This is a genomic window from Mucilaginibacter sp. Mucisp73 (genome assembly GCF_059491465.1).
Genome location: NZ_CP168507.1, coordinates 5017281 through 5132623, shown reverse-complemented (window position 1 = coordinate 5132623; position 115343 = coordinate 5017281). Strand labels below are relative to the sequence as shown.

The window sequence follows — 115343 nt, the reverse complement described above, 5'->3', positions numbered from 1 at the left end:
AAGGTCGATCATGATTGAAAATAGAGGTTCATTTATAAAGGCGTGTCCACGATTAAGCGCGGATGCTTAAACCTATGTCTGTAATCAAAATCACCCCACAAAAAAAAGCGCCCGGATAATGATACCCGGGCGCTTTATGTAAAGTTATAAAGTAGCGCCTATTTGTGCTGAATACCTTCGGCCAAAACAGTTACTTTATTGTTCAATGCTTCAACAACACCGCCTTTAATAAAAAACACTTCTTCTTTAGCTGCACCACCGCGTACGGTAAGTTTGCCATCCTGAAGGGTGGAAATGATTGGGGCGTGGTTGTTCAGTATTTCAAATAATCCCAAAGCACCAGGTAAGGTTACTGAGGTGGCCTCGCCTTCGTAAACTTTTTTATCGGGAGTAAGAATTTCTAATGTCATGCTTTTTGAGATTCAAGATTTAAGAATCAAGAGCCAGGCTTTTCCTGTTCTTGATTCTTGAGTCTTATTTTCTTGCTTCTTATTAAGAGTTAGCTTCAGCCAATAGCTTTTTGCCTTTTTCGATAGCATCTTCAATGCTGCCAACTAAGTTGAAAGCTGCTTCAGGGTACTCATCAACTTCACCGTCCATGATCATGTTGAAACCTTTGATGGTATCTTTGATGTCAACCAGTACACCTTTTAAGCCGGTGAACTGCTCGGCAACGTGGAACGGCTGTGACAAGAAACGCTGAACACGACGTGCGCGTGATACAACTAACTTATCTTCTTCAGAAAGCTCGTCCATACCAAGGATGGCAATGATATCCTGAAGCTCTTTGTAACGTTGTAAAGTTTCTTTAACACGTTGAGCTGTATTGTAGTGCTCATCACCTAAAACAGCTGGACTAAGGATACGTGAGGTTGAATCCAATGGATCCACCGCAGGATAAATACCAAGCTCGGCAATTTTACGTGAAAGTACGGTAGTGGCATCTAAGTGGGCGAAGGTTGTAGCCGGCGCCGGGTCAGTCAAGTCATCCGCAGGTACGTAAACGGCCTGTACTGAAGTGATTGAACCGCGTTTGGTTGAAGTAATACGCTCCTGCATGGTACCCATCTCGGTAGCAAGCGTTGGCTGGTAACCTACTGCTGATGGCATACGACCTAATAGCGCTGATACTTCTGAACCTGCCTGGGTAAAACGGAAGATGTTGTCGATAAAGAAAAGGATATCACGGCCTTTACCATCTTCATCACCATCACGGAAATACTCGGCAATAGTTAAGCCTGAAAGGGCCACACGTGCACGTGCACCCGGCGGCTCGTTCATCTGACCGAACACGAATGTTGCTTTTGAATCTTTCATGGCTTCGGTATCAACTTTAGTTAAGTCCCAACCGCCTTCTTCCATTGAGTGCATGAAAGCGTCGCCATATTTTATAATGCCTGACTCAAGCATCTCACGTAAAAGGTCATTACCTTCACGTGTACGCTCACCAACACCTGCAAATACAGATAAGCCTGCATAAGCTTTCGCGATGTTGTTAATCAGTTCCTGAATCAATACTGTTTTACCTACACCGGCACCACCAAACAATCCGATTTTACCACCTTTTGCATAAGGCTCCAAAAGGTCGATAACTTTAATACCTGTAAAAAGTACTTCAGTTTCGGTTGATAGGTCATCAAACTTTGGAGGGGTAGCGTGGATAGGACGACCGTTTGATTTGTCAAGGTTAGCGATACCGTCAATAGCATCACCTACCACGTTAAATACACGACCTTTGATGTTATCGCCGATAGGCATTTTGATAGCCGCTTCGGTATCCAATACCTTCATACCGCGTAACAAACCGTCGGTCGAGTCCATCGCGATGGCACGTACACGGTCTTCGCCTAAGTGCTGCTGAACCTCTAAAATGATTTTTTGGCCATTGTCTTTAGTGATCTCTAATGCGTCATAAATTTTAGGAAGATGAGCGTCATCAGCGAAACTTACGTCGACTACCGGACCAATGATCCTTGAAATTTTTCCAATGTTTGGCATATATAACCTGGTGTTTTTTAAAAAATACTTTTACTGAACAGCAACATACATCATTTGTAACAGGAATGTATAAGATGCTATTTCAGAGGCGCAAAGTTAAGATTTCTATCCAATTATTTACATAGTGTTTTAAGATTTTTGAAGGATAATTTCAACATTGATAATTGTTTGCATTTATTGCGCAAAAGTCAAAACAATTTTGCCTGTATGAGTGCTGCTCTCCATTAGTTTATGAGCCTCGGCGGCCTCGCCTGCATCAAAAGTTTTGTACACTATGGCCTTGATTTTTACCGATAATAACAATGGCCATATTTTTTGTTCGAGGTTTTGGGCGATGGCTGCTTTGAAAGCTGTGTCCCTGCTGCGTAACATCGATCCGGTAATGATCAATCTTTTTGCCATCACTTTGCCCAGGTCAAGCTGTACTTCGCGGCCATTCATTGCGTTGATCATGACCAGCCGCCCCTCAACAGCCAGCGAATCGATATTGCCAGGCATATAGTTGCCGCCAATCATATCCAGGATCACATTAACGCCTGTACCATCGGTAAGCGAATTGATCGCGTCTTTAAAATCAGTCGTTTTATAGTTGATGGCTTTATCCGCGCCAAGCTGCTCACAGAAACTGCATTTTTCATCAGATCCGGCTGTTACATAAACGGAGCTGCCTAAAGCTTTGGCCATTTGAATAGCCGTAACACCAATGCCGCTCGATCCGCCATGTACCAGCAATGATTCGCCGGGTTGAAGGCTGCCTCGATCAAATACATTGCTCCAAACGGTGAAAAATGTTTCGGGGAGAGAAGCTGCTTCGGGAAAGCTTAAATTGGCAGGAACAGGCAGGCACTGGCCCTTGGGCGCTTTACAATATTCGGCATAACCGCCGCCGGTAACCAAAGCGCAAACTCTGTCACCGGGTTTCCAACGGGTAACTTTTTTACCGACTTCAGTAATGATACCGGCCACTTCCAGGCCGGGGATATCCGCCGGCGCACCTGCCGGCGGCGGATAATTGCCCTTGCGCTGAAAAATATCGGGACGGTTGATGCCCGCGGCCATTACTTTTATCAGCACTTCGTCGTTGGCAATAACCGGCTTAGGCCTTTCAGCAAGCTGCAAAACTTCGGGCCCGCCGGGTTGGGCGATCACTATTGCTTTCATAGATTGTAGTTGAAAGCTAAGTTAGCGCTAAAATGTTTTGCCTGGAAAGTTTTTGTTCTTCTTAAACCGGCGCAAGTAGTATGCGGTTGCCGGAGCGACGTGCCTATTCAGCTTGTTATTCGTTTACAGAAAACCAACCACTTACACCTAACCTCTAATCACCAGAACGCAAACTTTCAACCGGGTTTGCCGCCGCGGCCCTGAATGATTGTAAGCTTATAGTAGCTAATGCAATAAATACAGCCCCCGAGCCGGCCGATATCACCACCCACCACTGGATATTTTGGCGATAGGCGAAGCCCTGAAGCCATTTATTCATGGTAAGCCAGGCTAAGGGAGTGGCTATTGCAAACGATATGATTACCAGTTTAACAAAATCTTTCGATAGCATGGTTACAATGGCAGTAATACTTGCGCCAAGCACTTTCCTAATGCCAATTTCCCGGTTGCGTTGTTCGGCGGCATAAGCGGCAAGGCCAAACAAGCCAAGGCAGGCAATGGCTATAGCGAGGCCGGTAAACAGAATGAAAAGTTGCCCCATTCGCTGTTCTGTACGGTATAGGGCATCAAAATCGACATCCATAAACGAATAATCAAAATGTTCATTTGGGGCAATGGTTTTCCATGTTTTTTCTATCCGGGTCATTAGAGACGGCAGGTTATGCGTATTTACCCGGATACTTAAACGCGCCAGCCAGTCGTTGTCTAAAGTCATGACCAGTGGGGTTACATTATCGCGCAGCGAACTGAAATTGAAATCTTTTACCACGCCTATCACATGATATTTTTTTAGGTTGGTCGCGGTACCTGTGGTTATTGTTTTGCCAATGGCATCATTACTATAACCAAATACATTTGCAGCTGTTTCATTAATAACCATAGCTGTCGAATCGGTTCTAAACTCCCCTGAAAATCCCCGGCCGGTCTTCATTTGCATTCCCATCGTGCTAATGTAATCTTCATCTATTTTCCAGAACTGGGTTGACTGGCCCTCTTTGCCGCCGGGCGATACATAATTTAACACTTTGTTATTGGCAGTAGGCAAAAAGCTGGTAAGCGTGGCATTAACAACGCCGGGTAACTTTTTAATCTCCTGTTTCAATAGTTCCGGGTGCTCAAGTGTGTTTACGTTATTGAGGACGAGCACCTGGTTGCGGTTAAAGCCCAGATCTTTATTTTGAATATAATTAAGCTGATTGTAAATTACCAGGGTGCCTATCACTAAAAATATCGAAATAGAAAACTGGAAAACCACCAACGTGCTGCGAAAAGCGGCGCCTTTAAAACCGGTTGAAACTTTTCCTTTTAACACATTAATGGGCTGAAAAGCCGATAAAAAGAAAGCAGGGTAGGAGCCAGCTAAAATCCCTATCACCATAACGATACTTAACAAAGCCGGAAACAGCCAGATTAATGTTTGCCCATTGATGGCTAATTGTTTATTTGACAGATGATTGAACAATGACAGCAAAGCCCATGCTGTCAGTAGGGCTATAATGGCTGCTACGAAGGTTACGATCAGTGATTCGGCGAGGAACTGAAAAATGAGGTGACTACGGGATGAGCCCAATACTTTACGCACACCAACTTCACGGGCGCGGTTGGCTGAACGGGCTGTAGACAGGTTCATGAAATTAATACAAGCCAGCAACAAAATGAAAACGGCTACCGCTCCAAAAATGTAAATGTACAGACTGTTACCGTTAGCGCCTAACTCCATCACCCGGTTTGATTTGAGGTGAATGTCTGTTACTGGCATCAGGCTTAGTTTAAAATAGTTACCGCCTGCTGTAAATTTGCTATAGTTCATGGAGCTTGAACCTTTAAGGCCTTCCTGCATTTCGGCGTTAAGTTTTGATTCAAGGCGGCTAATGTTCGTGTTGGGTTTAAGCAGCACGTAAGTGGCAAAAGCAGTTAACCTGTTCCAGGGAGCATCATTGTTAACCGGACTGGCTGCCAGGAAAAAGTTGGCCTTGAAGTGTGACTGCACCGGCATGTCTTTCATTACACCGGTTATCTTAAGTGATGTGCCACTCGTTACTAAAAACAAAGTTTGGCCAACAACATTGATGCGGTTAAAATATTTTTTAGCCATCGACTCAGCAATCACTACTGTATTAGGCTCTTTTAAAGCTGTTTTCGCATCGCCTGAAAGTAGGGGCAGGGTAAATACCTCGAAAATATTGGGTTCGCTATAAAATGTTGTGCCATCTTCGCGCACAATTTCGTCGCCTTTTTTAAAGCGGATGTTTAGAGCGGGCGTTACACGTACGGCGTTTTCAACTTCAGGGCATTCGGTTTTTAAAACATTGGCCACAGGGATAGCAGTTATGGCATATTGGGTAAGGGTTCCACTAAATTTCAGGTCGGTGTTTACCCGGTAGATCCTTTCGTATTTAGTATTATACCTGTCATAGCTCAGCTCATCAACCACATAAAATGTAATGAGGAGGCAAATTGCCAGACCTAATGCCAGCCCTAAAATATTAATGAAAGTAAAGCCTTTGTTTTTTAATAGACTTCGCAAGGCGGTTTTAAAGTAATTCCCGATCATAGCATAAAAGGTTATGCTATAAAGTTAAAACTAAATTTTTAGTTATGAAAAATGTTAACTAATTTTTTAGTTTGATACTTGTTGGATTGTATCTTGAACATCTCAATGTTAAAAAAAGAAGAGGGTTACTTTTACTCATTTTATTTTTGTTTTTTTGCCTAAAACAAATACAGATGTCATTACAACCAGGCCAGCCGGCCCCTCAATTCATCTTAATTTCATCGGCCTTAAAAAGCGTGTCATTGGCCGATTTTAAAGGCCGTAAAGTAGTTATCCACTTTTTCCCTTTAGCGTTTACAGGCGTTTGTACCACGCAGCTTTGCACCATGCGCGATAGCTTTGGATACTATGATGGTTTAAACGCTATTATATTGGGCATTTCTGTTGATTCGCCTTTTACTTTAGCTAAGTTTAAAGAAGAGAACAATTACCAGTTCGACCTGCTTTCTGATTTTAATAAAGAAGTATCAACGGCTTACGGTGCTATTTATGATCAGTTTGTGATGGGCTTAAAAGGTGTATCAAAACGCGCGGCCTTTGTAATTGACGAAGAGCAGAATATCATTTATGCGGAGGTGCTTGAAGATGCCGGTCAACTGCCAAATTTTGAGGCTATTGCCGAAATTGTAAAATAATTTGAATAAAAGTTTGCAGCGAAAGTTTAAAAATCTATCTTTGCATTCCATTTCGGAAAGCACTCGTAGCTCAATTGGATAGAGCATCTGACTACGGATCAGAAGGTTAGGGGTTCGACTCCCTTCGAGTGCACAACAAAGCACTGCAGCCAGGGATATTTCCGCCGCTGGTGCAAATTAACTGTAAGCCTTTCTGTTGTATTACCGAAAGGCTTTTAATTTATCAAGAGCATGCTAAATCTGGTTTTGTTTGGCCCTCCCGGAGCCGGGAAAGGTACTCAGTCGAAAAAACTTATTGAGAAATACGATTTGATCCACCTTTCAACCGGAGATTTGTTACGTGGTGAAATTTCACAAGGTACAGCCCTCGGTTTGGAAGCTAAAAAGCTGATGGATGATGGTAAACTGGTTCCTGATGAAGTAGTTATCGGCATGATCAGTAATAAACTTGATGCCAACAAGGAAGCCAAAGGTTTTATTTTCGATGGTTTTCCACGTACAGTTGCACAAGCCGAAGCTTTGGATCAGTTACTTGAATCAAAACAATCGGCAATTTCGGGCATGATCGCCCTTGAAGTTGGCGATGAAGAGCTGGAGCGCCGTTTATTAGAGCGAGGTAAAGAATCTGGAAGACCGGATGATGCCAACCCCGAGGTGATCCGCAAACGAATTAAAGAATACAATGATAAAACTGCTCCTGTAGCGGGTTTTTATCAGCAGCAGGATAAGTTTACAAGCATTAACGGTGTGGGCTCGGTTGATGAGATTTTCGACGCTATTGTTGGTGTAAACGAATCATATAACTAATAGTCCGTCCGAAAGTCTTTAGTCCGGAAGTCAATAAAGTCCGCAGGTTAGGAAGATTAAAATTCTTAACTTTCGGACTTTATTGACTTTCGGACTTTTAGTCTAAATAAAAAATTATGTCGCAGGGTTCTAATTTTGTTGATTATGTGAAGATCTGTTGCCGCTCAGGCCACGGAGGTGCTGGTTCTGCCCATTTGCATCGTGATATATTAACTTCAAAAGGCGGTCCCGATGGTGGCGACGGCGGCAGGGGAGGCCATGTTATTGTAAAAGGTAACGCCCAACTGTGGACTATGCTGCACCTTAAATACCGTAAACACGTAATTGCCGGTGATGGCGATTCGGGCGGCAGCTCATTGCGTACGGGTAAAACCGGTCGCGACGAAATATTGGAAGTGCCCCTTGGTACAACCGTGAAAAATGCTGAAACCGGCGAAGTACTTTTTGAAATAACCAAAGATGGTGAAACCAAGATCCTTACTCCCGGTGGCCGCGGTGGTTTGGGTAACTGGCATTTTAAAACATCAACCCAACAAACCCCCCGCTTTGCCCAACCCGGCGAAGATGGCCGTGAGGACTGGAATATCCTCGAACTAAAAGTGCTGGCTGATGTTGGTTTGGTAGGTTTCCCTAACGCAGGTAAATCCACCCTGCTTTCGGTGGTATCGGCTGCCAAGCCCGAAATTGCCGATTACGCGTTTACCACACTGGTGCCTAATTTAGGTATCGTATCATATCGTGGCGGGCGTTCATTTGTAATGGCCGATATTCCGGGCATTATTGAAGGAGCATCACAGGGCAAAGGTTTAGGATTTAGGTTTTTGAGACATATTGAACGCAATTCAGTATTGCTGTTTATGGTGCCTGCCGATACATCGCGCAGTATAAAAGAAGAATACAGCATCCTGCTGCATGAGCTGGAAGAATATAATCCCGAACTGATGCACAAGCCTCGTGTGTTAGCCATAACCAAAACCGACATGCTCGACGATGAGCTGCAGGCAGAAATGAAAAAGGAGATCCCTGATGGGATCCCCTCTATATTTATATCATCTGTGGCCCAGAAAAATATCGATCAGCTAAAAGACCTGCTTTGGAAAGAGATCAACGCCAGCGTTATTTAGCCTCCCACAAAATGTAGTCATTACTAAGCATCGTCATTTTAAAGCCGGTATAGCCAGGAAAACATTTGCGCATGATAGTTGACTTTGGACCGATGTAATCGGCGGGCAAAACTATGTACAGTGGTCCGGCGTGCCCATTATATACGTAGTCATCGTAATCGATAGCCACTTCAGCGCCAATGGTTTCAACGGTTATAGTGCGGTTGCGTTCAATTTCCAGGCTCAGATCAGGGCTGTTAAATACAAAAATGGCGTTGTTGTTTTGCTTATCCAGGTTGCGGATATAGTTTAGCGATGGCTGATCGATAAATAACTGTGCTATCCCCGAATATCCCCTTGCGCCGATATTTTTATTTTGAAAGTAGCTTGGCACAAAGTATTTGTAGCTGGAGTAAGCTATTACAAAACATATAAAATAAAACAGGTATTTATAACCAGTTTGCAATCTGCTTACCAGGTAAATGATGCCGGGTACAGCAATGATCCCGATGAGTCTCAAATGCCTTGCTTCATATGAAATATTGGCTTGTCTCAAAAATGATTGTCCGAAAAACAACACCGATACCACATAAAAAACCACCAGTAGCAGCGCATAATTTTTGTGAGGCGCCTTTTTTACAATAAACCAAATCAATAAAATGCTTAATACTGCACAGATCAGCACAATTATCACTCCCCAAAAGTAAGTAAACATGGGAGGGTCATCATGAAACAAAAGGCCGTTTGTAAGGTCATCTACCGAAAAAGCGGTTAATATTGGCGAGGCCAAAGGAAAGCCAAAAGTTTCCCAAACCAGCTTCATACTTCCGGTTATCGACGAGGGGTTAGCACCTTTTGAAAGATAAAAATGATAGACCATAAATAAGGATAATACCGCAGGGACTCCTATCCATATGCCATTTTTTATCCAGCGAATGATGTCTTTTGTTCCCATAGAAAACCTAAGCCATAAAAAACAGCAAGTGGCAGCATACATCCATAAAAATGACGATTTGCAAATGAAGCCTAATATTCCACCTATAAAGAGGAATACGGCCAGTTTCCAGGTTATTTTTTCAATGGCTATGCATCCGTATAAAAACCAGCCGGTGTAACCAAAAAGTAGTACTTCGCCTCCGTTATAGAATACATAGGGCGTAAAAAAGGATAACTGAATTACGATGAACAGTACGCTTAAAGCCGAGATCATTGGTGTAAACCCTGCTCTTTTAAAGAAATAGTAAAAGCCGAAAATGCCAGATAACGAAAATAGCAGGGTTACTATTGAAGAAGCGCGACCTGTGTTGACGCCAAAAATCAGTTTGAAAAAGTAAGGCACCAGGTATTGCCCCGGCGACCACCAGGCGAGGAATTCTGAAGTGTTTTTGCTGATATCGTTCTGATCGGGTTTAACCATGACATTAAATGCCGAACCCAGTTCCATTGAGCGCATTACCTGAAAGCCCTTGCTGGGGTCGGGGTAAATGGCTGCTGGGGCTATGATCAGCATAATGCCCATAATGAAAACAATCCCGCTAATAACCAATAAAATGATTTGGTGGGTTTGTAGTTTCTGTTTCAGCATATAATTATTTTAAGCAGATGATGTTTAAGTTTTAACTGATTTCCCGTTCCCTGATCTTTACTGCCGGGTTGCCTTGATAGATGCCGTACGCGTCCATGTTTTTTGTAGCGATAGAACCGCTGGTCAATACCGCGTGCGATGCTACCGTCACGCCCGGATTTACCATAGCCCCGGCGCAGATCCACACGCCGTCTTCCAAAATTATGCCTTTGGTTATCAAATCAAAGGATGTTTTTTGGTAATTGTGGCTGCCCGTTAACAGCACAGCCCCCTGCGACAGGCAAACATGCGCGCCGATATGGATGGGCACTAAACTGTCTATCCATACATTTTCACCTATCCAACTTTCATCGCCTATATGCAGGTTCCATGGATATTTGATGTTTACGCAAGGCTTAATAGTTACATTTTTACCCACCTTGGCACTAAACAGCTTCAGCAAAAATGCTTTGAACGCATTTGAGGGTATAATGCTTGTTTTAAAGAATATGGCGTTACAGTAGTACCACAAAATTCGTTTTAAAAGGTTGCCGCCCGGATGATAAGGATAATTATTATAAGTTGAAAGGTCAGTTCTGAACATCAGCGCCGGTAAGCTTATCATTACGTTTAATCCAAATATACAGGCTAAACGCTATAATAATGTAAAGAAGTATGTTAAAAATGATATGGTGATCAACTATCCGGTTTGCCTTTTTCGACCAGAAGATAGCCAGCAAAACAAAACGAATCACGTTTAAAAATTCGATAACTAAAATGCCTGAAATGAGGAATACCAATTTTGACCGCAACGGAGACGGATAGGCCAGCACAAATGCCGAAAAGAAGCTGACCAGCCCTAAGCCGAGACAACTGTATACAATAGCCAGTGTCCCTTTACCCGCAACCAGTAACTCGGAATTGTTATCAATAGCTGCATAGCCCAACCACTTTAATATCATTACACTGCAATCTAATAAAACCTGCCTCAAAGCTGCAATATAGTTCAGATGTTCGGCTAAGAAAGCGTTATAATTCCCGCCGGGATTAGTAATACCGAAAAAGAAAATGTTAAAGCTATAAAATATGGCAAACAGCAATATAAACAACATCATGAACCGTATTGCCGGGTTATTTAAAAAAGCAGGTTGTTTCATTGTTTTTTGCTCTCCTTTCGTAACTCATAAATTTTGGCATCAATCAAAAACCTGAACCAAAAACCTTGTAAAAAATGAAATACCAGTCCGGTTTTTCCATCTAAAAACCCCAATTTTATAAAGTATCTTATGGTAAAGTAAATTACAGGCCTTACGAATAATGGAAACGACTCATATCGTTTTTTCATATACCGGCGGCGCTCCATCGGGTTACCAAATAACCGTGGATGTACCAGCTTACCATTATCGTCAATAACCGGGACGTTTTGCTGCTCAACAAGGTATTGCGCCTCCAGCGTTGCCCAATGATTATGCCGGGCAATGAAACTGGTAAGCGAATCGGTTATTACATCGATGATATCAGTTTTAAGTACCTGCGTTTTACCGGTAACTTTAAAATGCTGATCATACAATTTTTCTTCGCAATGACCGAAGCCGCGCCTGAACAGGTTGGCGTGGTATGTTGGATAGTGGCCGCCATGTTTGATCCATTTGCCCATAAATAGGGTACGCCTGCTGATCAGGAAGCCATTTGTTTCAGCATCTATGGACTTGGAGAAAATATCGTTAAGCTGGGCGGCAAGCTCTGGTGTTACCCGGTGATCAGCATCCAGGTTAAGTATCCAGGTACCTGTTAAAGGCAGGTTATCCAAAGCCCAGTTACGCTGGGTTGCATAATTTTCAAACGGATGGCTGAAGACGTTTTGCGTGTACCTTTGGCAAATAGCCAGTGTGGTATCCGTTGAACCTGAATCAACAATATAGATATTGGCTTTTAGCACCGCCGCGCTTTGCAGGCAGTCGCCAATGTTCTTTTCCTCGTTAAAAGTTAAGATAATAATATTCAGGCTCTCGCTCACTTGAGTTTGGCTTTAATGATCATGCTCATCCAAAAATAAGGGAACCTGCCGCAGCCCCTGAATGCTGTTACCTCAAATCCATGTTCATTGAGGATTTGTGTCAGCGTTTTAACCGACCAAAATTTGATATGCCCGCCCTGCCACAAAGGGCTGATATGATTATCCCATTTATTTAAAATACTCAAAAACAGGTTTTTTAAATAACCATGATAAGGCGTTGAGATGATGAGCTTACCTTTTGATTCGCTTAAAACATCCCGGCAAAGGCGTATAAACGCGTGGGGGTCGTACAAGTGCTCAATAACTTCAGTTGATATAATGGTATTAAACTGTATAGCTCTTAATGGCTCCGGTAACCCTTCAACCGAAAGATCATGAACGAAAAACCTGCCGGGATTTATTTTATCGGCAATGGCAATGCCTGGTTTGGATGCATCGATACCATAAGCGTTAAACCCTCTTGCCAATAAATAATTTACCAGGTGACCGTTGCCGCAGCCAAGGTCGAGAATGCTGGTGTTGTTATCCTCATTTAATAACGACATAAGTGGTTTCTCGAGCTCCTTAAATACATGGCAGGGGCTTGCATCGGGATAATCGTAATCTTTATAAGCGCTCATGCGGTGGTTATTTGCGGATCCACATTTTTATATTTTTTCATTAAGACAACTCTTTCAAAATCATATCGATCGGTTGCGTAATTCAAATCTCTTTTAAAATTTTAGAATTTAACAATGCCTTATGAATGAGCAGCATACTGATATAGCTCCAGAAGATGGTATTGAACAAGAATTCAAAACTGATGCCGCGCCACATGATCTGAAACAGGCCCGAAAATATAAGTGCTGTGCCTAATATATATCCCCCAAAAAGTTTTTCGGCTTTAACGGCTATTAGTTGTGCAAGGGCGCCGTAAGCGAAAAGGAAAATAAAGATCCCCCAATCACCTCCTGAAAGATACGCATCAACGATGTAGGCAGGTTTGGCTGATACGGAAGAGTTACGGTTAACCACCCCGGCATCATAAACGCGCTGCATGATCATGGCTTCGGTAATTGGTTTAGAGGGCCAGAAAATCCGCGGCACCAACGCAATAGCCGATTGTTTAACAATATCCAATCCATAAAAATCCACATTTTTAGGTGTCGACTGCACAAAGCGGGTAAACATATCGATTTCACTTAAGCGATATACTAAAAAATCCCAGTTAGTTTCGTCAACATCGCTGTTATCGCTATTTAGCGCTGCGTCAAGAGCCAGTTGTGAGGCTTCTCCGCTATCGGCATCTCCATTCCATGCATTGGCCCGGAAAATATGGTTATATGTTGGTAAAACCGTAAATAATAAAACAATGATAGGGACAAAGGTGATGGTTACTAATTTTTTGTAGGTAGGATACAGGAAGATCCCTAAAACCAGTACGCTGATAATAATAGGTTCTTTAAACCCTGATGTAAGCGCCTGATAAAAATTAAAGGCATATAGTAAAAGGCAGATGAGCGTATTGGCCCCTTTTTTTAGTGGTATGGCAAAGGCCAGCGCCAATGTACCGGCAATAAAGCTCAATGAGCTAAACTGGTAATAAAATTGGGAAAGGCCTGGTATCTTAAGAAATAACAGCGAAAGCGGAAAACTGATAATTGCCGACATCATGAGCAGATTTGCCAGCCTTTCGGTTTCGATATAGTATTTTTTAGTTACGGGATAGTTCATGAAAATAAGTATACCCATCACAAATGAAGCATGCCCAAGGCAGTAATAACGCTGGCATTGGGCAATTAAGCCCAGGGCATCTTTATCATTTAACGTATGAATAAATACATGCTTGAAATTTTCATAGCCGAGGGTATTCATAAAATAAAAAATGGATGTGCTGCACATGTACCCCGCAAAAATTATCTGGATGATAAATAAGGGCCTCATCAACTGTTCGGCCATGGGGCGGTCGTTGGGGATTGGACGTACCCAGCCGGTAAGTGTTATGATGAATATAAAAAATGAGCCACCCCATGCAATAAAATAGGATAACACACTATCACTTTTACATGCCAGTGCCAGCAGCCATGGTATAAACAACACAATATATCGTTCTATCGATTTGCTTTGCTGCATTTATTAATTATGTTATTGATCAATTGCCTTTTAGCTATTAGTCCGAAGTAATAAGTTATAAGTAAAAAAAGGTCAGAAACCAAACTTGTGAGTTAAGATTTATTACTATTGACTTAACACCAATTGTTCTATCGCTTCAACCTGTTTGACAAAGCTCCAACCTTCAATAATTTCCCTGGACTGTTGTCCCATCGTAAATAAAGCGGTTTTATCGTAGAGTAGCAATGTTTTTAGTTTGCTTTTTAGATCAACCCCGTCGGTCGCGTTAAAGATCAGTCCGTTTTCATAATCCTTTACCAAATCGGTGCCTGCGCCTACTTTGTTTGATATTAATATGGCCTTGCCACAGGCCATAGCTTCGTTTATGGCCAGCCCCCAGGTTTCACCGGGCCCTTTTGAAGGGAGGCAAAAAATGTCACATGCCTGATAAACCACTGGCATATAAAGCTGGTTTTGGAAATCAATAAAGTGGATGTTTTTATGCCAGCTTGCTTTATTTTTCAGTTCTATCTCCAAAATACCATTTCCTGCAAATAGCAGATGGGTGCCCGGCTGTGCTATGTCGATAAATACTTCAAGCAGCGACAGCGGGTTTTTCTTATGCTCAAACTTGCCTGCAAAAAGCAGGAGTTTTTCATCATCGGCTATTCCTAACTGTTTGCGCAGGGTAAGGGCTTCATTGGTCCTGTCTTCGGCAAAGCGATCATTATCCACAGTATGCGGTGCAAAAAATAACTGCGTCTCTTTTAAACCGCATTTTTTAAAATAAGCTTTATTGTTTGACCCGGCATATAGTGCATAATCAATATGGCGGTAAATCCGCTTTAAAAACTGGCTTCGCAATACGGATTTGATACCGCCTTTATCATCAAGTAAAGTTGAATCGCCCCGGAAAATAACAGGTACCCTGCCTTTAAAATATTTGAGGATTTTGAGATGGCTTTTGTAAAACCAGCCGTACACCATAATAACATCGGGCTGCCAGTTATTTATTTGACTGATAAGGTCAGGATTATCAATCCCTTTTGAATGGTGCGAGCCGGGATCGGCCGAAATGTTTTTTACCCACTCATAAGGATAACCCTCAAGGAGCGGAAGGTTCCAAGTGATAGTTTTACCAAAGCCTGGATCAAATTTTTGCAAACCGCCTTCGCCCCAGGTATAAAATACCATGACGTTTATTTTTTGCCGTTCATGCAGGAGCTTAAATACCGGTGCATAATACTGTATGGGGTGAGTGATAACTACAGCCAAATTTTTCATTCAGATAGTCTCGCCCATTATATTAAAACTTTTTGCATTTTGAAGGCGATGGTTTATCAGTTCAATGTCTCTGCAGTAAATAGTATTGTATGCACCAAAGGTATCTAACCCGGTTAAAACGCGTTTAAAAGGATCATAGGCAACAGCCCTAAAACCTTTTGACAGTAACAACTTGTGAATATCCTGATCGCTAAAACCGTACCTGCCGCCGCTACCGTTAAGCTCAATGATGATGGCTTTCAGCAGGGGCGAATCAAGGGTAGATCTCATTCCTTTAAGCACTTCGGTCTCAAATCCTTCCACGTCTATCTTGATAAGAGCGGGTTTGTATGTTTCCAATAATGAATCAATAGTGATTATAGGTACGATAACAGTGTTTTTGCCTTTCTCATCTTTAGTAATAACATGGTTTCCGGTATCTTCATCGGCCGAAAATCTGATCTCGCCCGCTGTTGCGCCGGCGCCGGCATTAATGAGCTTTACTTCGTCCTGCAAATAATTAAGCTCGATATTGCTGTTTAAAATATCAAAAGTTGCTTTAACAGGTTCAAGTGTAACACTATTAGCTTTGGCTATGCCGGAAGCCAACAGCGTATATGAACCTACATTCGCGCCAATGTCAAAAAAGATATCGTCCGGCTTTAAAAAATGAAGCAGAAAGGCCATATCATTAAATTCATGTAACCCCGTGTATATATTACCGGTAATACCGCTCAATCCCTTGGTTGCATAAAACTTAACATCACCAACAAAAGGTTTTATAATGAACTTCGACCTTGAAAGCCTTGACTGTACCTGCCACCAGGCAAACCGCCATAAGGCTTTTGCCGGATGTTTTTTTCCCAAAGGATGCCTTAAAATAAAGCCGACAGTTCGTTTAACGGCGTTCATAAATAATTTTATCAAATAACCGGCACTGCGCCAGTGTCATTTCATGTGCCGAATATTTTTCGATGGCTTCAGCATTATATTCAACAGTCTGGAAATTACCCTTAATTAATTGCTCAAAAAATATAAATAGGTTTTCGGAGGTAACGTCATCATAGTTGTAAATATGTTCTACACCGTACTGCTGCATAATAGGTATAGCAGAGCTTGCGGCATTAAATACGGCCAAAACAGGCCTTTTTGTGAGCAGGTATGGGAATATTTTTGAAGCTGTGTATTTAGGATCATCTGATCCAGGTATAAAAAGCGCGTCGGCCTGCTGCAGTGTGAGCAAGGCTTGATAGTAGCTGATGCGGTCGGTAATTTCAACAATATGTTCTTCCATATCATATTGTTTTGCCAGGGGAAGGATAGTAGCGATCCCTTGCCCGGCGGGGGCATAACTGGTACCGATGAAGTAGATTTTGATTTTGTCAAACCGATCTTTATTTGTATCCAAACCGGTTCTTAATGCGTCGAACACCGGGCTAATGGCCCTGTGAAGGTCCTTTCCGCCACGACCGATATATACCACATTGATAAAGCCATCGTCAAGCAACCCTGCAAAAAGCTTTTGGTTAGTTTTAGCTATTTGCAGGTCGGGTTCAAATGCTCCGAAGGTTATAGTAGCGGCCGGAAGCTTTTGAATTACCGGATAACGTAATTTGAGCTCATCAATGTAACCTGCAGATACACTGATAAGCCCGGACGCATTTTTTATGGCGATGGGCTCCAGGTATTTATTTAAATGGTAAACGAACCAATATTTTGGCGGCCGCTCGCTTTTAGGTTTGTTGATATAATAATCGGAATGCCAGGGATCCTGCATATCAATGACGTAGGGAACCCCAAATCGCTTTTTCCAGTATGCACCCAACGTACAAACCGGGAACTGTGTGGTTGAGAAATAAATAAGATCAAATTTGTTGTCCTTCAGCAGGCGGTTAACCGTTTTGCAGTAATGCCATAACGAGCGGATGGCAATACTGCCCAAACCAACTTTTGAAGTGAGTGCCTTGCGGAATGCTTTCACTTTGTGAACTTTAATCTCCGGAGGGAGACTTTGCAACAACAATTCGTCTTTTGCCAGGTCGGCATACTGGGCATCAATGGTTACCACTTCGGCATCCCAGCCGCAGGCTGCAAAATAAGGGAGGCTCATCCTCACACGCTGCATATCCGCGGCATTTACCGGCGGGAAGTATGGCGAAATAATGAGCAGCTTTTTATTCACTTTTTATACTTTTTGAACAAGACTTAAAAAGGTACGGCTTTCGGTTTCCCAGTTTAATGCTGTTTGGCCAAGCTGGTAGTTTTGTAAACGGGTTTGGTATAAAATATCCGGGTTTTGGAGGTAAAAGCTAATGCAATCCGTTAGTGATTGCAGGTTGCTTTTTTGGTATAGTTTTCCTGTATCCGGATATTGCTCCATAAATAAGGCTTGCGCCTGCGTATCGCTCACTATCATTGCCAGTCCACATTGTATGTAGGTAAAGATCTTATTGGTAAGGCAGATGTCCCTGTTTAAAGGAATGCCTGTTTCGGTGGCTATGCCAATATCAAACTGGCTCGCGAAATCGAAAATCTCGCCCGCTCCAATGGGCTCATGAAACCAAAGTTGATCATCACTTATTTTAAATTCTTTGGCGAGGTTCAACAATGCAGATCTGTAAGTTTCATTGCTACTGCCTAACAAGTGTAACCGAACATGGCCATTTGTAGCAGCTATCGCTTTAATTACATCTTCCAGTCCTCGTTCGGGGCCTACCGTTTGCGAAAACCAAAACAGTTTTAATGGTTCGTGAGCTTTATAATTAGGGCTGATTTGCAGCGCTGTTTTAGGAAACACGTTGTTTATTACAACAGGTTTTAAATAGCGGTATTCGCGTTGATAAAATTCTGCAATGAGCGGGCTGGCGGCAGTAAAATAATCAACATGGGGAAAGTATTTTTCTTCAATGTATTTATTGAGCTTGTAACCTTCATTGTGAGTTGATGCAAACTGTCCCGAATGCAAATCTTCCGCATCGTAACCAACTTTTACGTTGTAATGTTTTGCTGCCTGTGTGGCTGTGGGCAAGGCGCCGAGGTTATGGGCGATATAAAGATCTGTTTTTATTTTTTTAGCTATAGACAACGCTTCGGTATGTGTGCGGCTGATAGCGTTCTCAGGTATATCGAAATGCCGCGTATATTTAAACAGCAGCGTACTCAACTTTTGGCGAATGCGGGTTTTAAGGTAAGTTGCTTTTTGTATCACCGGATCACCACCGCAATAAATGTACAGGCCAGGATATTTGCCTGTTAAAGCTTCATCGGTTTTTTGGGCCCATTGCTGGTAAAAACAGCAGATCACTTTAACATTATAACCAAGCTTGTGCAAAGTTTCGGCTTCCTTCACGAGGCGAGGGTTAGTAGTTGGCTGGCCGGTAGTTATAAAAGTAACGTTCTTCAATCTTTGTCCCGTGCCAGTTGGTATAATTCTTCGTATTGTTTGGCCAGCACACCGGCACTAAATTTTTGTTCCGCTACCTTCCGGCAGCTGGCCCTGCTGATTGAGCCAATACTGTTAATCGCCGTTATCATGTCGGCTTCTGTGGCGCATACAAAGCCATTTGACCCGTTAATGACTATCTCCGGTATTGCGCCGCGATTAAAACCGATAACGGGTGTACCGCAGGCCAGTGCTTCGGCCATTACAATACCAAAGGGCTCATCCCAGGTTACTGGCATCAGGAAAGCTTTTGAGTTACGAAGCAAGTCATTTTTCTGACGGTTATTGACCGGGCCTATGTACTTGATCTGCTTGCCATCAATATGAGGTTTTACCTGTTCATTAAAATATTGCTGGTGTATTGACTCATTGGGTACATTACCTGCTATTACCAATTTTTGATTGGTTTTTTTTGCTGCCTGTATGGCAATGGCGGTTCCTTTTTCCTGTTGAATGCGGCCTAAAAAAGTAAGAGGGGCGTCATCGGCGACATTAGCGTTGAAATGATAATCGTTAATATCAACACCGTTATAAATAGTAGTTACATCAGCAAAAGCATTGATTTGATTGGCTATGTAATTGCTGCATGCCGTAAACCGCAACGAGCTTTTATGAGCGATGCTTACTGCTTTTTTTACCTGCGATACGGTAGGGGGCAACTGGTAAGATACGATTTTTGGAATACGGCTTAGCATCAACAAAGCAATATTGCTCATACGACCGAAGGTATGTACAATATCAAAATGCTGAAAAGCAATTTTTGACGTAAGCCGGTTAATTTTCACCAGATCTTTAACGCCATAATTTGCCGATTCATGGTAGCTAATGAGTTTACAGCCCGGCTGCGAATGTTCATTGGCATACAGGGTAATATCGTGGCCTTTTTTTTTAAGTTCCTGGATCAGCATAAAAGCAATGCGTTCGATGCCGCCGTATTGCTCGGGAGGCACCGGGATCAGCGGGTTTACTATAATGGCTATTTTCAATTTTGTGCGTGTTGCTCAGCTTCCCGGTATCTTAACCCGGTTTGTCTGAGGAGGAACTGGTAAGTGTCCGAGTGCAATGCAATGTATTGTTTGATGTAATTTAATTGACGGCCGTTGCCAAGTAGCCATTTTCCAAACAGCAGCCAGTCGGCAATGGTAAAGTATTTGTATATTCGATTGTCCTTCAGGATAAAGATATTGGCAAGGAAAAATGTAGCCGTAGGGACTGGTCTTTGCAGCCGGTGGTATGCAAGACTTTCCTTCATGGTTTTCGTTTTGTCTGGAGAGGCCGTAATGAAGCTTGCCAGCAGCATGACCTGTGTAGCTATCCAGCTATACCGATCGTTATCGCGCGCCGTAGCCAGGGTAACAGCAAAATTGGCTAATGGTTTACCATGAAGGTAAATCGGATGCTCAAAAGAACGCTCCCTGATCAGTTCGACTGCATTAAATAGTATAGACTGCGGCACTAAGTATGCTGATGCATGCTCCCCGCGGTACAACATAGCTCCGTTCGAGTGTAAAGCACTTATGGCTTGCCTGTGTTGTGGCCACCAAAAGTATTGAGATTGCCCGTCAGGCCAGATAGTTTTATGTGTATTTGTCCAAAGGTTACCCGGTTCTTCATGCCAAAGTACCATGTTGCACCATGAAACTTTTATGTTAGCATCGTTATCCATAACCGCCGTCATCTCTTTCAAAAAGTCGGGCTCCCACCAGTTGTCGTCTTCCAGGATACTGACGTATGGCTCATCGCAACCGGCAAAAGCGAGGTTAAAGCTAGCGACAGCTCCAAGGTTCTTAGCGTGGTTTTTCATGATAAACCGATGGTCATTTAATGACGAAATAAACGCCGCAGGGAAAGGATCCTCGGGGCAATCATTGTGTACTTCGCAGACCCAACCGGTAACAGTTTGGTTAAGCAGGCTTTTTACAGCGCGCGTCAACAGGTGGTTCCTTTTATAAGTAAATAAGTAAATGCGGCAACGCGTCATTATTGGGGTGCGTCTGATAGCAGCAATTTTAATTTTTTCACGATTTTCCAGCCGATAATTTTTTGAAGTAAGCGGGTGTAACCGCCTGCCGGAAATGTTGAAGTTGTGCCGCCAAGGTCTTTTATCTTGTGTTCCGCCCCTTTAATAAGTGTTTTATGGAAGGGGTAAAAAGAGTATATAAAGTTTTGAAAACAGGAAGCGCATGCCTTTTTAACGCGGGTGCTGGGTTCAAAAGCCAGCATGTGTGAAGTGCCCATATCGATGGAATCATAGGCGGATTGGGCGCCTTTTGTCGATTTTAATGACGACAAGGAGCTTTGCAGCCCGCTTCTATAATAGAGCAGCGAATTTTCGGCGAAACGAATTTCGCTGGCATTGAGCAAAACCCTGATGATAAATTCAAAATCATTGATCAGGCTCAGGCGCTCATCCCACAATCCTGATTTTTCAAGCACAGCTCTCGGAATTAACCACAGAGCGCATTGCATCATGGCTTGTTTGCCATCCATGGATGACACCAGCCAGTCAATGGGTTTACAATCTTCCCTGATGAGGTCTTCATTTATTTTAAAGGTGCTAATGTCATCGTGATAAAAACGGCCCCAGGCGGCTGAGGCTACTACATCATCGTTATCTCCAATCCGTTTAACCTGTTCGGCAATATAACTGGGCGAGATAACATCATCGGCATCCATAAATTTAATAAGCCGGCCGCTTGAAAGACCAAAGGCCTTGTTTGCTGCAACGCACTGCCCGCTGTTTTCCTGCTGATAAACGCTGATGCGTGGATCGGTAAACTGATCAAGTACAGCGGCTGTATCATCAGTAGAGCCATCGTTAACAATGATCAGCTCCCAGCTGGTATACGATTGGTTGAGCACCGAACCAACGGCTTCTGCAATATATTTGCCTGCATTATAGACGGGCATGCAAACGGAAACTATCGGATTACTTGTCTCCACTCGGTAGTAAAATAAGGCAGTTTAGCCTTGAAGATATAATGACGAACAATATCAGACGAATTTGTTTTTTCGTTTTTATCGGCGTAAAGTATCCGGTACGGCTGGTTTAAAGGCTTCCCCTCCAGCCAGGATATAATTATTGCGTTTAATGTTTGCTCAAACATGGGGGGGTGAACATTCTGTACATTTTTCATAAGGTATGCACAGGTACGTTCAACAAAATGCCAATCTATTTTTGATGAATTGTAGGCAAGAATGCCACTGTTGATCTTTTTGCACATGGAAATGTTCAGGTCCTTGCTGATAACATCCTCTGGTAAAACATAATAAGAAGCAGGTATGGTATCCTGCATAAAGTAGTTTTCATTATTTCTGTAAGCGTCGATCAGTTCTTTCGGCTCATTAAAAAACAGCATATCGCTATCCAACTGTATGATATAACGATTGTTGGTGCGCATATCTACCAGTTTCCTGAAAAATGCATTCTCTTCGCGTAAGGCCCTTAGCAGCGGAAAATCCTTTTCAGGCAATACTTCGTCAATTTGTGTGCTTAGGTCTTTAGTGCTAATGATATTGACATTAGGGAGCGCCTTGATGATAAATCCGCTTAGTTCCGGGCTTAAAGTGCCGTCTGAATAAACATTGATGCGTACATGGCCTTTCAATAACCTGGCAAGGGAATAGGCGCAAAAAATAGTTTGGTGCCAGTATTTAGCACCTGTAAGATAACTTACCTCCAATTTATAATCCGAAGATAATGTTACCGGGGATAACTTCAGCGCTGCTTTTTTCATTTGCTGCTCGCCCCGCTGCATGTTCAGCCAACCCTTTAGCCCAAAATGACTGATATGATACCTTATAGAAAAGGTTGGTTTAAAAAAATACTTGTATGCTATTTTACCTAATGACACGGGCTATAAAAAATGTTTCCAGGCTTGTTTAAAATAACCTTCTTTTGAAAGGTCGACATAGTGATGAAGAATGCCTGTTTTGTTTTTTATCTGATCCGGGCCGGGGTTAACAATATAATCTCCGGCTTTTAAAACAGCAGCATCAGTGTCGGCTATCATCATGGCCGATAACGCCTGCTCTAAATAATAAGAAGTTCCTTCCTGCTCCTCCAGTGTTTTAACCCAGTTTTCCAGCTTGTCCCAATCAATAGCTTCGCTTTTTAAACCGATAGCCCCCACATTAAGCAACGGTTTTACAGGTGCTCCGGTCAGTTGTTCCATTAATTGCCGAGAATATCCATAAGCTTCTGTACAATCAATCATGTGCAAAGGTTGTTGCGGGGCGCAAAGCCAGGTGATTATCTCCCTGGGTTCGTGCCAAAAAAGCATGTCCGAATCCAGTACCAGTTTCCAGTCATCGCCTGGGATGGTGTGCACATCTGTTAGTTTTTTAATGTGAGGATATACTGCTCTTTTTTTATGCAGGTACGGATAACGTGCTTCGGGCAATGTGTTTTGCAGGTTTTCACCGATTTGCTTCACTGTAATTACCTGTGCGCCGGGCAGCTGTTTTGCTACCCTTTCCATCAGCGCAGCGTTAAAGCTGCCGTCATCAACCAATACGAATTTAAATTGCGCAGCAGTTGACTTAATTAACGATTGGATGCAGTAAAGCGTTTGGTACAGGTAGTTTTTACCTGTTAAAAAGTAAATCGGCAACCCATTAGTATGTGAAACTACCGGGGGCAACTCAAGCGAACGCTGTTCCATCTCCCTACGCCCGTTCATTATGTTTCGGTAATTGAAATAGCCACCAAAGCGCCTGAATTTTTGTAATTGTGAACGCGGATTGCGATATAAAAAATTAATGACTTGTTGTAACAAGGAAATCTATAAATTAAATAACGAGTCGCGCCAGAATAAATGTCGGACGTTTGCAGTATAATGCCTGCCCACGATGCCTTTTTTTTTCATAGGCTTAATCTGTTGGCTATCCTGGTGATCGTTTTTTATAATCTTTGTTGTCCAGGGTATTCCAATTGATGAACTTGCTATATGAGCAAAAATAGTTTGTTCGGTAAAATAATGCACATAGTTACTTACGTGAAACAATAATTCCTCCAGCCGAAAGTCTTCGTAAATTCTGGGTCCATAAATAATTAATAAGCCCGAACTGAAGGTATAAGTATTATAGAGGTTATTACCGTAGAAATTCAAAACGCGGTCATCATAAGTTGAGTGTCCCTCCTGGCTTCCGCCGCAAACAAACCCGTTATGTTGGGGAATATATTTTTTAAAATCCTTGTAAAAAAGTATGTCACTGTCTATCCATATTACAGGTTGGATCTCGGCCTGGTGAAGTATCACAGCCAATTTTTTGCCAAGCACATGGCCCTCGGCATAGTTTAAAAGATTGATCCTGTTTTTGCCCTGATGATATACCGCGCTTTGTTGCCAGTGGTTAACAATAAGCTCACCCGGCCAAAACTTAAATTTACTTTTGATTTCTTCCGGAGATAACGATCCGTCGGATGCGATGATCAGTTTAGGAATCTCTTCCCAATATTTTGCAATAGAATATACGGCCAGGCGCGTCATATCTATGATGCTTTTGCCTGTCATCATAAGTACAGTATAAGCCGATGATGCTTTGGGCTGCCCTACAACAAGGGGCTTATATTTAAGTAAGCTCCTGTAAAGTAATGGTAAGCGATAAGCCAGTGAATTGCTTATTTTATTGAGCATGGTTGTTCTTTATAAGGCCGTCATATATACCGCAGGCGCCCTGCCATTTTATATATGCCGCAGCGTTTTTCCATGCTTTGTAGGTAAACCAGGCTTTAGCTTTCCGTAATGTAGCGCCCGATTTTGTGATTTGTTGCCATGGGTTTATACCGTGGCTTTGCAGTAGCTGCACCCACGATTTATTGGTATTGTTAAGCAAACGTGCGAGGTAACCTGCGTGCATGCGTTGAGCAGGAATAATATGTTGTAGTATGAGCTGAGGGAAATAACCAACCTGCCAGCCGCCTTTAAGGATCTCGAGCACAATATCGTTATCGCCGCCGGAGCTTAAGGAGTTACCCAACCTATCGCTGATGTTGTTTTTGCCCTGTGTTATTTTTTCCAAATAGGATGATAGCGCTTCGCGTTTTATAGCCATCCCTGCACCTATGGGCGCAGCTGTTGGATATTGATTATTCCATGCCGCTGTTAAGGGGGTATCGCCAAGGTCGCGCAGGGCCAGGCTTCCGTAAAACTCCCACAGCCATTCGGGAGGGTTAGTTTCAAACAATGGGATTGATTTACCACCTATAGCGCCCAATTTGGGATTTTGGCCAAATATACTAAGGGCTTTTTCAAGATAGCCGTCTTCAATCATATTATCATCATCAACCATTACTATAATATCGCCCGTTGATTCATTGAAACCCTTAAGCCGGGCATAGGTTAAACCTTGCTTTGTTTCATCTATAATTTGAACGGCAGGGTGCCAGCTTAAATTAAGCTGCTGCCGGAAATTGTTAGATGAATTATTGTCGATAATGATTAACTCCCATTGGTTGGCAGGCAGTGATTGGCTTTTTAAGGCCGAAAGCGTTTGCTGTAATCTTGCTGTATCCGGGTTATAAGTAGGGATGATTACGCTTAATTTAGCCATTATATAAGATATCGGCAGGTAAAGGTTCGTTAATTAAAGCCAACTGTTCTATTACAGCCGCCTCAACTGTGCCAGGTAAAATCATTTGCATGCACTTTTTATCGTAACGGCAGGTATTATGTAACCAGCATGGTGAGCATTCAACCGCAGAATATACATTTTTAAAACTGATATACCCCGATTGGTCTGGCCTTTCACGCCCACCATATATGATTACCGACCGGCAGTCGACTGCGCGTGCCAAATGCATCATAAACCCTACATGCGATACCAAAAGGGCTGCATTACTTAATATGGCTGCTGTTTGCCGGATAGTAGTTTTCCCGCGCAGATCGATAACGTTTTTCAGCGGCGCATCTGTTTGAGAGCCTAACTGGATGAATTTGTGGGTTTGGCAAAGCAGATCAACAACCTGTTGATATTTTTTAATGTCCCATTCTTTATTACCCATCGGGAACAATGCTGCTGAGCCGGATGTTGTTATTACGATATGGTTTTTTGCCCATTGCGCGGCTTTCAGCTCATTAGCAGTTAAAATTAAAACGGGCTTAAGATCTATTTTACCTTTAAGCTGTAAATCATCGGCCATTTTTAAAATGATATGCTTTTCGGGTATTTCGTCGCCGTCGGTTTCGGGATGATAAACTGTGTATTTTGGAAAAACAGTTTTTACGTTGAAGGCTTTAAGAAGCATAACCGATAATAATGCCCCAAAAGGTAAAATAAGTTTGATATTCGGATTATGCTCAAAGAGTTGTTGTTGGTTACTTTTTACCCAAATATTTTTATGTCTGCGCCCGTAGAGCTCCCGGCTTAATACAGTGAGCAGCAGATTATCGCCCAGCGATTCGCCAAAAGCAATGATATAGGATGGTATACCGTATTTATAAAAGTAAAACAGCGTTGATTTTATAGTTTTAATTCGGTTTTTCAAAATATTGCTTTGAGGCTTCCAACAGCTAAGCGTATTATCATCTTATCTTTTTCATACTCCAGTACATCATTCTTAAAAAGGTTTTAAACCTGAATGGAATGCTCAGCCCGTTTAACCCAGTTATGTAGTATAAAATATTGAACCAAGCAAAAGTTATGCTTTGTTTTTCCTTCGCCAGCCACAGGCAGCAGTAAATTGATTGCTGCAAACATGTGGCTTTATCATTGATATTGCCGAGGGCTTTATGTGTTGACAGAAACTTATAATGATAACTGAAAAAACGATAGTCATAAGTTGATGAGCTTAAACCAGCCTCGCCAAAACACGCGATATCCAGATGGATGTATTTGGTTTTAAATACGGGGTTACAAAATACTTTCAATGTTAAATGGTAGTCAGCAGCTACCTTAAACTTTATGTTGTATTTACCGGTGTAATTAAATATCCCGCGTTTATAAAAAATGCCCTGGTGATGGATACCGCGTGATAATACTTTATCAATAGTATCATCCGTATATTTCGTCTTTGATGTAGCGCCTGTTACATTACCATATATAAGATCAGCAGGTTCATTTTGGATGGCCTGATAAACCTGATCCAACACTGCGGAGCTGTTGAAAGTATCATCGCCACCCATAAAATAAAGCCATTGACCGCTCGCCATATCAATTCCTTTGTTCATAGCATCATAAATGCCCTTGTCGGGTTCAGAAATGAACTGGATACCAACCTTACCTGTTTTTTTTAAATTACTGATGATATACTGTGTATCATCATTTGAACCACCATCAACCAAAACCAGTTCGTAGTTTTTAAAAGCCTGGCAATTGATGCTATCTAATGCCTGCTGTAAGGTGCCCTCACAATTATACAACGGCATGATGATGGAAAAAAATGGCTTCAATTGAGGTTTGATGTTAATACCTTGTCCGCTTCATTTACCCAGGTATCCAAGCCCTGCGGGTTCCAGTGTGTGTCACTGCGGTAGAATAGATTGCGCTTCTCGGCTTTGAAAGTTTTGTATAGTGGTATTACAGGAAGATCAGTTTTTTGCTCAACTCTTTCTAACAGATGATTATAAGGCATCCGTTTATCGTCATAGATTGAAACTGCATTTGGGATCACTGAAAGGAAAACCTTTTTAAAGCCAATAGCCCGATAATAATCGCGTGCAATATCCAATTTGCGGACTATAGAATCTAAAGCGGCCCTGGTTTTAGGCCTAAATGCTGACTGTAAACTGGCGGTATCGACGGTAGTATTATAAAAAAGCCTTTTTTTATCAGTACTCTCCGTTACCTCTTTGGCTACGCGATTAAAAAGTTTATAGTTGAGTGATGCTTTGGCCTCTTTGAAAGAGGTTGCCAGTTTATTATCAAAAAGAATTAGTTCAAGATTGCGGCTTAGTGCCTTATTAAAGATGATATTGCCTACCCGTTCAAAAATAGATGCTGCCGGCGGTTGGTTACCCAACCGGGGGGCATTACTAAAATTCAGGCCATTTTTAATTTCATTACTTGTCCACCTTGTTTCATCTGTTTTGCTGATATCATAGGTGACCAGGTTACGCTCGGCAAATTCCATTATGAGATAGTTTTGTTTGGTACTATCCAGTTTAATTGGACCGAAGGCAAAACGACGATCAAGGAAAATTACATTATCAAATGCGTCAAAAGCGCCGTAAAGTATTTTATCTGCCAAAAAGCTGTCGCCTATAATATATAATACCCTATTGGTGTTTTGCCTGCCGGGTTTGGGGTTGTAGTGTTTAAAAAGTTCGAGTTCAAATTTGTATTGAGGCAGATTTGACATGCCGTAAAGATCGCCATAGCGCCACTTGTCCGAATAGGAAAAAAAGGCTTTATACCAGTTGGTTTCCTTTGTTGTTTTGGAATAAATGTGGCTGAAATATTTGTCAAAATATAATTTATTGATGAATGACCGGTTCATGGAACTAAGCAGCAACGCAACACTAATGAGCAATATGAATAAACTGGTAACCTTACGCATTAAAACTGGAAATAAATAAACTGAGCTTCGTTAAAGATCCCTAAAAAGTAACAGGCAAGGATAAGCCCGCCTATAATGACCGCCTTTGTTGTGTTTGAATAACCTTTCGCTTTTCGCAAATAATGTTCGCCTAAAAGCAGGATAATGATAATAAAGGCACAATACCAAAGTTCAGGGACAGACATCAAATTACCGGCCGAATAGGTAAATCCTTTACCGGCCAATATTTTACTTAAAATATAAAAAGCATCGGATACTGTAGCTGCCCTGAAAAACACCCAGGCAAGAGAAACCAGGTTAAAAGTGAAAAGCCATTTCAGGAAGGTAAAGCCTTTGATCCCGATACCGTACTTGTTGAATAACTGGTAAGCAACGAGCAGCAAACCATGAATCAGGCCCCAAACAAGATATTTCCAGTTGGCGCCATGCCACAGACCGCTTATCATAAATACAATAAGCAGGTTAATGCAGGTTACCCGGAAATTAATCTTGCTGCCCCCCAACGGGATATACAAATAATCACGAAACCAGGTGGAAAGTGAGATATGCCAGCGTTTCCAAAAATCAGAAACATTGGAGGCAAGATAGGGCAAGTTAAAATTCTGCATTAGCTCGATACCCAAAACGAGGGCCGTGCCAACCGCGATATCCGAATACCCGCTAAAGTCGCAATAGATCTGGAATGCAAAAAAATAGGTAGCTACGAGCAGTTCAAGTGCCGAATGACCATGCGGATTATTGAAAACAGGGTCGACGTAAAGGCCCAGTCTATCGGCAATCACCACTTTTTTAAACAGGCCCATCGCCATAAAAAATAAACCAGTTATCAAGTTACTGCTTCGGAAATTGTTCACCCGGTGTAACTGGGGCAAAATATGCTGGGGCCGTTCAATTGGGCCTGCTACCATTTGCGGGTAAAACATTACATACAAGGCATAAAGGCCAAAGTGACGCTCGGCGGGTTGATTGCCCCGGTAAACCTCAATGGTGTAGCTCATAGCCTGGAATGTATGGAACGATAAGCCAATAGGCAATATAAAATCAAGCAATGGTAATTGCGGGCCATGGAATGTGTCAGATAGCAAATTCAGGTTCGCGGCCAAAAAGTTGAAATATTTATAAAAGGCCAGTACACCAATATTGGTGATCAGGCTTAAAATGAGATAAAACCTGCGGGTTTTGCCTGTGGCTTTTTCTATCAGGATACCGGCACAATAATCAACAATAATGGTAAACAGAATGATGAGGATGTATACCGGCTTAAAGTACATGTAAAAATAGCTGCTTGCGGCTAAAAGCCACATCCATCTTAATTTATGTGGCAGCAGGTAATATGTAATGGTTACAATTACAAAAAATACAAGGAACAACAGGGAGTTAAAAAGCATTTAAAAAAGCAGATATATAATTTAGTTTACAATAATTTTGACGTCAGCGCCTGGTTTAGCTTGCATTATTAAGAATTGATATTGCCTTATTACTGATAATTATAGGATCGACATTGTTGATATTCAGGTTGGAGCCGCGCTTGTATAAATCGTTGAGTAACGCATAATTATCTTTATTGTTAAACTCTTCAGAAGGATAAAACGTGTATATATTGTTTGCAATGGTTAAGGGATAGGGGACAAAACGACCGAAATGGTTGCCATTGGAGATACAAATTGCGGTGGTTTGTGTACCTGCAGCAATATGTATAGCACTGGTATCATTTGAAATTAGTAAATCTGCATTGTTGATAAGTTCAATTAATTCGACAAGATTAGTTTTGCCGGTTTTATCCTCAATTTTTTCTTTGTTTTTTGATTGTGATATTATTTCCGTAGCCAGGCATGAATCTGCAGATGAGCCCGCAATTGTAACCGTAACTTTAAATGTTGAATTTGCCATTATGGAATCAATTGCTGTTGCAAATAAGTTTGTTCCCCACCTTCTATACTCCTGGCCCGCACCGGGAAATATTACCAATTGCAAAGCCCTTTTTTTGGTTGACTTACTTTCGGTTGGCAAATTTAATAAGGTATCAATTCTCTGACCTGTAAGGGTTTCAATAAATTTGTGATTTCTCAGGTATTCAAAATAATCAGTTCCGGGAACATCTATAATACTGTCATAAAATTTATAAGAGCGTTTTAATTCTTCTAATGATTCCATATTAGTATCATCCCCGCTGCTGCAAATCTTTTGTTTGGCTCCAAGTTGGGATATAAACTCATCAGTGTGCAATACTCTTGAATGAACCGGATTGATTAAGATATCAAATGCCTTTTTTTTAATGGCTAATGATAACCTTATTTTTTTGTTTATATCATAAATTATTGATGGCGTTATCCAGATAAATTCATCGATGACATTTTTATCATATGCCTCGGCTATATCTTTAAATCCTATATTCCCAAGGAGCGTCAGTTTATAGCCTTTAAATTTTGGTGCGTGTTTGATACATCTTATATAGTTTCTGAAAAGAATGTAATCGCCAAGAGCATCAAGTCTTACAATTAAAATCCGGTTACTTTTAAAAGGAAGGGACGTTTCTTTAAAGAAACGGAATAAGATCCTCAGGATCTTGTTTGTACTTCTTTTTAGTAACATCATGAGTAATATCCAAATACCTTATATAATTTGATCCTGATCCTGTTTAAAAAAACAATTTTCTTCCATTCATAAACAGTGCCGTGAGCATCTGTTCCCCATATTTTCTGATGATCGGCCTCCCATTGCGCCTTCATTTTTGGCGAATGAGTTTTGGCCTGGTCATGCACGTTGGCAACGGAAAGTGGCTCTTTGATTAATGCCCTGCTGTGTCCTTTTACCAGCCTGAGCCATAATTCAAAATCAAGGGAGCAATGAAGCTCCTCCCAAACGGGTTCATGAATGGCGGCGCTCCAAAAAGTGGAGGGCTGCACAAGGCTCGGAATCTTGATAAAATAATCAATAAAAGGCAATACCCGCGTTGTGGTTGTTTTGCCGGACACAACATTGTAGTCGTTCCCGTAACCGTATATAAAATCTGCATTGGTGCTCATGAATTTATTTAACACCTTATGGAAAACGCCTTTAAGATAGTAATCATCACTATTGATCCAGGCGTGGTACCGGCCCGATGAAAGACTGAACCCCTGATTAATGGCATTGCTTTGGCCATTATCTTTTTCGCTTTGATAATAGCTAAGCCATGGGGCGTATTTTTCAATAATCTGTTTGGATTGATCGGTACTGCCACCATCGATGATGATGTACTCCAGGTTGGGATAATTTTGCAAAAGCACAGCCCTGATGGTTTGCTCCAGAAAACCGGCCTGGTTATATGATGGGGTTACGATGGTAAGCTTAGGCCAGTTTATTTTATTATCATAAACCGTTTGTGCAACCTGCTCATCCCAGGGCCAGCCGGCTTTGCCGAACGGAGGTGGGGGCAACTGGTACAATAGTCCATTTTCGGTACCGGCTACTATGGGCAGGGGCAATTGAACGCCTTTATTGATAAAGTTTGAACGGTAAGACTGAAGATCCGGAAGGTTCATGTTTTTGTTCAGTCAATTATCCGAAGAAATGTTCGGCCAAATTTTTCAACACATTCATGATAAGTGTTATTTTCAAAGAGCAGGGGAGGGCTTTGATATTCACTGAACTGCTGAAGCAGTTGCGCTAACTGGTTAACATTATATGGATCAAAAAAGCGTGCCGAACTGTTAACCAACTGCTCCCTGTGGATCTCAATATCTGAAACCAGTAAAAATTTATTCATTAGCTTAGCATCCTCCACAACAGTGCTCCAGCCTTCAAACAATGATGGCTGTATAATGGCAATGGCATTATTCATCACTTGAAGCTGATCACGCCGGTCAATAAAACCCAGGAACTTAACGTTGTTGCCGATGTTATTGTCTTCAACAAACGCTTTCATCTCTGTAAAATAATGTGGGTTTCGGTAGTCGTTGGTATTACCGGTAAAAGCTACGGTAATTTCAATGCCTTCCGCCTTTAGTTCTTTAACTGCTTTTAGAACTACCAGCTGATTTTTATGTTTCCAGAACTGGTTAGGGCAGATAAAATAACGTGCGGGTAACTGATATTTTTCAAGCAGTAATTTGATGTTGATATCCTGATACGGAGGATGTGCTACCGCGAAAGGCAGAACGCTTACCTCAACTGTATGCTTAGGGAAAATAGATTTGAAATGTCCAAGCGCGGTATTGCTGCTCACAATTAAATGCCCGGCCGAGGCTTGAATTTCCTGCTGGTTTTGCAGGCGCGAGGCAATATCATCTTCACTGAAAAATTCAGGGGCAAAATGTTCCTGGAAATCAGCTACCCAATATATTTTCTTTTTAGCAGCCGATTGTTGCTCACTTTTATAATAAGGAAAAACAGCGTCAAGGGCTTTAATTTTCTGGCTAAACAGACGGATTTTAAACAGCCGGTTTGTTATCCTGTTTAGTAATTGGAAACCTTTGTTTGCTTCGCCCGAACCCAACTGAAAGCTGATATAAGGATAATTGAATTTTTGCTGCGCGGTCCAAAAACTTTCGTAACTATCGGTAAGTAAAACAATATGCGGCTTTTCCTCATCATTAAGGGCGTTTAACGCATTTACCAGGTTTTCGATATAGTAAGTACCGCCTATCCAGTTTTCGTTGTAGGTGTAGCTTAGTCCTATTCTTTTCCTTTTAGCCATTTACAATAGGTATTAATACCATCGTCAAAATTTACTTTTTGTTGGTAGCCCAGGCTAATTAGCAGGCTGTTATCGGCTTGCCAGTATAACGGATCGCCAACGCGGTTGGTGCCTGTAAATGACAAGCCGCCGCTAAAGCCTATATATTTCAAAAAAGTTTCGGCTGCTGTTGTTATAGTGATGGTGTTATTATTAGCAATGTTTGTAATACTGAACCCGGGCTTGTCGGCATTGATAAACAGGTTCATGGCGTTTACAATATCGGTAACATGAATAAATTCGCGTGTTTCGTTACCGGTACCGAACAATGTGATATTTGTTTGAGCCTGCGATTTTTTGTAAAGGTCCCAAAACAACTGCTTTTTCAAACCGGCTCCATATGCGGAAAACACACGGAAGATATGAACATTTAAGCTAAAATGATCGTGATATAGCTGGCAAAGCTCTTCGGCTTGTTTTTTATGTACACCATAGGGTGAGAGCGGATTAAGCGCATGAGATTCTGCAATAGGTAGCATTTGCGGATTACCGTAAACTGCCGCGCTTGACAATTGGATGAGCCTGCAATTGCTATTACCTTCTTTTATGGCATTGAGGATGCTCACGAGGTGATGAACGTTTAGCAGGTAATCGCGCTCAGGGTTATTGAATGATTCGGGCACTGACGCAGCCCCTGCACAGTTAATACACCAATTGAACTGTTGCTCATGAAATACCTTCTTAAAATCGGCATTGGTGGCATCAATTAAAAAGTAGTTGGGATCGTCATATTCTACCATTACATCAGCGCCATACACTTCATAACCTGGCTGATTTTTAAAATAGCTGTAACAGGCCGAACCGATAAATCCTTTGGAGCCTATGACAAGTATTTTCATTGCTGTGGTAATGCTTTTATGAATTGTGCCGGGTTGCCGGCAACCATGGTAAATGGTTCAACATTTTTAGTAACCACTGCTCCTGCTGCTACGATTGCGCCTTTGCCAATGGTAACGCCTTTTAAAATTACAGCGTTCAGGCTGATCCAGGCATAGTCATCAATTATTATCGGTGCAGTGTGTACATTGCCTTTATCGGCCCAGTGCCCGTTGTGTACCAGGTCCATCCACCGTTCGGCCCTTTCAATGGCTTCAAGCTCATGCGCATTTGTGTCCATAATATTTACATTATGTGAGATTTGCACAAAATTACCAATGGTTATACTTTCGCCCGACCAGATCCTGGTGTGATCGCCAATGTAGCAGTTTTCGCCAATCACAATCTTACCGCCGTACTTAAATATATTGAGCATTCCCCGGATATGGGTTCCTTTGCCAACCACTATTCTTGATTTGTCGAGCGAGTTCGAAACCACCGCCTCCGGATAAAAAGTGGCCCCGAGATCGGTAATGCTTAATTGAATGTTGCGTTTTGCCTGTTTTTCATTAAGCAGGTAAATTAAATGGACAAGGTTTATTTTTTCAAAAAGGCCAAGCAATAACCGTTTTATGGATTGTTTCATTATGCTATCTTAAAAAATTTAAGCGCCCTGCGTATAACAGAACTTTTGTATTTTTTGTTAAGCCGGGCATAAACCTGTTTTAAATAAGCGACATCCAGAAGCATTTTTTTAGGATGTTTTAGCGGGAATATCATTGTGCCCAATGGTAGATCGGTAATAGCATCATCTGCCGAATGCGTATGTGTCCCATTTCCGTAGCCTATATTCTTTACAAGATTTACGCAAGGATTAACGGCCATGCCACCGTTGATCAGAATGCTATAGAACCATTGAATATCCCAGGTATTTAATGATTTGTTAAAGGATGATTCAAACATGCCGTAATAACTATTGTACCAGTCGGTAGTACCCAGCTGCGCTTCAACCCTATCCTTTGTTTGCTGCTTGGGCCAGTCTTTCATTTCTATATCATAAAGGCTCCAGGCACGTTTCCAGGTTGCCCAACCCCAGATACCGCCATGCCCCCAATGATATGACTGGGCATCTTTTTTCCAGCCATCGGTTAGTAAATTTGAACCTGATATTGACATTACCCTGTCGTCAAAACGGTATTTTGTCAACAGCTCCTCGCAAAAGGGGAAAAATGTTCTATCGGGCAGGCAGTCGTCTTCTAAAATGATGCCTTCGTTAACATTTTCAAAAAACCAGTTGATGGCTTCGCTAACTGCCGATTTGCAGCCGAGGTTTTTATCCCTTAATAATGTTTTAACTTCACAATCCCAGTTTATGCGCTCAATTACCGAACGTGTTTTAGCGCATAGGTCGATGTCATCGGGTTTATCAGGTCTTGGTCCGTCGGCAGCTATAAAAAGGTATTTAGGTTTAATTTCAGCTATAGCTTCAAAAACCATTTCTGTAAAAGCCGGGCGGTTAAATATTAAAAAAAGTATCGGTACGGAATATCCCATAAGCTTAATAGCTTGTGAAAGCCTGGGCTGTTTTTACAATTTTTAATAATTGTTTTATATGCTGGTACTGGTTTTTTATGAGTTGCCTGTTAGTTAACAGCGATTTGAGCTGGCCAGATTTTTGGTAGTATGAGATTTTTTGTTCGACGCTTACAGGCCGAAATCTGATAACCTTTTGATAAAACAAGTTAACCGTTAACTTGATTAAGGATTTTGCTGCGGAAAGCAGATCGTGATTTATGATCTGTTCGATAGGCCGTTTATTATCATTAACCAGTGCAAAATAGCCATTGAGCAAAACGCTGCTGTAATTTAACCAAAATGCAACCTTTAATATATAGTTGATATTTTGCCTTTGATGGGGAACAAAGTGTTTAAACTTTAGGTTATCATCGGCGATGATCTTATAGCCCATCAAATAATTCATCAGGCAAATCTCAACATCCTCGCCCGAAAGCAGTTTTTTACCTATCCGGCCGGTTGTTACCTGCCTCCAATTGGCGTTCTTCAGTTCAAGCAGGATACTTTTCCGGTAAACAGCCCCGGCACCATAAACCCAATGGCTATCGGCTGCCCATATTTGAGGGCCCCAAACCGTGGTGAATTTCAGTAGATCTTCAGAAATTAGGGCTGGTTGTTCAGCTTCTATAACTCCACATCCCCCTAATACACCAATTTGGCTATCACAGTTCATGATTTTAAAGGCACGCTCAATATAATCGTCGAAAAGCCAATTGTCATCATCGCAAAAAAGAAGGTATTCATACCGGGCATAGCTCAAGCCCATGTCTCGCGCATGGCTTAATCCTGTAATCGGTTGATTCAAAACGCTGAACGGAACATTGGTCAACTTGTATTTCTCCCATTCGGCCGCAGCTGTGGTAGCTGTCCCATCTGTTGAGGCGTTATCAACGATAATAACTTCCCACTTAACAGCTGCTTGTTGTAAGGCCAGGTGTTTAATGGTTAAGGGAAGCCGTTTGCTGCTATTGTAACAGCAAACTATGACAGATATACCGGGACTCAAATTATTGATGGGGTAAAATATATGACTGCTCGGCTTTTTCCCGACTTGATTGTTTTATTGGAGCGATGTGATGTCTGCGAGCCATCTTTCCAGTGTAATTATTTCCTTTTCGCAAACTATATTATTTTCTAACAATGCTTTATATGCATTCAGCAGATTAACCTCAACTGTATTATCCGCAGATATAACAGTAGTTATTAAATCCACTATTTTACTACAATGCTGGTACATGGGTATCTCTGATGTGAAATCATCCATATAATTATGCAGGTTTCTTTTTTGCACAACCGTGGCATTGATAAAACCAAGCTGATAACCATAAAGCCACATAATTGGCTGTGCCACTAAACCACGAAGAATATCCGTAAAGCGGAATGTTACATATGTTGGAAGATAAAGCAACGCAAATAACTCTTTCCGTATTATGGTATTTTGAGTGTTAAACGGACAAACCGTTCCACGGTTTAAAACAATGGGTGGCTTGTCATCAAAATAGCAGGGGGTATTATCTGTTAAGCGGTAAATCGCGTCTACATCCGGGTCTTCATCAGCTAAGCCCTGCCAGATTCCAACGTTACAATTCTGTCTTGAAGTAAATTTTTCAATCTGAAAATCGGTATTGATAAGGTCGAGCGGGAGCCCGCGGGGCCATATTTTTTGTTTTGTATAGTATTGGTAAATATTAACAAATCCTGCAGGGCCGTCTATCATGTCAAATTCACTCTCAAATACCGGAAAGTCCCAATTCTCTTTTGGGTAATTGTCATCATCGGTATCAATTATATATGCTGCTTTTTGCCCGATGGCCGCCAGGTAACCGAGCATTTTACGGCAATAATGGTTAAAGGGCAGCACTTTTGATAATTGATATGGTAATGTTTCCTGCCGGTCGACAGAAAGATATTCAACATTATCACAGTGCCAATTTTGGGGCGATTTTTTGTCGCCAACTACTATCAGGTGATAATCGGACAGTTTTGAAAAAGAAACGACGGCCTCTGTTGGTTCAAATATTGATGTTATTACAATTGCTTTTTTTAGGCTTTCCATTTAGAAAGTTTAATGGGATGGATGTAAAGTAAATTTTCCGGGAAATTATTTACAAGATCGGTAAGGCTATTGTTGTATTTATCGAGTATGGTATAGTCTTGAGCTGTCCACAACGGGAAACCTTTTAAGTTAAGGTCTGTTTCGGTAACGATTTCTTTTGCTGATAATACTAACGAGGTAGGCAAACCAACCTCTACAAACAATTTTGTTACGGCTGTTATGCCGCAATAATGACTAAATTGTTTGATGGTATCGGCACTTATAATAAACACATCTGAATAACCACCAACCACAGGATACCGAAGATGGTGTTGTTGTTTAGTGATCAGGTTTTTTAAATAGCGCAATACTTCCCGTAGTGGCATTGTAAACCAGTCTTTCAGTGTTTTTGGGGCGTCCCAAATTTGCCTGAAATTCAAAGGCCCTACCGATAAGCCAAACTTATTGAATGTAGCTAAAGCGGTGTTGTAATCGGGAAGAAAGCTTTTCGCTTCAACTCCACTCAATTCTATGTTATAATTAAAGCCATCGGCCACCCTTTCCCAACGCTTGTTTAGGTCGGTTTCATGCAGGTTGATAAGCTCAGGGATGAAACATGTGCCGGCTTTTAGTTTAAAAAAGCCCGCATAGTTGTTCTCATTTATTGCGGGGTTCAACAGCAGATCATCTGCAACGAAAAAATAGTGATCATATTTATCGTCAAAAAAAGAACCCAAGCTCTGGGTAACATATCCCTGAAAGTAGAATGAGTTTTCATAAACAGAAATTACATTGGATAAATCGCCGGTATAAAAAGGAACCAAATGGTAGATGTTGGTAAATCTATTATGATAAATTTTTTCTAAAACAGGTATGTTTTTATTGTACTGGTGGTTGTAAATAATTATCAGGGCAACCTTACTCATTTGAGCTAATGTGTTTAATAATTAATGTTTTGGCAACATCATAGAAAGCAATTGCTGCTTCTTGGTACTGTTTAGTACAAACCTGTTAAGCATATCATGGTTACAAGCTGTAATTTCTTTGTTTATAAGAGCCTGCTCCCGGCTGATATTTATAATCAGGGCCGTTAGTTCTTCAAGCGTGTGACAGTAGGTGATTAAGTCATTGTGCTCATTTTTAAGCGACTTATCAACGTTATAAAAAATTGTCTTAAATCCGTTTTTGATACTTTCCAGACCTGAGTAGCCGGTAAATTCACCAATTGTGAAGTTGATAAAATATCCGCTTTTTATTTCGTCATTTAGTTCATTCATCGGGATAGACCTTTCTGTAAACGCGATGTTTGAAGAGACATTAAGACGGCTGGCCGTATCAAGAATGTTTTGGTAAACTTTCGGGCTATATACGGTACCTATAAATAGTATATGAACATCAGTGATCCCGTTATTTTTTAACAAGTGCAATGTTTCTAACAGATCGGGAAAATAATTCTTATCATCAGAGATGCGTGATACGACGTTTAAATTAATCATTCAAAAAAAGCGGGAATAAAACCCTTTTGCATTTAAATACATCATTCCCGTAATGGCTGTCGAGTTCATTTTCCTGGTATTGATTGATGCAAACCAGCGTATCATTGGGATTATCGAAGTAGCTTTCGGGATAGTTGTAAGCACCTTGTGCTGCATTGGTTACATGCCAATAAAACCGGTTACTATGATTAATGAAATCTTTTGCCCTGTAAATGTTATGCAAACCGATGACATGGACACTATCATATACACTATTGGCAAAATATTTTAACCTAAGCGACCAGTACATTGACCTTAGCATTTTTAAAGGAGCCCTGAAGTTTCGTATGGCGCTGAGCCTGGTTCGTACTACTTTTATTTTCTTTTGCTTAAATATCGGATCGTAGTATTCCCTGATGTAGTTATCAATTATAAGAACGGTTGGGGCAATGTTATTTTTCCGGGCGAAAACAGCCAATTCATAGACGAGCTTTTCGGCACCGCCTATAACCAGATGGCCATTTACAATTAAAATTTTACGCATTGCAAAGGAGGGGAGTTGTTTTCTTCTATGAACGTTACCTCCGTCGTTTAACAATTTGGGCAATTGTATGATATGCGGGGCTTATATATGCTTTTATGCCTGGTAACTAACGTTAAAGTCAAGTTTAGGATGAATAACTCCCGGAGCTAAAGCACTGTTACTCCCCTTGCTTTCATTTTCAACCTCAAACCCGATAAAGTCATCAGCACCGAATAACAGGTAGCGCTGATTTTCACCGAAAATTAACTTGAATGAATAATTACCGGCATTCAACAGGTTTGGCGGGATAGTACACTTAACCGTATACAAGCCGGTTTTTGAATCGTTATTGGTTGATATAAGTACGCCATTATGAAATACAGGAATCTCATCGCTGTTTTTTAACTCAAATGTGGCATCGAGGTTAATGCCTGCCTTTTGATTAAAAAAGATTATCTCAAAGCTAACACCTGTCGAAATGGAAACACTGTCGCCCGTAAGCGGACGGATGATAAATTTAAGCACCCTTATATTTTCATTTCCCGGCGCTGAGCTTAGATCACCATGATGCTCAAATGTTGACCGGGTATTATTATTGGTTTGATAAAAGCTAACGGCTTCAAGCTGGCGGTTTTCATATATCAGCTGTCCGTTGGCAAGCACAATGCCCCGGTTACATAATGTTTTAACGGCAGCCATGTTGTGGCTTACAAACAAAACCGTGCGCCCTTCGCTTTTGCTCACCTGTCCCATTTTACCGAGGCATTTTTTCTGAAACTCGGCATCGCCAACTGCCAGTACTTCATCTACTATCAAAATTTCGCTTTCAAGGTGTGCGGCCACCGCAAAGGCCAACCGTACATACATTCCCGACGAGTAACGCTTAACCGGCGTATCGATGTATCTTTCAACCCCCGAAAAGCTCACGATCTCATCAAACTTTTGTTTGATCTCGGCCTTGCGCATCCCCAGTATGGCACCATTGAGATAAATATTTTCCCGCCCGCTCAGTTCCGGGTGGAAACCTGTGCCTACTTCAAGTAAACTGGCTATCCGACCTCTTAGTTTTATTGAGCCGGTAGTAGGAGAGGTAACACGGCTTAAAATTTTAAGCAGGGTACTTTTGCCTGCTCCGTTGCGACCTATAATGCCAACAGCATCGCCCTGTTCAACTTCAAAATTAATATCGTTCAAGCTCCATACCACATCACTTTCGCCTTTGATGGTACGATCGTTCACTTCGCCTATTTTTAAAAAAGGATCTTCCTTACCCCGCAGACGTGCCCAAAAGCGCTCCAGGTCGCGCGAGATAGTGCCTGTGCCAAAATCGCCTAATTGGTAGGCTTTTGACAGGTTTTCAACTTTTATCGCCTTGCTCATTTATACGGTATCAACAAAAGTTTTTTCAACCTTATTAAATATCACTATACCAATTAACAGTATCAAAACAGTGCTGATGATGCTATAGCTTAATAGTTCCCAGCTAAAGCTGCCCTTCCCCAATAAACCATACCTAATTGTTTCAATTACTGCCGTAATGGGATTAAATTTAATAAGCCAGCTGTATTTGGGGTATTTGGCCTGCGCTACCGATAAAGGGTATATAACCGTCGTTGCGTACATCAAAAGTGGTACGCCAAAGGTTACTATAAACGCGATATCCCTGTATTTTGTGGTAACTGCCGATATGATCATACCTAAGCCTAAACCCAGCGACGCTATCATTATAATAAGTAGCGGCAGCAGCAGGGCTGCTATATTCGGAACAATATGTTCGCCCTTTAAGATAAATATGATGTACAGGATTATGAAAAGTAGAAACTGAACCGCGAAACGGATCAAGTTTGAAAGCACAATACTTAAGGGCATAATAAGTCTTGGAAAATATACCTTGCCAAGTATACCGGCATTATCTTTAAAAACAGTTGACGTTTTGTTCAGGCAATCGGCAAAATAGTTCCAAATGATGGTGCCGGCCAGGTAAAAGAGGGGCTTGGGCAGGCCATCAACCGGGATGCCGGCCAAATTGCCAAATATCAGGGTATAAAACAGGATAGTAATAACCGGCTGAATAAAAAACCATACCGGGCCCAAAATGGTTTGCTTATAAAAGGAAATAAAATCGCGCCTAACGAGTAGCACAAGCAAGTCGCGGTAATGCCACACCTCTTTAAGCTTAAGGTCGAGCAAGCTGCCTTTCGCATTTATTTCGATGTCCCATTTTTCAGGATGCAAATCAGTCATTTATCAGCTGCTCAAGTTTGGTCATATAATCGCGCTCGTTAAAATGGCTTAAACATTTTTCCTGTAAGCTTTTGCGGGTATCAGCAGCTAAGTGTTTTTGCAAATGCTTTGTTATTGCTTTGTTAAGTTCGGTAAGGTTGTCCGGGTCAATGGCTTCTCCCAGTTCGCCGTTCCGGATGGCGTCAATACTACCATCGGCATTGCCACAAATAACGGGTAAGCCGCAGGCAAGGGCTTCAATAAATACAATGCCAAAGCCCTCCTTTTTGCTTGGTAAAACAAACAGGTCGGCCAGCAGGAAATAGTCGGTAAGTTCGGCTTCATCAATAAAGCCGGTTAAAATTACCTGTTCCCTTACATCATGCGCCGCTATTAATTCTTTTATACGGATGTGTTCCTGCTCATCATATTTGCCCGAAAGTATATATTTTATTTGCGGGAATTTTGACTTAAGGCTACCCAGAGCACTAATTACCTGGTCATACCCTTTGTATAGCTCGGTAGATGCCATGCGTGTTAACGAAAATATGATAAAATCATCGTGGTTTAAACCATGACTGCGCAACAGTTTTTGTGGCTTCGTGAAGATATTGGGCAAACGCATAAAAGGGTCAATGGCATTATTCAGGACAATGCATTTATCTGCATTCAGGTTATGCCTTTTTATCATTTGCTGTTTAGTATAATTACTTACACAAATTACGCTGTCGCAGTGTTTAAGCATCAGGCGCTTTAAAAACGAAAGCGGACGCCAAACCTCAATGCCGTGTGCTACAAGCCATAACCGGCATTTAGGATTGATCAATTTAATTAACAGGCCAATGATAGCCAGGTTAATATGGCTTAATATAGCAACATGGGGCTTTGCGGAATGGCCAATGGTTTCTAAAACAAAACCTGCCCGGTTTATGCCAAAACCTTTGAAATTTGCAGAAGGTAAATATTGCGCCATTAGGTCGTCCTGCCTATCATAAGCCGACCAAAGCTCAAAATTCCAATTGTTTTTTAAGGCAGCACAATGCAATGAATGACCAAGTGTGCGTGTCATTTTCTGGATGCCGCCGGTAGTGCTAAATGTTTGTAAAGTAAAAAGAATTACATTTTTAGCCATCATTTTGAACCTGGTACAAGGCAAAAGCCTTTGACCAATGAATGCTGTCGTTTTTAAACTGTTTTATAGCATTTTGTGCCGCTTTCCCTTTGTAATTATCAGTATCGCTAATTAGCTGGTGCTCCTTCATCCATTTTTGTAAGGGGAATGTGAAGCCCATTTTAGGCCTGTTCCAAACTTCGGGCGGAATAAGGTTGTCGAAACTTTCAATAAGAAGTTTTTTCGGCTGGCGTTTATTAAATCTGATGCCTGGTGCGATATTCCGGGCTGCATGGGTAAAATCTTCATCCAGAAACGGGACCCTGACTTCAAGGCCATGGTTCATGCTCATCACGTCGGTGTCCCTAAGCAGTTGGTTTTGCATATAGAAATGCGTTTCAAACCATTCGGCATGCTCGTTATTATAGCCATGTGGTGCGGGCAACATGGCTGTGCCGAACAAGACATCATTAATATGATCTATGCTTGTATCCAGTAAAGCAGAAACATCGGCCAATGAAAACAATCCACGCAAAGCCAGGTAATCAGCTACTGGGTGGTTAACAGCGAGGAATGCCAATCTCTTATAATGATCAGGCAAAAGATGACCGGATATTTTTAACATCCATGATGGCTGTTTTCGCAGATAGCCAAGATATTTTATGCGGTTAAATGAGGGATAACCTCCAAAAAGTTCATCGGCACCAACACCAGATAATACGGCCTTCAAACCATCGTCATGGGCATATTTACTTATAAACCAGCTGTTAATGCCATCGGTGGTGGGCATATCCATAGCGCTTATAATTTGCGAAAAAAACGCTTCGAAATCTGATTGTTTTACCAGGTGTGAAAAGTGTTGACCGTCTATTTTATTGTTGATGATGGTTTGATAGCTGCGTTCATCATAGCTTTTTTCATCAAAAAATATAGAAATGGTTTTAAGTTGCTCTTTTTTTTGCTGATTGGCCAGCAGTGTAAGCAGGCTCGAGTCAATCCCCCCGCTTAAAAATACACCTATCGGTGCATCGGCAATCAATTGCCTTTTCACACCCAAGCTAAGTGCATTCTGGATTAGCCGATGGGCTTCGTTTTTATCGGTTATTACGCCTTGCAAACCATCAATGCGATATCTGCTTAAAGTATACCCCGCACTCCTGTGGTCCCAGCATAAAAAATGTCCTTTGGGCAAGCTGAATACATTTTTTAATGTGGTATAGGGTTCAGGAATATGGCCAAATGCCAGTAGCCTTACCGGCCAGTCCGGATCTTTTTCGATATTTAGGCCCGATTGTTTAAATGCCCGTACTTCAGATGCAAAACGAAGCTCACTGTTTACAGCCGAATAATATAGCGGTTTTATACCGGTAGTATCACGTACAAGGTAAGTAAGGGCTTTGCCAACATCATACAAGGCAAAAGCAAACATACCTCTGAACCTTGCAAAAGCCGCGGTGCCCCAATTAAGATAGGCCTGGAGTATAACTTCGGTATCAGTGCCTGACTTAAATTGTGCTCCTAATCTTTGCAATTCCTGTTTTAATTCAGGGTAGTTGTAAATTTCGCCATTGAAGGTGATCCATGCATTTTGACCTACATCTGCCATGGGCTGATGCCCGTTGCTGCTGAGGTCAATAATTGATAACCTGCGGTGACCGAAAACAAGGCAGGCTTTTTTATCTTCAAATATGCCCTCATCATCAGGCCCGCCATGCTGTAACGCGCGGCACATTAATTTTACCCTATTCCTGATCTCGTTCTGGGATATTTTTTCAGAAACGATTCCTGCTATACGGCACATTGTTCATTAAATTTCATAGCTTCGCCCCGTAAGTTACATTGATATCTTGTAACTAATTAGTTATTAATTACTTGTGTTGCAGGGCACAAGCTGTCTATTTATTGAATTTTCGGCGCAAATAATGAAATATTATCTGTTGTCCAAAACAATTCCTTTTATTTTAAAACCGCTCAATGAGCGATGCAGCAACATTAACGATAATGGAGTAACCAATACTTTCCAGGCGTAATATCAGTTGTTTTTGCGATCTGCGTGATACAACTTCGCCTGTCATGCCCTTTAGTGCACCTGCTCTGATGATAACCTTCTCGCCCGGCTGCAGGTCTTCCTCTGTTACCTCCAGTTCATATGGACTTGCCATGAGTAATTTAAGTTCATGGATCTGCTTATCAGGCATAACTGCAGGCTTGCCCGAAAAATAAAGGAACCGCGCAATACCTTTGGTCATTAACACTTCGGCCTGCTCTTGTTCGGCAATATTTACAAACAGGTATGATTTTAACAATGGTTCCTCAACCCATTTTCTGCGGTCGCTCCATTGTTTAAGCTGACGGTGCAGTGGCAGGTAAACATTAATGCCTTTGCTCACTAATGCATCATATGCCTTTTTTTCGGCTCGTGGGTTGGTGTAAACCGGATACCATTTGTTTACTGCCATATTGATTTTAGTAACAATCTTTTTAAATAAACAATCTTATTTAAACCATCGTTTTAAATTCCACCATTTTTTCTTTTCATCATCAAGATAATAGCCCGAACCTTCGTAGCCGCTGTAATCTGAATAATAGTAATATCGTGTGCCTGTATTTTCGCCGGTAAATTTGGTAGTGTAATATCTTGAATGCAGCAAATCTTCTTCGAATGCATTTAAAATTATCACGGTATTATCGAGGTGATATTCCTGCGCTATGCGCTGTGGCACAGTTGCGGCATAATATTTTGATTTGCCCGACCGGATCACAAAAACATTGATGTCACTTATCCTGATAAGCGGTATAGCATCTGATACCAGTCCGATCGGAGCGGTATCAATCATCACTATATCATACATCGTTTTAAGTGTTTCAATTAAAGCGTTCATCCTTTTGCTGTGTAGTAGCTCTGATGGGTTAGGCGGTACGGGCCCCGACACTATAAAATCAAGGTTTTCCTGTTCAGAGTGATGAATGATATCATCAATTTCAGTTTGGTGTGCAAGGTAATTGGTCAAGCCAATATCATTGGCCACATGAAAAGTTTTATGCAGCCTTGAACGACGTAAATCGGCTCCTATTAATATTACTTTTTTATCAATAAGTGAAAGTGTGCTTGACAAATTTACGGCAACAAATGATTTGCCTTCGCCGGCTACTTCCGAGGTTATACAAATAACTTTGCTTGCTTTTTCTGACGAAAGGAAACTAAGATTAGTACGTACAGAACGGACCGATTCGGCAAAAATTGATTTGGGTTTGCTGATAGCAAGGATTTGTTCGCTGCTTTCGTCAAGGGCATACGGAAATTTTCGGATAACGCCCAGGATAGGTATGCTGGTTAGACTTTCAATGGTTTCCTTATCATAAATATAGGGGTTTAATATCCTGATGAGAATGATAAGCCCCAGGCCTATAGCCAGACCTAATATAGTAGCAGTACGGTGGATATTATGTTCATTGGGCGAAACTGGATTAAAGTTTGGCTGAGCCAGCTCAATAATAGTTGCACCAGGCAAAATCCCGGCACGGCTGATCTGCGCTTCCAGTTTTTTTTCGGACAGAAAAGAGTATACCTTATCATTAATATCAAAATCACGCTGCAGGCTCACCATATCACGCTGGGCGGCAGGCAATGCCGCTATAGTTGAGTTAACCTGGCCAAGTTGATTATCAAGATATTGAATGTTTTTTTCAATGCCAGCCCGGATCTGTTTTATATTGTTTAAAGCGGTGTTTTTAATTTGGATAATGCTTTGGTTAATATTTTGAATAGGCTGCGAATCGGCATTATAGGTAGTTAATAAACTTGCCCGTTCTGTAATCAGGTTGTCCAGGCGGCTTACCATAACTTCTAACGATGGCAGATTAGCGCTGCCTACATTAAAGTTTAAGGTTACATTGTTTTTTTCCTTGGCTATTTCGCTGCTAAGCTGGTCGAGTGCTATTAATTGTATTTTTAGTAACGATTTGTTTGATTCAAGCTCGGTCGCCTTGGTTACAGAAGTAGTTGATGCGGATGTAACGTCAAGGATCTTGGATTTTTTCCTGTATTTTTCTATCGAGTTTTCAGAGCCTTTTACTTCAGTCGACAGATAATCCAGCTGACTGTCAATAAAATCGATCATTTGTGAAGCTGACTGCGCCTTTTGGTTCCGGTCAAAAATCACATAATTGTTCATGATCGCATTAAGTACATCCGCTGCAAACTGCGGATTGGAATCTGTTTGCTGAATGGCAATTATATTTGAGTTTTTTGCTGTTTCGCCAGCATATAAATTACCCTGCACCCGGCCGATAAAATCTTCGGGGATATTGAACTTAAATAAATAAATTGTTTTGGATGGAATTAGCCCCGGGTATTTAATTCTGAAACTGGTATTGCCAATGGTTACAATATCGCCGTATTTGTAGTTGTTTTGAATCTCCTTACCGTTTATGCTATAGGTAAGATTGAAGTTTTGAGCACTGATCGGCTTAAAAGTTATCAGGCTATGGAAAAAATTAAGGCTATCAAACTTTACCAGAGTAATACCGAGAGGCTTTTGCGGATAGGTTTCGGAGGTACGTACCCTGCCCGAGATATAAAAGCTGATACGATAGTCGAGGTCTTTTATTGCTGTTAGGATGAGGGTACGGCTGGTTAATACTGAAGTTATACTCTGAATTTTTGACGGGCCGCGTTCGGGCGTGGTCATTACACTGATAATGTCAGAAATCTCTGATTTTTTTTCTTCTACCTTAAGCGTCCCCCCGGTAGCATATGTTTTAGGTGTATACCATAAATAAGTGTACGAGATAGCTGATGTAATAACAACGGATGCCAATATCCAGTACCAGCGGCTAAGTAGTATTTTGCCGATCTTAAAATAGTCAATTTCCTGGTTGGGCAGCTTTCTTTGTACTTTTTCTAACTCTTCCATTTACCGATGAGAAAGCGTAAAAATAATTAAGGCAGTATTAAGCAACAGTAAAACCGGCTGCGTTATTACTGAAAGGTTTTGCAATTTATCATTGCGTATGGTGCGCTTGTTTTGTGCTATATAAATAACATCTCCACTTTGAAGTATAGCACGGGGATCATTTATTGATTGGATATCCCGCAGGTTAATTTCAGTAACCTGGGGATTTTTTTGATCGCCTCTTATTATTTTTACATTTGCTTCATTAGCCTTATCTGTCAGGCCTCCTGCTTCTCCAATCATTTCAACTAAAGTGGTCCTGTCTTTTGTTAACGTATAATTTCCCTGCCCTTTTATTTCGCCAAGCATGGTAACCTTTAGGTTAATTATCTTTAGTTCAATGATGGGGTCTTTCAACAGGTTTGTACGGTAAAGCCCCTCAATTTGTTTTGCTGCTTCTGGCCTGGTAAGGCCTGCAACTTTTACATGGCCGATAACAGGCAGCGCAACAGTGCCGTCGTCTTCAACCTGGAACGTTTGTCCGGCAGTGCTTCCTCCTCCCCCTCCTCCCGCATTAGTGGAAGGCGCTTCATCTACTATATATTTTATGCTTTGCAGGTTCCTGATCTGTAATATATCCTGTGCTTTAATGCGGTACGGGCTTATTGCGACATCGCTTGCTTTTGATATGGTATCAGTAACATTATTCTTTTGTTCGAAAAGATATTGATATTGTTTGCTTGAGCAGGAGGTTAACAAAAAAAGTATCCCAGTAATTAAGCAGATAAATGTATAGTTGCGCATGTTCAGCTATAAAGTTCCAAGTTATATTTAATATAATTAGGCTTCAAAGTCAAAATTACATAATTTCGGGGTATTAATACGTTGTATTTTTCCCAAAGTTGCAAGGTTGAAGATCTCGGTTATCACTGTTGTTTACAATGCCCAGGATACTATTAAAAGATGTATCGAATCTGTTATCGGCCAGAATTACAACAACATTGAGTATATTATAATTGATGGCGGCTCAACAGATAATTCCCTGCAAATAATTAACCAATATAAATCGCACATCAAAGTTTTGATATCTGAGCCTGACCAGGGCATTTATGATGCAATTAATAAGGGGATCCGTTTAGCAACAGGCGAAATAATAGGTATACTTAACGCCGATGATTTTTTTGCAGACCTGGAAGTTTTATCAGCAGTGGCACAGGCTTTTTCAAACAGTGATACAGAAATCATTTACGGAAACCTTGATTATATAAATTCTGCAGGTAAAATCACCCGTAAATGGAAAAGTCACAAATGTGGAAAAAATTCCTTTAACCGTGGTTTTATGCCCCCACACCCTACCTTTTACTGTAGACGCTATTTGTTTGAAAAACACGGCTTTTACAGTCTTGAATACGGTTCTGCAGGCGATTATGAATTAATGGCGAGGTTTCTGCATAAATGGCAGGTAAGGAGCTTTTATCTTAACAAAGTTATGGTTAAAATGCAGGTAGGGGGTATAAGCAACAGCAATTTAATGAACAGGTTTAAGGCGTGGTCATTTGATTTGAAAGCGATGCGTAAAAATAATGTGTTTTTACCCGTTTTGGCAATTGTGCTGAAGCCCCTTAGGAAAATTTCACAATTTCTTTAATCTTTAGTTAACCTTTTGTGTTTCCTGTCGTATAAGTATTTATAAATGAATAAGCCGGTCACTAACACATTTATAGCATATGCTTGAATTTCTACGCTCTTATCATTTTGTTTATAATGTGCTAATAGTTGTATTTTCAACGCTTATTACATTATTATGTATCCCTTCAATATTACATGTTGCGCGTGCCCGCCATTTATATGATGATGTTGGCCATTTCAGGAAACAACATGATCATGGTATTCCCCGCTTAGGAGGTGTTGCTATTTTTGTAAGCTTTACTATTACAGTTTTGTTATTCAGTATTATCGACAAATCGTTGCCGATTAGTTACCTGCTTACCGCATGTATTATTTTGTTTGCAATGGGGCTGAAGGATGATCTTTCGGGGGTTAATTCAAGTACCAAATTCATGATCCAGTTTGTGGTTGCCGCCATACTTGTTATCCCCGGAGATATCCGGATCAGCAGCATGTATGGGGTGTTTGATATTGCATCGCTGCCATATATCCCCAGTGTAATATTGTCAATACTTGTTATTATGCTTATCATCAATTCTTTTAACCTTATTGATGGTATTGATGGGTTGGCTGCAACTACGGGGATTATTGCCAACAGCGCTTTTGCGGCGCTTTTTATTTATATGAACCAGTACGAGCTTGCAGCAATTTCACTTGCCATGGTTGGGGCGGTGGTTGGTTTTTTGCGTTTTAACGTCACTCCTGCTAAAATATTTATGGGCGATACCGGCGCCCTACTCATTGGCCTGGTATCGGCAGTAATGGCTATTAAATTTATTGAGTTAAGTAAAGTTTCGACGGTCAAACTGCCTTTCATATATACAGCACCGGCATTAATCGTAGCGATACTTATAGGTCCTGTTTTTGACACGCTAAGGGTTTTTACTATCCGGATCTTAAACAAAAAATCCCCTTTTGATGCAGACCGCAATCATATCCACCACCGTATGTTAAAAATGGGTTTAACGCATCTGCAAACTACTTTTGTTTTAGGATGCCTGAACCTTGTTTCGATAGTAATGGTGCTGGTATTTAATAATTTAAATAACTCCTGGCTTATTGTTCTTATATTTTTATTGTCGATATCCTTTAACGGGATGATCACTTATTTTATCCGTTCAAAAAAAGGTGAAACCCTGGTAGTCCGGAATTTTAGCGACTAATAACCAATTGTAACCTGCAAGTAGTAATACCGTAAATAAGCAAATTAACCATGCATCTTCATTAACTTTGATACTTTATTTATCAGCATGCCATGAAGATAGCTATAAACGGGTTTGGTCGCATTGGCCGCATATTTTTAAGGAATATTTTATTACATCCCGAAATACGGGTGGTAGCTATAAATGATCTTACCGATACGCAAACCCTCGCGCATTTATTTAAGTATGACTCTGTTCATCGAGGGTTTAAGGGTACGGTGAGTTTTGATGATAACAATCTTGTTATTAACGGTAACTGTATACGGGTATTTGCCGAGCGCGACCCTTTTAACCTGCCCTGGAAGGCTCTGGATATTGATGTCGTAATAGAATCAACCGGTAAATTTACTTCCAACCAGGGTGCTGAGGCTCATTTAACCGCCGGGGCACGGCAGGTTATCATATCTGCACCATCAACCGATAAAAATGTACCAACTGTAGTGCTTGGCGTAAACGACCAGGAGGTTGACCTACAATCTCCTGTGCTGTCAAACGCATCATGTACAACTAATAATGTTGCCGCAATGGTAAAAATATTAGATGAAAACTGGGGCATCATTGATGGTTACATTACCACCGTTCACTCTATGACCGGCGATCAAAGCCTACATGACGCACCTCATAAAGATCTTAGGCGGGCAAGGGCCGCATCGGCTTCTATTATACCCACCACTACGGGGGCTGCTAAAGCAATAACAGCTATATTCCCTCATTTGGACGGCCGTTTGGGCGGAGCAGGAATTCGTGTACCGGTGCTTAACGGTTCATTAACTGATTTTACCTGCAGCCTCAAAATGCAACCAACCGTAGTTCAAATTAATGAAGCCTTTAAGCAAGCTGCCAACGGGCCAATGAAAAATGTACTTGAATACACTGAAGACCCCATTGTGTCAACTGATATATTGGATAATCCGCACAGCTGCATTTTTGATGCGCAGCTAACGTCAATAGTGGGTGGCCTTGTAAAAGTTGTTGGCTGGTATGATAATGAAATGGGATACAGCAGCCGGCTGGCCGATTTGGTAGTACGACTAGCCGAACTTAAAAAACAGCCTGCCTAAACAATAGCATAAGTTATTTTCTGTATAATTTTGAGTAGCGCCCGGTATACGCGAAATAAGCGTTGCTGCTTTAATTTAATGGAATTAAAATTTCCTGTTCCATGAATTTTTTCAATTTTGCTGCATGATCAGGTTTATAAAAGTTGATGAACTGCTGCATGTGCGTAATGAGGTACTGCGCGAAGGCAAGCTCACTCTTGACGAATGCCGTTTCCCGTCAGATGATAATGAAGGCAATTTTCACCTTGGCTATTTTGTTAATGATGAACTGGCTTGTATTGCTTCGTTTCACCCGCAAAGTTATGGCGAATTTAACGGTACAGGATACCAGCTCAGGGGTATGGCCACTATCGAAAAATATAGAGGGCAGGGCTTCGGCAATCAGTTGGTTAACTTTGCTTTGGTATACCTGCGCGGCCAAATGGCAGATTACTTGTGGTGCAATGCCCGTAAAAAAGCAGTGCACTTTTATAACAGCCTTGGTTTTGAGGTCGTTTCGACCGAATTTGAGGTGCTGGGCATTGGTCCTCATTATGTAATGTATGTTAAAATAAGATGAAATTTTGGCCGATTAAAACAGCTTTTTTCGTTTTTCGTTCAGTATTTTGAATTAAAATGCCCAATTTGCGCCCGTTCATAACAAATGACCCTTTAATAGATATGAAAACAGTAGATCAAATTAGTTTTGCAGGTAAAAAAGCCCTCATCAGGGTTGATTTTAACGTGCCTCTTGACGAGAATTACAATATTACCGACGATAACCGTATGACGGCAGCTTTGCCAACCATAAAAAAAATATTGAAAGATGGCGGCAAAGTTATCCTTATGTCGCACCTTGGCAGGCCGAAAGACGGTCCTACAGAAAAATATTCATTAAAACATATCGTATCTCATTTGTCTGATCTGCTTGGTCAGCAGGTACAGTTTGCTGATGATTGCATTGGTGAGCAAGCTGTTGAAAAAGCAAAAGCGCTTGGTAACGGCGAGGTTTTATTATTAGAGAACCTGCGTTTTTATAAAGAAGAAGAAAAAGGTGATGTTGCCTTTGCAGAAAAGCTTTCGAAATTAGGTGATGTATATGTGAACGATGCTTTTGGTACCGCTCACCGTGCGCACGCATCAACTGCTATCATCGCTCAGTTTTTTCCTGATGCCAAATATTTTGGTTACCTGATGGCAGCCGAATTAAACAACGCCGAAAAGATCCTGAATAACGCACCAAAGCCTTTTACAGCTATTATGGGAGGTTCAAAAGTATCGGATAAAATTGAGCTTATCGAAAAACTGCTGGAAAAAGTAGATAACCTGATTATTGGTGGTGGTATGGCTTATACATTTGCTAAAGCTGATGGTGGTAACATTGGTACCTCACTGGTTGAGATGGACAAGCTTGATCTGGCAATCAGCCTAAGGCAAAAAGCTAAAGAAAAAGGTGTAAACCTGTTATTGCCTTTAGATAACATCATTGCCGATGCATTTTCAAATGATGCTAACACTGATGTTGCCAAAACAGGTGAAATAAAAGACAACTGGATGGGGCTTGATATTGGCCCTGAAACTGTTGCTTTATTCAGCAAAGTAGTTGAAGAATCAAAAACCATTTTATGGAACGGCCCGATGGGCGTATTTGAAATGGAGAAATTTTTAGGCGGAACCAAAGCAATTGCTGAAGCTGTAGCTAAAGCGACAGAAAACGGAGCTTTCTCGCTGATTGGTGGTGGCGACTCTGCTGCGGCTGTAGCTAAATTTGGCATGACCGATGAGGTAAGCTACGTATCAACCGGCGGCGGTGCTTTGCTTGAATATATGGAAGGTAAAGAATTGCCAGGTGTAAAAGCAATCAACGACTAATAAGAACTAAAACAAACAAAAAAAGCTCCGGTGATGGAGCTTTTTTTGTTTAAAACGGTTACCGGTCAATTTATTCCCTGATAATTATCTTAACTTCAAATTGAGTTTTGCATTGTTGTTTAAGCCAATTATGAAATATGATCAATATTAATTCCGGAGGAGCAAGTCAACATACTTTTGACGCCATAGTAATAGGATCGGGTATCAGCGGCGGATGGGCTGCCAAAGAGATATGCGAAAAAGGGCTGAAAACATTGGTACTGGAACGTGGCCGGAATGTTACACATTTGAGGGACTATCCAACAGCTACTAAAAATCCCTGGGATTTCCCTCATCGCGGGCATTTACCTGAAGCTATAAAAAATGAAAATCCGATAGCTGAAAAGTGTTACGCATTTAGCGAGGCTACAACTCATTTTTTTGTTAAAGATAAAGAACACCCGTATGTTCAGGAAAAGCCGTTCGACTGGATTCGCGGGTACCAGGTGGGAGGGAAATCATTGCTGTGGGCCAGGCAAACCCAGCGCTGGAGCAAGTTTGATTTTGAGGGCCCGGCAAGAGATGGCTTTGCTACAGCATGGCCTATAAGTTACAACGATATTGCACCATGGTATAGTCATGTAGAGTTATTTGCCGGCATTGCCGGTCACAAGGATGGATTGGAAACGCTGCCGGATGGCGAGTTTTTACCGCCATGGGAAATGAATGTGGTTGAAAAGCAGATTCAAAAAAGAATAATGGATGCATACCATGACAGGCATGTTGTTATTGGCAGGTGCGCGCATTTAACCAAACCGCAACCAGTTCATTTACAACAGGGCCGGGGGCAATGCCAGGCCAGGAGTTTATGTGAGCGCGGTTGTCCGTTTGGGGGTTACTTTAGCTCTAATTCATCAACCTTGCCATGGGCGGCCAAAACGGGGAATCTTACCCTCCGGCCCGATGCCGTAGTACATTCAATTATTTACGATGAAAAAAAGGGAAAGGCAACAGGTGTCAGGGTAATAGATGCACACACTAAATCGGTTACCGAATATTATGCCCGTATTATTTTTGTAAACGCAGCTACGTTAAACTCTAACCTTATTTTACTCAATTCAAAATCAGGCAGGTTTCCAAACGGTTTAGGAAACGATAATGATTTGCTTGGCAGGTATATTGCATTTCATAATTATCGCGGATCGTTAACGGCAACCATTGATGGTTACCTGGATACCTATTATTATGGCCGGAGGCCTGCTGCGGTTATGATGCCAAATTTCAGAAATGTTTACAAGCAGGAAACCGACTTTTTAAGAGGGTATATGACGTTTTATAGCGCTACAAGGAGCAGTTGGGGGCATGCTGTTGATGGCGATCAGATTGGGGCTAACTATAAGGAAAATATCTCCGAACCGGGCAACTGGAATGTATATATGATGATGCAGGGCGAAACCATTCCCAAGGCCGAAAATAGGGTGAGCCTGAGTAAAGACCGAACAGATGAATGGGGAATACCGTTACTGTCAGTTTCGGTAGATTATGATGATAATGATGTAAAATCCCTAAATGATTTTTTGCAGCAGGGTGCTGAGATGCTTGATAAGGCTGGATGTAAAAATATCACCCCTAATGATAGCAAACAGGCGCCTGGTTTAGATATCCACGAAGTTGGAGGGGTAAGGATGGGAACCAATCCCAAAAACTCGTTGCTAAATAAATGGAACCAGTTGCATGAATGTCCTAATGTGTTTGTAACCGATGGAGCTTGTATGACATCTACCGGCACTCAAAATCCTTCTTTAACTTTCATGGCCCTTACTGCGAGGGCTGCAAATTATGCTGTTAATGAATTGCGGAAAAATAATATTTAGTGCTTGGCTTTCTGTTAAGCCTATTGACAGATTACTTATCGGGTTTTCAGATAGATTGGATGATTGATAAATAGTATTTTCGCAGATATTGAAATTGGTTAGTCTACATATCCGGAGTTTTGAAGAGAAAGACCGCCAAAAACTTAGTGAAATCTATCTGCTTTGCCGAATCCAGACTTTTTACTGGACAGACAGCTCCTTGTTTACGTTGAATGACTTTGACGGCTCACACGCTTGACGAAGATGTATGGGTAGCCGAATATGATGATCAGATAGCGGGATTTATGGCTGTTTGGCGTCCCGACGCTTTTATTCATCATTTATATATTGATACGAGATATAGAGGAAAGGGTATTGGTAAAGCGCTGCTTGCTTTGGGATTTCAAACTTATCCAACTCCGCTTAGTTTAAAATGTCTTGTTAAAAATGTGGCAGCGGTTCAATTTTATCGCGCTTTAAATTGGGAAGTGAGAGATAGTGGTACTGATAGCCTTGGGGATTATTTTTTAATGCTGCGAAGCATATAAATAAAGAGGCTGTACGTAATACAACCTCTTTTTTGATTAAGCAATATATATAGTTTTGGGTTGGCCCTAATGGCAAAAAGGGGGTTGACAGGGTTAACACAATTTGGGGTTAATGTTTACTTATATTCCTTATAGTCAGATATTTAAGTGTTTATTATGCGAAAAATGTGTCAACCCCCCTTTTTGTATAAATATTATCAGCTAAATTTCAATTCACAGGTATACGACATCAGAGTGATCAATTTGCTTTATGATACAGCCTCTTTTATTTTATTATTGAATTTTAACCGAAGTCACCACATCATTTGCATTTGGAAATAGGGTGGTAAAATTAGCTGTGTTTGATGTTCGTGTCCAGGATGTACCGGTAGAGTTATCGTTTGCATACATCGTCACTGTCCAACCGGTTGGGATCTTTACCGACGAAGCCCAGTTATCTACAAAGCCATAAGCCTGCAATTGTGCCAGGGTATAAGTGCCCTTAGGTATGGCACTCGTTACTGTACCGCCGTAATTGATGTCCTGGTAAAAAGTTACCCCTGTAGTACTGGTTCCCGTATATACTGTAGACTTGCCGTATAACGCGTTTGATACACTCGAAAGGTAAGTATGTACGTCGCTATTAGGCAAATTGTAATACAGATAGATGCCATAATTGTTATTTACAGTTTGGGTTGCCAGTGATGCCGCGGTTGATGAACTGGTACTTTGAATATCAATAGCGGCCGGGCCAAGGTTGGCTGCGGTTAATCCCGGAACATTCGGAACAGAATAAGTGCCATAAATAGCGTTCCAGCTATAGTTAACTTTTGAGCCCACGGTTACACCATTATAGCTCAGCCGTGACGCAGCCGGGCCATAAAAGTAAAACGAAATTATTTTGGTAGGCATCAGGTTACGTAAGGCAGTAACGAGGTAAACAAATGAGCTGTCGTTTGGCTGACCGGTACCATTGGTGCCATAGTCGGCATATTCATCGTCAAAGTCAATACCGTCCAGGCCGTAAGTGGTAACGGCGTTGCTTAATTGCTGAGCAAAATCATTTGCGGCAGCCTGAGATGGAAAATTAGAGATCCCCGCGCCCTGGTGATTGCCCAAAATAGATAACAATACCTTAATACCTTTAGCCTGCAGGCTTTGAATATAAGTGGCTTTATTGTTGAGTACGTTGGTTACTTGCGGGTTAAAGTACAGCACTGCTTTTTGCGTGCCGGTGTCATAGTTGATGTTGGCCGCAAATATAATAGCAATATCAAAAAGCTGCTCCCCGGTTGAAAGGGTATAATTACCCACATTGCGGATATCATTATTATTTACCTCCACATAGCAAACACCCTTAGGCCCGGCCACGCCTATGGCATTGGTGCTTAACTTTGACGGAGTGTTGCCGGCATCAGTAGGCAGTGCCGCTTTTTCCTTTTTACAGGCGGATGTTAGGAGGACGACTACGCCAAATAAGGCGGTTAGCGTTTTTGCAAACGGCAGATTAAGGTTTGTTCTCATAATTGTTTGTTTGTTAAATTGTTATAAAAAGATAAATTGTTTTAGCATAATTGGTTTGCGTAAAGGCGGCCCATGGCATAGCCGGGGGATAGTCACTATCTCTTAAAAAAACTGTTTAAATATTTTAGGTTACCGGGCGTTTAGGTCCTCGCTCCGGTATTATTTGGTTCAAAGTAATAGACCATTAAACGTGTATAATTGCCTACAGGTTTTAATTATTATTTTATAAAAATATTATTATGGTTAATAAAGGTGCTTATTACACTTAATTTTAACTATAACAAAAACCTTTGTTCTGTAACAAAAAAGAGGCTTTTTGTAAATTGCCGTATGGTTAGTTGTCCTTTTTATTTTATTCGGCTACATTTGATTGACTGACAAAAATTTTATGAAGAAAAATTTACTTTTCATTTTCTGCCTTTTGCTTTCGGCATCAGGCCTGTATGCGCAGCCCAAAGCGCCCGATGCTGATTATATTAAAGCCAATTACCAGAAATATGAATACCAGATCCCGATGAGGGATGGTAAAAAGCTGTTTACCTCGGTATATGTACCTAAGGACCAGTCAAAAAAATATCCTTTCATGATGGACAGGACCCCATATAGCGTGGCACCCTATGGTACGGAACTGTATAAAGGCAGCCTTGGTCCATCCTCATTATTCGCTCACGACGGGTACATCTTTGTTTACCAGGATGTACGTGGCCGTTGGATGAGTGAAGGCATTTACGAAGAAATGACCCCCGAAAAAGAAGATCATAAAACCAATAAGGATGTTGACGAGGGCACCGACACTTACGATACAATTGATTGGCTGCTGAAAAACATTCCCAACAACAATGGCAAGGTAGGAGTATGGGGTATTTCGTATCCCGGCTTTTACACCACCACTGCTTTGTTAAGCCGTCACCCGGCCCTGGTAGCCGCATCGCCGCAGGCTCCAATTGCCGACCTGTATCGCGATGACGCATTTCATAACGGTGCCTTTATGCTGGTAGCAAACTTTGGTTTTTATCCGGGCTTTACCAACAGGCAGGATGATAAACCAACCCAGCGCCGCGGCAAAGGTTTTGATGCAGGCACCGAAGATGGATATGACTTTTTCCTGAAGATGGGATCGGTAAAAAATTCAAACACTAAATACTATAAGGATACTATCCGTTTATGGAACGAAATGCTTGATCACCCTAACTACGATCAGCATTGGAAAGACCGTAATGTGCTTTATCATTTGCATGATATAAAAACAGCGGTACTGGTAACCGGTGGCTGGTACGATGCTGAAGATTTATACGGAGCTATCAATACCTATAAAACCCTGGTAAAAGAAAACCCTAAAACCCCGGTTTACTTTGCCATGGGGCCATGGGTACACGGCGGTTGGGCACGTGGTGAAGGAGATCATTTAGGCGATGTTGGTTTCGGTGGCCCTACCGGCCCGTTTTATCGCGAAAAAATTGAGTTTGCGTTTTTTAGTCATTATTTAAAAGGTACTGCTGATTTCGACCTGAAGCCGGTATCTACCTTCGAAACCGGTGTTAACGAGTGGAAAACCTATAATACCTGGCCACCAAAAGAAGCTACAGAGAAAAACCTGTACCTGCTGCCGGGCGGAAAACTATCATTTACAACTCCAACAGGCGTAGCCGATAACCATGACGAATTTATATCTGACCCTAACAAGCCGGTGCCGTTTATCAACAGCATTGATATGGATATGAAGCGCGAGTACATGACCGCCGATCAGCGTTTTGCATCGCAACGCCCGGACGTGCTTACTTACGAAACTGATATTTTAGATAAAGATGTCACCATCGCAGGTAATATCTGGGCTAATCTTAAAGTATCAACTACCGGCACCGATGCCGATTGGGTGGTTAAAGTGATTGATGTTTATCCTGATTCTACTAAAAACACCAAATGGGCAGGTAAAGATGTATACCTGAGCGGTTACCAGCAAATGGTACGCAGCGAGGCTATGCGTGGTAAATTCCGTAATGGTTTTGATAAACCCGAGCCTTTTGTGCCTGGTAAAGTAACCCCGGTTAATTTTGAACTGCAGGATGTGCTGCACACCTTCAAAAAAGCGCACCGTATGATGGTTCAGGTACAAAGCACATGGTTCCCGCTTATCGACAGAAATACACAGCAGTTTCAGGATATCATGAAAGCGAAAGATACCGATTTTAAAAAGGCTACACATAAGGTTTATACCTCCAAAACAAACCCGAGTTACTTAAAGGTTAGGGTTATGGAATAAAATACTTGCAATGCAAGTACGGCAGCCTCATGTATTTACATGGGGCTGTTGCATTTTATACCATGATGTCGTAAAGGTTATTAATTAAACCTATAGCCATGTATAAATATATCATCCTTTTTATGATAGCTTCAGTCTTATTGGGCTGCAAAAAACATAATCAGCAAACCGGCTGTCCAAGCCAGGTCTGCACGCTGAATTTCGCATCGCTATATGTGAATTTTGTTGATAAGGATGGTCAAATGGCATTTGGAAAAGATGTAAAGGTTGTGAATTTACGTACCAAACAAACCATAATAGCTAAAGGAAACCCGGGGCCTCCTTCAACAACTGTAGGCCCGCATTTGTACACCATCGCTACTGATAATAATAAAAATGAGTTCTCGACCGAGGGCGATGACGTAGAACTTACTGTGACCAATATCCAAACAGGTGCCACCCAAACCGCGCTGTTTAAAATTTCGGGTGGATGTAATTGCCATATAGCTAAAGTATCCGGTCCGGCTACTATAGTGCTTAACTAATACATTTTTTCCTACAAGAAAAGGCTGCAAAGAAAAATTGCGGTCTTTTATATTGTACTTATTTAAACTAATTATAAATAAAGCTTGCAGATAAAAAGTCTTTTTATACTTTTGCGCTTAATTAGACTTAATCTAAATAGAATGACAAGCAACCTATACTATTACCTGCGCACCATCCCATTTTTAATTTTATTCCTGTTTGCCAATGTGTTGATCCTGAAAGCTGATGACGAAGGTAACAACGGTAAAATAACCGGTGTTGTTAAAACCAGCGATGATAAGCCGGCTTCATTTGTAAATGTTGCCATTAAAGGATTAAATAAAAGTACCACCACAACCGACAACGGATCATTTGCTTTCCATAACGTAAAACCGGGTACATATACCCTGGTTACTTCATATGTTGGTACAAAAACTGAAGAGCAAACTGTAACAGTTTCCGCAAATAAAACAACGGTTGTATCCTTTAAACTTAATGAAAGCTCGGCCCAGTTAGATGAGGTGGTAGTTTCTTCAACAAAAACCATCAACCGTAAAAAGTTAACCATCGGCAAAATGAACGTATCGCCAATGGACTTGCCGCAAAGCGTTACTGTAATAGGCCGCGATGTGCTTGATCAGCAGCAGTCATTGCGTTTAAGCGATGTTATCAAAAACGTAAATGGCGTGTATCTGTACAGTGGAAGGGGCAATACCCAGGAAACATTTGGCGCCCGTGGTTATAACTTTGGAAGCAATAACATTTTTAAAAACGGATTCAGGGTTAACTCGGGCGTTGTGCCGGAGATCAGTTCACTGGAACGTGTTGAAATATTGAAAGGCAGTGCTGCATTGTTATACGGTAACGTTGCGCCCGGAGGCATCCTGAATATGGTAACTAAAAAACCTTTATTTACGCAGGGTGGCCAGGTATCAATGACCTACGGCAGCTATGATCTTTACCGCCCGTCGTTTGACGTTTACGGCCCTATATCTTCCAAATTAGCATATCGCGTAAATGGTACCTATGAAAATGCCAAAAGCTTCCGCGACAATGTAAAATCAGAAAAAGAATACATCAATCCTTCATTCCTGTACAAAATAAGTGATAAAACAACTTTAATTGTTGAAGGTGATTATCTTAACTACGATTTTACCCCCGATTTCGGAACCGGGCAAATCAATAACGTTATTGCCAACGTTCCTCGTAATCGGTATTTGGGTGCATCATGGTCAACCGGTAATACCAAACAAACTACCGCAACGGCAACCATTAACCATCAGCTTAATAGCCTTTGGCAGTTAAGCGGCGGTTTTTCATACCAGCACTTTAACCGCTCATACCAAACTACCGAGCGTGTATTACCAGATGCCAATGGCGACTGGGGCCGTACCCTGAACAGAGCCAGGACGCTTGAAGATTATTACACAGGGCAATTTAATATTACAGGCCAATTTAATACCGGCGTTATTAAGCATAATATTTTGGCCGGCGTTGATGCAGATTGGTATCGTAATAATGCCTATACCTACGTTGCTACCGTAAATAAAGTATCAAGCTATCTTGACCAAAACGGCGCCGCGCAAAACGCTATTTATGATAAGATCAATATTTTCGACCTGGATAAATACGCGCTCCGTACTGATAAACCGCAGATGACCCCGTTTTATAGCATCTTGACACCTACCAATCGATTTGGCGCTTATGTTAATGACCTTATTAGTTTGTCTGAAAAAGTTAAAGTACTTGCAGGGATCCGCTGGTCATATCAATATGTATCACCAACAGCGGTTAGCAATTATAATACACTTGCTACCGCAACCCAGGCAGCAGGTAAAGAAGATAAAGCATTTTCGCCACGTGTGGGTGTAGTTTACAAGCCAATAGCCAATACTGCGCTGTTTGCAAGCTATTCCAATTCTTTCGTAACGAATACCGGTACCGATATAAATAACAAACCGCTTGATCCTTCAATAATTGACCAGTATGAAGTTGGCGTTAAAAACGATTTCCTGAACGGTAATTTGTCGGTAAACGTTACAGCTTACCGCATTAAAAATAATAACCTGGCCCAAACTGCGCCATTTCAGGCTGATGGGGTTACACCTAATATCAACACCAATATCAAAGTGCTAAGCGGTGAAACAAGGAGCGATGGTGTGGAACTTGATATTGCCGGTCACCCGGTAAAAGGTTTGGATGTATTGGCAGGCTATAGCTATACCAATGCTAAATACACCAAGACAGGTACTGCAGTTGGTAGCAACATTGCAGGGCAGCCGCTATTAAATACACCAAAGCATACAGCCAACACCAGCGTATTTTATACTTTTTACAACGGCGACTTAAAAGGATTTAAAGTAGGCGCATCTGTTTACTACCTGGGCGATCGCGTTGCGGGTAATGCCAATACGGTGGGTCAAACCCAAACTATTTCAAGGTTAGTTAATGTGCCGGGCTTTACCACGGTTGATGCTTCGGTAGGTTATACTTATAAAAAGATCTCGATTATAGGTAAGATCTCTAATATTGGCAACGTGCTTAATTACAATGTGCACGAAAACTATAGTATTAACCCTATACCGCCAAGACAGTTCTTAACTACATTGAGTTATCGATTCTAATTAATTGAATTTGACCGGGCATGGGAACATGCCCGGTTTTTATGCTTATAAACTGATGAAAGTATTTTTCCGCACCATTCACCTCTATTTAAGCCTTGCGGCAGGAGTAATCATTTTTTGCTCGTGTTTAACCGGTACCATGCTGGTTTTTGAAAAGGAAATTCAGCAGGCGCTTCATCCTCGGCGGTACTTTGTAGAACCACAGGAAAAGAGGTTGCCGCTTGCTAATTTAACAGCAGGAGTATTAAAGCAAATCCCTAAATCAAAGCTGGCAACGGTTATGGTTTATGATGATCCTGCGCGTGCGGTAGAGGTTGGGCTTATTGTGCCCGAAAAAAAAGGTAAGAAACCCGCGGATGCGCCTAAAACAGAAAAGCATGCCGGAGTTCATGGAAAAAAAGATGCGAAGCCAAAAGACGCCGAGCGGCCAAACCTCACCGCTTTTGTGAACCCCTATACCGGGCAAATAGTTGATCAGTTTAATCGCAGGCAAACGTTCCTGTATTCGGTTGAGATGTTTCACCGCTATTTATTAGGCGGTAAAAATAGCCTGGGCGATTGGGTGATCAGTCTCTCAACTTTATTTTTCCTGGTTATTTTGATAACCGGTGTAATATTATGGTGGCCTAAAACCAAGGTTATCATGAAGCAGCGCCTCAAAATAAAATGGGATGGCAGCGGCAAACGCCTTACCCATGACCTGCATATTGTTACCGGTTTTTTTACTTCTATATTTTTGATCATTATTTGTGCTTCGGGCCTGGTAATGACCTTTAAGTGGGCAAATAATACCTTGTTTTTTCTTACTAACTCAAAAATTGCTGGTAAAGAAGATATCAAGGCTCCGCTTTCTGTTCATCAACCCGGCGTTACCGCCATCTCGCCAGATGCGGCTGTTAGTGCCTTAGGTAACAAAATAACTGATGCCGAAAATTATATTATCCGTTACCCGCGCGATACGACGGGCGTTTACACGTTTAATGTGCTCAAAAAAGGCTCGGTTGAGTTGGCCACTGATACTTATTATATCGATCAGTACAGCGGCAAGCTTGCCGGAGTTGTTTTGTATGCTGATAAAAGCCTTGGTCAGCGTATCAGAGGGGTAATTAAACCAATCCATACAGGTTCCATTTATGGCTGGCCTACCCAGGTTTTGGCTTTTCTTGTTACGTTGGTTTCACTTATTTTTCCGGTAACCGGTGTAATGATGTGGCTTAACCGAACCCGGAAGAAGAAAAAACCGGTTCGTAGCGGAATGAAAGTGGTTCCTGCTGAGGCAACGGAATAACACAATATCATAAGGGATTTATCATTCGGGCTTATAAAGAAAATCTCTTCTTTACGACGTCATTCTAAGTGTTTAAATCCGGAGGCCTCTGAAGGTGAAATGACAAAAGAGGGCCTGTCAGTCTGAGCCTGTCGAAGACTCGCGCGCAGAGGCCTACCCACCATGCTTTGACGGGCTCAGACTGACACCCGTTTTAAGTTGTCATGGGTAGTACAAAGCGATGTCGTGACGGAGAGGGCTCTACAGGTTCGCTATGTAAATCGATAATTGCTCTTCACGCTTGTAATCACGGAGGTGGTATCTATTCATCTTGCTAGCTCCCCAGCCATGATCCAATAAAGCAGGTAAAGGCTCCCATACTTCCTTATACCTCATCAATATTTTCCGTTTTTCTGCTTGTTATTGAGGATATCCCGTAACAATCCTATGAAAAAAGGGTCGGGAATGAGCGCTTCATATAATGCTAAGAACAGGTCTTTGTACTTATAGATGTAAATACCGTTTGTTATGTTCAACGGCTTAATATACAAAATATTAGTACCCAAAGCCGGTCAGATAACTGCGGTTTATCAGAGTAATACTTCCGTAATAAATGGGTTTTTCTCCCACTTTTTAATAATTCAAGATTTATAGCTGAGATGCGATTTAACTAATTGGTTATTAGTTGCTTTTGTGATAGGATCAAATTCAAGAAATCTTCAAAAAACATAAAACAGACCCGGCTAAAAATTGTTGAAAACTTTTAGTGGGGGAAAGTGGTAGAAAGTGGTAAAAGTATTTACTTTTACGTTACAAAATTGCCCAAGTCATACAATGTCGTTTCTAACCGGTGAATTTGAGTGTAAGCTTGATCCTAAATTTAGGATGATGATACCGGCTGGCCTTAAAAAAAAGCTTCCTGAACTGGAATCTGAAGGCCTGGTGATCAATCGCGGGTTTGAAAAATACCTTGTCATATACACTAAAAAGGAATGGGACAAACGACTTGAAGAACTGAGCAAACTTAATGAATATGAAGAGGATAATATAGCCTTTATACGATATTTTACCCGTGGGGCCACCGAGCTTATGCCTGATGCTGCCGGCAGGGTATTGTTGCCGAAATTCCTGTTGGAATATGCGGGTATAAAAGGTGATGTAGTGCTGGCTTGTCAATTGAATAAAATAGAGGTTTGGGATGCCGAAGCTCACCGTAAACTGATGGATGATGAGCCAAAAAGTTTTGGTGCATTGGCAAAAAAGGTGATGGGTAATAAAAGTAAGGAGCAGGAATGAGTGAGTACCATGTACCGGTAATGCTGAAGGAGTGTATTGATGGGCTGAATATTGATCCGGACGGTACTTATGTGGATGTGACTTTTGGTGGTGGTGGTCATTCGCGCGAGATTTTGAAACATCTGGGGCCAAAAGGCAGGTTGATTGCTTTTGATCAGGATGCCGATGCGCAGCGGAATATTATTGATGATGAACGTTTTGTTTTTGTAGATCAGAATTTCAGGTATCTCAAAAACTTTTGCCGTTTGCACGGGGCTATTCCTGTAAATGGCATTCTGGCCGATTTGGGTGTATCATCACACCAGTTTGATGAGGCCGATCGCGGGTTTTCCATCCGGTTTGATGCCGAGTTGGATATGCGCATGAACCAGTTGGGCGAGCTAACTGCAAAGGATGTGGTAAATAACTATTCAGTTGCTGACCTGCACCGGATTTTCGGCATTTACGGAGAAATTCAAAATGCCAAATCCCTGGCCGAGACTATTGCTACCGCAAGGTTAAATGGTTCGATAGTGACTATTGCTGATTTGAAAAACGCGATCAGTAACCGCATCCCGAAAGGAAAGGAAAATAAATACCTGGCACAAGTGTTCCAGGCGTTAAGGATAGAGGTTAACCAGGAGTTAGAGGCATTAAAAGATTTTTTAATGCAGTCGGCTGAGGTTTTGGACGTTGGGGGCAGACTGGTAGTCATGTCATACCACTCGCTTGAAGACAGGCTGGTAAAAAACTTCATTGCCAAAGGTAAATTCAGCGGCGAGGTGGAGAAGGACCTTTATGGGAATGATAATAAACCGCTTGATGCTGTAAGCCGCGGGGCTATAACGGCATCGGCAGAGGAGATAACCAATAATAACAGGGCACGGAGCGCTAAATTAAGGATAGCTGTAAAAAAATGACCAATCGTTTACGTACAGAAATTCAGGAAGAGGAAGAAGTTGAAGAAGTTGTTGAGGAACGGCCTGCAAGGGAACTTCCGGATAACTTTTTTACGCAGCTTTTTACCAGGGGCTTTCTTACAACCGAGAAGGCTACTAATGCTTTGCCCTTTGTTTTGTTTTTGGCCTTTTTAGGTATGGTGTACATTGGTAACATGCACTATGCCGAAAAATCGGTACGTGAAATTGACGCGCTTACCAAAGAGGTTAAGGAGCTTGGTTGGGATTATAAATCTACCAAGGCCGATATGGCTTATAAAAGCACGCTCACTGAGGTGGCCAAGCGTGCTGATACATTAGGCCTGAGCCAATCGGTTGATCCGCCTGGAAAAATAACAGTGAAGGAGGTTGCAGATGGGAATTAGGACTAACATACTGGCCAGGGTTTATTTAGCCTTTGGTCTTGTTTTGCTTTTGGCCATTGCCGTTGTGGTACAGCTTTGCCGCCTGCAGTATGTTCAGGGCGATAAGTGGAAGGCTATGGCTGCCGATCTTTCGGCGCAATACCAAACCGTTGAAGCGGCAAGGGGGAATATTTTTTCTGTCGATGGAAGCTTGCTGGCTACTTCGGTGCCGGAGTATGAGCTGCATATGGACATGCTGGCCAGCGGTATTGCATCGGATACGGCGTTTAACAACAATATCGATCTGTTAGCTGCAAAGCTATCGGGTATGTTTGGTGACAGATCGGCAAGGGAATATTCGCGTGTATTGCGCGAGGCCCGCCGGGATAGTTCACGCTATGTGTTGATCAGGCGTAAGGTATCTTACCAGGATTTGAAAAAGATCCGGCAGTTCCCTGTGTTTAACATGGGTAAATATAAGGGAGGGTTAATTGTTATTCAAAAAAACAGGAGGATCCTGCCATTTCAGTCGCTGGCGGCACGTACTATCGGTTATAAAAACGAAAACGTAAAGAACCCGGTTGGTTTGGAAGGTGCTTATTCATCATATATAAACGGTGAAAGTGGCAGGCGTTTAATGCAGCGGATCCCGGGCGGTATCTGGATGCCGGTTGACGATGATGATGAAATAGCACCTAAGGATGGTGCTGACATTATTTCAACCATCAATGTGAATTTTCAGGATGTGGCTCAGGATGCGTTGAAAAAACAATTGGTTAAAAGCGCGGCCGATCATGGCTGCGTTGTGCTTATGGAAGTATCTACCGGCGAGATCAGGGCTATTGCTAACTACACCCGTACTAAAGACGGTGATTATAAAGAGCAAATGAATTATGCTATCAGTAACGCTATCGATCCGGGGTCGACCTTTAAACTGGCATCGTACATGACCATGCTCGATCAGCATAAGATTGACACCAGCACCATAGTTAATGCTGAGGGTGGTAAATATAAATTCCCGAAAGGGCCGACAATTACCGATACCGAGCATGATAACTATGAAATGTCGGTAAAACGTGCTTTTGAGGAGTCATCAAACGTGGCAGCTGCAAAATTGGTTGATAGGTTTTACCACAATAACCCGTGGGAGTATATCAATAAATTGTACAGCTATCATTTGAATGAAAAGCTTCAGTTACAAATTCCCGGCGAAGGCAGGCCGGTGATCAAAAATCCATCAAACCGCAGCTGGAACAAAAATTACAGTTTGCCTGAGATGGCTTATGGTTATGAAATGAATATTACGCCGCTGCAAATGCTGGCTTATTACAATTCAGTGGCCAATAATGGTAAAATGATAGCCCCGCTGCTGGTTCGTGAGATCAGAAGATTGGGTAACCCTATTGAGCAATTCCAGGCCCGGGTGATCAATGAGCAGGTATGTTCGGAAGCTACGCTGGGTAAGGTACGTGGTATGCTTGAAGGTGTAGTACTTAATGGTACCGGCAAAAATGTTATTAAAAATAAGCTTTACAGTGTGGCGGGTAAAACCGGTACAGCACAGGTGGCTAACGGAACAAAAGGTTATAAGGATAAAAAATACCAGGCCTCTTTTTGCGGTTATTTTCCGGCCGATCATCCTAAATATTCGATGATTGTGGTGATCAATAACCCAACCCAGGGCGACTACCTGGCTGCAAAGGTTGCAGGTCCGGTATTCAGGGAGGTGGCCGACAGGGTTTATGCTAACGACCTGGACATTAACCAAACTTCACAGGCTCATTATGTAGGCAATACGGTAATGCCGCAGGTAAAACAGGGCAATATGAAGGCCCTGAAAAAGGTTTATTCAAAATTGGGTGTTAAACCGTTGTATGCTTCGGCTAACAGCACTGTTGATACAAGCAATGGTATCCCGTTTGAAGAGGTAAATTATAAAAATGGTACCGTGCCTTCGGTAACAGGCATGGGGCTTAGCGATGCGTTATATGTAATGGGTAATGCCGGCTATAAGGTTACTGTACGCGGTAGCGGTATAGTAACCAATCAATCGGTTACCGGAGGAAGTGCAATACCAAAAGGATCACGAATTTTAATAGAACTGCAATGAGGTATTTAAGCGATGTAATTGATGGACTGGCCTTCACTGAGTTGCAGGGAAGTGCTGATGTGGAGATCACGGCGATAGCTTTTGATTCGAGGGCAGTGATCCCCGGGGCCATGTTTGTTGCCGTAAAAGGCACCGTTGTTGACGGACACGACTATATTGACCAGGCCATAAAAAAAGGTGCTGTAGCAGTGGTTTGCGAAGACCTGCCTGCCCATACTACCGGCGAGGTTGACTTTTTGATGGTGGCCGATTCGGCTGTGGCGCTTGGCATTGTAGCTGCTAATTTTTATGATAATCCATCAGCCAAACTGAAACTGGTTGGGGTAACTGGTACTAATGGCAAAACAACTATCGCAACGTTGTTATATCAGCTGTTCCGCGATCTGGGATATAAATGTGGCTTGCTTTCAACTGTCGAAAATCAGATCAATGGTAAAGTAATCCCATCAACCCATACCACGCCTGATCCGGTTGAGCTAAACAGTTTGCTTGCCGAAATGGTAGACAGCGGTTGTGACTATTGCTTTATGGAAGTAAGCTCACATGCCATTTCGCAAAAACGTATCGAGAGTTTGGTTTTTGCGGGTGGTGTGTTTACCAACTTAACGCACGATCATTTGGATTATCACAAAACCTTCCTGAGGTATTTGAATGCCAAAAAGGAATTTTTTGATGGTTTACCTAAAGATGCTTTTGCGCTTACCAACAGCGATGATAAAAATGGTAATGTAATGCTGCAAAATACAGCAGCACATAAAAAAAGCTATGGCCTTAAAACCATGGCCGATTATAAAGTCCGGATCCTCGAAAATCAGTTCAGCGGCTTATTACTGCAAATTGACGGCGAGGAAGTATGGTTTAAAATGGTGGGCACATTCAATGCTTACAACCTATTAGGTGTTTACGCTACCGCGATGCTGCTTGAGCAGGATAAAGCGAAAGTGCTTACGAGCCTGAGCAAACTTACAGGTGCCGAAGGCCGCTTTGAATATATCACAGCACCGAACAAAGTTGTAGGTATAGTTGACTATGCCCATACGCCGGATGCTGTGCAGAATGTGTTGAGCACTATACATGATATCTGCAAGGGAAATGAAAAGGTGATTACGGTAATTGGCTGCGGCGGCGACAGGGATAAAACCAAGCGCCCCATCATGGCCAAAACCGCATGTGAGTGGAGTGATAAAGTGATCCTGACATCCGATAATCCGCGTACCGAAGATCCGGCGCAGATCATCAAGGAAATGGAAGAAGGTGTCGACCCGGCATTTAAGCGTCATACGGTAAGCATCATCGACAGGCATGAGGCTATTAAAACAGCCTGTATGCTGGCAGATCCGGGTGATATTATCCTGGTAGCGGGCAAAGGGCACGAAAAATATCAGGAAATAAACGGGGTGAAAAACCACTTCGATGATATGGAAGAACTGGAAAGGCAATTCCAGGATTTGGTATAACCATCAACTAATTGATAGAGAGTAAAAGGAATTAAAAACGCAAATCTGCAAGAACTAAGATGAGCAAGTCAATCATCTGCACATCTGAAATCTGCACATCTGCAAATTGAAAAAGCAATGTTGTATTACCTGTTTAACTATTTAAGCAAAAATTACAGTATCCCCGGGGTAGGTGTATTTCAATACATCACGTTCAGGATGGCGATGGCTGTAATTACTTCATTGCTGATCACTACTGTTTATGGCAGGCGGCTAATAGATTATCTACGCTTTAAACAGGTGGGCGAAACCGTAAGGAATTTAGGTTTGGAAGGCCAGATGCAAAAATCAGGTACGCCAACTATGGGTGGTATCATCATTTTGCTGGGTATTTTAATACCAACACTGCTGTTTGCCAAGCTGGAGAATGTGTATGTGATCCTGATGATCATTACCACCGTTTGGCTGGGAGCTATCGGTTTTCTGGATGATTACATTAAAGTATTTAAAAAGAATAAAGAAGGCTTAGCGGGCAGGTTTAAGATTATTGGTCAGGTGGGTTTATCACTTATTGTTGGCTGGACAATGTATTTCAACAGTAATATCATCATCCGCCAGGAAGTTGTGCTTCCGGTGAAGGATGATGCTCCTGTTGAGTTTCACATGAAGCGTAATACTCCTGTTTACACTCAGGACGTACACTCTACCAAAACAACAATGCCATTCTACAAAAACAATGAGTTTGATTACGGCAAAGTGTTGAAGTTTTTGGGTAAAGGTTATGAGCAATACGCGTTGGTGGTGTTCCTGTTTTTTGTGATTATCATCATTACGTTCATATCAAACGGAGCAAATATTACCGACGGGATTGATGGCCTGGCGACGGGCACATCTGCCATTATAGGTATTACGCTGGCTATACTGGCCTATGTATCGGGTAACACGGTTATTGCCGATTATCTGAACATCATGTACATCCCTAATTCGGGTGAGCTGGTAATTTTTGCCGGCGCCTTTGTAGGGGCGTGTGTTGGCTTTTTATGGTACAACTCGTACCCGGCACAGGTGTTTATGGGTGATACTGGTAGTTTGGCTATAGGTGGTATCATAGCGGTATTTGCTATCATGATCCGTAAGGAACTGATGCTGCCATTGCTGTGTGGTATTTTCCTGGTAGAGAATTTTTCGGTGATTATCCAGGTTTCATGGTTTAAATACACCAAAAAGAAATTCGGCGAAGGCAGGCGCGTGTTTTTAATGGCACCGCTGCATCACCATTACCAGAAAAAGGGTTTCCATGAAGCAAAGATTGTTACCCGCTTCTGGATCATCTGTATCATACTGGCGATAGTGACGGTGATAACGTTGAAACTTCGTTAAGAAAAGAAGCAAGAAATCAAGAGTCAGGAGATAAGAAAGAAAAGGAGTCGGTGAAATCATCAAACAATCGGTGAAATCCCAAAAGAAAATAAAAATGAACGACAACAATAACAAAGAGACCAATCAAAAGCAACCTGTTCAAGGGGGGGCCGGGACTCGCCTTGTGGTGTTGGGCGCGGGTGAGAGCGGTGTTGGTGCTGCATTTCTTGCGCGGCAGCAGGGCTTTGATGTTTTTGTGTCGGATTTTGGCGGCATTGCCGATAACTATAAAAAGCAACTCGAAGATTGGAATATTCCTTTTGAAGAGAAACAGCATACTGAAGAACTGATCCTGAACGCGGTAGAAGTGATCAAAAGCCCCGGTATTCCGGATAAGGCACCGATCATTAAAAAACTGCATGAAAATGGGACACCTGTAATATCAGAGATTGAGTTTGCCGGGAGGTACACTGATGCAAAGATCATTGGTATAACAGGTTCAAACGGTAAAACGACCACCACCAGCTTAACCTACCACATTTTAAAAGATGCGGGGATGAATGTTGGGTTGGCGGGCAACATCGGCAAAAGCTTTGCCTACCAGGTTGCTACCGAGAAGTTTGACTGGTATGTGCTTGAGCTAAGCAGTTTTATGCTTGATGATATGTTCGGGTTTAAAGTTGACATAGCAGTACTACTAAACATCACACCTGATCATTTGGACAGGTATGATTATAAACTGGAAAATTATGCGGCATCCAAATTCAGGATAACGCAGAACCAGACTGCAGCAGATTATTTTATTTATTGTGCCGATGACCCGGAAACAATAAAGGGAATGAAAGAGCGAACGTTCGGGGCACAGCTGTTGCCGTTTTCCATACAGCAAAAATTTGAACCGGGCGCATACCTGGATAACAACGACAATATTGTCATTAACACAACACAAGAACATTTTACAATGTCAATTCAAGATCTGGCCCTGCAAGGCAAACACAACATTTACAACTCCATGGCATCGGGTATTGTAGCAAAAGTGTTGGAGCTACGCAACGAAACGATGAGGGAGAGCATGGGCAACTTTAAAAGCATTGAGCACCGCCTGGAGTTTGTTGCCAATATATCCGGTATCCGCTTCATCAACGATTCAAAAGCTACCAATGTTAATTCAACATGGTACGCTTTGGAAAGTATGACCAGCGATGTAGTGCTGATTTTGGGTGGTGTTGACAAAGGAAATGATTACAGTATGCTTAATGATCTGGTTAAGCAAAAGGTAAAAGCCATTGTGTGTTTAGGCAAGGATAACAAACGTATCCACGAAGCCTTTGATGATATGGTTGAAATTATAGTAAACACATCATCAGCCCAGGAAGCGGCAACCGTAGCTTATCACCTGGCAACCAAAGGCGATACGGTGCTATTATCACCGGCTTGCGCCAGCTTCGATCTGTTTAAAAACTACGAAGACCGCGGCAGGCAGTTTAAGGACGCTGTGAAGGAATTGTAAATAGTTCATAGTCGATAGTTCATGGATCATAGAAAAAAGTTCAAAGACCATGATCAATGAACCATCAACCATGAACCAAAAGAAATAAAAATGCATAGGATATTAAACAATACAAAAGGAGATCGCTGGATATGGCTTATAGTCATACTACTTTCTGTTATATCCTTGTTGGCGGTATACAGCTCGGTAGGTACGCTGGCATTTAAGCAGGGTAAGGGGGTCGAGATCATCCTTATGAAACACGTGTTCATGATAGTAGGTGGGATTGCGCTGATGTATTTTTCGCACAAGCTTGATTATCGCTATTATGCCGGTATCTCTAAGGTAATGATGATCGTTACCATTCCGCTGTTGCTGTATACATTGGTTTTTGGTAGTCACATTAATAACGCAAGCCGCTGGATAGCTATTCCGGGAACAGGGTTAAGCTTCCAGACTTCGGATTTGGCCAAACTGGCATTGATCACTTACCTGGCCCGTACATTATCGCGCAAGCAGGAAAACATTAAGAATGTTAAAGAATCCTTTTTGCCTATCATGGGTTCGGTTTGTGTGGTATTTATCCTGATTGCATTAGCCAACCTTTCAACAGCGTTAATGTTATTTGGGGTTAGCATATTACTGTTGATCATCGGCCGGATCAGTATCAGGCAAATAGCTATTACCTGTGCTGCAGGTTTTATATTGTTGCTGGGCGTAATATTCTTAGGGCCGAGGAGGCATACTTACGTATCCCGTATGAAGGTATTTATGCACCCCGAACTGGCAAAGGCCGATAAATCTTTCCAAAGCGATCACGCAAAAATTGCCATCGCAACAGGCGGGTTATTTGGCAAAGGTCCAGGGAACAGCACAGAAAGAAATTACCTGCCCGAGTCATACTCTGATGAGATCTACGCCATTATAGTTGAGGAGTATGGTTTAGTAGGAGGTATAATCGTAGTAGGGATCTATGTATTCCTGCTGTATAGATGTATCAAGATCATAACGAAGGCTCCGAAAGCGTTTGGGGCATTACTGGCCTGTGGTTTAAGTTTTAGTTTAACCATACAGGCTTTTGCCAATATGGCTGTAGCTGTAGGCTTAGGGCCGGTAACCGGCGTGCCGCTGCCGTTGGTAAGTATGGGTGGTACCTCGATATTGTTTACAAGCATTGCCTTTGGTATTATACTATCGGTAAGTAAGGATATTGAAGAGCCTAAAAAAGATAAGACCATCAAAGAGGATAATGCCGGGCCGAATAAGATTATAGTAGGAGAGATCAGGACGGCGTAACCCCCCTAAAGGAGGAACGATTGACAAGGTTATATAAAAATTAATAAGAAGTGGCAGATAAAAGCAAGGATATGAAAGACGCAACTCAAAAGCACCCCCTTCAGGGGGCGGGGGGGGCGTCGCCGCGTATCATCATAAGCGGTGGCGGAACAGGAGGACATATCTTCCCGGCTATCTCTATTGCCAATGCTTTAAAAAATATTGATCCCAATACCGAAATCCTGTTTGTGGGCGCTAACGGCCGCATGGAAATGGATAAGGTGCCGGCGGCGGGTTACAAGATCATCGGTTTGGATATTCAGGGGATTCAGCGCGGTTCTATCGTAAAAAACCTGATGTTCCCTATCAAACTTGCCAATAGTGTACGCAAGGCTATCAAAATCATTAAAGATTTTAAGCCCGACGCTGCAGTAGGTGTTGGCGGCTATGCTTCAGGCCCATTGCTGTATGCCGCATCGTTAAAAGGGATACCGTACCTCATACAGGAACAAAACTCGTATGCAGGTATTACCAATAAATGGTTAGGCAAGCATGCCAAAAAAATCTGCGTGGCCTTTGATGGTATGGAGAAGTTTTTTCCTGCCGACAAGATCATCAAAACAGGTAACCCGATCCGTAAGGATGCGGTGAACATTGCCGGTAAGCATATGCAGGCTTTGGAGTTGTACCATCTTTCGGCCTTTAAAAAAACGATACTGATAACCGGCGGTAGCCTTGGGGCACGTACGTTGAACAATAGTATCATGAACGGTATAGATAAGCTGCTGGCTGCCGATGTACAGGTGATATGGCAAACCGGTAAGTTTTATTATAAAAGCATTATCGAAAAGCTGGGCGAAAATTATCACCCCGATTTGCAGATCAGGGAATTTTTAACCCGGATGGATTTGGCTTACGCCGCCGCCGATATTATCATATCAAGGGCGGGTGCAGGCACTATTGCCGAGCTGTGTGCCATTAAAAAGCCGGTGATCCTGGTGCCTTCGCCAAATGTGGCCGAAGATCATCAAACAAAAAACGCGTTAGCGCTGGTGCATGAAAACGCAGCCGTTTTTGTTGCCGACAGAGATGCTGAGGCAAAACTGGTTGACCGGGCACTTGAATTACTGGAAGACCGCGACCTGCAAAAAAAATTGAGCACAAACATTGGTAAAATGGCCATGCCAAATGCCGATGAAGTAATAGCAAAGGAACTTATCCAAATAATAAGTAACAATTAAAATGATGGTCCTCCTCTTCCAAAGGGAGGAGGGCCTTTTTAAAACAAATTGAAATGGAACTGCACGATATAAAAAGAGTTTATCTCATAGGCATAGGCGGCATCGGTATGAGCGGCCTGGCACGCTATTTCCATCATTTGGGTTGCATTGTTTGCGGATATGATAAAACGTCGACTGATTTAACAAACCAGTTGCACAACGAGGGGATCCAGGTTGTTTTTGAAGATCATGCGGATTATATCCCTATGAGTTTCCAAAAACCATGCAACGATACGCTGATTATTTATACACCGGCGGTACCGAAGGATTCGCACATTGTTAACTATTTTAAAAACCACGGCTTTGAGCTCTATAAACGCTCGCAGGTTTTAGGCTTGATCAGCAAGAGCTCATTTACCATTGCTGTGGCGGGTACACATGGCAAAACTACCACCTCAACCATGGTAGCGCATTTGCTTAAGGCATCGGGTAATGATTGCTCTGCTTTTTTGGGTGGTATTTCATCAAATTACCAAACCAATGTGCTGTATGGCAAAAACAACGTAATGGTGGTTGAGGCCGATGAATATGATCGCTCGTTCCTTACCCTATATCCGGATGTGGCTATCATCACCTCAATGGATGCCGATCATTTGGATATCTATGGTGATCACGCGCATCTAACCGAATCGTTTAAGCTGTTCGCTTCGCAGATAAAACCGGGTGGTACGCTGGTGCACAAAAATGGTTTGCCTTTGGATGGTGGTTACACCTATGCTTTCGAAGATGAAACTGCTGATGCACATGCTTCAAACGTGAGGATCATTGATGGCGATTTCTATTTCGATTATAACAGTAATGCGGTAAATATCACGGATATAAAAATGGGCATAGCCGGCACCCACAATGTGGAGAACGCCGTAGCAGCCATTGAAGCGGTACTGAAACTGGCTATATCACCGGAAAATATTAAAGCAGCATTAGCATCTTTCAGAGGGGTTAAACGCAGGTTTGAATACATAGTTAAAACGCCAGAGCATATCTACATTGATGATTATGCGCATCATCCCGAAGAATTGAGGGCTTGTATATCATCAATAAAAAGATTATACCCGGTTAAGAAGTTAACGGCCATATTTCAGCCTCATTTATTTACCCGCACCCGCGACTTTGCCGATGGTTTTGCCGAGGTGCTGGATATGGTAGACGAGCTGATATTGCTGGAAATTTATCCGGCGCGCGAATTGCCGATAGAAGGGGTTAACTCGCAAATGCTGCTTAACCGCATGCAATTGCAAAATAAAAAGATACTGAGTAAAGAGGCCGCGGTAGCCGCCGTAGCTGCCGAAAAACCCGAACTATTGTTAACGGTAGGTGCCGGTGATATTGACACGCTGGTACAACCTTTAAAACAAGTATTAAGCAATGAATAAAAAACTCATTTGGAAGCGCCTGTTAATAGGTTGTGCCTGGGTAATAAGCCTGGGTGGCCTTGTGGTGCTTATGAGTTTTATTGAAACAAAAAAAGCGGGTGTAAAGTGTACCGCGGTAAACGTAAGCATCCCCGGCGGGCAATATTTTATTGACAAGCAGGAGGTTGATCATATTATTGAAGTTACCAGTCACTCATTGGTAGGCAGGCCTATCGAAAATATCAATATCCAGGAACTGGAAGATAAATTAAAAGCGAACCCGTTTATTGAGTTTGCTAAAGTTTATACCGAAATGGACGGTGTACTGAGGGTTGAAGTAAGCCAGCGCCAGCCGATATTGCGCATCATGAACCATTATGATATGGATTTTTATGTAGATCAAAACGGCTTAAAGATTCCGCTATCATCAAACTTTACCGCGAGGGTATTGGTAGCTAATGGTTTTATCGAAGAGCTGTTTACCAACCGGGTTGATTCGTTACATACGCGCCTGGCTAAAGATTTGTTTAAAACGGCTGATTATATCCGTAAGGATTCGCTTTGGGATGCACAGATAGCGCAGATGTATGTGAACAGTGAGCGCGAGATAGAGCTGATCCCCAGAGTGGGTAATCAAAGGATCCTGATCGGCAATGCGGATTCGCTTAACGTAAAGTTGAACAACCTGCAGGCTTTTTACAAGCAGGTGCTGCCAAAGGTAGGCTGGGATACTTATAAAGTGATCAATGTAAAATATACCAACCAGGTTATTGGTATAAAAAATGAAAATATAAAAGCAGATTCAATTAAGGCAGCTAAAACTGCCAAACAGGATTCGCTTAGGACGAAAAGGGATACATCTCAAATTAAATTGTAATATGGACAAAAGCTCAACTCAGGAAAAAAGTTCGCCAATTGTAGTAGGATTGGATATCGGGACTACCAAGATATGTGCCATTGTTGGGCGCAGGAGCAAGAACGGGAAGATTGAGGTTTTAGGGATTGGCAAGGCCGAATCTGCGGGTGTGACGCGCGGCGTGGTGTCAAATATAGATAAAACAGTACAAGGCATTCATCAGGCGGTGGAGGTGGCGGGCTCGCAATCAAATGTAGAAATCAGGGTAGTGAACGTAGGCATTGCAGGTCAGCACATCAAAAGCTTGCAACACCGCGGTTTAATAACCCGTCGCGATCTGCAATCAGAGATCGGTCGTAAGGATATTGATAAGCTGATAGAGGATATGTATAACCTGGTGATGCCTCCGGGCGAGGAGATCATCCATGTGTTGCCACAGGAGTTTACTGTGGATAATGAGCCGGGTATTAAAGATCCGATAGGTATGGCTGGCGTTAGGCTTGAGGCTAACTTCCATATTATATCTGGTCAGGTTACGGCCATTAAAAACATTGTAAAATGTGTTAACAAGGCCAGCCTGGAGAGCCAGGAACTGATCCTTGAGCCGCTGGCATCTTCAGAATCTGTTTTGAGCGAAGAGGAAAAAGAAGCCGGCGTGGTTTTGGTTGATATCGGTGGCGGTACTACCGACGTAGCTATTTTCCATGAAGGTATCATTCGCCATACAGCTGTTATCCCTTTCGGCGGCAATAGTGTAACTGAGGATATCCGCGAAGGCTGTTCAGTAATGCGCAACATTGCCGAGCAACTGAAAGTAAGGTTTGGATCTGCCCTGGCCGATGAGAACAAGGAAAATGAGATTGTATGTGTGCCAGGTTTGCGTGGCCGTGAGCCAAAAGAAATTTCGGTGAAAAACCTGGCTTACGTAATTCAGGCCCGTATGGAAGAGATTGTAGAGCATGTTTATTACGAGATCAAATCATCAGGCTATGAGAAAAAACTAATAGCAGGTATCGTGATAACAGGCGGCGGTGCACAGTTGAAACACTTGCGTCAACTGGTTGAGTTTGTTACCGGTTTGGATTGCCGCGTAGGTTACCCTACCGAGCACCTGGCTAAAAACGAAGTGCTGCCAAAAGGTACATACGAAGAATTGCAGAGCCCAACTTTTGCTACCGGTATTGGTTTGCTCATTAAAGGGATCCAGAAAATGGAATACATGAATGAAGCGATCCCTGCCGAAGTGAAAACGGCTAAGCCAAAGTACGATGCGAAAAGTAAAGAAGGGGGCTTGTTAGACAGGCTGCTGAAAAAAAGCATCACATTTATTAAGGATGACATTAAGGATGAGGACTTTCTGAAATAATATTTATTCACAAGGGTTAAACTTATTCACATTGCTCACAAATGTGGATAAATCTTGTTGAAAAAGTGTTATTATTACGATGGTAAAATCTAATGTTGGGTTGAATTACATATAGCTGAAAACGAAGATTATGCATTTTGAAATGTTAAAAGAAAAATCGTCAATCATCAAGGTAATTGGTGTTGGCGGTGGTGGTGGTAACGCGGTAAACCATATGTACAGGCAAGGAATTACCGGTGTTGATTTTATAATATGCAACACTGATGCCCAGGCATTGGAGCTGAGCCCTATACCTAACAAGGTGCAATTGGGTGCCAGTTTAACCGAGGGCATGGGTGCAGGCTCAATACCCGAAGTTGGTAAAAATTCGGCTATTGAAAATATCGACGATATTAAACAGATGTTGGGCGTCAATACCAAAATGCTGTTCATTACAGCTGGTATGGGCGGAGGCACAGGTACAGGCGCAAGCCCTATCATTGCCAAGGCTGCGCGCGAAATGGATATATTAACGGTGGGTATCATAACCACACCTTTCTCTTTTGAAGGTAAACGCCGTAAAATGCAGGCGGATGCTGGTTTGGAAGAACTGCGCAAGTATGTCGATTCGTTCCTGGTGATCTCGAACGACAGGCTTCGGCAGATCTTTGGTAACCTGACAATGAGCTCTGCATTTGCCCAGGCTGATAATATATTGACTACAGCAGCTAAAGGTATTGCCGAAATCATCACCTTACCGGGCTATATCAACGTCGACTTTAAAGATGTGCGCACGGTGATGAAGGACAGCGGTGTATCTATCATGGGCAGCTTTAGCGCCGATGGGGAAAACCGTGCCCTTAAAGCCGTTGAAGGCGCGTTGGCATCACCATTGCTGAAAGATAATGAAATTGAAGGCGCAAGGTATATATTGCTGAACATCAGCTCGGGCCTTAAAGAGGTTACCATGGATGAGATCAGCGTAATTACTGATTATATCCAGGAAGAAGCCGGCTTAGCTGCTGACCTGATCTGGGGTAACTGTATCGACGAAAACTTGGGTGAGCAATTATCGGTAACCATTATTGCTACCGGTTTCCAAACCAAAGATGAGCGCGAAAAGGAAAACAGCAACAAGAAAATAGTTTCAATGCTGGTTCCCGAAGAGCCTCAGCAGGCAAGGCCGGTTAACGAATTTATTAAACCAGTTAAGGTTGATGCTCCTGCCGAGCCTTATGCTAAAGCACCTAAAGAAGATGCAAAGCAAGCTGGGCTGTTTGATATGTTTGCCGGCAGCCGTCAGGAAGAGCCCGCTGTTGTAAGACATAGCTTAATGAATGAAGAGCCGGAGGCAGATAACGAGCCAGATACTGCTGGTTTCACTTTTAAAATGAGTGAGCCGGTGAGCTATGAGCAGCCTGTAAGGGAACAGCCACGTATGCCCGAGCCTGAACCAGAGCCAACTCCTGCACCGCAACCTGTTGGGGCTGATGATAACAAAACCAACGAATCTATAGAAGAGCAGTTAAAAAAATCGCGCGAGCGCATTATGAGACTGAAAGACCTGAGCATGAAGCTGCGTACAGGTAATATTCAGGAATTGGAAAATGTTCCGGCTTATAAACGTAAAGAGATAGCCCTGCAGGATACCCCGGCATCTGACGAAAGCCAGATCTCACGTTTTTCCCTGATGCAGGATAGCGAAGGTAACGTGGAGATCAGGAATAATAACTCGTACCTGCACGGAAACGCGGATTAAGAAGAGATGCAAGACTTTTAGAGTCAAGAATCAAGAGAAATAAAAACCACAATAATTGAATGGGAGATTGACAAAGGAATTAAATCTGAAAGTTGATCTCCCTTTTTTATTGGATACTAAACCAGTATGTTATTGCGAGAAGCGAAGCAATCGCATGGTGGCCGAGTAGCCGTGCAAGTCCGCCCTGTACAGTCCGCGATTGTTTCGTCCCTGGCAATGAAATGGTTCAAAGAGTTTTATACGGATGTAGTCTTGGCTCTTGATTCTAATAGTCTTGCTTCTTTCCTAAAGGTTATAAGCTATTCTAAAAAGTTATAGCTATTGTTTAAAGGTGTTTTAACGGCTATATTTGCAACTAAATTTATAAAAACAATTCATTTTGGATTTATTTGATAAAATAACAAAAAGCTTGGGTGGGCCGATAGGTCAGCATCAAAAGTGGTCGCATGGTTATTTTTCTTTTCCTAAGCTGGAAGGTGAGATAGGCCCGCACATGGAGTTTAAAGGAAAAGAGCATTTAGTTTGGAGTCTTAACAATTACCTTGGCTTGGCTAATCATCCTGAAGTAAGGCAGGCCGACGCGCAAGCTGCTGCTGATTACGGTATGGCTTACCCAATGGGTGCAAGAATGATGTCGGGAAACTCCATTCACCACGAAGAGCTGGAGAACAACCTGGCTGCCTTTGTTGGCAAACAATCGGCCTTTTTGCTAAATTATGGTTACCAGGGAATGGTATCGATAATTGATGCACTGGTTGACAGGAATGACGTTATTGTTTACGATGCCGAATCGCACGCCTGTATCATTGATGGCGTACGTTTACATATGGGTAAACGCTTTGTTTACCAGCACAACGATATTGAAAGCTGCGAAAAGCAGCTGGAGCGGGCAACCCGTTTAACAGAGCAAACTGGTGGCGGTATCCTGTTAATTACCGAAGGTGTTTTTGGTATGTCGGGCGCGCAAGGCAAACTTAAAGCAGTTGCCGATCTTAAAAAGAAATTTAACTTCCGTTTACTGGTTGATGACGCACACGGTTTTGGTACCATGGGTAAAACCGGTGCGGGTACACATGAAGAGCAGGATTGTATGGATGAAGTGGATGTGTACTTTGCCACCTTTGCCAAATCAATGGCGGGTATTGGTGCTTTTGTAGCTGCTGATCAGGATATTATCCATTATCTGCGCTATAACATGCGTTCGCAAACATTTGCCAAGGCATTGCCAATGCCAATGGTATTAGGTTTGAAAAAACGCTTTGAAATGTTAAAGACCCGACCAGAACTTCGCGAGAAATTATGGTTGATTGCAAATACCTTGCAGGCAGGTTTAAAAGAACGTGGCTTTGATCTGGGTGCTTCAAACACTATGGTTACCCCGGTATTTCTAAAGGGTGATCTTTTTGAGGCTACAGCCCTAACCCGAGACTTACGCGAGAACTATGGTATCTTTTGCTCGATAGTAGTGTACCCGGTTATCCCTAAAGGCTTAATTGTACTAAGGCTGATCCCAACAGCGGCTCATAGTTTGGAGGATGTACAACGTACCCTTGATGCGTACAGCGCTATCGGTGAAAAATTAAAGGCCGGTTATTACAAAGAGAATAAACTGGAAATTGCTTAAACACATTTGATAATACTTAGAAGCCTCGGAGAGATCCGGGGCTTTTTTTGTTTTTTTTTGCATCTGATGTAGAGGCGCATCACATGCGTCTCCCGTTTGAAATGCCGCTATGGTGAATAAATTACGAGGGGCTTTTGCCCTTTTAGTAGACGTATGTGATGCGTCTCTACGTTGAAGATTACCACCCCTTGAAAATCCTTGATAAAACGTTCCTAAATTATTTTAGCAAGCTTTTTTGTTTAACAAAAACCCTTTTCTATTTTTACGCCTACCATATCAAAACCATGAAATTAACCAGACGACATTTTATAAAAATTAACAGCGTTGCAGCTGCCGGTATCGGTTTAGGTGTAACTCCTGTATTTGCTTCGGCTGTGGCTCCTGCCTTTGAAAGCCAGCGCCCAAAACTGGCCGACCGTAAGTTTACCAGTAAGGCGGTTGAGGCCATCATTAAAAAAGTTAAGGCCGATATTAAAGACCCTGAAGTTGCGTGGCTTTTCGAAAACTGCTATCCAAACACTTTAGATACTACCGTAAACTATTCTGAAAAAGATGGTAAGCCTGATACCTTCGTAATCACGGGCGATATTAATGCTATGTGGATGCGCGATTCGTCGGCACAGGTTTGGCCATATTTGCCACTCATTAAAAATGACCCAGCATTAAAAAAATTAATCCAGGGTGTATTGAGCCGCCAGGCTAAGTGCGTGATCATTGACCCATATGCAAATGCCTTTAACGAGGGCCCAACCGGCAGCGAGTGGGACAGCGACCGCACCACCATGAAACCCGAATTGCACGAGCGTAAATGGGAAATAGATTCACTTTGCTACCCTGTAAGGCTGGCTTATAATTACTGGAAAATAAGTGGCGACAGCAGCTTTTTCGACGAGAGCTGGCAAAAAGCAGGTAAGATCATCCTGGCTACTTTCAAAGAACAGCAACGTAAGGAGGGTAAAGGCCCCTACTTTTTCCAGCGCAAAACCGAAACACAAAGTGATACCGCACCAAACAGAGGCTATGGGAATCCCGTTAAACCCGTTGGTTTGATCTGCTCTATCTTCCGTCCGTCGGATGATGCTACCATTTATCCATTTCTGATCCCCTCAAACTACTTCGCGGTAGCAAGCTTAAACCAAATGGCCGAAATGTACAGCACTATAGGCCATGATAGTGCGACCGCTGATGCCTGCAAAGCATTAGCAAATGAAGTTCAGGCAGCGCTTAAGCAATACGCTGTAGGTAATCACCCGCAATTTGGCCAGGTTATTCCGTTTGAAGTTGATGGTTATGGAAATCAACTTTTCATGGATGACTCGAACGTCCCGAGTCTGTTGGCCCTGCCTTATCTTGATTCTGTAAAAGTTGATGACCCGCTGTACCAAAGCACCCGCAAATTTGTACTGAGCGATAGCAATCCGTACTATTTTAAAGGCACCGCTGCCGAAGGCATTGGTGGTCCGCATGTGGGTATAGGTTATATTTGGCCAATGGCAATCATTATGCGCGGTATTACATCAACCGATAAAGCAGAGATTGTACAGTGTATCAAATGGCTGAAAAGCACCCATGCAGGCACCGGTTTCATGCACGAATCCTTTAATAAAGACGATGCCAAGGACTTTACCCGGAAATGGTTTGCCTGGGCTAACACTTTATTTGGCGAATTGATACTAAAAGTGCACGAACACTATCCTGACATACTGCAGCAGACTTTTTAAACCTGCTGAATATATTAATACTTAATAGTATTTAAATACTGTGTTTAGATTGTATAGTTGGCTGTAAATATTATTTATGGTGGTTTATGTTCCGTATTTTAATTATTAATAAAACTTATTTTAAAGTATAGGTTTGGTTTAAACTTTTTAATAAAAAATAAACGGGCGCTAATAAACTTAAAGAGCTTAAAATGTGGAAAAAAACCACTGTTAAGGCCGTATTTTTTGGCTTTAAAAGTTTTTAATTAACAAAAAACATTTTAGCTTAGCTTTAATTAAAACAATAAACCTCAAAATTTAAAAGGAGTAATTAAATGAAAAAATTTACTGAAGTAAAAGAGCTTGTAGCAGCTTTAGAGGCCGACGCCGACAAATTCTACAATAAAGGAAACAGCGCTGCCGGTACACGTGTACGTAAAGGTATGCAGGATCTTAAAAACCTGGCACAGGCAATCCGCCTTGAAGTTCAGGAGGCGAAGAATAAAGAGGCTTAGTAAGATTTTTATCATCTTATTCCAATAAAAAACCCGGTCCATGGATTGGGTTTTTTATTTTATGGAAAGCTTTCGACATCTGACTAAAAAAGGGGTCATGAGGAAAAGTTGTGGGATTAAAAGGTTAAGCATAGATTTTAGCTAATCTGAATAAGAAGAAAGTAGTATCCCTAACACCTCTTGAAGTAGCTCTGAAAGCTTTTATTTTCGCATTAAAAGATTCGGCAGAGGCATTTGTGCTCCTGTTATCAAAGAAATTCAGGATAGATTCATAATGTTGATGAACAGATCTTGCGACGGTCTTAAATGCATCAATTGCGGCATCCTCCACATGATTATACCATAGCGCTAATCTTTTAAAGGCGATTTGCTTGCTTTTGCAGATGGTGAATATATTACCCAATCCTATAGCCAGTTTATAAGCTTTGAGCAGTTCCGGGTATCGTGGAAAAAGCAGATCGGCTCTTTCTTTTTGTGCGGCAGTCCACCTGGACTGATGCTTAAACAACAGGTAGCGGCTTCTGGCAAGCAATTGTTTTAGTGTATCGCCATTGCTGAATAGCTCAGGCTGATAAGATTGCTTGTTTTGCCTGGCTTGTTCAATTGCCCTGCTTTCTGCATCCAGCGCTTCCCACCGATATTTTATACGAGCTTCCTGTAGTGCATCATATGCTAATTTTTGCACATGGAACCTGTCGATCACACGGCTCGCATTGCTAAAACACCTGCGGATAGCTTTGATCATGTTTGCCGCCATATCCATCGTCACTTCTTTTACCTTATTCCTTTTACGCAGCGGTATGCGTTCGATAACTTTTATGATCTGCTCCGTTTGTGTGCCCCTTAGCATAGCTACAATTGCCTTCTTGCCACCTTTAGCTTCCTTATTGGTGATAATGGTATAGAGTTCACCATTGCTCAATGCTGTTTCGTCTATGCTTAGCGATGGCCCTATGTTTTGTTCAAACAGCATCCATTCATCTGCATGTTCTTTTTGATCCCAGCTATGAAAATCGCTCAGAAAGTCTTTGTATTGCTGCTGTAGCTGTTTGCCATCAACTGTATAAAGCCGCCCTAACAAATGACAGCTGATCGGGTTATTATCCAAATATACCTTTTAAAAAAGTGCCGAATTCCGTTGTCATTCGCGCTCCTTTTCTAACTAAGTTCCAGTCCCTTGTGATGATCTCACCACTTGCTTTAACTTCCCATCTGCGCCTTTTAATGCAAAGAGCTACTTTGTGGCCCCGGATAGGAAAATCCTGAATAGCCGTCTCCGGTAAGAAGCCTTTTGACTCAAGTTGTTGCTTGCCATAACCTGCTGGCGGAAGATTCTTTTCCTCAAGGTAAATGTTCAATTGGCCGTTCTCTGAGGAAAGGACATCAGTAAGTTCAAAGTATTCCAAAAGCCCTTCGGGCAAGATAAGACGGACAAGGGTTTCGTATGCAGCTGACAAGTGTGGACGTTTTTATTTCTGCCTGCAAAGCAAACACTTTTTTTATTCCCCCACAATTTTTCTGCTTGATCCTAAAAAAGCCCTCCAGGGAATATAAAAAACGTCATTGCTATGTACGAAGCAATCGCAAACTTTACAGGGCATACCTGCTAATAGGGAATTGCTTCGTACCTCGCCATGACGCCTGTAGAGGATGATTCTTGTATTTTATGCTTTTACTGCTACCGGAGCCAGCTTTTTAAGCTCTTCCACAATAGCACCGGCAGTTTTTTCGCTTACCTGTACCAATGGTAGCCGCACTGTATCGCCGCAGATGCCTAATTGTTTTAGGGCAGTTTTAACACCTGCAGGACTGCCTTCGGCAAACATTAATCGGGTAAACTCAATCAGATCAAAATGCGCGGCATGTGCTGCTTTGTAATCACCGTTCAGCAAAAGCCTAACCATGTCAGATAATTGACGCGGCAAAGCATTACCAATAACAGATATCGCACCAACTCCGCCTAAAGCCATCATGGGCAAAGTAACCGGATCATCGCCTGATATAAACAGGAAATCCTCGGGCTTGTCGCGCATCAACTGGTTAAACAGGTCGAAATTGCCCGATGCTTCTTTGATACCGATTATGTTTTTAAACTCCTTTGCCAGGCGTACAGTTGTTTCAGCGCTGATGGTACTACCTGTACGGCTTGGTACGTTATACAGGATTATAGGTAGTTTAGTATTTTGTGCTATAGCCCTGTAGTGCTGATAAATACCCTCCTGGGTAGGTTTGTTATAATGCGGGCTTGCTGAAAGTATAGCATCATAGCCTTCTGTATCAAACGATTTTATTTGCTCAACAACTTCATGAGTATTATTACCGCCAATACCCGCCACCAGGCCAACGCGCTTATTTACCACTTCGGCTGTGAAAGCCCAAACCTGCTTTCGTTCAGCCTCGCTCAATGTGGCACTTTCGCCGGTTGTACCTAACGACACCAGGTATTCCACCCCGCCATCAATCAAATGTTCAATCAGGTTTCTCAACCCGTTGTAGTCAATTTGACCATCCGCATGAAAAGGGGTTACCATAGCTACCCCTGTTCCGTAAAATATATTCATGATTAAAATTAAAAGGATGCTAATATAGTGATTAGTGATTGTAGATTAAGAGTTTATTAGAGGTTTATTTTTTGAAAAAGTGCCTTGATTGCGTTTAAAGTTAGATTTTGGGTAATTGAAGTATCTAATTTGAATAGATTGGAGCCTCTCTTTAAATACTCGGCTAAGGCAAAAGTTGCCATGGGGACACGGCAACGGGGATGTGTCTTGTCCTGAAATAGGTTTACACAACAGTAAACAAAAATGGAAAGATATTCAAAGACCTATGGGAGTAAATGGCAGAGCCAATACAGTGAGGAGTTTAAGCGAAAAATTTGCCAGGAATATTTAACAGGAGAAGAAGGCCTGAGTTTTCTTGAGCGGAAATATAATTTAGGGAATAGCCGGATTTCAGCCTGGTTAAAATCGTTTGGCCTGGAGAAAAAAAGACCGGTTTATGTATCTTCGTGTATCATGCCAGCAAAGAGAGATCCGGATATCCAGCCTGAAGATAGTGCATCAGTTAAGTTGCTGAAAAAGCAACTGGAAGATGCACTTCTGGAAAAGGAGCTTTATCGTAAAATGATAGAAGTTGCTGAAAGAGACCTGAGGATCAATATCCGAAAAAAGTCCGTTACCAAGTAATCCGTGAGACTAAAAACAGCTATCCCAGGGTAAGCCTTGGAAAGTGCTGTTGTTTACTTGGCATTACCCGACAAGCTTATTATCAACACTTTTGGGAAGCAGAAGCAATTAGTTTTGAACAGGAGATCATCCTAAATGAAGTAAGGCATTTAAGGACTACACATCCGGCTATCGGTGTCAGAAAGCTCTATGTATTATTACAATCATTTTTACTTGAACATCAGATAAAGATGGGCAGGGATGCTCTTTTTGATCTTCTTGCTGCACATCAGTTATTGGTACGGAAGAAAAGGCGACGTGTTTATACCACCCAGTCTTTTCACTGGTTAAAAAAGTATCCCAACTGTATAAAAGAAATAATCCCTAATAAAGTAAATGAGATATGGGTATCAGATATAACGTATTACCGAACAACCAAAGGCTTTGTATATATAAGTTTTATAACAGATGCATATAGCAGAAAAATTGTTGGTTATCATGCTGCTGACACATTAGAAGCTGTTCATACGCTGAGTGCTTTACAAATGGCCCTCAGAGAAAACAGGCAACCGATAAATGGTTTAATACATCATTCAGACAGAGGGGTTCAATATTGCAGTTATGATTATGTAAAGCTATTACAGGACAACAATATAATCATCAGCATGACTGAAAACGGTGATCCTTTAGAAAATGCAATTGCTGAAAGGATCAACGGAATCATCAAACAGGAGTACCTGGAACATCAGAGTCTGAGTACCAAAGAAGAGGTAATGGAACTATTAATTAAGTCTGTAAAAAGCTATAATAACCAAAGACCACATATGAGTTGTAATATGCTCACACCTGAGTTTGTACATCAAAATAATATAGAAGCAGAGCGAACATGGAAAAATTATTATAAATCTCAAAATGTGGTTTTGTAAACCTATTTTAGGACTAATAAATATTGTAAACGTATAACAGGATTTAGCATTTAATCTGTAAACTTTTTTTAGGACGAGACAATGTATGTATCTTCTTCTTTTAGCGCAAGTATTGCGCGCTTGATTGTGCGTGGCTCACTTGTGACTTTTTAAGACAATAATATTTTCGAATCCGAAATCGAACATGCCAGATCCGAAATCAATAATGGCGTTGCCTGCGGCCCAGGCTTTCCGCTCATACTGCGCAGGCCTTAGCCACATGGCCGGTATCCGCTGCAATCCTTAACGCTGTCTGAATCAGAATTTGCAGGATTTAAGAATTAACAGAATTGGAAATCCTATAAATCCCCGAATCTGTTTAATCCAGGTTCAGACTCAAATAATCCCAAACAACGATCCACCCTTTTCACCAAGCTTATCAACCGTTTTCTCTACTTCCGGTACCCGCTCCAACACGGGGGCGTGATGTGGTTTTATCCGGGCATCAATAATCAGTGGACCTTTACAGCCCCAGTGTTTATGCTCGGTAATGCTGCCAACACCATAAATATCATGCGACGGGTTGCTGCGGGTAAAGGTTACCCAGACGAAATTGTTAATGGTTTGGGCGGCAAAACCGGCATCATCACAAAGCACTATTAAAGGCAAGCCGGTAAGGTCTTCATCCTGCAGGCTGTATTCTATAATGCTGATAATATTATCTATGTCCTTGTGATTTACATGTTTGGGCACTTCAACCATGAGCACACCAGGCATGGCCATTTTGTAAGCGCTGATAGGGCGGGGGAGACTAAACCAATCCGGGAGTTCCGTCCAAAGTTCGCGTTTGATATCGCCGGCCACGGTAACAGCTAATTTACTACCCGAGTTTAGGCCTTCGCCGCTATAGTCAAGTGTATCGATAGTAGTGTTGGTATGAAAATGCAGGTCGCGGGTAAGCTCTACCCTTTGCAGAATGTGCTTCAGGAAACCGCCAATATCGTTTACATTAAGTTTTGGGTCATCTTCCTGCGCGGCAATGAATAGGTATTTAGCAAGACTTAGCTGGCCTTTGCCCAATATGTGATTGGCGATAGTAACTATCTCCTGCGGCTTACGCTCTTTGAGATAGGGGGTATAACGCTCGCTGCCGGTAGCGAAGAGCAGTGGGTGCACACCGGCGGCATCAACAGCGTTAACTGCATGCAAGCCCGGAATTTCTTTAGGAATAGCCGAACCTGTAATTTCGTGGATCAGTGCCCCAAAACTGGTATCCTCCTGCGGCGGGCGACCAACCACAGTGAACGACCATACAGCATCTTTACGGTGATAAACGTTATGTACTTTCATCAGCGGGAAAGGATGTACCAAACTGTAATAGCCCAAATGATCGCCAAAGGGCCCTTCAGGTTTATTTTCGTGCGGCATAACTGTGCCGGTGATCACAAAATCAGCATCAGCCGAAATACAGAAACCTTCTGCATCATAAAAATATCGAAAGCGACGGTTCCCTAATGCACCTGCAAAAGTCATTTCTGATAAGCCTTCGGGCAGGGGCATTACGGCAGCTACCGGATGTGCCGGTGGCCCGCCTACAAAAATGCTGACTTTTAATGGTTGCCCTTTGGCATTAGCTTGGGTTTGATGCACGCCAATACCCCGGTGTATCTGGTAATGTAAACCGATCTCCTGGTTTTGTACATAGTCATTACCTGCAAGCTGGATGCGGTACATGCCCAGGTTGGCGTTCATAATGCCCGGTTTGTCGGCATCCTCAGTATATACCTGGGGCATGGTAACAAACGGGCCGCCATCCATAGGCCAGTTTACAATTTGCGGGATATCGCTGATGTTGCATTTGCCAAATTTAATAGGTGCGCCTGCACCGCTTTTCATAGGCAATGCCGAGAGCGCCGTTAAGCCAACACCTGCATATTTAAAAGGGTTTTTGATGGCTTTTATTGGATCGTTTTTTATATCGACCAGAACCTTGATTTTTTCGAGCGTGTCCCTGAATATGAATTTCGACCTGTCGAGCGTACCAAACAGGTTTGATACTGCGGGGAATTTACTGCCTTTCACATTCTCAAATAATATAGCGGACCCCTCATTTTCAAATACACGTAAATGTATTGCAGCCATTTGCAGATAGGGATCAACCTGTTCTTTGATACGAACCAGGTGACCATTTTTTTCGAGATCGGTAATGCAGGCTTGTAAACTTGAGTAACCCATAGGGCGAAATTAAGAAATTAGTTCATTGGGAGGATTCATTTCATTGTCATCAGGATATTTTCAATAGTTGTATTACAAATAGTAATCTACGATTAACACAAGCAATGATTTGTCGGCTCCCTGACCTAATGATAAATTCCTTACTTTAGCTAGCAAATATCAATCGCCCCTATGTCGGTAACTATACTAACGCTTATTATACTTGTTGGGTCGTATTTGGCGGGCTTGCTGGGCTCGTTAACCGGGCTGGGTGGCGGGGTTGTTATTATTCCGCTGCTCACTATTTTACTTGGGGTGGATATTCAATACGCTATCGGGGCTTCGCTGATCTCGGTTATTGCTACATCATCAGGTTCGGCAGCAGCTTACGTTAAAGAAGGTATCACTAATATCAGGCTGGGCATGTTCCTGGAGATTGCCACTACGGCAGGTGCTATGGTTGGTGCATTGATAGCCATTTATATTCCCACAAATTTTATAGCTGTTTTATTTGGTGTCATCCTGATCTTATCGGCAGTAATGTCATTAAAAAAGAAGGCAGAACATATTCATCAGCAAAAAAGTGAATTGGCCGAAAAACTAAAACTAAACGGCAGTTTCCCCGGCCCTGCAGGCGAGATTACTTATTCGGTAAGAAATGTAGGCGGTGGATTTTTCATGATGCTTTTTGCAGGCGTAATATCAGGCTTGCTGGGCATAGGTTCGGGAGCGCTGAAGGTTTTGGCGATGGATGGCATTATGCGCATCCCTTTTAAGGTGTCAACCACTACCAGTAATTTTATGATAGGGGTTACTGCAGCAGCAAGCGCGGTAGTTTACCTGCAACGGGGGTATATTGATCCGGGCCTTTCCATGCCGGTAGCTATAGGGGTTTTATTAGGTGCCTTAAGCGGATCAAAAATATTGGTACACACTTCATCATCGGGATGGCTACGTGTAGTTTTTGCCGTGGTGGTTACGTTTTTGGCATCGCAAATGATATATAAAGGAATTACAGGAACTATATAATTTATCATTAGGTCATTGCGTCATTAAGTCATTTTTGTGTGAGGTTAAGTGACATCGCTGGTCGACCTGATAAGAAAAATGACTTAGTAAAGCAATGGCGGATAAGAATGACTTAATGACCAAATGACATAATGATATAAAATGAGCAAATTCAAAGATACCGATATGCAGGCCGTGATTGGCTGGATACTGCGCGCGGGAGTGTTGGTATCAATGAGCGTTATTTTTATTGGCGGGGTTATTTACCTGTACAGGCACGGGCAAACCCATGTTGATTACAGCAAGTTTGTTGGTGTGCCCGATTTTGTGAGTAATCCTGGTGGCATTATACACGGTATCTTTACTTTACGCGGCCGGGCAATTATACAGGCGGGGATAATTTTGTTGATAGCTACACCGGTTATCCGGGTGTTATTTTCGGCTATTGGTTTTATTATGGAAAAGGATTACCTGTATACGGCTATTACAGTACTTGTGCTGCTTATCATTTTAACCAGTATGATAAGCGGTCACGCGGGCTGATATTTTAAAAACTTTTTTGTATTTAATATAGTATATATAATAAATGCAACGACGTACAGTACAATCATCGGCTTTAAGCAGCGTTGGCTACGATCCGGACGCCCGCATTCTTGAACTTGAATTTCGGGAAAATGGCGGTGTGTGGCAGTACTTCGGTTTCCCTTTATCTGTCTATAATAAGTTTATTGGCTCTGATTCGCTTGGGCATTTTTTTGTTACACGCATAAAAGGCAAATACCCCGAGTTAAAGGTTAGGTACGCACATCATTAATTTCCGGTGCGGCGGCGCTCATCATCATTACCCGTATTGCGTTTGTTAGCCGATTTAATGGTGCTTTTGCCAAAACGATAGGTAAAATTGAGCCTTACGATGCGCGTATCGCGTTTATTTACCTCCGAAAGATCAATGTTTTGATAATTGGCATGGTTGCGCCCCCTGTCGGTATTAAATACATCGTTTAGTGCTAATTTAATAGTGGCCCGCTTATCCAATATTTGCTTGCTGATACCCGCGTTTACCGAATAGCTTGCTTTTAATTCATTGATGCCATAAATGGTTGGGGTTTCATACCTGCCCGATATTTCACCAAGTAATGTACCGGTGATGGTGAAGTTTTGTGTACTGCCAAAAATAATATCCTGCTTACCCCTGTCAAAATCCCCGTTTTGTGCGTAAGCTTTGTAACGCACATAAATAGCATCAAGATTAAAACTACCCGACCACCACCTGGTAAATTGCACAGGCGCGTAAAATGAAGCCCCGTAAACAAAGATCTGCCCGAAGTTTTTACGGAGAGTTATGTTAACCTTAGTCGAATCGTTTTGTTGATATACCGGGAAATCATAAGCATTATTGGTAACTGTATAATACAGTTCGGTTGAAAAGGTTTGATTATAAGTATGGGAGATTTGTATGGTGTTGGTATATTCCGGCTTTAGCTGTGGGTTGCCGGCCCGATAATCATATAGGTCGGTGTAGTACAAAAATGGATTGATATCTTCGTAAAGTGGCCTGTGAATACCTCGGTTATAACCAATACCGATGATGTTTTTTTTATCGGCCTCATAACTTATCTGTACCTGCGGAAAAAGGTTAAAATAATTATTGGTATTTATCGCCGGTACCTGCTCATTTAATCCCCATGATTTACCTGTTGCATGAGTGTTTTCGGCACGTACACCTGCCGTAATATCCCACTTACCTATTTTATTTACATAATTGATGTACCCCGCGTTCACTGCTTCGGTATAAAGGAACCTGTTGCTGAAGTTGGGGTCGGCCTCATATATGTTGTTTATTTTGGGGCCAAAAATGAGATTATTATTGCTGCGGGTGTTGTTATATTTAATGCCTGTCTCCAATCGTGAGGTTTTGTTTAATGGGTTAACAAAATCAACTTTTGATGTCCAGATGTGAATATCTGACGGCGAAAGGTTTTCCAACTCAAGATCATCGCGGTAAGTATTGCCCGCCTGGGTGAAAAAGCTATTGGTAATGAATTCATTAGAGTGACGGGTGTAGGTTGAATAGTTACCATCTACCGAGATACTGCGGCCGCTTTTATCCAACACCGCGTTATAATTGATATTGTAGTTTAAATAGTTGCTGCCCCTGTCAAGGTTTGAACGGGCCCTGATTATTGAATCGAGCTGATGCTGATTGCTGATGTACAGGTCGTTGTGCTTTGTAAAATCATCACTCCTGATAATTCCGCTTACTAAAAAGCCTATAGTTTGCTTTGGGTTGATGGTATAATCGGCCCCTATTTTAAAGTTGTGGTTAGTGGTTTTTTGAATATTGTTATAATCAACATCGTAATTACTCAGGGTTTCGTTATAAGTAATGTTACGGTTGGTTGTAATAGTGCGTGTGCCTTTATTATTATCGTAAGTGTAATTTCCAAAAATATTGAGCTTACTGGTGCGGTTGTTGAAAACAATGCCTGCTGTACTTTTGTAATACTTTCCATAACCCGCCATGGCAGTAACCGTACCGTTGGTGCCCAGGTTTTTACCCTTTTTTAAAATGATGTTGATGATACCTCCGCCCGAGGCGTCATATTTGGCCGACGGGCTGTTGATCATTTCAACCTGGTCGATAGTGCTGCTTTGCATACTGCGGAGCAAACTGGTAAGGTCATCGCCGGTAAGGTTGGTAGGTTTACCGTCGATGGTTATTAATGCTGCTTGTCTGCCATTAATACTTAAAGTTTCGTTACTGTTAACCCTTACCCCAGGCGATTGCCTTAGTATATCAAAGGCCGAATTTCCCTCGGCCAGGATGCTGTTTTGTACACTTAATACAATTTTGCCGGGCTTTACTTCTATGTAAGGCTTCCGGGCAACTACTTTAACTTCCTGCAGTTGGTTGTTCGAGAGTTTTAAAACAATATCATTGGCAGTTATTATTTGACCAGCGTTAACCTTATACGGCCCCGTATAAACTTTTACGTATCCTATTTTACTGATAAGTATTAAATAGCTGTCGGGCTGCAGGCCGGTAAATTCAAACTGTCCGTTTTTATTTACCAGGTTTGATTTTAATATAGATGAGTCGGCAGCCGCAAGGAGAATGGCTGTAGCTGCATCGGCGGGTTGGTTGTTTTCTGTTAAAACTTTACCCTGTATTATTGAAGATTTTGTTTGGGCGAACGAAATACAATACCCTCCGGCCAGGAATGCAAAAAATAAGCCTGCTATTAAAACCCTCATTAATCAGTAATGTAGAAATTTGCTATAGTTTAAAAGATTATAAAAATGTATCGCAATATAATGCAATATATATAGAATTATATTGTATTGTATTGGTATTTTAATTATATAATATAAAAGAATGTTGCAACATTAGTATGGATTATGCCGGGTAAAAGGTTTTTACAGTGCAGCATCAAATATTGTTTACAAAAAAGCATGCAATAGTATAAATAAACAAAACAACCTGATTTTTTCTTTATTTTCGGCCTCAATACATCATCGTACTGTATATTGACCATTATAACATGAAAAAACTTTGTCTGTTTATATTAGTTGCCTGTTTTGCAGGGAATTTATTTGCACAAACACCTCCGGACAATTATGCTACAGCTTTAAATAAATTTAAACAGCTATACAATAACAATCAGCCGGATAGCATATACAGCTTGTTTGGGCCAGAAATGAAGAAGGCACTTTCACAAGCCGATTTCAAAAGTACAACTGTGCAGTTAAAAACACAATTGGGCTCATTGTTACAGGCTGATTTTGAAAGCTATGAAACCCCGATAGCGCATTATAAAGCTACATTTCAGAAAAGTGTTTTTTTATTAAATCTGTCGTTAAATGCCGATAATAAATTTACAGGCCTGTCATTGACACCGTACAAAGCGCCGGCTGCAACTGCTGCGTCAAGTACGGCGGCGGCTACAAGCATAGCTACCGATCCTTCTTTGGTTGAGTCGCCTGTAACTGTTAAAACTTTATTGGGTTCAATATCCGGAACATTGGCCATGCCTAAGGATGCTAACGGAAAGGTGCCGTTGGTATTGATCATTGCCGGCTCAGGCCCTATAGACAGGGACGGTAACAGTCCTAAATTGGGTCTCCACGCCAATATATATAAAATGATAGCTAATGAACTGGGAAAAAAAGGCATAGCATCCTTGCGTTATGATAAACGTTTGGTAGGGCAAAGCACTACATCTATTAAGGAAAACGAGATCAGGTTTGAGGATTATGTAGAAGATGCTGCCGCCTTGCTTAACATGCTTTCGTCAGATGAGCGTTTTTCACGGATAATTATTCTGGGACACAGCGAAGGTTCGTTGGTTGGCATGATGGCTTCGCTTGATGAGCCGATAAAGGGCTTTATATCTGTAGCCGGTGCCGGTGATTCGGCCGATAAGATCCTTACCGAGCAAATGAAATCGCAGCCTGCCTTTATATCAGATGGCTTTAACCGTATGCTGGATAGCCTGAAGCGGGGAAAAACAACCGATAATATCGATCCTGCATTATACTTTATAGCCAGGCCAAGTATTCAAAAATACCTGATGTCGTGGTTTAGGTATAACCCTCAGCGCGAGATCAGGAAGGTAAAAGCCCCGGTATTGATCATCCAGGGAACCACCGATTTACAGGTAACTGTTGGTGACGCCGAAAAGCTGAAAAAAGCAAAGTCGGATGCTATACTTGATATTATCCCTAACATGAACCATGTGCTGAAAGAAGCCCCGGCAGATAAGGAAAAGAACAAGGCCACTTACAATGAACCCGATTTACCACTTAAACCGGAGTTTGTAACGGCGATAACTAATTTTGTGCTGAAGACAACGAGGTAATAACACTAAATCCATGTCATTGCAAGCGTAGCGCAATGACATGAAAATAATTACCAGGCTGCTAATAACCTCCTGATCATGATGATCTCGGCAATGTGGTAAGCGTTGTGATCGGCTGCTTGTAACGCTTCCCGGAGTATAGTTTGCCCATCGCCATGCGGAATTTTTTTATAAATATCCTCGCTTTTCACCATTTCTATTAGCTCTTCCAAATCACTGTCAATCTGTTCAAGGCTATTATCCCAGGCTGCATCATCTTTGGGTGCAAGCTCTTTTGGCCAGTAATCATCGGGCCAGTTTGGTGATTCGTGGCTGCCGTCTTTGCTAAATTCAAGCATATCCCACTGGGCTATCCGGATATGTTCAACCAGTTGCCATATAGTATAAGGGAGTTTATCAACTTTAACCCCACGAAGATTGGGCGGTAAACCATCGAGCGCTTTTTTCAGATCTGCATGGGCGTTGCCGCCTTGCAGCAAATGCACAATTTCATTTACTAAAACTTTATGTTCATTATTCATAGGTAATCCAAATTATAACAACTAATTCTCGCACCCCCTTTAGGGGGCTTGGGCTTAAAGTAACAAATTCGTCGCCGGTTTGATTTATTTGGCTTAAAAGTTTTAAGTTTATGCTTCATTGTAAAACTCATCAGTTGTGATCAGAAACATATTCTTAAAATTAGCACTCGCCGTTGTTTTATTCATGGTTGCCTTTATCGGCTGTAAAAAAGATGGGGGCAGCGGCACCGGCCCATTGTTAGGGAAGGATGATGAAGCTTTTATTAAATACGAGAACACATTTCTGGATAACTTCTGGAAACTGAACCCCGATTGGGCAACTTCGGCAGGATATCACAAATACGATAGCTTGATGGTGTTGCCAAATGAGCAAAGCCGCGATAAACTGGTAACCTTTGCCAAATACCAGGTTGATTCGTTAAGCCGCTTTGAGGTAAACACTCTTTCTGAAGCCAATAAGATAGATTACAAGATTCTGCAAAATCAGCTTGAATACCTGCAATGGCAGGTGCGCCAGTTAAAACAATATGAGTGGGACCCATCGTCATATAACGTTATCGGCACCTTTGCTTACATCCTGAACGAGCACTATGAGCCTTTGCCTAAACGTTTGCGTCATTTTTATCAGCGTATGTCGTTTATTCCGCAGTATTACAAAGACGCCCAAAAACAGATTAAAAACCCGGTGGCCGAACTTACCAGCCTGGCTATTGAGCAAAATCTGGGTGGGCTTGATGTAATAGGAAAAGACTTTGCCGATTCGCTTAAGAAAACCAATATCCCCAAAGCTGAGCAAAAGTTAATGACCGACAGGGCTGCGCAGAGCGTTGTTGCCATTAAAGCCTATGCCGATTGGCTTAAAGCACTTAAAAATGATCACCCAAGAAGTTTCAGGCTGGGTAAGGATTTATATGAGGATAAGTTTAAATACGAAATTGTAGCTACCAACACTGCCGAGAAAATCTACAATGCTGCTGTTGAGCGTAAAAAATACATTCACCGTGAGATGACTAAGATCAGCAAGCAACTTTGGCCAAAATACTTTGGTAAACAGGCTGCACCAGCCGATAGCCTGCTGATGATAAGCCAGCTGATAGATACCCTATCATCAAAGCATGTAAAGCCTGAAGATTTTCAGTCGTCAATTGAACAAATCATACCAAAGCTTAATGCCTTTGTTAAAGCTAAAGACCTGTTAACGCTCGATCCGTCAAAACCGTTGATTATTCGTAAAGAGCCTGGTTATATGGCGGGTGTGGCAGGCGCATCTATGAGCGGCCCTGGCCCGTACGATAAAAATGGTAATTCGTACTATAACGTAGGCAGCCTGTCCGGCTGGAGCAAGGAAAAGGCCGAAAGCTACCTGCGCGAATACAATAATTATATTTTACAGATCCTGAGCATTCATGAAGCTGTGCCGGGGCATTATGTACAGGGCGTATACTCCAATAAAGCCCCAAGTATCATCAAAGCTGTATTTGGCAATGGTGCCATGGCCGAAGGCTGGGCCGTATACACCGAGCAAATGATGCTGGAGAACGGCTTTGGCAATAACGAGCCCGAAATGATGCTAATGTGGTATAAATGGAACCTGCGTTCGGTATGTAACACCATTTTGGATTATAGTGTTCATAGCGGCAGTATGACCAAAGATGAAGCAATTAAGTTATTAACCCGCGAAGCTTTCCAACAACAGGCCGAAGCTGATGGCAAATGGAAGCGCGTTAGCGTAACCAGTGTTCAGCTTACCAGTTATTATACTGGCTATAAAGAAATCATAGATTTGAGGGATGCCTATAAACAAAAAATGGGTGATAAATATAAACTGAAAGAGTTTAACGAAAAGTTCCTGAGTTACGGCAGTGCACCGGTTAAATTTATCAGAGAAGCCATGCTGGCTAAAACCAGCGGAAATTAATTGATAGTCCACGGGTATAAACTCATGGACTATGAACCATGGGTTTATCTCCCATGAACTATCAAATTCTTTTTTATTAACAGCTTACGCGTAATGATTTTTTATCTGATGCTCAAGCTGGGCCATGACGTTTTTCTTTAGCTTACCCTTATAGCAGGTACAGCCGTCCTTATCCAGGTTAAGTTCGGCAATTGTCTTACCCTGGTAAATCACGCGGAAATTTCCTGCTTCGTTGGGTAAAATTGCCAAAATACGTTCATCTTCTCCCGAAAAATTGATCAGCACATGAAACTGGTGCTGTGGTATAAATGCTATCTGCTGTAACATAAAAACCTCTCTTTCCGCTAAATTAGGTGTGTGAAAAATTAAAGAGCCGAGCGCAGTATAAAGTTAACGAATTTGTTTTTAATTAATTGTTAGGAATTTTGAGTTTTTTGTAAGAGATATTATAATATATTTAGCGCTTACATATTACCAATCATGAAGAAAATTTTGATGGCCGGTTTACTGGTTATAGGAGCGGTAACCGGTTATGCGCAGAAGGTAAAACCGGCTTTAAAACTAATTAAAGGCAATAGTTATTACTTATCTACTACAGCACACTCTGTTGTAAAGCAAACTATAAATGGGCAGGTTAATAATATCGATATGACGATTGACGGCAAAATGTCATTCAAAGTACTAAATGCTAATGATTCTCTTTATTATATGGAGGTTAACTATACCAAAGTGGGTATGAAAATGCAGCTGCCTACGGGTAATGTAACTTTTGATTCTGATAATAAGGATACCACAAATATTATGGCCAGAATCATGTCGGGCATAACCAATAAACCATTTACGGCAACGCTAACCAAAAGCGGCCGGATCAGGTCGATAGAGAACGCCGAGAATATGATCACATCTATGATAGATGGCTTTAAGGAGGTGCCGGCCGAAAAGAAAGAGCAATTGAAAACGCAGTTAACCCAATCGTTTGGATCTGGGGCGCTTAAAAGCAACCTGGAAATGGCCATGTCGGTGCTGCCCGAAACGGCGGTGGCAAAAAATGATAAATGGACAATTAAAAATAACCTGGAAGGTGCTATGAGCGCGAAGGTCATATCTGTTTATCAACTGGTTGATATCACTCCGCAGAGCTACCTGATACACGGAAATGCCACACTTGAAACAGATAATACTGCCGGTTATAAAACCGTCAGTAATATGCCCATGAAATACAATATGAAAGGTACTATGGTAGCTGATGTTGTTGTTGACAAGGCTACCGGCTGGATCTCCAGTTCAAAATTAAAGCAAAACATTGACGGTACTGTCGAAATAAAAGATAACCCGCAAGTTCCGGGCGGTTTAACATTCCCTATGAGTGTTACCAGCGAAACATCAAGTACCGACCATTAATTAAAACAGATAGTAATAAAAAAACCTGCCGGTTACGGCAGGTTTTTTTATTGTATAAACAGTGGTATTACAATATCCAAAAGCCTTCAAAATAAAGTTTATACCTTGTTGGCTGAAACTCGCCATATGCGAAAACAGCAATAGAGTTCCCCTTTTTAGTATAATATAGCCTGAGCCTTTCGCTGCCCTTGTATAAATTAAGAAAGTCGGCATTAAAGCCGCCTGTTTTTACAATGGTTTTAAAGTCGCCGGGTGTAATTACCTTATGCAGATCTTCAAAATTATTATTGGCAAAATCACCGAACTTTATATCACCGGCAGGCAGTTTAAATGTTTTATGTATTACCTCAGCTTCGTCTCCATCAAACAACAATGATTTTGTTACTTCATATTTTGTGATCATATTTTAATATATCGCGTTTTTATTGTTTTACCTCTTCAATGTAACCGCCTGCTTTCAGGTCGTTAACAGTGGCTGGTACTTCATACTGGATACCCAAGCCCGGTTTGCCAAACCATGGAATAATTTTACCCTCCCTAACTTTGGCTATAGGCTTCAGGATCTTGTAAATTTTGTACGGCTTGCTAAGAGTATTATCCGGCAAAGCACGCATGGGGAAAGGTACGCCTTTTGGCGATACAAAAGTGCCTTTGTCCTGAAAAGTGCCGGTAGAATCGCTATAACCGCCATAGCGGTCAATCAACACACCCTTTTTTAGAGTAATGATGATAAGATTTACTGCGCCACGATTTGGAGGCCAGCCGCCATTAAGGTTGTTGGCGGTAAAGAATTTTTCGAGCGCGTCCCATTTTTCGGTTTTCCAGAGCAGCCAAGCCGAATCGGCAAGGACTTTTTTACTGCTGGTGTCGGCAAAATCAGCAACCGAGCTTTTAAAGTCATCATAAGTAATGCCCCGTACCGGCAGTTTGTGATGGTTTGCAGCAGGGTTGTGGGCATGTTTTAGTGGTTTTGTTTGCGCGGTTGCCAAAAAAGGCATCAACCATACTGACAGGATCAGGATTTTTAGTGTTTTCATTCGATGTAGTTTTTTGTTTGATAAATCTACTATGTGCTCCGCGTTTATGAAAGAGATTTATCATATTTATTTTATCGGTATTATATGCAATATCATATGCTAATTATTGTTATTGCATGCCAAAAAAACGTTATTGCCAAACGCCGGTATTTACCGTGGTGAAAAGGATGAAATAAAGGAAATTATTACCTTCGTACCTATGTCATCAGCTGAAACAAAAAAACAAATAGAGGTATTAACTGCCGAACTTAAACAGCACAATTACAACTACTATGTGCTGGCTATGCCAACCATTTCTGATTTTGATTTTGATAAAAAACTGGAGTTGCTTAATAAACTCGAAAAAGAATACCCGGAGTTTGCTGACCCTGATTCGCCAACACAAAAGGTAGGCGGTGATATAACCAAGGAATTTGTAACCGTTAGGCACCGCTGGCCGATGTTATCGTTGGGCAATACCTATAATGAACAGGAGCTATTTGATTTTGATCAGCGGATACGCAAAGCCATTGGTGATAACTTTGAGTACGTATGTGAGCTTAAGTTTGATGGTTTGAGCATGAGTCTCACTTATGAAGACGGCAAACTGGTGCGGGCCGTTACCCGCGGTGATGGTGTACAGGGTGATGAGGTTACCACCAATATTAAAACCATTCATACCATACCTAAGCGCCTGCATGGCGAAGGCTATCCCGGCTATTTTGACATCCGCGGTGAAGTGTTCATGCACCGCAAAGCTTTTGACAGGTTGAATAATGAACGTATCGAAAGTGGGGAGGTTCCTTATGCTAATCCCCGTAACTTTGCCTCAGGCACAGTAAAAATGCAGGATTCGGCCGAAGTAGCCAAACGCCCGCTTGATTGCTTCCTGTACTTTTTGTACACCGAAAAAACAGTATTTAAAACCCATTGGGAAAGCCTGCAGGCTGTTAAAACCTGGGGGTTTCATACCAATGAGCATAGCGAGCTTTGCGGGGATATTAATTGCGTTTTGGAATTTATTAATAAATGGGATAAGGAACGTTTTAACCTCAGCTATGATATTGACGGCATTGTTATTAAAGTAAATAATTACTCACAGCAGCAGGAGCTTGGCTTTACCGCCAAATCGCCGCGCTGGGCTATATCTTACAAGTTTAAGGCCGAAAGGGTGGAGACCGAGCTCCTGGAGGTGACTTACCAGGTAGGCCGTACCGGCGCTGTAACCCCGGTTGCCAACTTAAAGCCTGTACTGCTTGCGGGTACTACTGTAAAACGCGCGACGCTGCATAACGCCAATGAGATCATCCGGCTTGACCTGCATGAGGGTGATACCGTTTTTGTTGAAAAGGGCGGTGAAATCATCCCAAAGATCATTAGCGTAAACCCTGAAAAACGTAAGGCCAACGCTGTGCCTGTTGTTTACCGCGTTACCTGCCCGGCCTGCGATACTCCGCTTGAGCGCAAGGAGGGCGAGGCTGCGTTTTATTGCCCCAATGATGAAGGCTGCCCGCCGCAGATTGTTGGAAAGATGCAGCATTTCATTGGCCGTAAAGCGATGAATATTGATGGGCTGGGTGATGAAACTATTGAAACCTTATACAGCAAAGGTTTTATAAGCCACATCAGTGATATCTATGAGCTGCATACTCATGCTGCCGAATTGAAACAGTTGGGCCGCTTTGGCGAAAAATCGATCAATAATATGCTTGATGGTATTGAGGCATCCAAAAAAATGCCTTTCGAGAAAGTGCTGTTTGGTTTGGGCATCCGTTATGTGGGCGAAACAGTGGCCCGCAAGCTGGCTTTCCATTTTAAATCGATAGATAGATTAATGGGAGCGTCGGCTGAAGAACTTACAGCTGCCGAAGAAATAGGCGAACGGATAGCCCAAAGTATAACCGAATATTTTGCAGGTGAAATCCACCGGCAGGAAATACAAAAACTAAGGGAGCAGGGCCTGCAATTTATTGCCGAAGAAAAAGAAGTTGTACTGGCCAGTGAAAAGCTTGCCGGGATGAACTTTATTATATCGGGAACATTCGGCAACTTTTCGCGTGATGAGCTGAAAGATATCATTGAACAAAACGGTGGCAAGATATTGAGCAGTATCTCGGCTAAACTTAATTACCTGGTCGCGGGTGAAAATATGGGCCCTGCCAAGTTAGAGAAAGCTAATAAACTTAATATACCCATTATCAGCGATGAAGATTTACTTGCACTGATAAAATAAGCATTCCCATGTTGTTTATTTTGTTTATTAGTGAGGAATTTTATTTTTTGAGCTCGGAAATTACGTTATTTGTATTACCGAAAGGACCCCATAATTAATTAAACGTACTAATGTTCGAATAATTTACTATGGAAAAATTTATACCTATACAAGAAAATATCTTTTGTGAACCCTGTAAGGAATGCGGCGAAAGGCCGGTTATAGAGCAGGTTAAAGGTAAATTTATTGTGAGGTGCCCTGAAAGCAAATCGCATTATCAAACAAAGCCAGGCCTGGTTGATATTAAGGATTGGAACATCAAAAATAAGCCACACCCGCCTCTTGGCAGCAAAGATACATCAAAGAAAAAGGCATCCTAACCGGGTGTCTTTTCACATTATTTAACAATTTAGCGCTGTAACAATCAATTAATAAGTTTCATCTTAGCATAAACATCTGCTTAATGAAGCCAGCCTTAGTTGCGTTATTTTTAATATTCAATTTTTCTTCATATGCCCAGCAATTCAGCATTAGTGGTAAAATAACCAACCAGGAAGATAAGCCCGTCCCCTTTGCATCCGTTTTTATAAAAAATACTACTATAGGGGTATCCGCCAACAGCGAAGGAACCTACCTGCTGCGTTTAAATGGCGGCATGCAGGAAATTCAATACAAAGCAGTTGGCTATGCCCAGCAAAGCAAAATAGTTAACCTTGCAGCTAATCAGGTTATCAACATCAGCCTGCAAACAGAAACTTACCAGCTTAAGGATGTTACTGTGCATGCAGGGGCTGAAGATCCAGCTTATGCAATTATGCGTAAGGCCATTAAAAAACGCAAAAACTATCTTAACGAAGTTAAAGCCTACACCTGCGATATTTACATCAAAGGCTTACAAAAACTATTGGCCGCCCCAAAAACTTTTATGGGTTTTGATGTACAAAAAGCTACCAGTGAAGCCGGCCTTGATTCAAACCGCCGCGGGATAGTTTACCTTTCTGAGTCGGAATCAAAATATAGCTTTATAAGGCCCGATAAGGTGCATGAAGAACAGGTGTCGTCAAAAGTGTCGGGCCGTAACCGGGCGTTCAGCTTTAACCGGGCATCGGATATGGCGGTTAATTTTTACCAGAACTATGAAACCTGGCGGGGTATGAGTAACCGCCCGCTGGTATCGCCGGTGGCTGATAACGCCATGTTTTACTATAACTATAGGTACATAGGTACCTCGGTTGAGAATGGCGAAACTATTAACAAGATCCAGGTAAGCCCTAAACGGGCACATGACCCATGTTTTGAGGGGTATATTTATATTTTGGATGATAGCTGGCGCATTTACGCGTTGCAGCTTTACATCACCAAAAAGGCTAACATCAATTTTGTTGATACCCTTAAAATTAACCAGCAGTTTTTCCCTGTTAGCGAAAAGATTTGGATGACATCCTCTGTTAAATTTGAATTTACAGGAGGTTTGTTTGGATTTAAATTAGGAGGTTACTTTATTTCGATCTATAAAAACTACAACGTCGACCCTGCATTAAACAAAGCCGATTTTAACGAAGTGCTCCGGATCGCCAAAGGCATCAGCAAAGACTCAACTTATTGGAACCAGGCCCGGCCAATCCCGCTTACTGCCGAAGAGGTTACCGACTACACCAACAAGGATAAGCTGGCCAAAAAACGGGAATCAAAAGAGTACCTCGACTCACTGGATAAAACCAACAATAAATTTAAACCAGTAAACCTGCTTTTCACCGGCATTGACACCCGTAACCGCTATAAAAAAGAATATTTTCATTACGACCCTATCGTTGGCTCCCTGCTTTATAACACGGTTGAGGGTTTAGCTATTGATTACGGCGCATCGTACAGCAAATTGATTGATACAGTCAATAACCGCTATTTTATGCTGAGCGGGAAGGTGCGCTATGGCTTCTCCAACCATTTGTTCAATGCTTCGGTAGGTGCGGCTATCCCGGTAATGCAACGATTTACATTGAGTTTAAGCGGAGGTTCGGATGTGGTCGATCTGAATAGCCAGGCGCCTATGTCGACCTTTGTGAATACAGTTCACAGCCTGTTGGCACAACAGAATTTTAAGAAATTGTATCAAAAGCAGTTTGCAGTTGCATCGCTTTCGGGCAGGGTGACCGGCGGTTTGCGCGGTAGCGCATCGGTTGAGTGGGCTAACCGTACATCGTTGTTAAACACGGCTTCATTCAGTGTTTTTGATCCGCACGCCCACCAGTTTACGTCCAATAACCCGTTGGATCCTGATCATAGTACGCTGTTATTCGCCGAAAATCAGTCGCTCACGGTAAACCTGCAGGCCAGTTATGATTTTAGTGACAAGTATGAAACTTATCCTTCGGGCAAGCGCTATCTGCCATCAAAATATCCAACCATCAGTTTAAACTATACTAAAGGCATCAGCAATGTATTGGGTTCGGATGTTAATTATGATAAAATCAGCGCGGAGATTTCCAGGGCGGATATTAGCATGGGTTTTTATGGCAGCAGCTCATTTTTTATAGGAGCCGGTAAATTCCTGAATGCTAAGAGCGTATTCTTCCCCGATTATTTCCACTTTGCAGGCAACGAGGTGCTTTCATACAAGCCAAGGTTAAACCGCTTCCTGTTATTGGATTACTACGATTTCAGTACGCCTGATAAATACGTTGAAGGACATTTTGAACACAACTTTTCTGGTTTCATCACCAATAAGATCCCGCTGATCCGCAAGTTTAAACTACAGGAGATCTTCGATGTAAATTACCTGTACACTCCCACGCTTAAAAACTATACTGAGCTGGGTTTCGGATTGCAATATCTTAATATCCGTTTGATGTATGGCGTATCATACAATGGAGGTATAGAGGCAAAATCGGCAATAAGGCTGGGGATAAGCTTGTAATATGCTAATTATTAATTACACTTAATATGGTGTAGATATTAATAATACTGAATATTTGGCTCAAACTATTGTGCCTGAACATATCATCAACTTAAACCTTTTACTAAAAAGAGCTGCATTGCTGTTTAGTGTTATACTTTTAACTTTTGTTAAAGTGTATGGACAGCAGTTTTATGCCGCTACCGACCAGGGAATTTTACAGCAAGTAACCATTACGCCTAACGGCGCTGTTTCAAAAAATGTTAACGGTTGTGGGTCGGGTTATTTTTCGATTGCGCTTTGGGGTAATAAGATCTATTATACCCTGGCTTTCGGTGGATTGAGTGTAGCTGATATAACCGGAGGTAATACCCCCCCAGGTAACTAATTGCCAGTATTTGGCGTCGGTGCCCCCCGTAAGTTCAATGACGGTTGATAAAAACGGGATCCTGTACATGGCCAGCTCGAACTCGCTGTACAAACTTGATCCTAAAAATCCCGTGCTTATTAACCTGGGAATTATGCCGTACGGGGCTTCGGGCGACCTTGTGTTTTATAACGATAAGCTATATGTGGCAAGTTATAATGGCATTGTCGAAGTTTCCCTCGATGATCTCTCTCAAAGTAAATTAGTTATACCTATTACAGACCGGACTGTATATGGTTTAACATCGGTAGCTTCCAGGGGGGCTGTAAAGGTATATGCTATTGGTGTAAACAATAACAGGTCGGAACTTGTAGAACTCGACCTGAAAAATATGTTTATAAAAGGTATTGCCGGTTCACTGCCCTATATAGTTTATAATGCCGGCAGTACTGTTGAAACAGGTGAAATACCGGTAATTAAGCTTCAAAGCATTAATGTGACCCGAGAGTGCAATGTGGTGAATAAAGGGCGGGCCGAAATTATTTGCGCCCCACACGGAAATCAATACACTTACAAACTTAATACCGGAGAAAGTAACACAACGGGTATTTTTGATAACCTGCTTCCCGGTGATTACCAGGTTACTATTACCTCATTTGGTGGTGAAGAGCCTAAAAAATATCCATTCACTGTTCCTGATTTTTCACTACAAGACCCTGTTGTTACTTTTAATAAAACGGATCCGGTTTGTGATATCGCAGGGTCGATTAAATTGGAAACAAACGCCGATAAAGCGTTATACCGGGTACAATCCCGATTTTACTTTGACCAAACCCTATGTATCATATACCGCTAAAAACGCGATTTGTACATTAGCGGGGCAGGTAAAGTTTAACACCTATGTAGAAGGTGTAGCTATCGGCACTATTAAGCATGGCGACCAAAATTATACACCCGATGAAACAATAAGGGGCCTCAGCGCCGGCACCAACCACTTTGTCCTGCTGGATAAGCAAGGTTGTATCATTACCGAATTGGATATAACGATAACGCAGGATTCATGTGAGCCGGTTACGTTTTTTAATACTTTTACACCCAACGGCGATGGCGTAAACGACTTATTCAGGCCTAATCAAAGCAGTAATCCCATAGCGTATAAGCTTACGGTTTTTAACCGCCTGGGCCAGCGGCTATTTGAGTCGGAAAGTATATATGATGGCTGGAATGGCAATTATAACGGGAAACCTGTGCCTACAGGTGTTTACTACTGGATGTGCAACTATACCATGGGCGATGGACAGGTTGAGGTTCAAAAGGGACATGTAACCTTGCTGAGGTAGCTTAAATGTGTTTGTTTACAATAGGCGAGCTAAATGACAGGCTTAGTCTGTTTTTCCATGATAAGTGTTGCTGCAAATGGATATTATAACCGGGGCAAAAAAATCAGCGAAATCAACGTCATCAAATTCAAACCAACGGTTTAACTTTGCCACATGATCAAGAATATCTTCGCTTGCTTAATAATCATGCTTGTAGCTTTTGGCTGCACTAAAAAAAATGTGCCGCATTACACCATATCAAGGGTTACCAAATCAGATACAGCCACCCAGTTAACCGTTAAAATAGAAGGCAGGCTTAAATGGGCCGAACTGCTAAGCATCACCTCACAAATTAAGGCGGACAGCGCTAAGCTGAGCAACCTGCAGCTTAACTTTTTGCTTCCCGGTCATAATGATAAAAGTACCGGTGCTAATACCTTTTACGCCGTAGCCCGCTATCCGCAAGGAGATAAAGTTACCATGCAGGATACCACTAAAGATGCTGATGGCAATACCGTTAGGCTAAACATACTTGGCCTGTCGCCCGAAAAGGCAAAATACCTGCTTGGTTTAAACCCTGCCGACCTCGACGGGAAAAATATCATAGGCAGGTTTATTGACGATAATAACCATACTGTTATTGTTCCGTTTACTGATATGGCAGGGGGTAAAAAAGAAACTTATATTATTGAGCTTGATGCCACGGGTACAGTAGTATCCCGTACCATTCCCCTCATGGATAACCGCGATGGCATTGAAAAACTCCATGTCAGTCAGGCCGGCGATTATATTACTATAAAAGACAGTGTGCTTACCCAATATGCTGCTCATGACATGGGTTTGCCTTATAATAGTATTAAAGCCGGTATTTAATTGCTGCTTTGTAAATATGCCAAAATCACCACAGGCTTAATTTCGTCTTGAAAAATCAGGGATAAGCGGTTAAATCATTCACTTGTTTAAGATTATACCGATATATTTATAGTGTTAAAAATATTGTAAATATATGAACCGAAATTTTATCAAAATTTTTGCATTAGGCGTGGCCGCGGTTTTTAGCGCCGGCATTGCTAATGCCCAGGTGAGGTTGCCGGAAGGCTACTTCCTTAAAACATTGCCAAACGGCCTGGATGTGCTGGTGATTGAAAACAGCAAAGTACCTTTAACTACCATTGAAATAGCTGTAAAAAACGGTGCTTACACAGAGGGGCCGGAGTTCAGCGGCCTGTCGCACCTGTTTGAGCACATGTTTTTCAAAGCCAATAAAGATTATCCAACCCAGGAGAAGTTTTTGAAACGTACGCAGGAGCTCGGCGCTATCTGGAACGGTACCACCAATACCGAGCGCGTAAATTACTACTTCACTTTTGACAGGGACAGCCTTAAAGCGGGTTTAAAGTTCATGAACGCGGCTATTCGTTTCCCTATTTACCGTGAGGAAGATATGAAAAAAGAGCGCCCGGTGGTTGACGGAGAGTTTCAGCGTGCCGAAAGCGATCCTGGTTTCCAACTTTGGTATGGCATGCAGCAAAAGCTTTGGGGTGATCTCATTACCCGCAAAAACCCTATCGGAGTGCACGAAGTGATCAACACGGCTACGCCCGAAAAAATGATGATCATTAAGGATAAATATTATTTCCCTAATAATAGCCTCCTTACCATTTGCGGCGATGTAAAACATGATAACGCTTTTGCCCTTGCCGAAAGCATTTTTGGCGACTGGGCCAACAGTGGTTTCGATCCTCAAACCAAATTCCCTATCCCGGCATTTAAGCCTTTAACCAAACCGGAATATTTTGTAAAGGAAGCCACCATTGCCCAAACACCTTATATGGAGTTTACCTGGCAGGGGCCTTCATATCCAACGGATTCAGCCTCAACTGTTGCTGCCGACGTGTTTTCGACCATTGTGGGCTTAAATTCATCAAAATTGCAGCAGGCTTTGGTTGATAAAGGTTTGGCCAGCGGTGTTTACGTAAATTATACTACCAGCCGTTATGTAGGCCCTATTGATATTTTCGTGGTGCCTAACCCTAACAAGCTGAAAGAGTGCTATACCGAGCTGATGAACCAAATTAGCATGTGGAACAAGGACGACTATTTTACCGACGAGCAAATGGCTACTGCTAAAGCTATCCTGCACCGTAATGACATTAAAGCTAAAGAAAAGCCTTCATCATTACCAAGTCAGATCAGCTACCAATGGTGCAGCACCTCGTTTAATTTTTATACCGACCTGGATGCCAACTATCAAAAAGTTACCCGTGCCGATATCAAAAAATACCTGGAGACTTACGTAATTGGCAAGCCATATGCTGCCGGTATGATCATAGCGCCCGAGTTAAATAAAACAGTAAACGCGGCTTCATTTTTTGCAGCCAAGTAATTTAAAACTACCTCATCATGATGAAAAAATATATAATTGCCCTGCTGGTAGCAGCGGCTATAGGGAATACAGCCAAGGCGCAAAAACAGGCCTATGAAACCACGGTAGATGGCATAAAGGTTATTGTACAGCCAAGCGGCAACGATATTGTTGAAGTACAAACCATTATAAAAGGCGGTGTGCAAAACTACCCGGCTACAAAGGCAGGTATCGAATCGCTGGCGATGAGCGCCCTTACTGAGTGCGGTACTTTGAAGCACGATAAAAACAGCTTTAAAGATGAGCTGGATAAAGTAAGCGCCACCGTTTACGGCAGCAGCAACAAAAACTATTCGGTAGTGCGCATGAACTGTATTAAAGGCGACTTTGACGTGGTTTGGCCTTTATATGTGGAGGCTATAACCCAGCCTAAGTTTGACGAAAAGGAGTTTGCGCGCATTAAGCAGGATGCCATCAATAACATTAAGCAAGAAGATTCACAGCCCGATAATGCCATTGATAAGTATGCCGATAAGGTAGCCTTTGCTGGCACCAACTACGCTAAAGACCCAAGCGGAACCGTCGCTATTGTTACAGCCTTAACCCCTGCCGAAACAAAGGCTTATTATCAGTCGATACTGACCAAATCTCGCATGGTAATTGTTGTGGTTGCCGATCTTGACCAGGCTGCTATTGAAGCTAAAGTAAAGGGTATGCTGAGCGGTATTAAACAAGGGCCGGCTTTCGCGTTTAAAAAATCAACTTTCAGGGCCGACAAAAACAGCATCAATGTTGAAAAGCGTGATTTGGCTACCAATTATGTAGAAGGTATCGCCAGTGGTCCTGCCGCCGGTACGCCCGATTTTAACGCTTTTAATGTAGCCATGCGCATCTTCTCGAACATGCACTTTTTAGAGGTACGTACTAATAACGGTTTGTCATATGCCCCACAGGCATGGTTTAGCGCGGGTCAAACCTCAACCGCCAAGTTCTCTGTTTCAACAACCGAGCCTGATAAATACATAGCTGTGTTTGATAAGCTGGTTGATAAAATTAAACGCGAAGGTTTTAAACCTGAAGATGTAGCCGACATGAAGGTTACTTACCTTACAGGTTTCTACTATAAAAACGAAACCAACAGCGCCCAGGCATCATCAATAGCAGCAAATGAAGTATTGCATGATAACTGGAAACGTTCGTTAACCCTGGTTGATGATGTAAAGAAACTTACTCCCGATGATGTAAGCAACGCCTTCCGCAAGTACATCAACAACATTGTATGGGTATACCAGGGCGATCCTAAAAAGGTAAATCAATTGCTGTATATTAACGGTACACTGCATAATGGAGATAATCCGGTGATGCATTAATTTAGGTAAAAGGTTAAAGGCGAAAGGTTAAAGGTAGCTGTATCTGTGCTCATCTTTAACCTTTCGCCTTTTGTTTTTGGCCTTTCGCCTTTCATCTTTAACCTTTCGCCTCATCCTCCGGCAGCACCGCTTTTTTCCTGGTTTTAGTCCAGCCCGCCCCTTTCGGCCTGGTGGGTACGGTATCGCCCAGGAGTTTGCCCCAGGGTTTCAGGGTGTCAATCCTGTCGAAGATGATTTTGAGGACTGCTACAAATGGAATGGAAAGGAACATGCCCGATAAGCCCCAAAGTAAATTGCCTAACAACACAACCACAATAGAGATAAGCGCGTTGATCTGCACTTTTGATGACACAATGCGCGGTACCAGGATATTATTATCAATAAACTGGATAACAAGATAAGCTATGATCACTCCTAACTGCGTTGTGTAACCATCTTTGGTAACCGTTGCCATCAGCACGGGAAGGGAAATGGCTATAATACCGCCCAGGTAGGGCAGCAGGTTAAGGATAGCGCCTATTACACCTATCAGGATGCCATACTTAACACCCAGTAATATCAGGGCCAGCGAATTCATGACAGCAACTATCACCATCTCAATCAATAAACCCTGGATATAGCTTTGGATGGCCGATTTGGTTTCTTTCAAAACATCGGCAACCTGTTTGGAGTTTTCTTCAGAAAATACTTCGTAAATAAAATTCAGGAGCAGGGTTTTGTAAAACAATACCAGGAAAACATATACGGGTACCACAAATATCAACCCAAACGTGCTTAACACATTGCCGAGTGTGCGGCCTACCAGCGCCTGGCTGTTATCCATAGCGTCTTTGATAAGCTTATCCTGCTTTTGAACTGAGTAGTTAAATGTGGTAGCTACCCAGTCTTTAAAGGTGATGAACATTTCACCAAACTTCTTTTTAAGCGTGGGCAGCGAATCTCCAAACTGGATGATCTGGGTAGAAAGAAAATAGAACAACCCTGTCAGTAAAATAGCGCCAAGCAGCATAGCCAGGCATATAGACAAAATTTTGGGCACTTTATGTTCCTGCAGCCAGTTGCTAACAGGGTTAAGCAAAATAGCAATAAAAGCCGAAAAGGCAAGCGGGATCATCACATCTGCCAGTTGGGCAAACACGTAAACCAATAATATCAATCCAAAAAGTATAACAGTACTTTTAAGGTAAAAGGGGTATTCTTTAACAGCAGGCATAGACGCAGGATTTGTAAGCGATAAGGAACAAGACAAACAATTGTTTGCTTCGCCGATAATTAGCCGGGGGGATGCTGATGGGGTTGGGTAATGTCTGTCCGCTTTATGGACGGGGATAGCCTGCCGGGAATTGTGCATTCCCTGCGCTTTTAAACAAAAAAGCCTACACGGTTTATGCAGGCTTTGGACATATTATAATGACTTGTTAATCTGTTAACTTTACTAACTCAACACATTCCGCCAGCTAACCAAATCGCCAATGATTTTGTCCAATTGATCGGCAGGAACGCGTTCCTGGGCCATGCTGTCGCGGTGGCGGATAGTTACAGTGTTATCTTCCAAGGTTTGATGATCTACCGTGATGCAGAACGGGGTACCAATAGCATCCTGACGGCGGTAGCGTTTACCGATAGCGTCTTTTTCTTCGTACTGGATATTGAAGTCGAGTTTTAGTTTATCCATGATCTCGCGTGCTTTTTCGGGCAGACCATCCTTTTTGGTAAGCGGGAAAATAGCGGCTTTAACCGGTGCAAGGCAAGGGTGCAGGCGTAATACGGTGCGGCTGTCCTGTTTATCTTCGGTGCTTAGGTCTTCCTCTTCGTAAGCGTTGATCATGGTAAGCAGGAACATCCTGTCTAAACCTATCGATGTTTCAATTACGTAAGGAACATAGTTGCCAAATGGTTTGCCGGTTTCAGGATCAACCTCGGGGTCAAAGTATTGAAGCTTTTTACCGGAGAATTTTTCGTGCTGACTTAAATCGAAATTGGTACGACTGTGGATCCCTTCAACCTCTTTAAAACCAAACGGAAACTCAAACTCAATATCATAAGCGGCATCAGCGTAGTGGGCCAGTTTGGTGTGCTCATGGTAACGGTATTTGGCAGCATCGGTACCCAGTGCAAGATGCCATTTTAAGCGGGCTTCTTTCCACTGGTCAAACCACTCTTTTTGTGTGCCGGGGCGAACAAAAAACTGCATCTCCATTTGTTCAAACTCGCGCATGCGGATAATGAACTGGCGTGCAATCACCTCGTTACGGAAAGCCTTACCAATTTGCGCAATACCGAAAGGGATTTTCATCCTGCCCGATTTTTGTACGTTAAGGTAGTTTACAAAGATCCCCTGCGCAGTTTCCGGACGCAGATAAATCGTATCGGCATCATCAGCAACAGCCCCCATCTGGGTGCTGAACATCAGGTTAAACTGGCGCACTTCTGTCCAGTTGCGGGTGCCGCTTACCGGGCAGGCAATTTCATGCTCAATGATCAGATCGCGCAGGCGGGTCAGGTCTTCGGCTTTCAGGGCCTCATCCATGTCATGCTGTAATTGTTCTGCTTTATCGGTTTTGCCTTCGCTGTCGTATTTAGCTATCTTGTCTTCCAGCAATTGGTCGGCGCGGTAGCGTTTTTTGGAGTCTTTGTTGTCGATCATCGGGTCGCTGAAGCCATCAACGTGACCGCTTGCTTTCCAGATTTTAGGGTGCATAAATATGGCCGAATCAATGCCTACAATGTTATCATTCATTTGCACCATGGCTTTCCACCAGTAGGTTTTGATGTTGTTTTTGAGTTCGGCGCCATTTTGGCCGTAATCATAAACTGCGCTTAAGCCATCATAAATCTCGCTGGAAGGGAAAACAAAGCCATATTCCTTGGCGTGCGATATAACATTTTTAAAAAGTTCGTCGGTTGATTTGCTCATAATAGCTGCAAAGATAATTTTTGATTTCGGATTTGGGAATTTCGATTTCGGATTTACTTTGAGATAAGTGTTACCTAAAAATATCGTTTTCTTAAAAGCTGCTTCTAATAAAACCTTATTTCCCGGTACCTTCTTTTCTGAACGCGTATGGAGAGAGCATTAATAATTATACAAACCAGTCCGGTAAACAGGATCGCATTCATTGTTTGTTATCAAACGATGCTTTAAGGGGTGTTAACTTTTGAGAAACCTTACCTTCATATATTCCGCATATTCAGTCAGCCATTTCTCATAATTTGTAAACCATCTACAATTATTGTCAATAGTTATAAACTATTGGCTGTTTTGCATTATTATTGTATTAAGCCTGCGATACCGATCACAAATGGAAC

The 115343-nt window shown here is 42.1% G+C and carries 103 protein-coding genes and 1 tRNA gene (1 of these 104 only partly in view); 49 read left to right on the top strand and 55 right to left on the bottom strand.

Annotation, left to right across the window (positions count from 1 at the left end):
- Nucleotides 1-158: 158 nt before the first annotated feature.
- From atpC to ACEN82_RS21125, 4 genes are all read right to left on the bottom strand, one after another.
- On the bottom strand, nucleotides 159-410 hold the full coding sequence (atpC, locus tag ACEN82_RS21140) for an ATP synthase F1 subunit epsilon (protein WP_091174059.1): 252 nt from the start codon (nucleotides 408-410) through the stop codon (nucleotides 159-161).
- 82 nt (nucleotides 411-492) lie between these two features.
- Nucleotides 493-1998 carry a F0F1 ATP synthase subunit beta gene (gene atpD, locus ACEN82_RS21135; RefSeq protein ID WP_413321048.1) on the bottom strand — a complete coding sequence of 502 codons (1506 nt, stop codon included), beginning with the start codon at nucleotides 1996-1998 and terminating at the stop codon, nucleotides 493-495.
- 174 nt (nucleotides 1999-2172) lie between these two features.
- Nucleotides 2173-3159 carry an NAD(P)H-quinone oxidoreductase gene (locus ACEN82_RS21130; protein ID WP_413321047.1) on the bottom strand — a complete coding sequence of 329 codons (987 nt, stop codon included), beginning with the start codon at nucleotides 3157-3159 and terminating at the stop codon, nucleotides 2173-2175.
- Nucleotides 3160-3313: 154 nt separating this feature from the next.
- Entirely contained in the window at nucleotides 3314-5713 is a 2400-nt protein-coding gene (locus tag ACEN82_RS21125) for an ABC transporter permease (protein WP_413321046.1), read from the bottom strand.
- A gap of 173 nt (nucleotides 5714-5886) precedes the next feature.
- On the opposite strand from ACEN82_RS21125, the gene ACEN82_RS21120 reads away from it, so the two are divergent.
- The 4 genes from ACEN82_RS21120 (at nucleotide 5887) to obgE (ending at nucleotide 8279) form a co-directional block, all read left to right on the top strand.
- On the top strand, nucleotides 5887-6348 hold the full coding sequence (locus ACEN82_RS21120) for a redoxin domain-containing protein (protein WP_413321045.1): 462 nt from the start codon (nucleotides 5887-5889) through the stop codon (nucleotides 6346-6348).
- A gap of 59 nt (nucleotides 6349-6407) precedes the next feature.
- Nucleotides 6408-6481, top strand: a tRNA-Arg gene (locus ACEN82_RS21115).
- A gap of 98 nt (nucleotides 6482-6579) precedes the next feature.
- Nucleotides 6580-7155, top strand: coding sequence for an adenylate kinase (locus ACEN82_RS21110; RefSeq protein ID WP_413321044.1), 576 nt, complete (start codon nucleotides 6580-6582; stop codon nucleotides 7153-7155).
- Nucleotides 7156-7271: 116 nt separating this feature from the next.
- Nucleotides 7272-8279 carry a GTPase ObgE gene (gene obgE / locus ACEN82_RS21105; protein ID WP_090530054.1) on the top strand — a complete coding sequence of 336 codons (1008 nt, stop codon included), beginning with the start codon at nucleotides 7272-7274 and terminating at the stop codon, nucleotides 8277-8279.
- Here obgE and ACEN82_RS21100 read toward each other — a convergent pair.
- The 39 genes from ACEN82_RS21100 to ACEN82_RS20910 form a co-directional block, all read right to left on the bottom strand.
- Nucleotides 8272-9843: a hypothetical protein gene (locus ACEN82_RS21100; RefSeq protein WP_413321043.1), complete on the bottom strand. Its 1572-nt coding sequence runs from the start codon at nucleotides 9841-9843 to the stop codon at nucleotides 8272-8274. The two genes, obgE and ACEN82_RS21100, sit on opposite strands and share 8 nt — an antisense overlap.
- 31 nt (nucleotides 9844-9874) lie before the next feature.
- Nucleotides 9875-10447, bottom strand: a complete 573-nt coding sequence (locus tag ACEN82_RS21095) for a putative colanic acid biosynthesis acetyltransferase (protein WP_354486893.1) — start codon at nucleotides 10445-10447, stop codon at nucleotides 9875-9877.
- A complete protein-coding gene (gene xrtY / locus ACEN82_RS21090) occupies nucleotides 10413-10979 on the bottom strand; it encodes an exosortase Y (protein ID WP_413321042.1) in 567 nt (188 codons plus the stop codon). Before xrtY ends, ACEN82_RS21095 begins: the two co-directional genes overlap by 35 nt.
- On the bottom strand, nucleotides 10976-11839 hold the full coding sequence (locus tag ACEN82_RS21085; RefSeq protein WP_413321041.1) for a glycosyltransferase family 2 protein: 864 nt from the start codon (nucleotides 11837-11839) through the stop codon (nucleotides 10976-10978). The genes xrtY and ACEN82_RS21085 overlap by 4 nt, the downstream gene beginning before the upstream one ends.
- Nucleotides 11836-12459, bottom strand: coding sequence for a class I SAM-dependent methyltransferase (locus tag ACEN82_RS21080; RefSeq protein WP_413321040.1), 624 nt, complete (start codon nucleotides 12457-12459; stop codon nucleotides 11836-11838). Before ACEN82_RS21080 ends, ACEN82_RS21085 begins: the two co-directional genes overlap by 4 nt.
- An 82-nt stretch (nucleotides 12460-12541) precedes the next feature.
- Nucleotides 12542-13951, bottom strand: coding sequence for an exosortase Y-associated Wzy-like protein (locus ACEN82_RS21075; RefSeq protein WP_413321039.1), 1410 nt, complete (start codon nucleotides 13949-13951; stop codon nucleotides 12542-12544).
- Between the two features lie 105 nt (nucleotides 13952-14056).
- A complete protein-coding gene (locus ACEN82_RS21070; RefSeq protein ID WP_413321038.1) occupies nucleotides 14057-15214 on the bottom strand; it encodes a glycosyltransferase family 4 protein in 1158 nt (385 codons plus the stop codon).
- Entirely contained in the window at nucleotides 15215-16105 is an 891-nt protein-coding gene (locus tag ACEN82_RS21065; protein ID WP_495644013.1) for an FkbM family methyltransferase, read from the bottom strand.
- The gene (locus ACEN82_RS21060) at nucleotides 16092-17375 is read right to left on the bottom strand and encodes a glycosyltransferase (protein ID WP_413321036.1); all 1284 of its coding nucleotides are present in this window, start codon (nucleotides 17373-17375) and stop codon (nucleotides 16092-16094) included. The genes ACEN82_RS21065 and ACEN82_RS21060 overlap by 14 nt, the downstream gene beginning before the upstream one ends.
- A 3-nt stretch (nucleotides 17376-17378) precedes the next feature.
- Nucleotides 17379-18596, bottom strand: a complete 1218-nt coding sequence (locus ACEN82_RS21055) for a glycosyltransferase family protein (RefSeq protein ID WP_413321035.1) — start codon at nucleotides 18594-18596, stop codon at nucleotides 17379-17381.
- Nucleotides 18593-19621, bottom strand: coding sequence for a glycosyltransferase family 4 protein (locus tag ACEN82_RS21050; RefSeq protein ID WP_413321034.1), 1029 nt, complete (start codon nucleotides 19619-19621; stop codon nucleotides 18593-18595). Before ACEN82_RS21050 ends, ACEN82_RS21055 begins: the two co-directional genes overlap by 4 nt.
- Nucleotides 19618-20616: a glycosyltransferase gene (locus ACEN82_RS21045; protein ID WP_090530021.1), complete on the bottom strand. Its 999-nt coding sequence runs from the start codon at nucleotides 20614-20616 to the stop codon at nucleotides 19618-19620. Before ACEN82_RS21045 ends, ACEN82_RS21050 begins: the two co-directional genes overlap by 4 nt.
- On the bottom strand, nucleotides 20616-21545 hold the full coding sequence (locus tag ACEN82_RS21040) for a glycosyltransferase family 2 protein (protein WP_495644012.1): 930 nt from the start codon (nucleotides 21543-21545) through the stop codon (nucleotides 20616-20618). Before ACEN82_RS21040 ends, ACEN82_RS21045 begins: the two co-directional genes overlap by 1 nt.
- A gap of 11 nt (nucleotides 21546-21556) precedes the next feature.
- On the bottom strand, nucleotides 21557-22372 hold the full coding sequence (locus ACEN82_RS21035; protein WP_413321032.1) for a hypothetical protein: 816 nt from the start codon (nucleotides 22370-22372) through the stop codon (nucleotides 21557-21559).
- 120 nt (nucleotides 22373-22492) lie between these two features.
- A complete protein-coding gene (locus tag ACEN82_RS21030; protein ID WP_413321031.1) occupies nucleotides 22493-23317 on the bottom strand; it encodes a hypothetical protein in 825 nt (274 codons plus the stop codon).
- A gap of 102 nt (nucleotides 23318-23419) precedes the next feature.
- Nucleotides 23420-24274 carry a hypothetical protein gene (locus ACEN82_RS21025; RefSeq protein ID WP_413321030.1) on the bottom strand — a complete coding sequence of 285 codons (855 nt, stop codon included), beginning with the start codon at nucleotides 24272-24274 and terminating at the stop codon, nucleotides 23420-23422.
- Entirely contained in the window at nucleotides 24264-25190 is a 927-nt protein-coding gene (locus ACEN82_RS21020; RefSeq protein WP_413321029.1) for a glycosyltransferase, read from the bottom strand. The genes ACEN82_RS21025 and ACEN82_RS21020 overlap by 11 nt, the downstream gene beginning before the upstream one ends.
- Nucleotides 25183-26124, bottom strand: a complete 942-nt coding sequence (locus ACEN82_RS21015; protein WP_413321028.1) for a glycosyltransferase family 9 protein — start codon at nucleotides 26122-26124, stop codon at nucleotides 25183-25185. Before ACEN82_RS21015 ends, ACEN82_RS21020 begins: the two co-directional genes overlap by 8 nt.
- A 37-nt stretch (nucleotides 26125-26161) precedes the next feature.
- A complete protein-coding gene (locus ACEN82_RS21010) occupies nucleotides 26162-27028 on the bottom strand; it encodes a glycosyltransferase family 2 protein (RefSeq protein WP_413321027.1) in 867 nt (288 codons plus the stop codon).
- A complete protein-coding gene (locus tag ACEN82_RS21005) occupies nucleotides 27025-28134 on the bottom strand; it encodes an alginate O-acetyltransferase AlgX-related protein (protein WP_413321026.1) in 1110 nt (369 codons plus the stop codon). The genes ACEN82_RS21010 and ACEN82_RS21005 overlap by 4 nt, the downstream gene beginning before the upstream one ends.
- A complete protein-coding gene (locus ACEN82_RS21000; RefSeq protein ID WP_413321025.1) occupies nucleotides 28134-29522 on the bottom strand; it encodes an MBOAT family O-acyltransferase in 1389 nt (462 codons plus the stop codon). Before ACEN82_RS21000 ends, ACEN82_RS21005 begins: the two co-directional genes overlap by 1 nt.
- Nucleotides 29523-29577: 55 nt before the next feature.
- Complete coding sequence (locus tag ACEN82_RS20995) at nucleotides 29578-30729, bottom strand: glycosyltransferase family 9 protein (RefSeq protein ID WP_413321024.1); 1152 nt, start codon at nucleotides 30727-30729, stop codon at nucleotides 29578-29580.
- Entirely contained in the window at nucleotides 30726-31658 is a 933-nt protein-coding gene (locus ACEN82_RS20990) for a glycosyltransferase family 2 protein (RefSeq protein ID WP_413321023.1), read from the bottom strand. Before ACEN82_RS20990 ends, ACEN82_RS20995 begins: the two co-directional genes overlap by 4 nt.
- An 8-nt stretch (nucleotides 31659-31666) precedes the next feature.
- Nucleotides 31667-32812, bottom strand: a complete 1146-nt coding sequence (locus tag ACEN82_RS20985) for a glycosyltransferase (protein WP_413321022.1) — start codon at nucleotides 32810-32812, stop codon at nucleotides 31667-31669.
- Nucleotides 32791-33690, bottom strand: coding sequence for an NAD-dependent epimerase/dehydratase family protein (locus ACEN82_RS20980; RefSeq protein WP_413321021.1), 900 nt, complete (start codon nucleotides 33688-33690; stop codon nucleotides 32791-32793). Before ACEN82_RS20980 ends, ACEN82_RS20985 begins: the two co-directional genes overlap by 22 nt.
- Nucleotides 33687-33917, bottom strand: coding sequence for an acyltransferase (locus ACEN82_RS20975; protein WP_375339187.1), 231 nt, complete (start codon nucleotides 33915-33917; stop codon nucleotides 33687-33689). Before ACEN82_RS20975 ends, ACEN82_RS20980 begins: the two co-directional genes overlap by 4 nt.
- A 395-nt stretch (nucleotides 33918-34312) precedes the next feature.
- Nucleotides 34313-35221 carry a nucleotide-diphospho-sugar transferase gene (locus ACEN82_RS20970; protein ID WP_413321020.1) on the bottom strand — a complete coding sequence of 303 codons (909 nt, stop codon included), beginning with the start codon at nucleotides 35219-35221 and terminating at the stop codon, nucleotides 34313-34315.
- A 4-nt stretch (nucleotides 35222-35225) separates the two neighbouring features.
- A complete protein-coding gene (locus ACEN82_RS20965; protein WP_413321019.1) occupies nucleotides 35226-36248 on the bottom strand; it encodes a glycosyltransferase family A protein in 1023 nt (340 codons plus the stop codon).
- Nucleotides 36249-36302: 54 nt separating this feature from the next.
- Nucleotides 36303-37298 carry an STELLO glycosyltransferase family protein gene (locus tag ACEN82_RS20960; RefSeq protein WP_413321018.1) on the bottom strand — a complete coding sequence of 332 codons (996 nt, stop codon included), beginning with the start codon at nucleotides 37296-37298 and terminating at the stop codon, nucleotides 36303-36305.
- Complete coding sequence (locus ACEN82_RS20955; RefSeq protein ID WP_413321017.1) at nucleotides 37286-38203, bottom strand: hypothetical protein; 918 nt, start codon at nucleotides 38201-38203, stop codon at nucleotides 37286-37288. The genes ACEN82_RS20960 and ACEN82_RS20955 overlap by 13 nt, the downstream gene beginning before the upstream one ends.
- Nucleotides 38204-38224: 21 nt before the next feature.
- Nucleotides 38225-38773, bottom strand: a complete 549-nt coding sequence (locus ACEN82_RS20950) for a hypothetical protein (protein WP_413321016.1) — start codon at nucleotides 38771-38773, stop codon at nucleotides 38225-38227.
- Nucleotides 38766-39296: a glycosyltransferase family protein gene (locus ACEN82_RS20945; protein WP_413321015.1), complete on the bottom strand. Its 531-nt coding sequence runs from the start codon at nucleotides 39294-39296 to the stop codon at nucleotides 38766-38768. The genes ACEN82_RS20950 and ACEN82_RS20945 overlap by 8 nt, the downstream gene beginning before the upstream one ends.
- Before the next feature lie 93 nt (nucleotides 39297-39389).
- A complete protein-coding gene (locus tag ACEN82_RS20940) occupies nucleotides 39390-40655 on the bottom strand; it encodes an ABC transporter ATP-binding protein (protein ID WP_413321014.1) in 1266 nt (421 codons plus the stop codon).
- Complete coding sequence (locus tag ACEN82_RS20935) at nucleotides 40656-41519, bottom strand: ABC transporter permease (RefSeq protein ID WP_413321013.1); 864 nt, start codon at nucleotides 41517-41519, stop codon at nucleotides 40656-40658.
- Nucleotides 41512-42633 (bottom strand): glycosyltransferase family 4 protein, encoded by a 1122-nt coding sequence (locus ACEN82_RS20930; RefSeq protein WP_413321012.1) that lies wholly within the window; start codon nucleotides 42631-42633, stop codon nucleotides 41512-41514. Before ACEN82_RS20930 ends, ACEN82_RS20935 begins: the two co-directional genes overlap by 8 nt.
- Nucleotides 42623-44410: an asparagine synthase (glutamine-hydrolyzing) gene (gene asnB / locus ACEN82_RS20925; RefSeq protein WP_413321011.1), complete on the bottom strand. Its 1788-nt coding sequence runs from the start codon at nucleotides 44408-44410 to the stop codon at nucleotides 42623-42625. Before asnB ends, ACEN82_RS20930 begins: the two co-directional genes overlap by 11 nt.
- Nucleotides 44411-44570: 160 nt before the next feature.
- A complete protein-coding gene (locus tag ACEN82_RS20920; RefSeq protein WP_413321010.1) occupies nucleotides 44571-45068 on the bottom strand; it encodes a UpxY family transcription antiterminator in 498 nt (165 codons plus the stop codon).
- Between the two features lie 36 nt (nucleotides 45069-45104).
- Nucleotides 45105-47525 (bottom strand): GumC family protein, encoded by a 2421-nt coding sequence (locus tag ACEN82_RS20915; RefSeq protein WP_090529945.1) that lies wholly within the window; start codon nucleotides 47523-47525, stop codon nucleotides 45105-45107.
- On the bottom strand, nucleotides 47526-48308 hold the full coding sequence (locus tag ACEN82_RS20910) for a polysaccharide biosynthesis/export family protein (RefSeq protein WP_413321009.1): 783 nt from the start codon (nucleotides 48306-48308) through the stop codon (nucleotides 47526-47528).
- Nucleotides 48309-48414: 106 nt separating this feature from the next.
- Between ACEN82_RS20910 and ACEN82_RS20905 the strand changes: the two genes are divergently transcribed.
- The 7 genes from ACEN82_RS20905 (at nucleotide 48415) to ACEN82_RS20875 (ending at nucleotide 55666) form a co-directional block, all read left to right on the top strand.
- Entirely contained in the window at nucleotides 48415-49152 is a 738-nt protein-coding gene (locus ACEN82_RS20905) for a glycosyltransferase family 2 protein (protein WP_090529938.1), read from the top strand.
- A gap of 79 nt (nucleotides 49153-49231) precedes the next feature.
- Nucleotides 49232-50335 (top strand): MraY family glycosyltransferase, encoded by a 1104-nt coding sequence (locus ACEN82_RS20900; protein ID WP_413321008.1) that lies wholly within the window; start codon nucleotides 49232-49234, stop codon nucleotides 50333-50335.
- A 92-nt stretch (nucleotides 50336-50427) separates the two neighbouring features.
- A complete protein-coding gene (gene gap / locus ACEN82_RS20895; protein ID WP_413321007.1) occupies nucleotides 50428-51435 on the top strand; it encodes a type I glyceraldehyde-3-phosphate dehydrogenase in 1008 nt (335 codons plus the stop codon).
- Nucleotides 51436-51559: 124 nt separating this feature from the next.
- A complete protein-coding gene (locus ACEN82_RS20890; protein WP_413321006.1) occupies nucleotides 51560-51994 on the top strand; it encodes a GNAT family N-acetyltransferase in 435 nt (144 codons plus the stop codon).
- A 101-nt stretch (nucleotides 51995-52095) separates the two neighbouring features.
- Nucleotides 52096-53286 (top strand): phosphoglycerate kinase, encoded by a 1191-nt coding sequence (locus tag ACEN82_RS20885; protein ID WP_090531276.1) that lies wholly within the window; start codon nucleotides 52096-52098, stop codon nucleotides 53284-53286.
- A gap of 137 nt (nucleotides 53287-53423) precedes the next feature.
- On the top strand, nucleotides 53424-55139 hold the full coding sequence (locus ACEN82_RS20880) for a GMC oxidoreductase (protein ID WP_413321005.1): 1716 nt from the start codon (nucleotides 53424-53426) through the stop codon (nucleotides 55137-55139).
- A 212-nt stretch (nucleotides 55140-55351) separates the two neighbouring features.
- Nucleotides 55352-55666, top strand: coding sequence for a GNAT family N-acetyltransferase (locus tag ACEN82_RS20875; RefSeq protein ID WP_413321004.1), 315 nt, complete (start codon nucleotides 55352-55354; stop codon nucleotides 55664-55666).
- A gap of 273 nt (nucleotides 55667-55939) precedes the next feature.
- Here ACEN82_RS20875 and ACEN82_RS20870 read toward each other — a convergent pair whose 3' ends face one another.
- Nucleotides 55940-57169 carry an endo-beta-N-acetylglucosaminidase H gene (locus ACEN82_RS20870; protein ID WP_413321003.1) on the bottom strand — a complete coding sequence of 410 codons (1230 nt, stop codon included), beginning with the start codon at nucleotides 57167-57169 and terminating at the stop codon, nucleotides 55940-55942.
- Between the two features lie 388 nt (nucleotides 57170-57557).
- On the opposite strand from ACEN82_RS20870, the gene ACEN82_RS20865 reads away from it, so the two are divergent.
- From ACEN82_RS20865 to ACEN82_RS20770, 20 genes are all read left to right on the top strand, one after another.
- Nucleotides 57558-59429: a CocE/NonD family hydrolase gene (locus tag ACEN82_RS20865; protein ID WP_413321002.1), complete on the top strand. Its 1872-nt coding sequence runs from the start codon at nucleotides 57558-57560 to the stop codon at nucleotides 59427-59429.
- Between the two features lie 98 nt (nucleotides 59430-59527).
- Nucleotides 59528-59953: a hypothetical protein gene (locus ACEN82_RS20860; protein WP_413321001.1), complete on the top strand. Its 426-nt coding sequence runs from the start codon at nucleotides 59528-59530 to the stop codon at nucleotides 59951-59953.
- A gap of 141 nt (nucleotides 59954-60094) precedes the next feature.
- On the top strand, nucleotides 60095-62557 hold the full coding sequence (locus tag ACEN82_RS20855; RefSeq protein ID WP_413321000.1) for a TonB-dependent siderophore receptor: 2463 nt from the start codon (nucleotides 60095-60097) through the stop codon (nucleotides 62555-62557).
- Nucleotides 62558-62612: 55 nt separating this feature from the next.
- Complete coding sequence (locus ACEN82_RS20850; RefSeq protein WP_495644011.1) at nucleotides 62613-63845, top strand: PepSY-associated TM helix domain-containing protein; 1233 nt, start codon at nucleotides 62613-62615, stop codon at nucleotides 63843-63845.
- An 813-nt stretch (nucleotides 63846-64658) separates the two neighbouring features.
- Nucleotides 64659-65120, top strand: coding sequence for a division/cell wall cluster transcriptional repressor MraZ (locus ACEN82_RS20845; RefSeq protein WP_090529909.1), 462 nt, complete (start codon nucleotides 64659-64661; stop codon nucleotides 65118-65120).
- A complete protein-coding gene (gene rsmH, locus ACEN82_RS20840) occupies nucleotides 65117-66019 on the top strand; it encodes a 16S rRNA (cytosine(1402)-N(4))-methyltransferase RsmH (RefSeq protein WP_413322913.1) in 903 nt (300 codons plus the stop codon). Before ACEN82_RS20845 ends, rsmH begins: the two co-directional genes overlap by 4 nt.
- Nucleotides 66016-66423 carry an FtsL-like putative cell division protein gene (locus tag ACEN82_RS20835; protein ID WP_413322912.1) on the top strand — a complete coding sequence of 136 codons (408 nt, stop codon included), beginning with the start codon at nucleotides 66016-66018 and terminating at the stop codon, nucleotides 66421-66423. Before rsmH ends, ACEN82_RS20835 begins: the two co-directional genes overlap by 4 nt.
- Complete coding sequence (locus tag ACEN82_RS20830) at nucleotides 66413-68512, top strand: penicillin-binding protein (RefSeq protein ID WP_413322911.1); 2100 nt, start codon at nucleotides 66413-66415, stop codon at nucleotides 68510-68512. Before ACEN82_RS20835 ends, ACEN82_RS20830 begins: the two co-directional genes overlap by 11 nt.
- Complete coding sequence (locus ACEN82_RS20825) at nucleotides 68509-69969, top strand: UDP-N-acetylmuramoyl-L-alanyl-D-glutamate--2,6-diaminopimelate ligase (RefSeq protein ID WP_413322910.1); 1461 nt, start codon at nucleotides 68509-68511, stop codon at nucleotides 69967-69969. Before ACEN82_RS20830 ends, ACEN82_RS20825 begins: the two co-directional genes overlap by 4 nt.
- A gap of 117 nt (nucleotides 69970-70086) precedes the next feature.
- Nucleotides 70087-71328, top strand: coding sequence for a phospho-N-acetylmuramoyl-pentapeptide-transferase (mraY, locus tag ACEN82_RS20820; protein WP_090531268.1), 1242 nt, complete (start codon nucleotides 70087-70089; stop codon nucleotides 71326-71328).
- 94 nt (nucleotides 71329-71422) lie between these two features.
- On the top strand, nucleotides 71423-72817 hold the full coding sequence (gene murD, locus ACEN82_RS20815) for a UDP-N-acetylmuramoyl-L-alanine--D-glutamate ligase (RefSeq protein ID WP_413322909.1): 1395 nt from the start codon (nucleotides 71423-71425) through the stop codon (nucleotides 72815-72817).
- Nucleotides 72818-72907: 90 nt separating this feature from the next.
- On the top strand, nucleotides 72908-74092 hold the full coding sequence (locus ACEN82_RS20810; protein WP_129570002.1) for an FtsW/RodA/SpoVE family cell cycle protein: 1185 nt from the start codon (nucleotides 72908-72910) through the stop codon (nucleotides 74090-74092).
- A 71-nt stretch (nucleotides 74093-74163) separates the two neighbouring features.
- Complete coding sequence (gene murG, locus ACEN82_RS20805; RefSeq protein WP_413322915.1) at nucleotides 74164-75312, top strand: undecaprenyldiphospho-muramoylpentapeptide beta-N-acetylglucosaminyltransferase; 1149 nt, start codon at nucleotides 74164-74166, stop codon at nucleotides 75310-75312.
- Nucleotides 75313-75365: 53 nt separating this feature from the next.
- Nucleotides 75366-76724 carry a UDP-N-acetylmuramate--L-alanine ligase gene (gene murC, locus ACEN82_RS20800; protein WP_413322908.1) on the top strand — a complete coding sequence of 453 codons (1359 nt, stop codon included), beginning with the start codon at nucleotides 75366-75368 and terminating at the stop codon, nucleotides 76722-76724.
- On the top strand, nucleotides 76717-77580 hold the full coding sequence (locus ACEN82_RS20795; RefSeq protein WP_175490020.1) for a cell division protein FtsQ/DivIB: 864 nt from the start codon (nucleotides 76717-76719) through the stop codon (nucleotides 77578-77580). The genes murC and ACEN82_RS20795 overlap by 8 nt, the downstream gene beginning before the upstream one ends.
- A gap of 1 nt (nucleotide 77581) precedes the next feature.
- A complete protein-coding gene (gene ftsA, locus ACEN82_RS20790) occupies nucleotides 77582-78925 on the top strand; it encodes a cell division protein FtsA (protein ID WP_090529889.1) in 1344 nt (447 codons plus the stop codon).
- 130 nt (nucleotides 78926-79055) lie between these two features.
- Nucleotides 79056-80663, top strand: a complete 1608-nt coding sequence (gene ftsZ / locus ACEN82_RS20785) for a cell division protein FtsZ (RefSeq protein ID WP_413322907.1) — start codon at nucleotides 79056-79058, stop codon at nucleotides 80661-80663.
- Between the two features lie 379 nt (nucleotides 80664-81042).
- Nucleotides 81043-82287, top strand: coding sequence for an aminotransferase class I/II-fold pyridoxal phosphate-dependent enzyme (locus ACEN82_RS20780; protein WP_413322906.1), 1245 nt, complete (start codon nucleotides 81043-81045; stop codon nucleotides 82285-82287).
- Nucleotides 82288-82571: 284 nt separating this feature from the next.
- Nucleotides 82572-84008, top strand: a complete 1437-nt coding sequence (locus ACEN82_RS20775; RefSeq protein WP_413322905.1) for a glycoside hydrolase family 125 protein — start codon at nucleotides 82572-82574, stop codon at nucleotides 84006-84008.
- A gap of 314 nt (nucleotides 84009-84322) precedes the next feature.
- A complete protein-coding gene (locus ACEN82_RS20770; protein ID WP_090529881.1) occupies nucleotides 84323-84502 on the top strand; it encodes a BF3379 family histone-like protein in 180 nt (59 codons plus the stop codon).
- Nucleotides 84503-84626: 124 nt separating this feature from the next.
- On the opposite strand, the gene ACEN82_RS20765 is transcribed toward ACEN82_RS20770, so the two are convergent.
- From ACEN82_RS20765 to dapA, 3 genes are all read right to left on the bottom strand, one after another.
- Nucleotides 84627-85610 carry an ISAon1 family transposase gene (locus ACEN82_RS20765; protein ID WP_495644010.1) on the bottom strand — a complete coding sequence of 328 codons (984 nt, stop codon included), beginning with the start codon at nucleotides 85608-85610 and terminating at the stop codon, nucleotides 84627-84629.
- Entirely contained in the window at nucleotides 85603-85959 is a 357-nt protein-coding gene (locus ACEN82_RS20760; RefSeq protein ID WP_090533812.1) for an ISAon1 family transposase N-terminal region protein, read from the bottom strand. Before ACEN82_RS20760 ends, ACEN82_RS20765 begins: the two co-directional genes overlap by 8 nt.
- Before the next feature lie 207 nt (nucleotides 85960-86166).
- Entirely contained in the window at nucleotides 86167-87063 is an 897-nt protein-coding gene (gene dapA, locus ACEN82_RS20755; protein WP_090529878.1) for a 4-hydroxy-tetrahydrodipicolinate synthase, read from the bottom strand.
- Nucleotides 87064-87306: 243 nt separating this feature from the next.
- Here dapA and ACEN82_RS20750 point away from each other — a divergent pair, with 243 nt between their 5' ends.
- Together ACEN82_RS20750 and ACEN82_RS20745 are read left to right on the top strand one after the other, a co-directional pair.
- Nucleotides 87307-87687, top strand: a complete 381-nt coding sequence (locus tag ACEN82_RS20750) for a hypothetical protein (protein ID WP_495644009.1) — start codon at nucleotides 87307-87309, stop codon at nucleotides 87685-87687.
- Nucleotides 87687-88592, top strand: coding sequence for an IS3 family transposase (locus ACEN82_RS20745; protein ID WP_495644149.1), 906 nt, complete (start codon nucleotides 87687-87689; stop codon nucleotides 88590-88592). Before ACEN82_RS20750 ends, ACEN82_RS20745 begins: the two co-directional genes overlap by 1 nt.
- A 375-nt stretch (nucleotides 88593-88967) precedes the next feature.
- Here ACEN82_RS20745 and ACEN82_RS20740 read toward each other — a convergent pair whose 3' ends face one another.
- Entirely contained in the window at nucleotides 88968-90806 is a 1839-nt protein-coding gene (locus tag ACEN82_RS20740; RefSeq protein WP_413321852.1) for a UbiD family decarboxylase, read from the bottom strand.
- A gap of 171 nt (nucleotides 90807-90977) precedes the next feature.
- Here ACEN82_RS20740 and ACEN82_RS20735 point away from each other — a divergent pair, with 171 nt between their 5' ends.
- From ACEN82_RS20735 to ACEN82_RS20725, 3 genes are all read left to right on the top strand, one after another.
- Nucleotides 90978-91814 carry a sulfite exporter TauE/SafE family protein gene (locus ACEN82_RS20735; protein WP_413321851.1) on the top strand — a complete coding sequence of 279 codons (837 nt, stop codon included), beginning with the start codon at nucleotides 90978-90980 and terminating at the stop codon, nucleotides 91812-91814.
- Nucleotides 91815-91955: 141 nt separating this feature from the next.
- On the top strand, nucleotides 91956-92336 hold the full coding sequence (locus tag ACEN82_RS20730; RefSeq protein WP_188834409.1) for a DUF1634 domain-containing protein: 381 nt from the start codon (nucleotides 91956-91958) through the stop codon (nucleotides 92334-92336).
- A 43-nt stretch (nucleotides 92337-92379) separates the two neighbouring features.
- Nucleotides 92380-92607 carry a KTSC domain-containing protein gene (locus tag ACEN82_RS20725; RefSeq protein WP_413321850.1) on the top strand — a complete coding sequence of 76 codons (228 nt, stop codon included), beginning with the start codon at nucleotides 92380-92382 and terminating at the stop codon, nucleotides 92605-92607.
- On the opposite strand, the gene ACEN82_RS20720 is transcribed toward ACEN82_RS20725, so the two are convergent.
- Complete coding sequence (locus tag ACEN82_RS20720) at nucleotides 92604-95048, bottom strand: TonB-dependent receptor domain-containing protein (protein ID WP_413321849.1); 2445 nt, start codon at nucleotides 95046-95048, stop codon at nucleotides 92604-92606. The genes ACEN82_RS20725 and ACEN82_RS20720 overlap by 4 nt on opposite strands.
- A 287-nt stretch (nucleotides 95049-95335) precedes the next feature.
- On the opposite strand from ACEN82_RS20720, the gene ACEN82_RS20715 reads away from it, so the two are divergent.
- Nucleotides 95336-96652 (top strand): alpha/beta fold hydrolase, encoded by a 1317-nt coding sequence (locus tag ACEN82_RS20715; protein WP_413321848.1) that lies wholly within the window; start codon nucleotides 95336-95338, stop codon nucleotides 96650-96652.
- Nucleotides 96653-96702: 50 nt separating this feature from the next.
- On the opposite strand, the gene ACEN82_RS20710 is transcribed toward ACEN82_RS20715, so the two are convergent.
- The gene (locus ACEN82_RS20710) at nucleotides 96703-97173 is read right to left on the bottom strand and encodes a DinB family protein (RefSeq protein WP_413321847.1); all 471 of its coding nucleotides are present in this window, start codon (nucleotides 97171-97173) and stop codon (nucleotides 96703-96705) included.
- A gap of 136 nt (nucleotides 97174-97309) precedes the next feature.
- On the opposite strand from ACEN82_RS20710, the gene ACEN82_RS20705 reads away from it, so the two are divergent.
- Entirely contained in the window at nucleotides 97310-99091 is a 1782-nt protein-coding gene (locus ACEN82_RS20705; RefSeq protein WP_413321846.1) for a DUF885 domain-containing protein, read from the top strand.
- 84 nt (nucleotides 99092-99175) lie between these two features.
- On the opposite strand, the gene ACEN82_RS20700 is transcribed toward ACEN82_RS20705, so the two are convergent.
- The gene (locus ACEN82_RS20700; protein ID WP_090529851.1) at nucleotides 99176-99418 is read right to left on the bottom strand and encodes a hypothetical protein; all 243 of its coding nucleotides are present in this window, start codon (nucleotides 99416-99418) and stop codon (nucleotides 99176-99178) included.
- Nucleotides 99419-99571: 153 nt separating this feature from the next.
- Between ACEN82_RS20700 and ACEN82_RS20695 the strand changes: the two genes are divergently transcribed.
- Nucleotides 99572-100492, top strand: a complete 921-nt coding sequence (locus ACEN82_RS20695) for a DUF6263 family protein (protein WP_090529847.1) — start codon at nucleotides 99572-99574, stop codon at nucleotides 100490-100492.
- Between the two features lie 67 nt (nucleotides 100493-100559).
- Here the strand turns inward: ACEN82_RS20695 and ACEN82_RS20690 are convergent, their stop codons facing one another.
- Nucleotides 100560-100895: a hypothetical protein gene (locus tag ACEN82_RS20690; RefSeq protein WP_413321845.1), complete on the bottom strand. Its 336-nt coding sequence runs from the start codon at nucleotides 100893-100895 to the stop codon at nucleotides 100560-100562.
- A 19-nt stretch (nucleotides 100896-100914) separates the two neighbouring features.
- Nucleotides 100915-101529 carry a TNT domain-containing protein gene (locus tag ACEN82_RS20685; RefSeq protein ID WP_413321844.1) on the bottom strand — a complete coding sequence of 205 codons (615 nt, stop codon included), beginning with the start codon at nucleotides 101527-101529 and terminating at the stop codon, nucleotides 100915-100917.
- Nucleotides 101530-101728: 199 nt separating this feature from the next.
- Between ACEN82_RS20685 and ligA the strand changes: the two genes are divergently transcribed.
- The 9 genes from ligA (at nucleotide 101729) to ACEN82_RS20640 (ending at nucleotide 112034) form a co-directional block, all read left to right on the top strand.
- Nucleotides 101729-103741: an NAD-dependent DNA ligase LigA gene (gene ligA, locus ACEN82_RS20680; protein ID WP_413321853.1), complete on the top strand. Its 2013-nt coding sequence runs from the start codon at nucleotides 101729-101731 to the stop codon at nucleotides 103739-103741.
- 128 nt (nucleotides 103742-103869) lie between these two features.
- Nucleotides 103870-104100, top strand: a complete 231-nt coding sequence (locus tag ACEN82_RS20675; RefSeq protein WP_090529838.1) for a hypothetical protein — start codon at nucleotides 103870-103872, stop codon at nucleotides 104098-104100.
- Nucleotides 104101-104183: 83 nt separating this feature from the next.
- Nucleotides 104184-106634 (top strand): DUF5686 and carboxypeptidase regulatory-like domain-containing protein, encoded by a 2451-nt coding sequence (locus tag ACEN82_RS20670; RefSeq protein ID WP_413321843.1) that lies wholly within the window; start codon nucleotides 104184-104186, stop codon nucleotides 106632-106634.
- A gap of 55 nt (nucleotides 106635-106689) precedes the next feature.
- Complete coding sequence (locus ACEN82_RS20665) at nucleotides 106690-107001, top strand: hypothetical protein (protein WP_413321842.1); 312 nt, start codon at nucleotides 106690-106692, stop codon at nucleotides 106999-107001.
- Nucleotides 107002-107038: 37 nt separating this feature from the next.
- Nucleotides 107039-107836, top strand: a complete 798-nt coding sequence (locus ACEN82_RS20660) for a hypothetical protein (RefSeq protein WP_413321841.1) — start codon at nucleotides 107039-107041, stop codon at nucleotides 107834-107836.
- Nucleotides 107805-108320 (top strand): T9SS type B sorting domain-containing protein, encoded by a 516-nt coding sequence (locus tag ACEN82_RS20655; protein ID WP_413321840.1) that lies wholly within the window; start codon nucleotides 107805-107807, stop codon nucleotides 108318-108320. The genes ACEN82_RS20660 and ACEN82_RS20655 overlap by 32 nt, the downstream gene beginning before the upstream one ends.
- A gap of 153 nt (nucleotides 108321-108473) precedes the next feature.
- Entirely contained in the window at nucleotides 108474-109172 is a 699-nt protein-coding gene (locus ACEN82_RS20650) for a hypothetical protein (RefSeq protein WP_413321839.1), read from the top strand.
- A gap of 133 nt (nucleotides 109173-109305) precedes the next feature.
- Nucleotides 109306-110685: a M16 family metallopeptidase gene (locus ACEN82_RS20645; RefSeq protein ID WP_413321838.1), complete on the top strand. Its 1380-nt coding sequence runs from the start codon at nucleotides 109306-109308 to the stop codon at nucleotides 110683-110685.
- Between the two features lie 17 nt (nucleotides 110686-110702).
- Entirely contained in the window at nucleotides 110703-112034 is a 1332-nt protein-coding gene (locus tag ACEN82_RS20640; RefSeq protein WP_495644008.1) for a M16 family metallopeptidase, read from the top strand.
- Nucleotides 112035-112131: 97 nt separating this feature from the next.
- Here ACEN82_RS20640 and ACEN82_RS20635 read toward each other — a convergent pair whose 3' ends face one another.
- Nucleotides 112132-113247 (bottom strand): AI-2E family transporter, encoded by a 1116-nt coding sequence (locus ACEN82_RS20635; protein WP_413321836.1) that lies wholly within the window; start codon nucleotides 113245-113247, stop codon nucleotides 112132-112134.
- Between the two features lie 222 nt (nucleotides 113248-113469).
- Complete coding sequence (locus ACEN82_RS20630; RefSeq protein ID WP_176625046.1) at nucleotides 113470-114951, bottom strand: glycine--tRNA ligase; 1482 nt, start codon at nucleotides 114949-114951, stop codon at nucleotides 113470-113472.
- Nucleotides 114952-115336: 385 nt separating this feature from the next.
- Here ACEN82_RS20630 and ACEN82_RS20625 point away from each other — a divergent pair, with 385 nt between their 5' ends.
- On the top strand, nucleotides 115337-115343 hold the beginning of the coding sequence (locus ACEN82_RS20625) for an FAD-binding oxidoreductase (protein ID WP_413321835.1). It continues 659 nt past the right edge of the window; 7 of the gene's 666 nt are visible here — the first part of the coding sequence; it begins with the start codon at nucleotides 115337-115339; its stop codon lies off the right edge, out of view.

Coding starts and splice junctions, on each gene's coding strand:
- ACEN82_RS20690 (WP_413321845.1), bottom strand. CDS start 100,895: ATGATCACAAAATATGAAGTAACAAAATCATTGTTGTTTGATGGAGAC.
- ACEN82_RS20675 (WP_090529838.1), top strand. CDS start 103,870: ATGGAAAAATTTATACCTATACAAGAAAATATCTTTTGTGAACCCTGT.
- ACEN82_RS20770 (WP_090529881.1), top strand. CDS start 84,323: ATGAAAAAATTTACTGAAGTAAAAGAGCTTGTAGCAGCTTTAGAGGCC.
- murG (WP_413322915.1), top strand. CDS start 74,164: ATGAAAGACGCAACTCAAAAGCACCCCCTTCAGGGGGCGGGGGGGGCG.
- ACEN82_RS20730 (WP_188834409.1), top strand. CDS start 91,956: ATGAGCAAATTCAAAGATACCGATATGCAGGCCGTGATTGGCTGGATA.
- ACEN82_RS20865 (WP_413321002.1), top strand. CDS start 57,558: ATGAAGAAAAATTTACTTTTCATTTTCTGCCTTTTGCTTTCGGCATCA.
- ACEN82_RS20960 (WP_413321018.1), bottom strand. CDS start 37,298: ATGGAAAGCCTAAAAAAAGCAATTGTAATAACATCAATATTTGAACCA.
- ACEN82_RS20950 (WP_413321016.1), bottom strand. CDS start 38,773: ATGATTAATTTAAACGTCGTATCACGCATCTCTGATGATAAGAATTAT.
- ACEN82_RS20915 (WP_090529945.1), bottom strand. CDS start 47,525: ATGGAAGAGTTAGAAAAAGTACAAAGAAAGCTGCCCAACCAGGAAATT.
- ACEN82_RS20810 (WP_129570002.1), top strand. CDS start 72,908: ATGCATAGGATATTAAACAATACAAAAGGAGATCGCTGGATATGGCTT.
- ftsZ (WP_413322907.1), top strand. CDS start 79,056: ATGCATTTTGAAATGTTAAAAGAAAAATCGTCAATCATCAAGGTAATT.
- ACEN82_RS21110 (WP_413321044.1), top strand. CDS start 6,580: ATGCTAAATCTGGTTTTGTTTGGCCCTCCCGGAGCCGGGAAAGGTACT.
- ACEN82_RS21005 (WP_413321026.1), bottom strand. CDS start 28,134: ATGCGTAAGGTTACCAGTTTATTCATATTGCTCATTAGTGTTGCGTTG.
- ACEN82_RS20930 (WP_413321012.1), bottom strand. CDS start 42,633: ATGATGGCTAAAAATGTAATTCTTTTTACTTTACAAACATTTAGCACT.
- ACEN82_RS20900 (WP_413321008.1), top strand. CDS start 49,232: ATGCTTGAATTTCTACGCTCTTATCATTTTGTTTATAATGTGCTAATA.
- atpC (WP_091174059.1), bottom strand. CDS start 410: ATGACATTAGAAATTCTTACTCCCGATAAAAAAGTTTACGAAGGCGAG.
- ACEN82_RS20875 (WP_413321004.1), top strand. CDS start 55,352: ATGACTTTGACGGCTCACACGCTTGACGAAGATGTATGGGTAGCCGAA.
- ACEN82_RS20835 (WP_413322912.1), top strand. CDS start 66,016: ATGACCAATCGTTTACGTACAGAAATTCAGGAAGAGGAAGAAGTTGAA.
- ACEN82_RS21095 (WP_354486893.1), bottom strand. CDS start 10,447: ATGATAAGCTTACCGGCGCTGATGTTCAGAACTGACCTTTCAACTTAT.
- ACEN82_RS20975 (WP_375339187.1), bottom strand. CDS start 33,917: ATGGACCTGGTACACAACGGGCACTGGGCCGATAAAGGCAATGTACAC.
- ACEN82_RS21070 (WP_413321038.1), bottom strand. CDS start 15,214: ATGAAAAATTTGGCTGTAGTTATCACTCACCCCATACAGTATTATGCA.
- ACEN82_RS20910 (WP_413321009.1), bottom strand. CDS start 48,308: ATGCGCAACTATACATTTATCTGCTTAATTACTGGGATACTTTTTTTG.
- ACEN82_RS20970 (WP_413321020.1), bottom strand. CDS start 35,221: ATGGGATATTCCGTACCGATACTTTTTTTAATATTTAACCGCCCGGCT.
- ACEN82_RS20650 (WP_413321839.1), top strand. CDS start 108,474: ATGATCAAGAATATCTTCGCTTGCTTAATAATCATGCTTGTAGCTTTT.
- ACEN82_RS20955 (WP_413321017.1), bottom strand. CDS start 38,203: ATGAGTAAGGTTGCCCTGATAATTATTTACAACCACCAGTACAATAAA.
- ACEN82_RS20870 (WP_413321003.1), bottom strand. CDS start 57,169: ATGAGAACAAACCTTAATCTGCCGTTTGCAAAAACGCTAACCGCCTTA.
- ACEN82_RS21025 (WP_413321030.1), bottom strand. CDS start 24,274: ATGCTCAATAAAATAAGCAATTCACTGGCTTATCGCTTACCATTACTT.
- ACEN82_RS21040 (WP_495644012.1), bottom strand. CDS start 21,545: ATGCCCGTCTATAATGCAGGCAAATATATTGCAGAAGCCGTTGGTTCG.
- ACEN82_RS20700 (WP_090529851.1), bottom strand. CDS start 99,418: ATGTTACAGCAGATAGCATTTATACCACAGCACCAGTTTCATGTGCTG.
- ACEN82_RS20850 (WP_495644011.1), top strand. CDS start 62,613: ATGAAAGTATTTTTCCGCACCATTCACCTCTATTTAAGCCTTGCGGCA.
- xrtY (WP_413321042.1), bottom strand. CDS start 10,979: ATGAAACAACCTGCTTTTTTAAATAACCCGGCAATACGGTTCATGATG.
- ACEN82_RS20710 (WP_413321847.1), bottom strand. CDS start 97,173: ATGAATAATGAACATAAAGTTTTAGTAAATGAAATTGTGCATTTGCTG.
- ACEN82_RS21120 (WP_413321045.1), top strand. CDS start 5,887: ATGTCATTACAACCAGGCCAGCCGGCCCCTCAATTCATCTTAATTTCA.
- rsmH (WP_413322913.1), top strand. CDS start 65,117: ATGAGTGAGTACCATGTACCGGTAATGCTGAAGGAGTGTATTGATGGG.
- ACEN82_RS20990 (WP_413321023.1), bottom strand. CDS start 31,658: ATGAACCTTCCGGATCTTCAGTCTTACCGTTCAAACTTTATCAATAAA.
- ACEN82_RS20660 (WP_413321841.1), top strand. CDS start 107,039: ATGACGGTTGATAAAAACGGGATCCTGTACATGGCCAGCTCGAACTCG.
- ftsA (WP_090529889.1), top strand. CDS start 77,582: ATGGACAAAAGCTCAACTCAGGAAAAAAGTTCGCCAATTGTAGTAGGA.
- ACEN82_RS20685 (WP_413321844.1), bottom strand. CDS start 101,529: ATGAAAACACTAAAAATCCTGATCCTGTCAGTATGGTTGATGCCTTTT.
- ACEN82_RS21035 (WP_413321032.1), bottom strand. CDS start 22,372: ATGAAAAAAGCAGCGCTGAAGTTATCCCCGGTAACATTATCTTCGGAT.
- ACEN82_RS20945 (WP_413321015.1), bottom strand. CDS start 39,296: ATGCGTAAAATTTTAATTGTAAATGGCCATCTGGTTATAGGCGGTGCC.
- ACEN82_RS20860 (WP_413321001.1), top strand. CDS start 59,528: ATGTATAAATATATCATCCTTTTTATGATAGCTTCAGTCTTATTGGGC.
- ACEN82_RS20880 (WP_413321005.1), top strand. CDS start 53,424: ATGATCAATATTAATTCCGGAGGAGCAAGTCAACATACTTTTGACGCC.
- ACEN82_RS20940 (WP_413321014.1), bottom strand. CDS start 40,655: ATGAGCAAGGCGATAAAAGTTGAAAACCTGTCAAAAGCCTACCAATTA.
- murD (WP_413322909.1), top strand. CDS start 71,423: ATGAACGACAACAATAACAAAGAGACCAATCAAAAGCAACCTGTTCAA.
- ACEN82_RS20645 (WP_413321838.1), top strand. CDS start 109,306: ATGAACCGAAATTTTATCAAAATTTTTGCATTAGGCGTGGCCGCGGTT.
- ACEN82_RS21130 (WP_413321047.1), bottom strand. CDS start 3,159: ATGAAAGCAATAGTGATCGCCCAACCCGGCGGGCCCGAAGTTTTGCAG.
- ACEN82_RS21030 (WP_413321031.1), bottom strand. CDS start 23,317: ATGAACGGGCGTAGGGAGATGGAACAGCGTTCGCTTGAGTTGCCCCCG.
- ligA (WP_413321853.1), top strand. CDS start 101,729: ATGTCATCAGCTGAAACAAAAAAACAAATAGAGGTATTAACTGCCGAA.
- ACEN82_RS20720 (WP_413321849.1), bottom strand. CDS start 95,048: ATGAGGGTTTTAATAGCAGGCTTATTTTTTGCATTCCTGGCCGGAGGG.
- asnB (WP_413321011.1), bottom strand. CDS start 44,410: ATGTGCCGTATAGCAGGAATCGTTTCTGAAAAAATATCCCAGAACGAG.
- ACEN82_RS20775 (WP_413322905.1), top strand. CDS start 82,572: ATGAAATTAACCAGACGACATTTTATAAAAATTAACAGCGTTGCAGCT.
- ACEN82_RS20985 (WP_413321022.1), bottom strand. CDS start 32,812: ATGGCTAAAAGGAAAAGAATAGGACTAAGCTACACCTACAACGAAAAC.
- ACEN82_RS20635 (WP_413321836.1), bottom strand. CDS start 113,247: ATGCCTGCTGTTAAAGAATACCCCTTTTACCTTAAAAGTACTGTTATA.
- ACEN82_RS20855 (WP_413321000.1), top strand. CDS start 60,095: ATGACAAGCAACCTATACTATTACCTGCGCACCATCCCATTTTTAATT.
- ACEN82_RS20845 (WP_090529909.1), top strand. CDS start 64,659: ATGTCGTTTCTAACCGGTGAATTTGAGTGTAAGCTTGATCCTAAATTT.
- ACEN82_RS20995 (WP_413321024.1), bottom strand. CDS start 30,729: ATGATGTTACTAAAAAGAAGTACAAACAAGATCCTGAGGATCTTATTC.
- ACEN82_RS20640 (WP_495644008.1), top strand. CDS start 110,703: ATGATGAAAAAATATATAATTGCCCTGCTGGTAGCAGCGGCTATAGGG.
- ACEN82_RS20740 (WP_413321852.1), bottom strand. CDS start 90,806: ATGGGTTACTCAAGTTTACAAGCCTGCATTACCGATCTCGAAAAAAAT.
- mraY (WP_090531268.1), top strand. CDS start 70,087: ATGTTGTATTACCTGTTTAACTATTTAAGCAAAAATTACAGTATCCCC.
- ACEN82_RS20735 (WP_413321851.1), top strand. CDS start 90,978: ATGTCGGTAACTATACTAACGCTTATTATACTTGTTGGGTCGTATTTG.
- ACEN82_RS20670 (WP_413321843.1), top strand. CDS start 104,184: ATGAAGCCAGCCTTAGTTGCGTTATTTTTAATATTCAATTTTTCTTCA.
- atpD (WP_413321048.1), bottom strand. CDS start 1,998: ATGCCAAACATTGGAAAAATTTCAAGGATCATTGGTCCGGTAGTCGAC.
- dapA (WP_090529878.1), bottom strand. CDS start 87,063: ATGAATATATTTTACGGAACAGGGGTAGCTATGGTAACCCCTTTTCAT.
- ACEN82_RS20825 (WP_413322910.1), top strand. CDS start 68,509: ATGAGGTATTTAAGCGATGTAATTGATGGACTGGCCTTCACTGAGTTG.
- ACEN82_RS21100 (WP_413321043.1), bottom strand. CDS start 9,843: ATGCTGAAACAGAAACTACAAACCCACCAAATCATTTTATTGGTTATT.
- ACEN82_RS21125 (WP_413321046.1), bottom strand. CDS start 5,713: ATGATCGGGAATTACTTTAAAACCGCCTTGCGAAGTCTATTAAAAAAC.
- ACEN82_RS20715 (WP_413321848.1), top strand. CDS start 95,336: ATGAAAAAACTTTGTCTGTTTATATTAGTTGCCTGTTTTGCAGGGAAT.
- gap (WP_413321007.1), top strand. CDS start 50,428: ATGAAGATAGCTATAAACGGGTTTGGTCGCATTGGCCGCATATTTTTA.
- ACEN82_RS21045 (WP_090530021.1), bottom strand. CDS start 20,616: ATGACGCGTTGCCGCATTTACTTATTTACTTATAAAAGGAACCACCTG.
- ACEN82_RS20630 (WP_176625046.1), bottom strand. CDS start 114,951: ATGAGCAAATCAACCGACGAACTTTTTAAAAATGTTATATCGCACGCC.
- ACEN82_RS20725 (WP_413321850.1), top strand. CDS start 92,380: ATGCAACGACGTACAGTACAATCATCGGCTTTAAGCAGCGTTGGCTAC.
- murC (WP_413322908.1), top strand. CDS start 75,366: ATGGAACTGCACGATATAAAAAGAGTTTATCTCATAGGCATAGGCGGC.
- ACEN82_RS21000 (WP_413321025.1), bottom strand. CDS start 29,522: ATGCTTTTTAACTCCCTGTTGTTCCTTGTATTTTTTGTAATTGTAACC.
- ACEN82_RS21075 (WP_413321039.1), bottom strand. CDS start 13,951: ATGCAGCAAAGCAAATCGATAGAACGATATATTGTGTTGTTTATACCA.
- ACEN82_RS21020 (WP_413321029.1), bottom strand. CDS start 25,190: ATGGCTAAATTAAGCGTAATCATCCCTACTTATAACCCGGATACAGCA.
- ACEN82_RS21080 (WP_413321040.1), bottom strand. CDS start 12,459: ATGAGCGCTTATAAAGATTACGATTATCCCGATGCAAGCCCCTGCCAT.
- ACEN82_RS20980 (WP_413321021.1), bottom strand. CDS start 33,690: ATGAAAATACTTGTCATAGGCTCCAAAGGATTTATCGGTTCGGCCTGT.
- ACEN82_RS20795 (WP_175490020.1), top strand. CDS start 76,717: ATGAATAAAAAACTCATTTGGAAGCGCCTGTTAATAGGTTGTGCCTGG.
- ACEN82_RS20830 (WP_413322911.1), top strand. CDS start 66,413: ATGGGAATTAGGACTAACATACTGGCCAGGGTTTATTTAGCCTTTGGT.
- ACEN82_RS20885 (WP_090531276.1), top strand. CDS start 52,096: ATGAAAACAGTAGATCAAATTAGTTTTGCAGGTAAAAAAGCCCTCATC.
- ACEN82_RS20750 (WP_495644009.1), top strand. CDS start 87,307: ATGGAAAGATATTCAAAGACCTATGGGAGTAAATGGCAGAGCCAATAC.
- ACEN82_RS20920 (WP_413321010.1), bottom strand. CDS start 45,068: ATGGCAGTAAACAAATGGTATCCGGTTTACACCAACCCACGAGCCGAA.
- obgE (WP_090530054.1), top strand. CDS start 7,272: ATGTCGCAGGGTTCTAATTTTGTTGATTATGTGAAGATCTGTTGCCGC.
- ACEN82_RS21065 (WP_495644013.1), bottom strand. CDS start 16,105: ATGAACGCCGTTAAACGAACTGTCGGCTTTATTTTAAGGCATCCTTTG.
- ACEN82_RS20890 (WP_413321006.1), top strand. CDS start 51,560: ATGATCAGGTTTATAAAAGTTGATGAACTGCTGCATGTGCGTAATGAG.
- ACEN82_RS20935 (WP_413321013.1), bottom strand. CDS start 41,519: ATGACTGATTTGCATCCTGAAAAATGGGACATCGAAATAAATGCGAAA.
- ACEN82_RS20695 (WP_090529847.1), top strand. CDS start 99,572: ATGAAGAAAATTTTGATGGCCGGTTTACTGGTTATAGGAGCGGTAACC.